The organism is Flavimaricola marinus (genome assembly GCF_900184895.1).
In the GTDB taxonomy this organism is placed as follows: Bacteria; Pseudomonadota; Alphaproteobacteria; order Rhodobacterales; family Rhodobacteraceae; genus Flavimaricola; species Flavimaricola marinus.
Genome location: NZ_FXZK01000008.1, coordinates 1 through 115,343, shown reverse-complemented (window position 1 = coordinate 115,343; position 115,343 = coordinate 1). Strand labels below are relative to the sequence as shown.

At 65.2% G+C, this 115,343-nt stretch carries 83 protein-coding genes and 1 pseudogene (1 of these 84 running past the window's edge); 39 read left to right on the top strand and 45 right to left on the bottom strand.

Annotated elements, in window-relative coordinates:
• Together LOM8899_RS17170 and LOM8899_RS17165 are read right to left on the bottom strand one after the other, a co-directional pair.
• Positions 1–494 carry the start of an oligosaccharide flippase family protein gene (locus LOM8899_RS17170; RefSeq protein WP_093993483.1) on the bottom strand. It extends 928 nt beyond the left edge of the window, so the window shows 494 of its 1,422 coding nt (coding positions 1–494); it begins with the start codon at positions 492–494; its stop codon lies beyond the left edge, outside the window.
• Positions 495–660: 166 nt separating this feature from the next.
• A complete protein-coding gene (locus LOM8899_RS17165) occupies positions 661–1,605 on the bottom strand; it encodes a glycosyltransferase family 2 protein (RefSeq protein WP_093993482.1) in 945 nt (314 codons plus the stop codon).
• A 465-nt stretch (positions 1,606–2,070) separates the two neighbouring features.
• Between LOM8899_RS17165 and LOM8899_RS17160 the strand changes: the two genes are divergently transcribed.
• On the top strand, positions 2,071–2,604 hold the full coding sequence (locus tag LOM8899_RS17160; RefSeq protein WP_168770586.1) for a VPLPA-CTERM sorting domain-containing protein: 534 nt from the start codon (positions 2,071–2,073) through the stop codon (positions 2,602–2,604).
• Between the two features lie 170 nt (positions 2,605–2,774).
• Here LOM8899_RS17160 and LOM8899_RS17155 read toward each other — a convergent pair whose 3' ends face one another.
• Genes LOM8899_RS17155 through LOM8899_RS17145 form a run of 3 tightly spaced genes read right to left on the bottom strand, consistent with a single transcriptional unit; the run spans position 2,775 to position 6,204 of the window.
• Positions 2,775–3,713, bottom strand: a complete 939-nt coding sequence (locus tag LOM8899_RS17155) for a CpsD/CapB family tyrosine-protein kinase (RefSeq protein WP_093993480.1) — start codon at positions 3,711–3,713, stop codon at positions 2,775–2,777.
• 35 nt (positions 3,714–3,748) lie between these two features.
• Entirely contained in the window at positions 3,749–5,320 is a 1,572-nt protein-coding gene (locus tag LOM8899_RS17150; protein ID WP_093993479.1) for a GumC family protein, read from the bottom strand.
• Positions 5,317–6,204, bottom strand: coding sequence for an ExeA family protein (locus tag LOM8899_RS17145; protein ID WP_093993514.1), 888 nt, complete (start codon positions 6,202–6,204; stop codon positions 5,317–5,319). Before LOM8899_RS17145 ends, LOM8899_RS17150 begins: the two co-directional genes overlap by 4 nt.
• 440 nt (positions 6,205–6,644) lie before the next feature.
• On the opposite strand from LOM8899_RS17145, the gene LOM8899_RS17140 reads away from it, so the two are divergent.
• The 4 genes from LOM8899_RS17140 (at position 6,645) to LOM8899_RS17125 (ending at position 12,025) form a co-directional block, all read left to right on the top strand.
• Complete coding sequence (locus LOM8899_RS17140) at positions 6,645–7,343, top strand: sugar transferase (protein ID WP_093993478.1); 699 nt, start codon at positions 6,645–6,647, stop codon at positions 7,341–7,343.
• 60 nt (positions 7,344–7,403) lie between these two features.
• Positions 7,404–9,833, top strand: a complete 2,430-nt coding sequence (locus LOM8899_RS17135) for a tetratricopeptide repeat protein (RefSeq protein ID WP_093993477.1) — start codon at positions 7,404–7,406, stop codon at positions 9,831–9,833.
• Between the two features lie 221 nt (positions 9,834–10,054).
• Entirely contained in the window at positions 10,055–10,690 is a 636-nt protein-coding gene (locus tag LOM8899_RS17130) for a polysaccharide biosynthesis/export family protein (protein WP_093993476.1), read from the top strand.
• Positions 10,691–10,753: 63 nt separating this feature from the next.
• Positions 10,754–12,025: a porin family protein gene (locus tag LOM8899_RS17125; protein WP_133065060.1), complete on the top strand. Its 1,272-nt coding sequence runs from the start codon at positions 10,754–10,756 to the stop codon at positions 12,023–12,025.
• 203 nt (positions 12,026–12,228) lie between these two features.
• Here the strand turns inward: LOM8899_RS17125 and LOM8899_RS17120 are convergent, their stop codons facing one another.
• Positions 12,229–12,945 (bottom strand): hypothetical protein, encoded by a 717-nt coding sequence (locus LOM8899_RS17120; RefSeq protein ID WP_093993474.1) that lies wholly within the window; start codon positions 12,943–12,945, stop codon positions 12,229–12,231.
• Positions 12,946–13,548: 603 nt separating this feature from the next.
• Between LOM8899_RS17120 and xrtD the strand changes: the two genes are divergently transcribed.
• The 12 genes from xrtD to LOM8899_RS17060 all read left to right on the top strand — a co-directional run bounded on the left by xrtD (position 13,549) and on the right by LOM8899_RS17060 (position 25,866).
• Complete coding sequence (gene xrtD / locus LOM8899_RS17115; protein ID WP_093993473.1) at positions 13,549–15,153, top strand: VPLPA-CTERM-specific exosortase XrtD; 1,605 nt, start codon at positions 13,549–13,551, stop codon at positions 15,151–15,153.
• Positions 15,154–15,303: 150 nt separating this feature from the next.
• The gene (locus LOM8899_RS17110; protein ID WP_093993472.1) at positions 15,304–15,492 is read left to right on the top strand and encodes a hypothetical protein; all 189 of its coding nucleotides are present in this window, start codon (positions 15,304–15,306) and stop codon (positions 15,490–15,492) included.
• A gap of 331 nt (positions 15,493–15,823) precedes the next feature.
• Positions 15,824–16,444 carry a VPLPA-CTERM sorting domain-containing protein gene (locus LOM8899_RS17105; protein ID WP_093993471.1) on the top strand — a complete coding sequence of 207 codons (621 nt, stop codon included), beginning with the start codon at positions 15,824–15,826 and terminating at the stop codon, positions 16,442–16,444.
• Between the two features lie 291 nt (positions 16,445–16,735).
• Entirely contained in the window at positions 16,736–17,419 is a 684-nt protein-coding gene (locus LOM8899_RS17100) for a VPLPA-CTERM sorting domain-containing protein (RefSeq protein WP_093993470.1), read from the top strand.
• Between the two features lie 125 nt (positions 17,420–17,544).
• Positions 17,545–18,258 carry a rhomboid family intramembrane serine protease gene (locus tag LOM8899_RS17095; RefSeq protein ID WP_093993469.1) on the top strand — a complete coding sequence of 238 codons (714 nt, stop codon included), beginning with the start codon at positions 17,545–17,547 and terminating at the stop codon, positions 18,256–18,258.
• A gap of 276 nt (positions 18,259–18,534) precedes the next feature.
• A complete protein-coding gene (locus LOM8899_RS17090; RefSeq protein WP_211096220.1) occupies positions 18,535–20,118 on the top strand; it encodes an alkaline phosphatase family protein in 1,584 nt (527 codons plus the stop codon).
• A 41-nt stretch (positions 20,119–20,159) separates the two neighbouring features.
• The gene (locus LOM8899_RS17085) at positions 20,160–21,341 is read left to right on the top strand and encodes an alpha/beta fold hydrolase (RefSeq protein ID WP_093993467.1); all 1,182 of its coding nucleotides are present in this window, start codon (positions 20,160–20,162) and stop codon (positions 21,339–21,341) included.
• Positions 21,342–21,354: 13 nt separating this feature from the next.
• Complete coding sequence (locus LOM8899_RS17080) at positions 21,355–22,137, top strand: SDR family oxidoreductase (protein WP_093993466.1); 783 nt, start codon at positions 21,355–21,357, stop codon at positions 22,135–22,137.
• Between the two features lie 4 nt (positions 22,138–22,141).
• Positions 22,142–22,876 (top strand): SDR family oxidoreductase, encoded by a 735-nt coding sequence (locus LOM8899_RS17075; protein ID WP_093993465.1) that lies wholly within the window; start codon positions 22,142–22,144, stop codon positions 22,874–22,876.
• Positions 22,877–22,896: 20 nt separating this feature from the next.
• Positions 22,897–24,441 carry a hypothetical protein gene (locus LOM8899_RS17070; RefSeq protein WP_133065059.1) on the top strand — a complete coding sequence of 515 codons (1,545 nt, stop codon included), beginning with the start codon at positions 22,897–22,899 and terminating at the stop codon, positions 24,439–24,441.
• Positions 24,442–24,652: 211 nt separating this feature from the next.
• Positions 24,653–25,528 carry a class I SAM-dependent methyltransferase gene (locus LOM8899_RS17065; protein ID WP_093993463.1) on the top strand — a complete coding sequence of 292 codons (876 nt, stop codon included), beginning with the start codon at positions 24,653–24,655 and terminating at the stop codon, positions 25,526–25,528.
• Positions 25,529–25,572: 44 nt separating this feature from the next.
• Positions 25,573–25,866 carry a hypothetical protein gene (locus LOM8899_RS17060; RefSeq protein WP_093993462.1) on the top strand — a complete coding sequence of 98 codons (294 nt, stop codon included), beginning with the start codon at positions 25,573–25,575 and terminating at the stop codon, positions 25,864–25,866.
• A gap of 231 nt (positions 25,867–26,097) precedes the next feature.
• On the opposite strand, the gene LOM8899_RS17055 is transcribed toward LOM8899_RS17060, so the two are convergent.
• On the bottom strand, positions 26,098–30,204 hold the full coding sequence (locus tag LOM8899_RS17055) for an efflux RND transporter periplasmic adaptor subunit (RefSeq protein WP_093993461.1): 4,107 nt from the start codon (positions 30,202–30,204) through the stop codon (positions 26,098–26,100).
• 568 nt (positions 30,205–30,772) lie between these two features.
• Here LOM8899_RS17055 and LOM8899_RS17050 point away from each other — a divergent pair.
• Positions 30,773–31,441 carry a sulfotransferase family protein gene (locus LOM8899_RS17050; RefSeq protein ID WP_093993460.1) on the top strand — a complete coding sequence of 223 codons (669 nt, stop codon included), beginning with the start codon at positions 30,773–30,775 and terminating at the stop codon, positions 31,439–31,441.
• 68 nt (positions 31,442–31,509) lie between these two features.
• On the opposite strand, the gene LOM8899_RS17045 is transcribed toward LOM8899_RS17050, so the two are convergent.
• From LOM8899_RS17045 to LOM8899_RS17025, 5 genes are all read right to left on the bottom strand, one after another.
• Positions 31,510–32,571 carry an alpha/beta hydrolase family protein gene (locus LOM8899_RS17045; protein ID WP_093993459.1) on the bottom strand — a complete coding sequence of 354 codons (1,062 nt, stop codon included), beginning with the start codon at positions 32,569–32,571 and terminating at the stop codon, positions 31,510–31,512.
• 50 nt (positions 32,572–32,621) lie between these two features.
• Positions 32,622–32,876: an acyl carrier protein gene (locus LOM8899_RS17040; protein WP_093993458.1), complete on the bottom strand. Its 255-nt coding sequence runs from the start codon at positions 32,874–32,876 to the stop codon at positions 32,622–32,624.
• 201 nt (positions 32,877–33,077) lie between these two features.
• Positions 33,078–34,490 (bottom strand): AMP-binding protein, encoded by a 1,413-nt coding sequence (locus tag LOM8899_RS17035; protein ID WP_168770585.1) that lies wholly within the window; start codon positions 34,488–34,490, stop codon positions 33,078–33,080.
• A gap of 14 nt (positions 34,491–34,504) precedes the next feature.
• On the bottom strand, positions 34,505–35,431 hold the full coding sequence (locus LOM8899_RS17030) for a TauD/TfdA family dioxygenase (protein WP_093993456.1): 927 nt from the start codon (positions 35,429–35,431) through the stop codon (positions 34,505–34,507).
• Between the two features lie 130 nt (positions 35,432–35,561).
• Positions 35,562–36,485, bottom strand: coding sequence for a TauD/TfdA family dioxygenase (locus LOM8899_RS17025; RefSeq protein WP_168770584.1), 924 nt, complete (start codon positions 36,483–36,485; stop codon positions 35,562–35,564).
• Positions 36,486–36,784: 299 nt separating this feature from the next.
• On the opposite strand from LOM8899_RS17025, the gene LOM8899_RS17020 reads away from it, so the two are divergent.
• The gene (locus tag LOM8899_RS17020) at positions 36,785–37,390 is read left to right on the top strand and encodes a hypothetical protein (RefSeq protein WP_093993454.1); all 606 of its coding nucleotides are present in this window, start codon (positions 36,785–36,787) and stop codon (positions 37,388–37,390) included.
• Positions 37,391–37,536: 146 nt separating this feature from the next.
• Here LOM8899_RS17020 and LOM8899_RS17015 read toward each other — a convergent pair whose 3' ends face one another.
• Positions 37,537–38,544: a CE1 family esterase gene (locus tag LOM8899_RS17015; RefSeq protein WP_168770583.1), complete on the bottom strand. Its 1,008-nt coding sequence runs from the start codon at positions 38,542–38,544 to the stop codon at positions 37,537–37,539.
• 284 nt (positions 38,545–38,828) lie between these two features.
• Positions 38,829–39,389 carry a chorismate--pyruvate lyase family protein gene (locus tag LOM8899_RS17010; RefSeq protein WP_093993452.1) on the bottom strand — a complete coding sequence of 187 codons (561 nt, stop codon included), beginning with the start codon at positions 39,387–39,389 and terminating at the stop codon, positions 38,829–38,831.
• Positions 39,390–39,779: 390 nt separating this feature from the next.
• On the opposite strand from LOM8899_RS17010, the gene LOM8899_RS17005 reads away from it, so the two are divergent.
• Both LOM8899_RS17005 and LOM8899_RS23590 read left to right on the top strand, forming a co-directional pair.
• The gene (locus LOM8899_RS17005) at positions 39,780–40,988 is read left to right on the top strand and encodes a tetratricopeptide repeat protein (RefSeq protein ID WP_093993451.1); all 1,209 of its coding nucleotides are present in this window, start codon (positions 39,780–39,782) and stop codon (positions 40,986–40,988) included.
• Between the two features lie 157 nt (positions 40,989–41,145).
• The gene (locus tag LOM8899_RS23590) at positions 41,146–41,979 is read left to right on the top strand and encodes a hypothetical protein (protein ID WP_211096219.1); all 834 of its coding nucleotides are present in this window, start codon (positions 41,146–41,148) and stop codon (positions 41,977–41,979) included.
• A 133-nt stretch (positions 41,980–42,112) separates the two neighbouring features.
• Here LOM8899_RS23590 and LOM8899_RS23100 read toward each other — a convergent pair whose 3' ends face one another.
• Complete coding sequence (locus tag LOM8899_RS23100) at positions 42,113–43,849, bottom strand: hypothetical protein (protein WP_168770582.1); 1,737 nt, start codon at positions 43,847–43,849, stop codon at positions 42,113–42,115.
• Positions 43,850–43,859: 10 nt separating this feature from the next.
• Positions 43,860–44,735: a sulfotransferase family protein gene (locus tag LOM8899_RS16990; RefSeq protein ID WP_168770581.1), complete on the bottom strand. Its 876-nt coding sequence runs from the start codon at positions 44,733–44,735 to the stop codon at positions 43,860–43,862.
• 262 nt (positions 44,736–44,997) lie between these two features.
• Here LOM8899_RS16990 and LOM8899_RS16985 point away from each other — a divergent pair, with 262 nt between their 5' ends.
• On the top strand, positions 44,998–45,996 hold the full coding sequence (locus tag LOM8899_RS16985; RefSeq protein ID WP_093993449.1) for a sulfotransferase family protein: 999 nt from the start codon (positions 44,998–45,000) through the stop codon (positions 45,994–45,996).
• A 15-nt stretch (positions 45,997–46,011) separates the two neighbouring features.
• On the opposite strand, the gene LOM8899_RS16980 is transcribed toward LOM8899_RS16985, so the two are convergent.
• The 4 genes from LOM8899_RS16980 to LOM8899_RS16965 all read right to left on the bottom strand — a co-directional run bounded on the left by LOM8899_RS16980 (position 46,012) and on the right by LOM8899_RS16965 (position 60,613).
• Positions 46,012–46,335 (bottom strand): hypothetical protein, encoded by a 324-nt coding sequence (locus LOM8899_RS16980; RefSeq protein WP_093993448.1) that lies wholly within the window; start codon positions 46,333–46,335, stop codon positions 46,012–46,014.
• A gap of 81 nt (positions 46,336–46,416) precedes the next feature.
• Positions 46,417–51,237: a type I polyketide synthase gene (locus LOM8899_RS16975; protein WP_093993447.1), complete on the bottom strand. Its 4,821-nt coding sequence runs from the start codon at positions 51,235–51,237 to the stop codon at positions 46,417–46,419.
• The gene (locus LOM8899_RS16970) at positions 51,234–59,594 is read right to left on the bottom strand and encodes a type I polyketide synthase (protein ID WP_168770580.1); all 8,361 of its coding nucleotides are present in this window, start codon (positions 59,592–59,594) and stop codon (positions 51,234–51,236) included. The genes LOM8899_RS16975 and LOM8899_RS16970 overlap by 4 nt, the downstream gene beginning before the upstream one ends.
• A 158-nt stretch (positions 59,595–59,752) precedes the next feature.
• Positions 59,753–60,613, bottom strand: coding sequence for a sulfatase-like hydrolase/transferase (locus LOM8899_RS16965; protein ID WP_093993445.1), 861 nt, complete (start codon positions 60,611–60,613; stop codon positions 59,753–59,755).
• 353 nt (positions 60,614–60,966) lie between these two features.
• On the opposite strand from LOM8899_RS16965, the gene LOM8899_RS16960 reads away from it, so the two are divergent.
• Positions 60,967–61,938, top strand: coding sequence for a DUF2793 domain-containing protein (locus LOM8899_RS16960; RefSeq protein ID WP_093993444.1), 972 nt, complete (start codon positions 60,967–60,969; stop codon positions 61,936–61,938).
• Between the two features lie 15 nt (positions 61,939–61,953).
• On the opposite strand, the gene LOM8899_RS16955 is transcribed toward LOM8899_RS16960, so the two are convergent.
• Positions 61,954–62,934, bottom strand: coding sequence for a replication initiator protein A (locus LOM8899_RS16955; protein WP_093993443.1), 981 nt, complete (start codon positions 62,932–62,934; stop codon positions 61,954–61,956).
• 547 nt (positions 62,935–63,481) lie between these two features.
• Between LOM8899_RS16955 and LOM8899_RS16950 the strand changes: the two genes are divergently transcribed.
• Positions 63,482–64,864, top strand: coding sequence for an AAA family ATPase (locus LOM8899_RS16950; RefSeq protein WP_093993442.1), 1,383 nt, complete (start codon positions 63,482–63,484; stop codon positions 64,862–64,864).
• Positions 64,865–64,942: 78 nt separating this feature from the next.
• Entirely contained in the window at positions 64,943–65,977 is a 1,035-nt protein-coding gene (locus tag LOM8899_RS16945) for a ParB/RepB/Spo0J family partition protein (RefSeq protein WP_093993441.1), read from the top strand.
• A 69-nt stretch (positions 65,978–66,046) separates the two neighbouring features.
• On the opposite strand, the gene LOM8899_RS16940 is transcribed toward LOM8899_RS16945, so the two are convergent.
• The 4 genes from LOM8899_RS16940 to glf are packed head-to-tail and all read right to left on the bottom strand — an operon-like array spanning position 66,047 to position 70,330.
• Positions 66,047–66,721, bottom strand: coding sequence for an ABC transporter ATP-binding protein (locus tag LOM8899_RS16940; RefSeq protein ID WP_093993440.1), 675 nt, complete (start codon positions 66,719–66,721; stop codon positions 66,047–66,049).
• A 9-nt stretch (positions 66,722–66,730) separates the two neighbouring features.
• On the bottom strand, positions 66,731–68,155 hold the full coding sequence (locus tag LOM8899_RS16935) for a KpsE/RkpR family capsule polysaccharide export protein (protein ID WP_245820585.1): 1,425 nt from the start codon (positions 68,153–68,155) through the stop codon (positions 66,731–66,733).
• Between the two features lie 40 nt (positions 68,156–68,195).
• Complete coding sequence (locus LOM8899_RS16930) at positions 68,196–69,182, bottom strand: glycosyltransferase (RefSeq protein WP_168770579.1); 987 nt, start codon at positions 69,180–69,182, stop codon at positions 68,196–68,198.
• On the bottom strand, positions 69,179–70,330 hold the full coding sequence (gene glf, locus LOM8899_RS16925; protein WP_093993438.1) for a UDP-galactopyranose mutase: 1,152 nt from the start codon (positions 70,328–70,330) through the stop codon (positions 69,179–69,181). Before glf ends, LOM8899_RS16930 begins: the two co-directional genes overlap by 4 nt.
• A 242-nt stretch (positions 70,331–70,572) precedes the next feature.
• Between glf and LOM8899_RS16920 the strand changes: the two genes are divergently transcribed.
• Positions 70,573–71,694 carry a polysaccharide biosynthesis/export family protein gene (locus tag LOM8899_RS16920; protein WP_093993437.1) on the top strand — a complete coding sequence of 374 codons (1,122 nt, stop codon included), beginning with the start codon at positions 70,573–70,575 and terminating at the stop codon, positions 71,692–71,694.
• 173 nt (positions 71,695–71,867) lie between these two features.
• Positions 71,868–73,934: a M10 family metallopeptidase C-terminal domain-containing protein gene (locus LOM8899_RS16915; protein ID WP_093993436.1), complete on the top strand. Its 2,067-nt coding sequence runs from the start codon at positions 71,868–71,870 to the stop codon at positions 73,932–73,934.
• Between the two features lie 36 nt (positions 73,935–73,970).
• Here the strand turns inward: LOM8899_RS16915 and LOM8899_RS16910 are convergent, their stop codons facing one another.
• From LOM8899_RS16910 to LOM8899_RS16885, 6 genes are all read right to left on the bottom strand, one after another.
• Positions 73,971–75,995: a hypothetical protein gene (locus LOM8899_RS16910; RefSeq protein WP_093993435.1), complete on the bottom strand. Its 2,025-nt coding sequence runs from the start codon at positions 75,993–75,995 to the stop codon at positions 73,971–73,973.
• Positions 75,992–77,032, bottom strand: a complete 1,041-nt coding sequence (locus LOM8899_RS16905; protein WP_093993434.1) for a glycosyltransferase family 2 protein — start codon at positions 77,030–77,032, stop codon at positions 75,992–75,994. The genes LOM8899_RS16910 and LOM8899_RS16905 overlap by 4 nt, the downstream gene beginning before the upstream one ends.
• Positions 77,029–77,589 (bottom strand): hypothetical protein, encoded by a 561-nt coding sequence (locus LOM8899_RS16900; protein WP_093993433.1) that lies wholly within the window; start codon positions 77,587–77,589, stop codon positions 77,029–77,031. Before LOM8899_RS16900 ends, LOM8899_RS16905 begins: the two co-directional genes overlap by 4 nt.
• Positions 77,582–78,595: a hypothetical protein gene (locus LOM8899_RS16895; protein ID WP_093993432.1), complete on the bottom strand. Its 1,014-nt coding sequence runs from the start codon at positions 78,593–78,595 to the stop codon at positions 77,582–77,584. The genes LOM8899_RS16900 and LOM8899_RS16895 overlap by 8 nt, the downstream gene beginning before the upstream one ends.
• Positions 78,592–80,562, bottom strand: a complete 1,971-nt coding sequence (locus tag LOM8899_RS16890; protein ID WP_168770578.1) for a glycosyltransferase family 2 protein — start codon at positions 80,560–80,562, stop codon at positions 78,592–78,594. The genes LOM8899_RS16895 and LOM8899_RS16890 overlap by 4 nt, the downstream gene beginning before the upstream one ends.
• Before the next feature lie 111 nt (positions 80,563–80,673).
• A complete protein-coding gene (locus LOM8899_RS16885) occupies positions 80,674–81,486 on the bottom strand; it encodes an ABC transporter permease (RefSeq protein ID WP_093993430.1) in 813 nt (270 codons plus the stop codon).
• 194 nt (positions 81,487–81,680) lie between these two features.
• Here LOM8899_RS16885 and LOM8899_RS16880 point away from each other — a divergent pair, with 194 nt between their 5' ends.
• Positions 81,681–82,703: an NAD-dependent epimerase/dehydratase family protein gene (locus tag LOM8899_RS16880; protein WP_093993429.1), complete on the top strand. Its 1,023-nt coding sequence runs from the start codon at positions 81,681–81,683 to the stop codon at positions 82,701–82,703.
• A 13-nt stretch (positions 82,704–82,716) separates the two neighbouring features.
• Here the strand turns inward: LOM8899_RS16880 and LOM8899_RS16875 are convergent, their stop codons facing one another.
• From LOM8899_RS16875 to LOM8899_RS16860, 4 genes are all read right to left on the bottom strand, one after another.
• The gene (locus LOM8899_RS16875; RefSeq protein WP_093993428.1) at positions 82,717–85,209 is read right to left on the bottom strand and encodes a galactosyltransferase-related protein; all 2,493 of its coding nucleotides are present in this window, start codon (positions 85,207–85,209) and stop codon (positions 82,717–82,719) included.
• The gene (locus LOM8899_RS16870) at positions 85,206–86,180 is read right to left on the bottom strand and encodes a class I SAM-dependent methyltransferase (protein WP_093993427.1); all 975 of its coding nucleotides are present in this window, start codon (positions 86,178–86,180) and stop codon (positions 85,206–85,208) included. Before LOM8899_RS16870 ends, LOM8899_RS16875 begins: the two co-directional genes overlap by 4 nt.
• 62 nt (positions 86,181–86,242) lie before the next feature.
• Positions 86,243–86,911 (bottom strand): FkbM family methyltransferase, encoded by a 669-nt coding sequence (locus LOM8899_RS16865; protein WP_093993426.1) that lies wholly within the window; start codon positions 86,909–86,911, stop codon positions 86,243–86,245.
• Positions 86,912–86,983: 72 nt separating this feature from the next.
• The gene (locus LOM8899_RS16860) at positions 86,984–88,189 is read right to left on the bottom strand and encodes a polysaccharide pyruvyl transferase family protein (RefSeq protein ID WP_093993425.1); all 1,206 of its coding nucleotides are present in this window, start codon (positions 88,187–88,189) and stop codon (positions 86,984–86,986) included.
• 264 nt (positions 88,190–88,453) lie between these two features.
• Between LOM8899_RS16860 and LOM8899_RS16855 the strand changes: the two genes are divergently transcribed.
• Positions 88,454–91,405 (top strand): glycosyltransferase, encoded by a 2,952-nt coding sequence (locus LOM8899_RS16855; RefSeq protein WP_093993424.1) that lies wholly within the window; start codon positions 88,454–88,456, stop codon positions 91,403–91,405.
• 16 nt (positions 91,406–91,421) lie between these two features.
• Positions 91,422–92,096: a sulfotransferase family 2 domain-containing protein gene (locus LOM8899_RS16850; protein WP_168770577.1), complete on the top strand. Its 675-nt coding sequence runs from the start codon at positions 91,422–91,424 to the stop codon at positions 92,094–92,096.
• 192 nt (positions 92,097–92,288) lie between these two features.
• Here the strand turns inward: LOM8899_RS16850 and LOM8899_RS16845 are convergent, their stop codons facing one another.
• Entirely contained in the window at positions 92,289–93,674 is a 1,386-nt protein-coding gene (locus tag LOM8899_RS16845) for a phosphomannomutase (protein WP_093993422.1), read from the bottom strand.
• Positions 93,675–93,874: 200 nt separating this feature from the next.
• On the opposite strand from LOM8899_RS16845, the gene LOM8899_RS16840 reads away from it, so the two are divergent.
• Complete coding sequence (locus LOM8899_RS16840; RefSeq protein WP_093993421.1) at positions 93,875–94,228, top strand: hypothetical protein; 354 nt, start codon at positions 93,875–93,877, stop codon at positions 94,226–94,228.
• A 275-nt stretch (positions 94,229–94,503) separates the two neighbouring features.
• On the opposite strand, the gene LOM8899_RS16835 is transcribed toward LOM8899_RS16840, so the two are convergent.
• The 3 genes and pseudogenes from LOM8899_RS16835 to LOM8899_RS16825 form a co-directional block, all read right to left on the bottom strand.
• Positions 94,504–94,662: a Hint domain-containing protein gene (locus tag LOM8899_RS16835; RefSeq protein WP_093993420.1), complete on the bottom strand. Its 159-nt coding sequence runs from the start codon at positions 94,660–94,662 to the stop codon at positions 94,504–94,506.
• Positions 94,663–94,676: 14 nt separating this feature from the next.
• Positions 94,677–94,817, bottom strand: a pseudogene (locus tag LOM8899_RS16830) (helix-turn-helix domain-containing protein); the annotation flags it as partial.
• 126 nt (positions 94,818–94,943) lie between these two features.
• A complete protein-coding gene (locus tag LOM8899_RS16825; protein WP_093993418.1) occupies positions 94,944–95,285 on the bottom strand; it encodes a hypothetical protein in 342 nt (113 codons plus the stop codon).
• A gap of 176 nt (positions 95,286–95,461) precedes the next feature.
• Between LOM8899_RS16825 and LOM8899_RS16820 the strand changes: the two genes are divergently transcribed.
• The gene (locus LOM8899_RS16820) at positions 95,462–96,883 is read left to right on the top strand and encodes a mannose-1-phosphate guanylyltransferase/mannose-6-phosphate isomerase (protein ID WP_093993417.1); all 1,422 of its coding nucleotides are present in this window, start codon (positions 95,462–95,464) and stop codon (positions 96,881–96,883) included.
• A gap of 3 nt (positions 96,884–96,886) precedes the next feature.
• Here LOM8899_RS16820 and LOM8899_RS16815 read toward each other — a convergent pair whose 3' ends face one another.
• The 6 genes from LOM8899_RS16815 to fcl form a co-directional block, all read right to left on the bottom strand.
• Complete coding sequence (locus LOM8899_RS16815) at positions 96,887–99,772, bottom strand: 6-hydroxymethylpterin diphosphokinase MptE-like protein (protein ID WP_168770576.1); 2,886 nt, start codon at positions 99,770–99,772, stop codon at positions 96,887–96,889.
• Positions 99,773–99,863: 91 nt separating this feature from the next.
• Positions 99,864–100,820, bottom strand: coding sequence for a phosphoglycerate dehydrogenase (locus tag LOM8899_RS16810; protein WP_211096218.1), 957 nt, complete (start codon positions 100,818–100,820; stop codon positions 99,864–99,866).
• Complete coding sequence (locus tag LOM8899_RS16805; RefSeq protein WP_245820584.1) at positions 100,817–101,446, bottom strand: acylneuraminate cytidylyltransferase family protein; 630 nt, start codon at positions 101,444–101,446, stop codon at positions 100,817–100,819. Before LOM8899_RS16805 ends, LOM8899_RS16810 begins: the two co-directional genes overlap by 4 nt.
• Positions 101,447–101,456: 10 nt before the next feature.
• Positions 101,457–102,425: a glycosyltransferase family 2 protein gene (locus LOM8899_RS16800; RefSeq protein WP_093993414.1), complete on the bottom strand. Its 969-nt coding sequence runs from the start codon at positions 102,423–102,425 to the stop codon at positions 101,457–101,459.
• 81 nt (positions 102,426–102,506) lie between these two features.
• Complete coding sequence (locus LOM8899_RS16795; RefSeq protein ID WP_245820583.1) at positions 102,507–103,274, bottom strand: 6-hydroxymethylpterin diphosphokinase MptE-like protein; 768 nt, start codon at positions 103,272–103,274, stop codon at positions 102,507–102,509.
• Between the two features lie 160 nt (positions 103,275–103,434).
• Positions 103,435–104,394 (bottom strand): GDP-L-fucose synthase, encoded by a 960-nt coding sequence (gene fcl, locus LOM8899_RS16790; protein WP_093993413.1) that lies wholly within the window; start codon positions 104,392–104,394, stop codon positions 103,435–103,437.
• Positions 104,395–105,019: 625 nt separating this feature from the next.
• Here fcl and LOM8899_RS16785 point away from each other — a divergent pair.
• The 7 genes from LOM8899_RS16785 to LOM8899_RS16755 all read left to right on the top strand — a co-directional run.
• The gene (locus LOM8899_RS16785) at positions 105,020–109,108 is read left to right on the top strand and encodes a hypothetical protein (RefSeq protein ID WP_093993412.1); all 4,089 of its coding nucleotides are present in this window, start codon (positions 105,020–105,022) and stop codon (positions 109,106–109,108) included.
• 1 nt (position 109,109) lies between these two features.
• Positions 109,110–110,672 (top strand): hypothetical protein, encoded by a 1,563-nt coding sequence (locus LOM8899_RS16780; protein ID WP_093993411.1) that lies wholly within the window; start codon positions 109,110–109,112, stop codon positions 110,670–110,672.
• Positions 110,669–112,051: a tetratricopeptide repeat protein gene (locus tag LOM8899_RS16775; RefSeq protein ID WP_093993410.1), complete on the top strand. Its 1,383-nt coding sequence runs from the start codon at positions 110,669–110,671 to the stop codon at positions 112,049–112,051. The genes LOM8899_RS16780 and LOM8899_RS16775 overlap by 4 nt, the downstream gene beginning before the upstream one ends.
• Positions 112,052–112,196: 145 nt before the next feature.
• Positions 112,197–113,318: a GDP-mannose 4,6-dehydratase gene (gene gmd / locus LOM8899_RS16770; protein ID WP_093993409.1), complete on the top strand. Its 1,122-nt coding sequence runs from the start codon at positions 112,197–112,199 to the stop codon at positions 113,316–113,318.
• A gap of 46 nt (positions 113,319–113,364) precedes the next feature.
• The gene (locus LOM8899_RS16765; RefSeq protein ID WP_168770575.1) at positions 113,365–114,195 is read left to right on the top strand and encodes a putative capsular polysaccharide synthesis family protein; all 831 of its coding nucleotides are present in this window, start codon (positions 113,365–113,367) and stop codon (positions 114,193–114,195) included.
• 62 nt (positions 114,196–114,257) lie between these two features.
• Complete coding sequence (locus tag LOM8899_RS16760) at positions 114,258–114,983, top strand: sulfotransferase domain-containing protein (RefSeq protein WP_093993407.1); 726 nt, start codon at positions 114,258–114,260, stop codon at positions 114,981–114,983.
• Positions 114,984–115,159: 176 nt separating this feature from the next.
• Positions 115,160–115,343, top strand: a 184-nt coding sequence (locus LOM8899_RS16755) for a hypothetical protein (RefSeq protein WP_133065056.1), incomplete at its 3' end; no start/stop codon positions are given.

The window sequence follows — 115,343 nt, the reverse complement described above, 5'->3', positions numbered from 1 at the left end:
CGATAATCGCCGAACCAGAGGTAGAGTGGCCAGACCGCGACCACCGACAGAACCGCCGGCAGCAGCCCGGTCAGCAGCAGCGGCATGAACCGCATCTCACGGTTCAGCCGGTGGATATCGAAATGCTGGAGGCCGTTCAGAAGCGGCACCACGGCCATGAGTTGATAGGCCCAGGCCACTTCCGGAATCCCCAGGAATGCCGCAATCCAGTCCGCCATCAGGAACATGACGATCGCGGCGATCACGCCACGCAGCAGCTGAAAGCCCTGCAAGGCCGCCTGAAACCTCGGGTCGTTGCCATCCCGGTCCTGTATGATCTGCTGTTGCAAGCCCAGAAACGAGGCCATTTCGACGATCGCCATAGCGACCGCAAAGGTCGCCCCGATCCCGTAATCCTCGACCGAGATCAGACGGGCGATCAGAAGGTTGCGCACCAGAAGAAAGAACGACGTCGCCGCATTGCCAGACAGGATCAGCAGCGCTATGCGGGCCATTGAAATGTGCACTCCTAAGGTCTGCGTCTATTTCTTCACGGCCAGAGACGGCATCCTGACCTTCTTTCGGTTTGCCGATGTCCGGTCAAGGTGATCATCGGCCCGGCGTCCCATCCTGCGTAAGCGGCACACAGTAGACCTGTTTTCGGGCCACAGTTGGGCATTGTCATGACCGGTTCCACCGCCCGGCCAAGTGTTCGGGGTCGCCGCCGGCGAAGAGCCACGCCATGCGTCCCGCCCGGTAGAGCCGGATCCGGGCGAGCCCTGCCAAGGCCGCCAGTCTTGCGGATAGGCCGGAGACCCGGTCCGAGCCCAGAACCCGGGGGATTTCACCCAGGGGCGACAGTCCCATCGCCAATGTCTTGATCGCCCATTTCACCCGCCCCGCCCCGCTCTGCCGGGCGAGGATGTAATCATGCGCCAGATGCCGGTCCCATTTCTGGCGCAGCTCGGCAAAGCTCTTGCGGGCCGGGTGATAGACCTTCATGTCGCCGGCATAGCGGATCACATGGCCCTGCCCGGTCGCCCGCTGGCCCCAATCGCGATCCTCGGCCACGTCGAGCCCGCCGAAGGGGCCGACCGCCTCCATGACCGCCCGCCGCACCACCAGATTGCCGGTCCCGGTGAACCCTTCGCGGGCGATGTAGCGGTCCATCCGGTAGGCGTAGATGCTCTCGTAGGCCTCGAGCACGGTCAGGTGATCCGGATCGTCATAGGCGATGCGCACGTCGCCGCCGAGGATCTGCGCGGAGGGGTCGGCCATGTGTCGCGCCGCCGCCGCCAGCCAGTCGGGATCGGCCAGGCAGTCGGCATCGATGAAGGCCAGCACCGGCATGTCGGCATGGGCGACCCCCAGATTGCGGGCCGGGCCGGGGCCGGGGGTGGGTTCCTGCAGCAGCCGGACCTGCGGGTAGGCGTCGCAGATCGCCTGCGGCAGCTGCGTCGAGCCATTGTCGACGACGAGCACCTCGTCGGGCGTCCGTGCCCCGCTCATCAGCGAGGACAGGCACCGTTCGAGGGCGTCCGGCTGGTTCAGATGCGGGATCACCACGGAGAACCGCACCGGGTCCACGGCATCGGGTCGGGCTTTGGCGGGCTTTGCTGCGGGCATCACTGCGGCGTCCTGTCTTGTCGGTTCGGGTCCTGTCGGGCCAGTCGGTGGTATGGGTCCGTGGTATGGGCCGGTGGTATGGGTCCGGCCGGGGGCTCAGACCGGGTCGTAGCACAGAAATGGTCTCGCATAAGAGCCAATACGGGGCCAATTCATGGCACTCCGCCGACCGTCGCGCCCGGCTGCGAATCAGGTCGACGCCCGAAAATCACCGCCGCGCCGCTGCCCCGACCCGACAGCGGGCAAAAGGGGGAAAATCATGCGATTGTTGCGAAAACCGCGACAATCGCCCGCAACAGGGGTGCTTGTTTCGGCTCGATACAACCCACCGTTGTGCGATCATGGCCATTTCAAGGCCTTCATGTGGTAAAAAGTTGAGTGACGCCGAGGAAAGTGTTAATAACGGGGATGATGGAAGCGACTTGTTTCGTTGCGCGACCGTGTTTTTTTGTGGGGGAAGTTCCAATGAATTCTTTTAAATATGCTCTTGCAGGCGCCGCTCTGGCCCTGGCACCAATCACCGCCCATGCCGCGACGATTACGAGTGGCGACAGCGGCACCAACTACGATCTTCTCGCGGATTCCTATTCGTTCGATGAGGATTTCGGCGTCGGCACCGCTGGCGGGACGCTGACCTATACCTTTACCAACAATGATGCGTCGACTGCGGCCGTGACGTTCTTTGGGTTCAGCGTGGAGCAGAACCTCGCCGCCTTTACCGATGGCGTTGAGTTGGACTTCGGCACATTCTCGGCTGACGTGGCCGAGGGCGAGTCGATGGGCGCCAACACCAACTTCTTCGTGGCCGCCGGCGATACCGTCACGCTGACCATCACCTATGGCACCGTGTTCGACCTGCCGCCGTCGTTCCCGAGCGACGCTGCAAACATCGACTTCTCGATCCAGGCCGCTCTTGTTCCGATCCCGGCCGCGGGTCTGCTTCTGCTGACTGCGCTTGGCGCTGCCGGCGCGATGCGCCGCCGCAAGGCCGCCGCCTGATCGCATCTGCGGTCCCGGCCCCCTCACACGGGACGGCAATGACAGAATAAAAATGGGCTGGTTCTACCGGCCCATTTTTTTGTCCTTCGCCTGGATGTGATGCCTGCCTGTGGCCCCGTCGGTCGCGCGTCGGCCCATGCGTCGGCAAGTGCGGCGTCGTCGACTGACGCTCAGTAGTAGTCGTAGCCGTAGTTCTGATCCCGATCGATATAGCGGCATTTGTTCAGAACGATCCCCATGACATTGGTCTGATCGGCGATCTCGCGTTCGCAAAGGTCGATCTGCTTTCTGGTCGTGTGCTCGGCCTCGACGACGAGGATCGCCGCGTCGACCTTGGGCAGGAACGAAATCGCATCATCTCCCACCAGCATCGGCGGCATGTCGAACAGCGTCACCGTCGGCGCGTAGCGCTCGGCGATCGTCTGCAGCGCGGAGGTGGCCTGCTCGCTTTGCAACAGCTCGGACGAGTTGCGCGACGGTTTCTCGTTGGTCGAGAAGATCAGGTTCTTGCCGATCCGGAAGCTGTTGTCCTCGAAGGCGCTGCTGCCGCCGAGGACGGAGGCGAAGTTGTAGCCCTGCCGCACCCCCAGCGTCTTGGCCAGGGACGGCCGCCGCAGATCGACCTCGGCGATGAGGGTGCGGTGTTCGGGATGCCGGGCAAAGCTGAACGCGAGGTTCAGCACCAGCGTGCTCTTGCCGCTGCTCGGATTGGCGGATGTGATCGCGATGGTCCGCCAGCCGTTGGCCCGCTGCGCCTGCACGATCCGGGTGCGGATCATGTCGAATTCGGCGGAATCCTTGCCGCCCATGCTGGTCAGGATCCGGCTGCGCCGCAGCCGCCGGTCCGAGATCTGGATCTCGGGCAGGGCCAGCCAGCGCTGCTCCAGATCCGGCGTCGCCTCTGCCGTGCCGGCCGCCCATGCGGCCGTCGTGGGCGCGGCGGTCGCGGCCGGTGTCGGCACGGTATTCGCAGCCGGGGCCGTGGCCACGCGCTCCGATCCCGCGGGCCCTCCCGGGGCCGGAGTTGTCGGAACGGCGCCCGCTTTGCCCTGCAGTTGCGCCTCGCGGATCTCGCGAGCCTTGGCGATGGCGTGCTGGATTTTTTCCATTCAGCGTTCCTTCGATGTTCGGATGGTGCGCAGAGTCATATCGGCAGACGACTGAGGATCTGATTGATCAGGATGTCGAGCGGCGTGATTTTCGTGTGCACATACCACAGCGCCCACGGCACCACCCCGAGCGCAATGGCAAAGGCAGCCAGCAGGATCAGCCGGCGCCGGATCCCTTCCGCCCTGGTGCGAATGAGCGGAATCGTTCCCAGCGGCATGACCCCCAATCCGTTGATCAGGTCCGCCGGCCGGCGCACCGACGAGTTGAGCAGTTCCAGCAGCACGATCACCGCGAGACCCGCCATGATCCCAAGCGCGACGCCGCCCGCGGCCAGCAGCGGCCGGTTCGGGCTTTCGGGTTCGCGCGGCGCGATGGCCTGTTCGATCACCGTGATCCGCTGCCCCTTGGCCAGTGCTTCGAGCGTGTCGCCGGTGACGGCCCGGGCCTGATTGGCCACCGCCTGATCGTATTGCGACCGGATGTTGGCATAGTCCCGCTCCAGCCCGTCGAGAATGATCGCATTGCCCGGCGTCGCCTCGATCGAGGCCTGCAGGGCGGCCATCGTCTCGTCGATCTGCTGTTTCTGCGCCGCGATGAAATCCAGTTGCCCGTCCAGATCGGCCAGCTGGATCTCGTAGAGCGACAGCCCCTGGTTCTCGGAATCCGCCGCATCCCTGGCACCGGCCTGCGCCGCGACCGTCTCTTCGAGCGCCTCGATCTGCGCCGTCAGCACCCGGACCCGGGGGTTGGTGGGCGACAGCACGGCCGTGGCCCGCGACAACTCGTCCTTGAGCGCCTGAAGCTGCCGCTCTTCGACGGTTCGGGACTCGGGCGCCTGACTGGAGGCGGGCACCTGCCCGGTCGATTCATAAAGCGACACCAGCCGGGCGCGCCGGTCGATCAGGGTCGCCTCTTCGCGTTCGAGCTGGACCAGCCGTTCCTGGGCCGCCGCCTGCTGGCTGCGCCGGAAATCGAGGCTGTCGGGCAGCGCGTCGAGGTTTTCCTCCTGAAAGGCGAGGATCCGCGCCCCCAGTTCGGCCAGTTCCTGATCGAGCTTTGCGACTTCCTCGGTGAAGAATTCCAACGTCTGCCCGGCGACATTCGTCCGGATCGCGACGTTTTCCTGCAGGATCATGGTGACGATCTCGTTGGTCACCGCCGCCGACATCTGCGCCGTCGGCGCCTCGAAGCCGACCCGCACGATCGTGGCCTGCACCTGCCCGCTTCGGGTGCCGCCCGTGGTGATGATCGCGATCCGTTCGCGCAGGTCGTCGATGATCTCGTCGGCCGACAGCCGCCGCGACAGGTCGGACTGCCGGTCGGCATAGATCCCAAGCCTGTTGGCCATGTCGAGCAGCCGGTCCCGGGTCAGGATCCGCTGCTGGATGATCTGCAGCTGTTCGGTCGTCTCGACCCGCACCGTGGATTCCGCCAGATCCGACGGGATCTGCTGGCTTTCGACGATCAGAATGGCCTCGGCCCGGTAGACCGGCGGCAGCATGATCGCCAGCGCCACCCCCGCCGCCGAGAACAGCGCCAGAAAGATCAGGAAGTAGAATATCCGTCGAAAGAACAGCGACAGGTAAAACCGGAAATCAATCGTCAAGGTGCGGTCCGCCTCGTATCACTTCCCAGATAAAGCGGGAGCTCGGTGTCCATGCCCCCGGCGAAGAATGCACCTTCATCAAGGACTTGCTGCACGGTAGCACATCTGACCGTCTGTTCGTCCATCGTGAAGGCATAGACCATTGCCAGATCGCACAGCTGGTTGACCAGCCTCGGCACCCCGGCCGCCGCCCGGTGCACCAGATTGCAGGCGTCCTTGTCGAAGATCGGACGATCTGCCCCCGCCACCTTGAGCCGGTGGGCGATATAGTCCCGCACCATGTCCTGCGACATCGCGTCGATATGATAGCTCGACGAGACCCGCTGCGCGAACTGCCGCAGCTCCGGCCGCTGCACATGGCGCCGCAGTTCCGGCTGCCCCACGAGGATCAGCTGCAACAGCTCGTCCTTGTTGGAATTGATGTTGGTGAACATCCGCAGCTCTTCGAGCGACTCCAGGCTCAGGTTCTGAGCCTCGTCAAAGATCAGGATGACCCGCCGCCCTTCGGCATATTGCGCGATCAGATAGTCCTGAAACTGCGCGAAGAGATCGACATAGCCCGCGTTGAGCGGCGCATCCTGCGACAGCGACATCAGCACCCAGCGCAGCAGTTCGCCCCTGTCGCCATGGGCATTGGCCACCAGCCCGACCTGAACGTCGTCGGAGACCGACCGGAGCAGGTGATGCAGCAGCGTGGTCTTGCCCGCTCCCACCTCGCCGGTGATCAGCGTGATCGGCGCCCGGGTCAGGATGCCGTATTCCAGCATCGAATAGGCCCGCGTGTGCAGCCTCGACCAGAACAGGAAATCGGGATCGGGCACCAGTGAGAAGGGGCGCTCGGTCAATCCGAAATGCTGTGTGTAGATGTCGAGTGTACTGTTCATGCCCATTCCGCTGAGAGCACCTTGCGGTATGCAGCGTTCCAAACTCTTGACCCGCGGGACATCTGCCCGCTCGGTGTCCTTCATATAAGAAACTCATGTCGAATACAGGGCGGAAATGCAGCCTTTTGCAGCAGACCCCGTGCAGCCCGATCGACAAATCCGGCCCGGACACCGCGCCGCGCCCCGCTGTGGCGTGGCCGGACCGGCCGTCCCCGACCGGATGCGCAACAAAGCAGGCCCACCGCGCGAATTGTCCACCCGGCCCCGGCGAAACCAGCGTTTTGCCTTATTTTTGTCTAAAATCTGTTGCTTGGCGCCCGCCCCGGGAGTAGACTGAAGCTCTGGGAAGTTTGCTGCCGCGCTGCTCTGCGGATATGTAATAAGATTTTGTTTTCGGGCTGTATTTTCAGCCTTCTTTTGATGTTCGTAAGGGTTTTTAGATGACGTTTCACACGGATTCTCACGTTGAGGACTTGCTGGACGGGCCGCGCACGGTGCTTTTGCAGGCGGGTGCTCTCGGCTCCACCACCCGCAAACCCTATCGCGATTTTGCCAAACGCGGATTTGACGTGGTCGCTGTTCTGCTCTGTTCGCTGCCGATCGTCGTGCTGATCGGGCTGCTGGCGCTGATCATTCAGATACAGGGCGGCCGTCCGTTCTATGTGCAGGAGCGCGTCGGGCGCGGCAACCGCGTCTATCAGATGTGGAAGCTGCGCACGATGGTCGTCGACGCCGACAAGCAGCTGGCCCGCCATCTGGAGGCCGACGAAGATGCCCAAGCCGAATGGGCCCGGACCCAGAAGCTCAAGAACGATCCCCGCATCACCCGCTTTGGCCGGTTCCTGCGCCGCACCTCGCTCGATGAGTTGCCGCAGCTCTGGAATGTGCTGATCGGGGACATGAGCCTCGTCGGCCCCCGCCCGATGATGCCCGACCAGCGCGCCATGTACCCCGGTCAGGCCTATTACCGGCTGCGCCCCGGCATCACCGGCCCATGGCAGGTCTCCGATCGCAACGAGACCAGCTTTGCCGACCGCTCCGCCTATGACAACCGCTACGAACAGGACGTGTCGCTGCGCCATGATATCGGCCTGCTCGCCGCGACGGTTCGGGTTGTTGTGCGTGCCACGGGTTACTAAGGTAGACAGCAGCACTGGCCCTGTCACTGGCCCTGTCGGACCGGGCGTATTGGAGGAACGATGACGCGTTTGCGCCTTTTGGTCGTCTTTATCATTTGTTTTGGTACCCTTGCCGCCTGCGAAAGCGACGAGCAGAAAGCCGAGAGATATTATCAGTCCGGCCTCGCGCTTCTCGAAGAAGGCGATGTCGAGCGCGCCCTGATCGAATTCCGCAACGTGTTCAACCACAACGGTTTTCACAAGGAAGCCCGCCAGATCTATGCCGACACGGTTCTCGAACAGGGCAATGTCCGCGAAGCCTATGGCCAGTATCTGCGCCTGATCGAGCAATATCCCGACACCGTCGACGTCCGTCAGACCCTGGCCGAGCTGGCCCTGCAAAGCAGCGACTGGGCCGAGGTCGAACGCCACGGCAAGGCCGCGATCGATCTGGCCCCCGAGGATCCGCGCAGCCGGGCGCTGGCCGCCACGATCGCCTATCGCGCCGCCGTGCTGGACGAGGATCCCGACGCCGAGGCCGAGGCCTTTGCCGCGGCCCGGTCGGTTCTCGAAGAGACCCCGACGTCGATCACCGCCCTGCGCGTCGTCATCGATGCGCTGGTGCGCAGCCGCACCCCGACCGCCGCCCTGCCCGAGCTGGACCGGGCGTTGGAGGTCGATCCCGACAGTCTCGAATTCCGGATCATCAAGTTCCAAGTTCTGGCCCGCGCCAACAATGCCGATGCCGCCGCCGCCGTCCTCGAAGAGATGTACAGCCTGTTCCCCGAGAACGAGGAAGTCCGCAACACCTTGGTGCAATGGTATCTGTCGCGCCGCGATTTCGACGCCGCCGAAGAGATTTTGCGCACGCTCGCAGGCCCGCTCGACGGGCCGACCGGCGGCCATGTCACCGTGGTGCAGTTTCTCAAGTCGGCCCGCGGCTCCGAGGCCGCCGAAGCCGAGCTCGAGGCCCTGATCGCGGCCAACGAGGGCACCGACGCCGCCGAGCTCTACACCGCGATGCAGGCCTCGATCGCCTTCGAGGAAGGCCGCAGGGACGCCGCGATCACCACGATGCAGCGGATCGTGGACACCGCCGAAGCCAGCGACCAGAGCCGCCGGATCAAGAATATTCTGGCCCGGATGCTGATGGAGACCGGCAACCCCGTCGGTGCGCGGGCGCTGGTCGAGGAGATCATCGCCGAGGACACCTCCAACGTCGACGCCCTCAAGCTGCGCGCCGCCTTCCTGATCCGCGAGGACAAGCCCGACGCCGCGATCACCGATCTGCGCACCGCCCTGGGCCAGGCCCCCCGCGACCCGGAGATCCTGACCCGGATGGCCGAAGCCCACGAGCGTGCCGGCAGCCCGGAGCTGGCGGGCGAGCGCCTCGCGCTGGCGGTGGACGTCTCGGATTCCGCCCCCCCCTATGCGATCCGCTATGCCCAGTTCCTGCGCCGCGGCGACCGGGTCGAGGCCGCCGAGAGCGTCCTGCTCGATGCCCGCCGCGCCAACCCCACCAACCTCGACGTGTTCGAAGCCCTCGCCGATCTGTGGCTGGACGAGCAGGAATGGAACAATGTCGCGGGCATTCTGGCCGCGCTCGAACAGATCAACACAGAGCCCTCCATGGCGCTGGCCGTGCGGGTCCGCACCGCGATGCTGCTTGGCCAGAACCGCACCGAGGACGTGCTCAACCTGCTCAACGAACAGATCGCCTCGGCCGATAATCCGGCAAGCGTCGCCAGCACGCTGGTCATGGCGCAGGTCCGCGGTGGCAAGACCGACGAAGCCCGCACCTTTCTGGACAATGCGCTGGCCGAGGATCCCACCTCCTTCGAGCTGCGCATGCTCGACGGCGCCCTGCACCAGCTGACCGGCGATCTCGACGCCGCCGAGGCCACCCTGCGGTCGCTGATCGCGGATGTGCCCGATGCCGAGCCGCCGGTGCGGATGCTCTATGGCCTGTTGTCCAATGCCGGCCGCACCGACGAGGCCGAAGCCGTGCTCGACGCCGCGCTGGAGGCACAGCCCGAAAGCTCGGTTCTGCTCTGGATCAAGGCCGGAGAGCTCGAGAAGGCCGGGGACATCGACGCCGCGATCGACATCTACGAGCGCATGTACCAGACCAATTCCAGCAACATGATCGTCGCCAACAACCTGGCCAGCCTGCTGGCCACCCATCGCGACGATGCCGAGAGTCTGGACCGCGCCTTTGCCGTGGCCCGCCGGCTGCGCGGTCAGGAAGTGCCCGCGTTTCAGGACACCTACGGCTGGATCGAGAGCCGCCGCGGCAATGCCGCCGAGGCCCTGCCCTATCTGGAATCCGCCGCCGCCGGCCTGCCCGAAGATCCGCTGGTCCACTATCACCTGGGCATGACCTACGTCGCGCTGGAGCGCACCGAGGAGGCCCGGCAATCCCTGACCACGGCGCTGGAGATCGCCGGAGACAGCGATCTGCCCCAGTTCGAGACCGCCCGCGAGACGCTGGCCACCCTCGGAGCGCCCTGACCCATGCCGCTCCGGAGCCCTGCGCGTCCGTCTCCTTTTGTTGTGGCATGCCGGGCACTCTGCGCAACTTCCCGGCCCGGCCATCTTGCAACCGGCTTGCCAGCCGCCCACTGGGGGGGCAGAAAACACGGGGGCGCGCCTTTTCCATCCGGATCAGGCCTGTCATATTTTGCCAGTCGCATTCTGGATTCGACCAGTTCCGCTGTCGATGGAGACCAAATATGAGATTTCTTTCTCTGAGCCGCCCTTTTGCCGCTTTCGTCGTGCTGTTCAGCCTGTTGGCCGGCAGCGTGATGGCACAGGACCTGTACCGGGTTCGCGCCGGTGACACCTTGCGTGTCGAGGTGATCGAGGATCCCTCGCTGAACCGGTCGGTGCTCGTCGCCCCCGACGGCCGCATCACGATCCCGCTGGCCGGGTCCATCGTGGCCGCCGGCCGCCCGGTCGATGCCATTCAGAACGACCTGGCCCTGCGCCTGTCCGACAGCTTTGCCGTGACACCGAGCGTGTTCGTCGCCGTCGAGCAGCTGTTCGAGCCGCGCATCGTGCCAAGCACACCGCGCGCCCCGGCGCCGCCGCCCACGATCGACGTTTTTGTGCTGGGCGAAGTCGGCGCACCGGGCCTGAAGGCCGTTGCCCCCGGCACCACGGTGCTCCAGTTCCTCTCGCAGGTCGGCGGCTTCACCCGCTTTGCCGCCGTGAAGCGGGTGCAGCTGCGCCGCACCGACGCCAACGGCACCGAGCAGATCTACACCCTGAACTATCAGGCCATCGAAGAAGGGCGCAGCCCCAACGGCTCTGTCCAGTTGACCGATGGCGATGTGATCATGGTGCCGCAGCGCAGGCTGTTTGAATAATCCGGCACATGCGGCCCGGCATAGCACCGGGCCCGCAGGTGCATCTGCAGTCAGGGGGACGGCGTGACGCCCAGATATCAAGCCCAGGCCAGTGTCCTTGTCGTGCTGGGGTGCGGAATTTTGCCGGCGATCCCCCTTGCCCAGACCTCTGACGGCGGCGGCCTCACCGCCGCGCTGACCGTGTCGGAATCGCTCGAAGCCACCCGCAACCTCGCCCTGACCCCGGACGGCACCGATACCACGCTCCAGTCGGTGACGACCCTCGGCTTTGCCATGCAGTCCGAAACCCAGACCCAGGTCTTTGCCTTTGACGCCGGCCTCGGCCTGCGCGCCAGCGCGACCTCCGGCGACACCGATTTCGGCCTCGGCGATCGCAGCCTGTCGCTGAGCTATGGCCTCGAAGGGGTCCGCTCTTCGCTGGGGCTTTCCGCCGCGGCGAGCCAGGCGGATGTCGAATTCTTTCGCCCGCTGTCGGACTTCATCGATGGCGATACGATCATCCAGCCCAGCAGCTTCGACGATCTGACCGGCACCGGCACCCGCACCGATCTGCGCTTTGCCGCCAGCCTGTCGATGATGGACGATGCGCCCTTTGGCCTGCTGCTCGACGCCAGCTATGGCAGCACCCTGTATCAGGACACCACCGATCCCGATCTGGTCGACAGCACCCAGTTTGCCCTCGGCCTCGATGCCCGGTTCGACATCTCGCCGGTGACCCAGATCAAGACCGGCCTGCGCTATAGCGAATTTTCGGACGACGACGGCACCGAGAGCGACAGCGTGACCCTGACGGCGGGGGCGGTCTTTACCCAGCCCGCAGGGACCCTCGGCTTCAACCTCTCGGCCACGCCCGGCGACGACGGCACCCAGCTCGGCTTTGCCGTGTCGCGCCAGATCGAGCTGCCCGACGGGACGCTCGGCGGCAATGTCGGCGTGGTCCTGACCCCCTCGGACGAGACGATCCTGACCGGCGGGCTGAACTACAGCGTCGAGCGCGCCGCCGGCACGCTGAGCGCCAGTTTCGATCACAGCGTGGCCACGGCCGCCGGGGCCACCGGCGATGTGACCACCGCGCTGTCCCTTCAGGGCAGCACGGCCCTGAGCCCCGATGTCACCGCCTCGCTGCGCGCCGGCTATGCCCGCTATGAAGAGGCCGATGTCGACGGGGTCACCTCCGTGGCCGATCTGAGCGCCTCGGTCAGCTATGCCCTGTCGCCCGACTGGTCGCTGAGCGCCGGGGCCTCCTATCTGCTCCGCGATCCCAGCGACGGCGACCGGGCCTCGGCCCAGACCCTGTCGCTGACCGTGTCGCGCCTCTTTGACGTGCGCAACTAGGCCGGACCTCTCACGAATGCAGATGTGCAAGGCGCTCCCGCGGGGGCGTTTCCGCCCTGCGCCGCCCTGCCCTGCTCTGCCTTGGCCTGCTCTGCCTTGGCCTGCCCGCCCGGCGGGCGCGGCGTCAAACGCATCACGGCCCGGCCTGTGAGGGCCGGGCCGTGATGTCGGTCAACTCAGTCCGTCGGGCCGTGGCCCGATGCTCAGACCTCGGCGGCCTTGCGACGGCGGCGGCTGAGTGCCGCGCCCCCGACCAGCCCCGTCAACAGCAGCAGCCCCGCCGCCGGAAGCGGCACCGCCGAGACGGTCACGAGGTTCTGCCCGGTGTTCTGCGCCCGGTCGGGGCCATAGCCCTCGACCTCGAGGAAGGACACGTTCCAGACCTCGGGCCCGGCATAGGCCTCGGCATTGGCGAGATATGTGTTGGCAAGATCGGTGCTGCCGCTGCTGCTGGCCGCGAACAGGCCCGAGTCGACGCTGAGCGCGTTGCCGTCGTCCTCATAGGCGGCTTCCCAGAGTGCCATCTGGAAGGCGGCCGCCTGATCGGCGTCGTTGAAATCCAGCGTGGCGTAGTTCGCGTCGAACACCGCCTGAACCCGGTCGATCGCCGTCGCGGTCAGCGCATAGCTGTTGGAGTAGGGATCGGTGGTGGTGCCGTAGTCCTGCGAGCTGCCCGTGCTCATCAGGTAGTGCGAGATGTCGAGGCACCACGCGACGAAGCTTTCGGTGGTCGCGGTATCGGTCATGTTGAACCCGGTCGCGCCCACGGAAGACGGGGTGTCGGGCACCGGAGAGCTGGCCACGTTCACCGTCTGCACCGCAGAGGTATATCCGTCCAGCACCAGCGTCGCCGCCCCGGCCGCACCCGCGGCCACGACACAGGTCAGCGCCATCGCTGACGACATCAAAAACGTTCTCATCGGTTCCCCCCAATCAACACACACGGAATTGTTCAATTCTTTCAATCACTCGATTGCATAATAATGGAGGGGGAAAAAATTGACAGAAAACCCCTAAATCCGTTTGAATTTGCAACGTCCGGTTGCGATTGGCCGTGACCGATACCGGAGCAATCCAGCCGCTAATTGCGTATTTCGAAACAATCCTGCTCCTGGCGCTGAATTGTTTCGCCCTATGTGCCGTTGCGTTCGAATCGGTTTGGACGCGAAATCAGTCCGGGCGAACGAGGATTTGGCGCCCTTCAAAGCCCTCGTTCGGCCCCGCCACGGACGTATTGGGCCCATCAACCGCCCGTAATCCTTGATGTGACAGGCAGGGACGGGCATCTGGAGGGGCTCTTCCGGACGGTCCTGGCCTGTCTCGGGGCGCTGGCGGTGGCTGCGGCGATGGATCTGGCTGCAAACTGGCGCCGCCGCGGGCCATACACGTTTCCGTAGACAAGCTGTTTCCCGTAGCGGCAGGTGTCGATTTTGTCGGGTTAACCTGATATATGCCCTGAAGTTTAGAAGCCGCTTTACAGCCACTTATCCATTTTGTCGTTTTCATCAGATCAGGCTTTGCCCATGTCCGACGCCACCTTCGAGAAACAACGCGGCCCTCTGGGGCTCGGCACTGTCAATCCGACGGGGATGGTCTGGATGGCCGTTCTGGTGGCCTCGGCGCTGCCGATCTACTGGCTCGGCTTCGTGTCGCTGGGACGGGCGTGGATCACCCCCGAATACAGCCACGGCCCGCTGATCCCGCTGATCTCGCTCTATCTCTATCTGCGCGAGTTGCGCCATGCCCCGCCCATCGACCCGACAGCCCCCGTCAACCGCATCCCCGGGATCGCGGTGATCGCCTTTGCGCTGCTGTTCGGGATCTTCGGCAATCTGGTGCGCATTCCCGATATCGTCACCTATGCCTTTATCGTCTGGGTCGGCGGCGTGGTGCTGACCGTCATGGGCTGGGAGCGCGGCCGCAAGCATCAATTGCCGGTGCTGCACCTGATCTTCATGCTGCCGCTGCCGCAGTTTCTGTATTGGCAGATGACGATATTCCTGCAGCTGATCTCCTCGGAGATCGGCGTCTGGATCATCAAGCTGGCCGGGATTCCGGTGTTCCTCGAAGGCAATGTCATCGACCTCGGGGTCTACAAGCTGCAGGTCGCCGAAGCCTGTTCGGGCCTGCGCTACCTGTTCCCGATCCTGAGCTTCTCCTACCTCTTTGCGATCCTCTATCGCGGCCCGTTCTGGCACAAGGCGGTGATGTTCCTGATGGCCGCCCCGCTGACGGTGCTGATGAATTCCTTCCGCATCGGGATGATCGGGGTGCTGGTCAACAGCTATGGCATCGGTCAGGCCGAGGGCTTTCTGCACTTCTTCGAGGGCTGGGTGATCTTTGGCGCCTGCATCGGCATCCTGTTTCTGACGGCCGTGCTGCTGCAGCGGCTGACGCCGAGCCCGCTGGGCCTGCGCGACACCATCGATCTGGATACCGACGGGCTCGGCATGCAGGCCAGCCGGTTCCTGCGGATCGCCCCGGCCCGCGGCATTGCCGTCGCGGCCGCGCTGACCACCGCCGTGACGGCGGCGTTCCTGCTGACCCCCGCCCCGGAGCGGGTCGAGGTGGCGCGCGACAGCTTCTTGCTGTTTCCGACCCGGATCAACGACTGGCAAGGCTATGTCACGCCGCTGGAGCCCGATATCGCGGAGGTTCTGAAGGCCTCCGATTACATCAACGCCACCTATCAGGCGCCGGGCGAGCCGGGCTATGTCAACTTCTTCTCCGCCTGGTACGAAAAGCAGACCGAAGGCTCCGGCATCCATTCCCCGGAAGTCTGCCTGCCCGTCGGCGGCTGGGAGGTGTTTTCCATCGACCCCACCCCGATCACCATCCCCGGCACGGTCTATGGCGATTTCATGGTGAACCGGGCGGTGATCCAGAAGGGCCTGTCGCGCCAGCTTGTCTATTACTGGTTCGAGCAGCGCGGCCAGCGCATGACCAACGACTATGCCGCCAAGGCCAGCGTCGTCTGGGACAGCCTGACACGGGGCCGGACCGACGGCGCGCTGGTCCGCTTCGTCACGCCGATCCTCGACGGCGAGACCGAGGCCGACGCCGATGCCCGGATGCAGGGCTTCATGGCCGAGTTGTTGCCCAAGCTGCCGAATTTCATCCCGGAGTAGGCGCGCCGGCGCCAGAGGCCCGCAGCCTGTGGCCATACGTCCAATTCCGCCGGTATTGTGCGCATGTGCAAACTCCGGTGGACAGGATCGTGCGGACAAGCCATAATTTACAAGACATTACGTCAGTCCTTTACAATAGGATGGCACGATATGCTCTGGACGCTCTTTTCTGTGATCTATGCCGCGATTGCGACATTCTCGATCTTCATGACGTGGCGCGAACACATCGTGAAAAAACGCAAGAGCGTGCTCTGGACATTGCTCGGCACGCTGACCTGTCTGGTCTGGCCCATCGCCGTTGCAGCGGCCTCCGCCGCGCAGCCGGCACGTCGGATCTGAGCCACCCCACATCGGATTTCGCAAGACGCGGCCGGTCGACGGCCCGCTTGCCTCGTGCGCCTGCCTCATGCGCCTGCCGCCGCGGCTGCGATCCGCGATTGTTTCCAGCCCATCAACAAACAGTTTCCATTTACAGCTCAATTGATTCCAACAGTCTGAAAAAAGGCATTTTTCTGGCCTTTTGATGTCAATTTAGAGTTGCAGATCGCGCCGATCTCCGCCCAGATACACCGATACGATACTTTGGAGCAGCGCCGCCTGACCCGGCGCTTGAACCGGGGCTTTTGCGGCCCCTCTCCAGCCTGATTTGTTGAAAACCCCGGGGGATATAATGCGCAAATTTGCCTATGGCCTTGCGGCCGGATTGTTCGCGGCCACGCTGTCTGCGACCACCGTACAGGCCGCGACGATCTATGAGGAAACCCACGATTACGGCCTCGGCCAGTACGACCCGAGCGGATCCGACGTGCTGGTGTCGGACGGCGTCGTCGTGTCCGACACCAGCCTCGACCGCTTCTCCGACAGCTTCGATTTCACCGCCGTCGACTATGACAGCATCGATTCGATTTCGCTGACGCTGACCTTCAGCGACGCCGGTCCTGCCGGGCTCGGTTTCCTCGAGGCCTGGACCGCCCGCATCCAGGGCAGCGATCCCGGCTCCAGCAGCGATGACTTCTTCGCCCTGCTGTTCGATCCGCTGTCGCCGCAGTCGATCACCATTTCGCTGTCGACCGACGTCCTCGGCGTCGATGCCTTTGCGCATACCCTCGACACCGGCGTCTTCGAGTTCTGGTTCTCGGAATTCTCGACCAATGCCGATGCCTTCACCCTCGACAGCGCCACGCTCTCGATCTCCGGCACGCTGGCGGCGGTGCCGCTTCCGGCCACCGGTGCGCTCATGCTGCTGGCACTGGGCGGGATCGCCGCGACCCGCCGCAAGACAGCCGCCTGAGACCGGCCCGAACGTCCGACGGTCGCCTGCGGGCGGCCGTCCGTGTTCCGCGCACGGCCCCGGGCCGCGCGACCGTCGTTTCCACGCAAATCGGTGCGAATTCCTCCCGGTTATCGGGACCGAATCATTTGCAGTGCAAAACCCGTCGAAATTGCAATTGCCCTTTGTGGTGTTTCACTGTGGGAAAATTTGGCCCGTCTAAAGGGTGTATTTGACGCCCCACTTCAACCTTGAAGTGTATATTGTGGCGGAATCTTGTTATTTATTTGTTGCCGGCGCGGCAAGCAGCTAATGTATTTCATCGCCCGGCATCGTCGTGGGGCACAATTACTCTGTATTGGGGTGCGTGAGATGTTTGGATTTAAGACGCTGGCTGCCGCCGCATTTGTTTTTGGGACTATGGTCGCGGGAAGCGCCGTCGCCTCGACTTTGGTTTATGGCGAAGTACCATGTCAAACCGGGGGCGTCACACTTGCGAGCGGCGTTTACGAAGACTGTGATGGAGCCTTTCTTGGCAACGACTCAAATCTTGGCTTTGAAGACGACATCAACAGCGTCTTTAGCACCACGGGCACGTGGGAAGAAGTCGACAAGGCAGAAGATAGTAATAACTGGGCCGGAGACGTTTTGACGGTTACATCCGGTGCCGGAACGACGGGCGGCACCTTTGATCTGGATGGCCTGACAGGTGATGTCGTGATCGTGGTTAAGGCTGCGACCTGCTTCTCTGCCTACTACTTCACCGGCCTGACGGGCGACACGACGGGTTCGTTTGACACCAATCTGGCTGGTGTCCGGACAAGAGAATCGGGAAAAGATGGAGCCGCCTGCGGTGACGAAGGCAGTGTTCCGGGCGTCTCGCATCTGACCGTCTACGCACCCATCGCGGCCGTGCCGCTGCCAGCTGCGGGCCTTATGCTTGCCTTTGGCCTTGGCGGTCTGTCGATCATGCGCCGTCGTCGCCGCGCCGCCTGACCGACCGGATCATCGAATTTGCCAAGGCCGCGCCCGGGGGTGCGGCCTTTGTCGTTTTGCGGGCCAAGATCGATCTGGCCCGATCTGGCCTTGCCCCCCCACGGCGCACAGGTCAATGCTGAGCCATGACCCCGCCCGACCCGCCGTCCTTGCCCCAGCCCCCGGCCGACCGTCCCGCACCGGGTCTGCGGCAGCTCTGGCCGCTGTGGCTTCTGGTGGCCCTGACCTGCCTGCCCGAGATCGTGCTGGAGCTGGCCGACAGCGGCATCGTCGGCTCGACCCGCTGGCGCCCGCTGGCCTATCAGAACGGCGCCTTCTGGGCCGGCCTGCTGCGCGACTGGCAGCCGAACTTCGACGCCCAGCCCTGGACCATGTTTGCTACCTACGCCCTGCTGCACGTCGGCTTCGAACATCTGCTCGGCAATATGCTGGTGCTTGTCTGGCTTGGCCTGCTGCTCTGGCCCGACACCGGGGCGGCCCGGTTTCTGGCGCTCTATGCCGGGGCGGTGATGGGCGGGGCGCTGGCCTTTGCCACGCTCAACCAGGGCGCCTCGCCGATGGTCGGGGCCTCGGGCGCGGTCTTCGGACTGGCCGCCGCGGCCATCGTCCAGCACTGGCAACGCCGCCGCCGGCCACCGGCCGGACCGGGCGGCCATGGCGCGGGCCTGCTGCGCGCCAGTTTCGAGGCGATTGGCCTGGCCCTCGGCCTCGTGGCGCTGAACATGGCCTCGGGCTGGGTGCAGGGCGCGCCGGTGGCCTGGCAGACCCATCTGGGCGGTGCGCTGGCGGGCGCTGTTCTGGGGCTGCTCCTGATCCCCTGGACCCCCGCCCGGCGCTGATCCCCGGCGCTGATCTCCGGCCCCGACAAAACGGCCCTGCTCCGCCCGGTTCTGCCCGGTTCTGCGGCGGTCTGCGGCAATGCGCGGCATCGGCGGATGCTCAAGGATATGGCATCTGCATCAGGGACCGGCATTATGACGAAAGGTAAGGAGCCCCCCACTTGCGTTTCGTCTCCTCTCCACGATAATGCCACATATATAACATGTGCCGCAGTTATAGAGCGGTGGGGCCAATTGATCGGCCTTCAAAAACATTAGACTGCACAGGAGCTTGGCGTGACGAAACGGGTTTTGATGATTGGCCTCGACGGGGCCACCTTTACGCTGTTCAAGCCGCTGTCCGCCCAAGGCGTGCTGCCCTTCCTGACCAAGATGATCGAAGAAGGCACAGCCGCTCAATTGATGAGCACCCGCAATCCGCTCACCCCCCCTGCATGGACCTCGATGACCACCGGCGTCAGCCCCGAAGTCCACGGCATCTATGATTTCCTGCGCCCCGCCTATCTGGAGGACGGTGGCGTCTATCTCAAGGTCAACGACCGCCGCCTGAACCGCGCCGAGACGATCTTTTCGATGATCAATCGCAGCGGTCTGCGCGGCACCGCGCTCAATTTCTATGGCTATGCCCCGGCCCCCAAGACCGACGGCTATACCGTGGCCGGATTTGTCCCGTGGAAGCACCTGCGCCACGGCATCCACCCGCCCGAACTGTTCGACATCCTCAAGAAGTCCAAAGGCTTCGACTACCGCGATCTGGGCATGGATATCGGTGAGGAGAAGAAGGTCGTCCAGGGACTCGACGCCTCGGAGAACGACGAGTGGATCGAGTTGCAGAACGTCCGCGATCTGGCCTGGACCGAGGTCACCTGCCGGATGATGGAGACCGACCGGACCGAGCTGACCGCCGTGGTTCTGGACGGCCCCGACAAGATCCAGCACCTGTTCTGGCGCTATGTCGATCCCGATGGCTATGCCGGCGAGCCGGGCAAGGAAACCGAGCGCGTTCGCGCCATGGTTGTCGATTTCTACCGCAGGATGGACGACAACATCCGCCGCATGGTCGAAACCGCCGGTCCTGACACAAATGTGATCATCACATCCGATCACGGTTTCGGGCCCACCACCGAGATTTTCTACGTCAACCAATGGCTCGCAGATCACGGCTATCTGGTCTGGGACGAAAGTGCGACGCTCGACGCCAAGGGCCAGCTGACCTCCGACAAGATCCGCGACCATCTGGGCATGATCGACTGGCGCAAGACCAAGGCCTTCTGCGCCACCCCGTCGTCGAACGGCATCTACATCAAGCCCTACCTCAACGGGAACGGCGTTCACCCCGACGATTACATGGATTTCGCCCTGAAGATGCGTCAGGAGCTTCTCGAGTGGAAAGACCCCGACACCGGCACCCCGGTGGTCGTCGGCGCCGAGATGAACAAGATGCGCGGCGTCAATTACGTCGAGCCCTGCCCCGACATCACATTGCACCTGCGCGACGGTGGATTCGTCTCGATCCTGAACTCGGACAAATGCGTCGTCCAGCGCCCTCTGGCCGACGGCACACACCGCCCCGAAGGCGTGTTCATCGGCTATGGCCCCGACTTCAGACGTGACGAAACGCTTGATCCGTTGAACCTATTGGATATGACTCCCCTCATGCTGGCGCTATTGGGCGTCCCGGTGCCGAAGAACCTCGAAGGTCGTGTGCCCGAAGAGGCTTTGGAGCCCGGTTTTGAACACGCCACCGGCGGCAGCAGCCTGACTGTTTCCGAGGCAGAGGCTCAAGATATTTCCGAGCCGACAGAGGAGGAACGACAGATCCTGCTTCGGCAGATGCAGAAATTAGGTTATATGGATTAAACCGAGCGGCTGGTGCTGGAACCGGCTGCGGGAGTATAGTTATGCCCACCTTGACGCACGCTGATCTGAGGCTGAATTACCAGCTGATCGGCCCTGACCTGTCCCCGGCCACGCCGCCGGTGTCGCTGATCCACGGATTGGGCGCCAATCTGGCGTTCTGGTATCTGGGGGCCATGCGTCACCTTGGCCGTGACAAGACCATCCTCTTGCACGATCTGCGCGGCCACGGGGCAAGCTCGATGCCCCCTTCGGGCTATAGCCTGACCGATATGGTCGAGGATTTCCGCACCCTGCTGGACAAGCTGCACATTCACCGCACCCATGTGGTCGGCCACAGCCACGGCGCCCGCGTCGCCCTGCTGTTCGCCCTGACCTATCCGGAGCGTGTCGAGAGCCTGACCCTTGCCGATACCCAGCTGCGCGCCCTGCAGCCGCCGATGAAGCTGGGCGAATGGCCGCATTGGCAGGATTGGAAGGCCGATCTGATGGCCCGCGGCGTGACCTCGTTCCCGCCCGAGGATTCGCTGATCGACTTCAAGCTGCTCGCCGAGCTCGGCCCCCGCAGCGCCGGTGGCCGCGGTGGACGCAGCGTCGTGGACACGCCGCCCGGTGGCATCAAGGGCCGGATCGCCGAGGCAGGCGCCGGAAACGCCGACCGCGCCCGCGCCCGCCGCCGTGGACGCGGCCAGATGGGCGGCCAGCTCGGTGCCAAGATGGGTGGCCCCATGGGCGCCAAGATGGGCGGTGCCCGCCGGATCGACCTGCAATCGCGCCAGATGGGCGCCCGCGGTGCCGAACAGTGGGAAACCCTGATGGAGACCACCAAGGCCCCCGACGAGATGCATGACGAGAGCGCCATCCATCTGTCGGACATGTACAAGCTGACGATGCCGGTTCTGCTGATCTATGGCGCGCTCAGCCATTGCGTGCCGACCGCGGACCGTCTGGCCGAGCTGTTGCCCAATGCCCGCCGCATCCTCGTGCCCGGTGCCGGCCACTTCTTTCCGATCGTCAAGCCGCGCCCCTTTGCCCGGACCCTGAACACGTTTCTCAAGAGCATGTCCGCCGGACAGGGCCGCGCCACCATGGTGCGCAAACCACGTCCCAAGACCCAAAGCTCGGTCACGTATTTCCCGAAAACCGTCAACCGTCTGACCCATGCCCGGCGGCTGATGCCGGGGCTGGCAGCCCGCGCGGCGCAAATGGTCCGTCGGGCCCGCTAGCCGGGAGCGAGCAATGCCCCCTTCCGGCAAGGTCTGCATCGTCACCGGTGCCTCGAGCGGCATCGGCCAGTCGCTGGCCGTCGCCATGGCCAGCCGCGGCGATCTGGTGCTCGCCATCGGCCGCAGCGCCGAGCGTCTGGCCGACACCCGCGCCCAGCTGGAGGCCGCAGGCTCGGCCGCCCACCAGACCCTGCAACTGGATGTCGCCTCCGAAGCCGACATGGCCACCCTGCGCGGAATCGCCGAGGATCTCGGCCGCGTCGATATCCTGATCGCCTCTGCCGCCGTGGGCCGCGGCCTTGGCGGCCGCGCCCTGCCCTGGCCCACCGCCGAGCTGCCTGTCGAAAACTGGCAGGCCATGGTCGATGTGAACCTGCACGGGGTGTTTCTGGCCAATATGGCGGTGCTCCCGCTCATGCAGGCGCAGGAGAACGGCGATATCGTCAATATCTGTTCCTCCACCACCCCGCGCGGATTGCGCGGCACGGCGCTGGCCCCCGGCTATGCCGCCACCAAGTTCGCGCTGGCCGATTTCGGCCGCACCCTGGCCCAGGAGGTCGCCCCCGACGGCGTCCGCGTGCGCACGATTTTCCCCGGCCCGGTCGAGAGCCCGTTGATCAAGGACACCCTTCTTGACGGACCTTTCGGCGGCCGTATAAGCGATACCAGCTTCGCCGACGCCCTTTTGGGCTTGATCGATCTCGGCCAGGACGGGGTCGTCATCGACCCGCATTTCCTGCCCGTCCCCTCCAGAAGCCGCAAGCGGCGCGGCAAGCCCCCCAAACAGGAGACCTAGAGCAATGGAAGATCTGAACGGGCGCGTTGTCATCATCACGGGAGCGGCCGGCGGCATTGGATCCGCCCTGGCCCGCGCCCTGTCGGACAAGGGCGCCCGTCTGGTGCTGCTGGATCGCACCGCCGAGGCGCTGGCCGCGCTCGAGGCCGATCTGGACACCGAGACCCTCTCCATTACCTGCGACGTCGCCTCCGAGGCCGAGATGGACGCGATGGCCGCCGCCACGCTCGACCGTTTCGGCCAGATCGACGCCCTCGTCACCACCGCCGCCATTCTGCGCGCCGGTGACGGGATGCGCACGCTGGCCCAGACCAGCTATGCCGAGTGGCGCCAGATCATCGACGTGAACCTGACCGGCACCTTCCTGGCCAACCGCGCCGTCCTGCCCGCGATGCAGGCCGCCAAGCGCGGCGACATCATCAACCTGTCCTCCACCTCCGGCCGTCAGGGCCGCGCCTTTGACGGACCCTATTCCGCCTCGAAGGCCGGCATCATCGGATTGTCGGAGAGCCTGTCCGAAGAGGTCGCCCGCGAGGGCATCCGGGTCCAGACCCTGCTGCCCGACGCCGTCGATACCGGCCTCTGGGGTCAGGCCGGTGGATCGGCGCTCAAGCCCCGCCACATGCTGACCCCCGACCGGGTCGCCGAGGTGATCGTCTATCTGCTGTCCCTGCCCCGCGACACCTATCTGCTCAACAGCATCGTCGTCCCCGCCCCCACCCGGCGGCGCAAGGGATGACGAAGCAGGACCACCCCATAATGCCCAGCCCCGCCCCGAACCGGGGGTTGCGCCGCTCGGACTTCGTTCAGGTCGCCAAGGGCGGTTTGGGCGACGGCCACAACAGCTTTGCCCATTCGATGGCTTGGTTCGAGGGCAAGATCTACGTCGGCTCCACCCGCTCGAACCTGTGCATGCTCAAGCACCAGACCGCCTATACCGACCCGGCCCTCGAGGTCTGGCCCGTGGATTGCCCCGACACCCGCGACCAGCTTTATGCCAATGTCGACAGACGCAGCCAGATCTGGTGCTATGACCCGGCCGACGGCTCTTGGGAGAATGTCTTCAAGGCGCCTTATGTGACCGGCATCGACGGCACACAGGTGTCGCGCGACATCGGCTATCGCTCGATGGAGGTGTTCCACGGCAGCGCCACCGAAAAGCCCGCCCTTTATGTGTCCACATGGGCGCCCGGTCGCGCCCCCGGTGGCGGGTTGATCCTGCGCACCACGGACGGCAAGGAATTCATCCCCGTCACCCCGCACGGGATCACCGACGGGTCGTTTTCCACCACCCGCAGCCTGACCTCGTTCAACGGCAAGATGCACTTTGCCCCCACCGGTCAGCGCGACACAAAAGGCAAGGGCGACGGCGGCCAGCAGAACTTTGCCCGCCCCCAGATCTATGCCAGCCCCGCCCCCGAGGACGGCGGCTGGGTGATCGTCAACGAGCCCGCCTTTGGCGACAAGGGCAATCTGGGGATCTTCACCCTCGCCACCGCCAACAACCAGCTCTACGCCGGCACCCTGAACAAGGAAGGCCTGCAGATCTGGGCCACCGACGGCGAGCTGCTGCACAAGCCCGGCAGCCGGCCCGCCAACGACGAAGAGGCCACCTATTACCGCTGGCGCAAGATCTGCGACAAGGGCGCGGGCCGCGGCCCGCTGAACCAGGCCGTCGCCAGCATGACCGAATTCAAGGGCGCGCTCTATGTCGGCACCGGCATTCAGGGTGGCGGCAATGACCGGGTCAACAACGTCGGCCCCGCCGCCGCCGAAGTGCTGCGCGTCAATGCCGACGACAGCGTCGACGTGATCGTCGGCGACCGCGACGACGACGCCCCGGACGGCCGCGAACCCCTGTCCGGCCTGACCTCCGGCTTTGGCCATTTCTTCAACGGCTATATGTGGACCATGACCGAGCATGACGGCTGGCTCTATGTCGGCACCTACGACTGGGCGATCACCCTGCGGTGGGCCAAGCTCAGCCGGATGCCCGACAAGGTGCAGGCCCTGATGAGCCGCGTCGGCCTCGAGCAGGTCGTCGAAGCCGACGGCGGCGCAGATCTGTGGCGCACCGCCGATGGCGAGAACTGGGTGCCGGTCTGCAAGCAGGGCTTCAAGAACCCCTACAACTGGGGCATCCGCAACCTTGTCTCGACCCCGATCGGCCTGTTTGTCGGCACCGCCAACGTCTTTGGCCCCACGGTGGCGATGAAGACCGAGAACGGCTGGGAATACAAAGACAATCCCGACGGCGGTCTCGAGGTCTGGCTGGGTCACTGCGACCCGGAACCCGGCCGTTGACGCCGTGGTGCGACCGATGTGCCCGGAATCCGGTCATGGCGGGCCGCAGTGCGGTGCCCGGCGCATAGATATGTTGCCGCAATGCAGCATGTGGGCTATCACCGGGGCAATATTGACCCTGTGTCAACCCGGCCCTCACCGGTTTGCCATATCAATGCCACTAAACTGATTATTATACGTAAAAATCGTTGAAAAGACAGGACGACAGTCGATGACGGATACCACCTACGAGCCTTATTCCCAAGACCCCGGCTATATTGAGGCCAACACCTCCCTGATCGGGTCCATCGATCTGGAAGGCGTGGAGCGGGTCGCCGATCTGGCCTGCGGCACGGGCCTCTTGTCGGGCCTGCTGATCGACCGCAAGCCGACGCTGACCATTGCCGGAATCGACCTCGATCCGGTGCAGATCGGCATCGCCACCCGGACCTTTCCCGGCCCCACCGTCGACAGCCTCGAGGCTCTCGAGGCCGAGGCCAAGGCCGGCCGTGGTGCTGCGTTCTTCAGCGCGGGCTCTGCGATGGATCTGCCCTTCGAGGACGGCTCGATCGATCTGGTGGTGATCGGCAATGCCATCCACCTGATGCCCGACCGCGATCTGTTCCTGCGCAACGTCGCCCGGGTGCTCCGCCCCGGTGGCCAGCTCGTCTTTAACTCGGTGTTTTATGTTGGCACCTATGTCCCCGGCACAGAGCCCCTGTTCACCGAGTGGATGCGCCAGGCCGTGATGGTATTGACCGAGATCAACGAAGAGCGCAAAGCGCGCGGCGAGAAGCCCCACCCCCGTGTCCGCGGCAAGGGCGACCGCGCCTTCCGCAAGGACTGGCTGTCCGGCGAAGGCTGGGGCGAGGCGATGAAAGCCGCCGGCATCGAGGTCGCCTATATGGCCGACCGTCCGGTGCCGATTTCGGCCGAAGGCCTTGCCTTGGTCGGCGCATATGGCGGCCTCGCCGAGGTCTTGATGAGCGGCTATCCTGTGGAGGTCGCGTCGGAATGCCTGATGCGCGCCGCCCCGATCGCGTTCGAGAATCTGGGCATCGAAGAAGTGCCCCGCAATTGGCTTGAAATGCGCGGCGTGCGCGTCTGAGCCCGACCCTTTGAGCATATGAGACAAGAACAAGGACCAAACCCATGACCGACACAAGCAAAGACGCCCTGCAGGCCACCGTCATCTCCGTTCTCAACGACACCGTCGCCGATTGGGACCTCGACCTCGAAGAGCCGATCGGGGCCGAGACCACCCTGATCGAGGATCTCGCCTTCGAGAGCATCGACATCGTGCAATTCTCGGTCGCCCTCGAACAGGCGCTTGGCCGCAAGGACCTGCCCTTCGAGAAGCTGTTCATTCAGGACGGCAACTATGTGGACGATGTCTCGGTCAACGAGATCACCGAATTCCTCAGCACCGAGATGGCCGCGGCCTGATCGCCCCACGTTCTGCGAGACCGTTTCAAAGGCCCTCTTCGCGCAAGCGGAGGGGGCCTTTTGCGTCTCATCCCCGATCCCGGATCACGCCCCCCAGTGGGCGATGCCGATAGGGCCGCCCTTCGCCGATAGAGCCGCCCATCGCAGTCTGTCGGGCGCGCCTTTCCCTGTCCAAACGCAAAACGGGGGCCTCTTGAGGCCCCCGTTCGATGTCTGTCATCCTATCCCGCCTCAGGGAATCCAGGACCAGACTTCGATCTGGAAGAACCGCCGGATCGAGCGCATATACGCCTCCCAGGCCCGCATCTCGGCGCCGTCGATCTTGGCATAGCCGGTCATGCCCGAGCGCAGGAAGTTGTCCGGGTTGGGGAACACCGCCGTCACCCGCACGACGCTGCCATAGCCTTCGGTATCGGCAGAGGGCGCGATGGACTGCACCTCGCCGTCGATCTCGGTATCGGACTGTCCCCATGCCTTGAGCCGGACCACATCCCCCGGCGCGATCAGCCCGATATCGGATTCCGGGATCGAGATCACCGCGCTGATCACATCCGAATTCTCGATTTCGAGGAACGGATCGCCCGCCCGCATATAGCTGCCGGTCAGCAGTTGCAGGTTGGCCGTCACCACCCGCCCGTCCATCGAGGCCACGATCTGCGACCGCTCGAGTTCGGCCGTCGCGAATTGCAGCTCCAGCGTCAGCCTGTCGATTTCAGCCTGCTGGATCGCGATGTCGGTCTCGCTGGCCTGAGCCAGAACCAGATCGAGGCTGGCGCGGCTGACCTCGAGGCTGGCCAGATCGCCCTGCAGCGTCGAGAGCGCCTTTTCATAGGCGGTCTGGCTGCCGACACCGGATTCCGCCAATGTCCGCGCCCGGTCGGCCTCGGCCTGGCTGAATTCCACGCTCGCCTCTGCGCTTTCAAGCTGGCGCCGCGCGACTTCGATCTCTTCGGGGCTGGCCCCTTCGAGCAGCCGGGTCAGCTCTGCCTCGGCGGCCTGAAGCTGGGTCCGGGTGATCGCCACGGCCTGTTCCTGATCCCACGACGACAGCCGCGCCAGCACCTGCCCACGGCTGACCATATCGCCTTCGCGCACCAGCACGTCGATGATTTCGCCGTCGGTCCGCGCCACCGCCTGTCCGCGTGCCTCGGGCAGGAATTCGACCTGGCCGCCGGCCTCGTAGGCATAGGGCTGGAAGGCAAAGATCAGCAGCCCCAGCCCGATCAGCGCCCAGACCACCTTGGCCTTGCCCGTGGTTCCGGTGTCGGGGGCGACCTCTGCGTCGGTGTCGGTCTTGCCGCCCATCGCCATTTCGCGGAACGCCGCCGGATCGAAGCCGCCGCCCTCTGCGGTGGCCGCTCCGCCGCCCCGCTTGCGCCCGCCGCCGGAGCGCCCGCGCATCGAGGTGACCATGGTCAGCAGATAGAGCGACACCGCCGCCGCCATCCCGAGGAACAGCACGACCCCCAGCCCGCCCAGCTCTGCCTCGAGCATGATCGCCGCGGTGATCCCCAGCACCCCGAGCAGCGCCATCAGCGTCAGCAATATCCCCAGCCCGAGGAAGGCCATGGGAAGCGCGTCCTTCTTCTCCAGTATCGGGGGCAGATCGGCCCCGAGGAACACATGCTTGAACCCGGTCACCGCCTTGCCCAGGATCTTGGGCTCGTTGCACACGACCGCGATCCAGTTCAGACCATCCGCCGGCATCAGCGGGAAGGCCGTGATCAGGAACACCAGAAGCCCGAACTGCGCCGCCACCAGTGACGCCAGCGGCAGCCAGCCGCCATCGTCGCGGGTGATCGCCCAGACCAGGATCCCCAGCCCGAAGATCGCCAGTCGCGACAGCAAGCCGCTGCCATAGGCCCAGAGCTGCCCCTGCCGGTCCATCTCGCGCACACCGGTATTGTCGATGAAAAACCGCGGGATGATGTTCAGCACCAGCTTGATCCCGAACCCGGGCACCCGGCCCCCATGCGCCACGATCGCCACCCCCTGCGCCAGGCGCGAGACGAGGTTGACCACGAACAGCCCGATGATGAACTGGGTGATCGACCCCAGATCGGTGAGGATCCGGCCAAAGTCTTCGCCGATCGCCTCGAGGTTCTTCATCATCGTCATGCCGCCGATGATCACCAGGGGCACGATGGCCCAGAGGATGAATTTCAGCGGATAGCCCAGAATATAGAGCAGCTTGAACAGCCCCTGCGGATCGAACAGGACCAGCTGGGCAGGGCCCTTCTTGCCCTGTGGTTCCGCGGCCATGCCGCCCATGCCGCCCATGCGTCCGCCCATACCGCCGGGCATGCCGCCCATACGGCCGCCGCCACCCATGCCGCCCATGCCGCCACCGCCCATGGCTCCGGCCATGCCGCCCATGCCGGCCATTGCGGCCATGCCGCCACCGCCCATACCACCGGGCCCCATACCACCGGGCATGCCACCGCCGCCCATGCCGCCCATACGGCCGCCCATGCCCCCCATGCCGCCGGGCATGCCACCGGGCATACCGCCGCCGCCCATGCCACCCATGCGACCGCCCATGCCACCAGGCATGCCGCCGCCGCCCATGCCGCCCATACGACCACCCATGCCGCCCATGCCACCGGGCATACCGCCACCCATGCCGCCGGGGGCGCCACCGCCCATACCGCCGCCCATGCCACCGCCGATCCCGCCGGGCAGGTCGTCAAATTCGTCGTCGTCGAAGAAATTCGCCGCGGGCAAGTCCGCCGCATCGGTTTTCGGCCGCCCTGCTATCGCAGGGTCGGACGTGTTCGTCCCGGTCGCGGATGTTCCGGCGGGGGGCAGCACTTCGGCGACCGGGGTTCGGACCGGCTCTGCCTTTGGCGTGCTGCGCTCTGCGGAGGCGTTGCTGGACGCGTTACCCGCGGCCGGAGCCGCGCTGCGATCGGAATTCGCCGCCTGAATCGCGGTCAGGCCGCGCGGGGTTGCGGATGGCGGATCGGCGGGGGGCTGCGTGTCGGAGCCCTCGGAGGTCCCGGCACCTGTCTCTGACGTCTCGCTGCGCGGGATGTCCGCGGCGCGACCGCCGCCGGGCCGGATCGAGGCCACGATAGAGGCCGCGGTCTTGGCCGCCGCCATGCCGGTGCGCGATTTGCCACGGTTCGGCCTGCGGTCGCGGAACCGCGCCACGGTCGAGCGGTCCTCTGCCCCGTCCTCCTCGGAGGGCTCGGGCACGATGGCCCGGGGCATGTCGTCGTCCGGGTCCTCTGTGGGCGTATCCGCGGCGGCGTCCGGCGTGGTCGCCTCGGGTGCATCCGCGGCAGGTGTCCGCGCCTCGGGCTCTGCCGTTTTGGCAGCCGGAGAGATCACGGGCGGCGGGGCCGGTGCGGCGGCCTCGGGCGTCTTCTCTGTCTCGGGGGCTGTCGCGGCCGGTTCGGCCGGTGTTTCAGAGGCCAGGGTCGGCGCAACGGGCTCTGCCGCTGCGGGCGTGTCCGTCCCCGCCGGGGCCGCGGATTTGCCCGCAGCGCTCTCTGGCCGATCGGCTGCCGGTGTCACGGTGGCAGGGCTGCCGGTTTGCGTGCCATCTGGCTCTGCGTTTGCCCCGGGGGTGGTCTCACTGCCGGTCTCGGGAGCTTGCTCGGGCGAAGCGCCCGCGCCGCGCTTGCGGCCGCGGATCCGCTCCAGCGCCTGATCGCGGTGCGAGGCGGCGGGCTCTTCGGGGGTGGCCGGTGCGGCGGGCGACCGCGTGGCGGCATTGGCCCCGGCCGTCCGGGCGGCGATCGCCCCCACCACGGCGCCGGCTGTGGCTCCCTTGGCGGCACTGGCGGCCTGCCCGGTCAGCCGGGTGACCCGGCTGCTGGCCCCGCGCGGCATGATGCCGGGAGTGTTGCCCTCGGCGCCGGGACGATCCCCGGCGGCATTGTCTGTTCTGGCCCGGGCCGCGCCGAGCCGTTCGGTCACCGAGCCTGCGCCCGCAAGGCCAGCCGCACGCGGACCACCGGGCGCGCCGGGCCGGCGCCCCGCCCGACCGGCGGCGCCGCGTCCTTGCGGGCCGGCCTCGGCAGCATCGGTGGCCAGAAGCCCCAAGATCTGCAACCGCCGAAAGAATTCGGCCACGTCGGTCTGTGTCAGCGTTTCCCCGTCCGACGTCAGCTTGGCATGGATGGCCGCCAGATCGGCGGTGCCGTCCGCCGCCTCGCACAGCCGATGCTCGCGACCGTCGAAGGAGAACTGCCGCCCGTTGCGCGGGTCGATGATCCGGATCCGGCCCTCGCCTGCGCCGGGATTGTCATAGACCACGCGCAAGTCGCCGCGCAGCGACGGGCGATCATACGCTGCGGTCGACTTTCCGGATGGTGTTTCGCTCTTGGCCATGTCGTTCTCCACTGCCCGAGGAGGGAAAATCGCCGGTTGTGACGTATCGTCCGACCCACCTCTGCGGGATTGGCTGTGCCTCGCGGCTGTTTTCTATAATCTAAACGCTCGCCGCGCTGTCGCCAAGCAACCATGCAGGGGCGGCACGCTTCTAATGATTCTAGCGTCTTTATGTTGTCTAAATCGCACGAAAATGTGGCTTATAACTAAGCGCTGGCGGCGGAAATGTTAAGGCTGCCCGTCAAAAAGAGTGCAATCTTTTGCGGCCCGGCGACCGGCTGGTTCGGCCAGACCCGACCCCCGGGCGGCGGCCCTGCCCCGCGGCACATTCCCTTGCGTCAATGAGCCGCCGTGCCGCGACCGCCGGACTTCACGAAAAGTTTCGGAAAAACAATGTTGTAATGACGTAACGGCATGTTAGGGATTGCCATGCTCTACCTTGCCGGGGCCTTTTGGCCGCCCTAGTTGGGCAGTAACTCACCGTAAAGACGTGAGGGGGCTGGTCGCTTTTGGCGCGGTGACGTGCCTCTGATGGACGACCCGAGACATACAGGCACAGGAATACGGCATGACACTGGATATTATCGGCGCTGGCTTTGGCCGAACCGGCACGTCCTCTATCGCCAAGGCGCTCGGGATTCTCGGGTATCCGTGCTATCACATGACCGATGTGATGTTTCACCCCGACCACAAGTCGGACGTGGATTTCTGGCTCGATGTCATGAAGGACCCCGACAGCCCGGACCGCGACTGGAACCGGGTGTTTGCCGGCAAGCGTGCGACCCTCGATTTTCCTGCTTGTGCCGCTTGGCGTGGCATGGCCCGCGCCTTTCCCGAGGCAAAGGTTCTGCTCAGCGTCCATGCCAAGGGCCCCGAAGGCTGGTATGACAGCACCATGGGCACGATCTACAAGGGCACCGGCCTGCCGTCGGAATCCGAGTTCGGCGCCAAGATGAACACCATGCTCGACGGGTTGATCTGGAATGGTCTGCTGCAAGGCACGATGGATCACCGCGATCTCGCCATCGCCCGCTACGAGGCCCATATCGCAGAGGTCCGCGCCGAGATCGCCCCGGAGCGGCTGATCGTGTTCCGCGCCGACGAAGGCTGGAACCGGCTCTGTTCCTTTCTGGGCGAACCGATGCCGCAAGCCGCCTTTCCCAACGTCAACAACCGCGCAGAGATGGGCCGCCGGATGAAGCGTCTGGAGAAGATCGCCCGCATGCACGCGGCCTGATCCACCCGCCGCGCCGGCGCCGCTTCTTTGGGGTAAAAATATCCCCGCCGGAGGCACCCCGCCCCCGCCTATTTGAATTCGAAGATGTCCTCCGGTGCCAGCCGGAACGCGAAATCCTCGCGCAGTTCGGTGAGCGCCGCCTCGTCCCCCTTCAGGTGGGCGTTCATGAACAGCACCACCAGAAGCGCGATCACGTCCTTGATCTCGCCGCCGTCGCCATCGTCCTCGCGCCCGCTGAAGGTCGAATGCGAGGCCCCGTCGAGCACCAGCAGATACTGATCCGGGGCGGTGATCGTCTGATAGGGGATCGTCCGGGTGTAGGGGTCGAAATCCTCGTCCCCCATCATCCCGTCGCCGGTGCCCGTGACATGCAGCATCGGGATGTCGATGGCGTCATAGATCCCCTCGAGGCTCTGCCCCGGCGGCACGGTGACGTTCGGGCTGAGCGGCACCGCCGCCTTGATCCGCGGATCCTTGAACCGGGTTCCGAAGAACCCGAAGGCCTGCCCTGCCGCGGCCATGGTGCTGCGCGCACCGTAGGAATGCCCGATCATCCCGATCCGGGTCAGGTCGAGCTGTCCGGCGAGCTTGGTCTTGACGTTCATCCGCTCCAGCTGATCCAGCACGAAGGGCAGATCGGTGAACCGGTCGAGCATGTTGCCCGGCACCTTGATCGCGGCCTGCATCTGGCGCTGGATCTCTTGCTGGGTCTGCGCCCCTTCGAGGATCGTCTTGTCGGTGCCCGGATGCTGGATGAAGAACCCGAAGTAGCCCGCCTTGGCCAGCGCATGCCCCAGATAGGGCGCCGCGTCGCGCGACCCGCCCAGCCCGTGCGAAAAGATCACCACGGGCGCGGGTCCGCTGACCCCTTCGGGCATGAACATCTTGAACGGGATCGCCCGGCCCCGGTCGTGATCGCGAAAGGTGCCCACCACGATCTGGTCCTGCTCGACGCCCCCGAGGCTGCCCGGAGGCGCCATGGTGTTGTCGGGCCCGGTCTTGCGCCGGGGCACATAGGGCTCTTTGGCGGGCCGCCTGCCCCGCCGGGACGCCTGCCCGCCGCCCCCGCCGCCGAACAGCCGCGCCAGAGCCGCGAAGAGGCCCCTGATGAGCCTAAGAACAACCCGCATCAGACACCCCTCCTTTCTGTGATGAGATCAGCCTGCGCCCGATGGCGCGATCAGCCCTTTGCCGCGACGTAGCGGTCGATGACCCCCGCCAGCGTTTCGAGATCGGCAAAGTTTTCCATGCTGAAATCGTCATCCGACAATTGGATGTCGAACCGCGCCTCGACCTTGGTGATGAGATCGACGACGGCGAAACTGTCCAGCTCCAACCCGCCCTCGAAGACCGCCGTCTTGGGCCCGAGTGTCTCTTTGTCGATCTTCAGTTCGGTCGAGATCAATTCGATCAACGCATCCGTTGTGTTCGCCATAGACTGTCCAATTCCATCATTATGTTCCGCCCGCCACCCGGCCCGGTTTCGGGCAAACAGCGACGAGACGATGCAGCAACCTCACCGCAAATGCTGGTTTTTGCCTTCTGTGTCCAGCCCTTGCCGGCCGCCTGTCCAGGATGTGATCGCCCGGGACCGGCCCCGCTGAGCCCCCCGGAGACGGGTTCCGGGGGCGGTCTTTCAGGACGACAGCGCCTCGGCCTGCGCCGTCAGCGCCAGCCGGTCCGCCTTGCCGGAGGCCAGCATGGGCAGGCTCTCGACCACGATCAGCCGGTCGGGCACGGCCCGGGCCTGAAGCTCGGCCCTCGCATGCGCCAGAATGCCCTCGTCGGTATTGGCCCCTGGTTTGGTCAGGGTGCAGAACGCCACCAGCCCGGCCCCGCGCCGCGAGGTGCCGGCCGTCACCACCACCGCCTGATCGACGCCCTCGGCCCGTGTCAGGCAACCCTCGATCTGGCCCATATGCACCAGCAGACCGTCCCGGTTGACCGCGTGGTCCGACCGGCCCAGAACCTCGATCCGGTCGCCGTCGTGCAGCCGGATCAGATCGCCTGTGGGCCAGACCTCGGGCGCCTCGGCGATCATGTCGCCGCTGTCCCAGTCGACATAGCCCAACAGCCCGTATTCGGCCCGGACCCGGAACGGCACCGCCCCCTCGGCGGCGGGATCGGCCTCTTCGTCGGCAAGGTCCAGCGTCATCCCCCGCAGCGGCGGTCCGGCCGTGGCGTGCCGCAGCGCCTGCGGATCACGCGGGCTGCTGGCGGTGATCGCCCCCAGCTCGGTGGCCCCGTAAAGCGCCACCAGCGTGCCGTGCTTTGCCTCGAAGGCCACCGCCTCGTCGGGGAACAGCTTGTCCCCCGCCACGACGATCGCACGGGCCGAGCCGGAGCCCCGCCCCAGCGCCATCACCGAGCGGCATTGGCTGGGCACCATGAAGATCGCGGTGGGATCGAAGCCCCGCTGCGCCTGAAAGAACACCAGCGGGTTGCCCCGCGGCACGAGGTGGATCCGCGACCCCGCCACCAGCGACGGCAGCAGCCCGGCCCCAAGCCCGAACATGTGGTGGATCGGCACCGGGATCATCACCCGGTCGGCGGGCGAAAGCTCCATCCGTTCGGCCACAGCCCGGCCATTTTCGAGCAGCTTGTCGGTGTCGTGCGCCGCCCATTTCGGCCGCCCCGTCGTCCCCGAGGTGCGCAGGTAAATCCGGTCTTCCCCGCGCTGTTTCCTGCCGCCCGGCATCATCACGATCCGCGCAGAGCCCGCCCCTTGGGTGGCATCCGGCGGGATCAGCACCGCTTCGCAGAAGCCCGGCCAATCGGGGTTCGGTTCCGGCCCTTCGTCGGCGGGGCTGAGCGGGATCAGCGCCCCCGAACAGGTTGTCTCCATCACCGCCATCAGCGCCGCGACGGAGCCGATCGACGACGACAGCGGCACGCAGAACCGCGCACCGGCCAGACCGGCCTCGTCGATCATCGCGATCAGGTCGCTGACCAGCCCGGCCACTGTCCCCCGGTCCACTCCGCCCTCGGCAGGAGCGTGAGCCGGGTCCGAGAGCGGCTGCGCATCAGCCCCCTCGAGGATTGTGCGCACCCGCTCCATGCCGATCAGAACGGCACGCTGCGGACCATCCGCAGATAGACCTCGCGGTCGGTGTCCTCGAACGCCCGCCGCCCGTGCAGCGCCCGGCTGTTGTCGAGGATGGCGAAATCGCCGGCGGTCCAGTTAAGATCGACGATCAGCTCGTCCTGCACCCGCTTGACCTCTTCCATCAGCTCATCCGGGATCGGCGAGCCGTCCTCGAGCCAGACGGTGGAGGTGTCGCCCCGGCCCATCTGCATCTGCATGTAGACGGTGAGCAGGTTGTTGATATAGGCGGTGTGCCCGCCCCATTTCGTCGGCAGAACCGCGGACACCAGATACTTGGTCCGCATGGTCTTCTCGGCTTCGTCGAATTCGACGGTGATCCCGTTGCCTTCGGCGAACTTGCAGGCCTCGGCGGAATCCTCGGTCTGGTAGATCTTCTGCCATTCGCCGTCGCGGTAGACCCGCAGGAACATCAGCCGCTTTTCATGCAGCAGATCCTTCCATTTCTGGCCCAGCCGGTTGTAGACCTCGGCGCCGTCGCAGGCCGTGGTCTGGCCGTCGGCATCGGCGGGTTTGACGCAGTAGAACCACAGCGCCTGCGGCCGGCCGTCGATATAGTACATCTCGCCGTGCAGCGGCAGGCCAAAGGTCATCTGGGTCTTGCGCCCGTGGTCGTAGCGGGTCGACAGCAGGGCCTTGCCCTCGCCTTTGCCGCCGCCCACGGATTTGCGCACGTATCCGCCGCCTTTGTAATCCATGTAGTCTTCGCTGATCGTGTCGGTGAAGGAGTCGAAATCCTCGCGGCTGGCACCGAAGCCGGTGAACAGGACGGTGCCGCGCTCCTTGATCAGCGACACCACGGTGTCATGATCGATATCGGCGACGGTCTCGCCCGGATCTGCGGTGACGATGGTGCCGAAATGCGGCTGAAGCGGGCTGGTTTTCATATTCTGTATCCTTATGAGGCTCGGCCCGCGCCGCGGCCATGGCAGGGCGGCGGGCCTGAATGAATCATCGGGAGCCCTTCTGCCGGCACAAAATGGCGCAGAGATGGCCCCCTTTGGAAGAAGACGACTTTTAGAAAGCGACGTCGCGGACCATCCGCAGGAGCACGTTGCGCCGGGTGTCTTCGAACCCGCGCCGCCCGTGCATGGTGCGCGAATTGTCCAGAAGCACGAAATCGCCCGACTGCCATTCCAGCTCGATGATCAGATCGGACTGGATGTCGACGATCTCCTTGATCATCTCGCGCGGCAGCCGCTCGCCATCCTCGAGCCGGATGCTCGACAGCTTCTCGCGGTCGGTGCCTTCCTGCATCACCACGGTCATCGCCGAGTTGATATAGGCGGTGTGACCGCCCCAACGGGTTTTCGGAATGGCCGTCGTCAGGTAGGTGGTGTGCAGCGTGTTGTCGGCATCGACCTCGGTGGTCATGCCGCTGTCGTGACAGAACCCGCGGGCCACCTCGATATCGTCGGTCTGATAGATGTTCTGCCAGATCCCGTCAGGGTAGGAGCGCAGATACATCAGCCGCTTTTCGGCCAGCAGATCCTTCCACTTCTGCGACAGCCGCTTGTAGATCGCGACCCCGTCCCCGATCGTGGTCTGCCCGTCCTTTTCGGCGGGGGTGACGCAGTAGAACCACAGCAAGAGCGGCCGCTTGTCGGTGTAGAACATCTCGGCATGCAGCGGCAGCGGCATGGTCATCGGCTTGATCTTGCCCTTTTCGAGCGTCGTCGAGGTGGAGAGCATGGTCTTGCCGTCCTCTTCGCCGGTGGTCTTGCGGACATAGCCGCCACCTTTGTAGTTCATGTAGTCGGTGCCGAGCTTGTCGGTGATGACGTCGAACTCTTCGGTGGTGGTGTTGAACCCCTGAAACAGGATCGTACCGTGCTTGGTGAGCAGGGATTGCAGCGTTTCGGGCGAAATGTCCGTCGCCTTGTCGCCCGGCTCGGCCGTCAAAATCGCGCCAAAATCGTCTTGCAAGAATGTCGTCTGCATCTGTCGTATCATCCTGTGTAAATGTCTTTTCCGATTCCAGCCTCAAAGCGGCCGCGCGCGGGGCGCACCGTAGAGCTTTGAGACATAGGACGAATCTGAGCGGAAAATAGGCGATTTAGACCGGAGCCGCAAAGGGTTTCTCCCCCACGCCCGGCCTTGGGCCACAGTCGGGCCGCAGCGGGGCCGGAAGCGTAAACGGACGTTGACACCATTCTTCGCGCACATGTTATAAAGCAGGCGATCCCCGCGCCCCCAGCTGATCTTTTTGCGGGAAATTTCGTGTATTAAGGAGACCGCCCGTGAGCGACCACAACGGCAACATTGCCTGTCTGACCCGCAAGAACTGCTGTCAGTTATTCTTCGTCTATGGCGGCGCCCATGGCCGGATGGAGGGCATGGGGCCGATGGCCTTCCTGCAAAAGAGCGGGATCGCGGATCGCAACATCGTCTTCGTGCGCGACCCCAAGGCCAAGTTCTACCACGAGGGCGTCAGCGACGAGCTGCCCGATCTGGATTCCGTGCTCGACTGGCATGCCCAGTATATCGAGGACAATCCGCACATCACCGAAGTCTACACCGTGGGCAACTCCTTTGGCGGATGGGCCTCGATGTTCTTTGGCTACATGCTGGGCGTCGACAAGGTCTGGGCGCTGGCCCCGGCGGGCCCGTGGGGCCGCGACCTGCTGATCGACCTGATGAAGGACGGCAACGGCCACACCGAATACGACGTCTATTACAGCCGCGACGTCGAAGAGGACAAAATCTTCGCCGAAAGCTTCGTGGGCTATCCCAACCTCAGCCTCACCCATATCGACGAGCACGGGCACATGATGATCACCGGCCTGATCAACACCGGGCAATTGCCCACGATGTTCCCGCCCTTCAAGGCCGCCGAAGGGGCCTGAACATTCGCAGCCGGCCCTGCCCGGCCTGCCACGAGACATGACAAAGGGGGCGACCACGGTCCGCCCCCTTCATCTTGGCCGATAAACTCATCCCCGGCCCGTTTCGCCGCCCACCGCGGACAAGGGCGCGGCAGCGATCACAGAGCCTAGAGCCCGTAATCGCGGAAGAACTGCACCATCGTGGCGGTGGCGCTGATGTCCTGGCTGGTGGGGCCGCTGATCCGGCGGCTGGTGCCCGACCCCGGCCAAGCATGACCGCCGCCGTTGACCCGGAACAGGTAGGTCCGGTTCGCGCCACAGCTGTAGCTGATCTGGGTGACGGTGGTGCCGTCGTTGCTGGCGTCGCGCAGCTCGCTGCTGCTGGCGCCGCCACAGCCGTTCCGCGCGGCCCAGAAGGCGATCGTATCGGGTGCGGAGACCACCGGATCGGAGGCGCCTTCCGGGGCGCTGTTGCGCGCGATCGCCAAGGTCGCCTGGCCACCGTTATAGACCATCAGCGGATCGGCGGTGCCGCTGAACATCATGATCGGCGTGCCCTGGCTGGGCGCACAGCCGGCGCGCACGTCTTCGGTCAGATGCGCCGCGACCGGCGCGATCGCCCGCAGCACCCCCGGTGCCTGGCAGGCCATCCCGTGCAGCATCACCCCGCCCGAGGAAATCCCGGTGCCGAACACCCGGCCCGGATCGACATTGTAGCGTTGTTCGAGCGTGTCGATCATCGCCCGGACGAAGGCCACGTCGTCAGGCCCGCCCGCCGCAACGCCGGAGCCGCTGACCCAGCGCGACCCCTCGGCCGCCGCCTGTGGATAGACCGCAAGGAACCCGCCCTGATCGGAGGCCACATTCATGCCGCTGGTTTCCATGATCCCCTCGGCGGTGCCGCGCCCGCCGTGGAACACCAGAACCGCGCCGGGCCGGGGTGCCACATTCGCAGGCACATGCACAAGAAACTGCCGGTTTATCCCGCCGACGGTGATCGTCACCGACTCGGCCCCCGACACATTGCTCCCACCGGCCGCCCGCGCGGCCTGCCGTTCGGCGGCCCGGGCCTGGATCCGTTCGCGCAGGGTCTGGGCCTGCGCCGCATCGGGGATGCTCGTCGCGATCAGACCGAGGGCCAGGAGCACCACGGCACAGGATCGAATTTTGGTCATCTTAAACAACATCAATGCCTCATGAGGTTTGGGCGTCTGTTCGACAGCAGCGGGGCGCTTTTTCCAAGTCTACGCTCAACTCTACGCTCTTGGGCGCAAGTATCCGGCCTCTGCCCCGGCTTGGCAAACAGTTTCCGGGCCAAATCGGCAATGGGGCAAAGTCCCGCCGCTGCGGTCCGGCCCCCGCTCGGGCCCTGCTCGGGCCCCGCTCAGGCCGGCGCGGACCGGCCACGCGGATCGCAGCGAACGGGCGGGCCCCGCCCAGACCCGATCGGCCGGGTCCGTCAGACCTCGCGGGCGCGGGGATGTTCGAGCAATTCGGGCAGGAATATCTCCGTCACCAGAAGCGGTTCGTCGAACAGCCAGAACAAGGTCCGCCGCGCCCAGTATTCGGACTGCGCCGCGGCCCCGCTATGGCGGCTGCGCACCAGATCGAACAGCGCATCCCCCTCGGTCAGCCGGGCGAATTCGCGCGCCGTATAGGGGCAGGGCTTCGGGCCGGCAAAGAGCAGCGATCCCAACGCCTTGTTCCCCAGTTTGACGATCGTCGGATGGGCCTGAAGCTTTTGCGATGTCACCGCCGTGCGCGCCACCAGAAGCGGCAGCCCCTCTGCCGACAGGCAGACCTCGCGGACCACCGTGGGCCCGTCCGACAGCTCGAGCAGCCCCGCCTCGTCGGGGCGCAGTTGTGCCTCGGTCTGGCGCAGCACCTCGACATCGATCGGGCTGTCCGCCACCAGCCCGATCCGGGCCGTCATCGAGGAGGTCAGCGCAACCCAGTCCCGCACGAGGACAGGCAGATCGGAATACAGGTCGGGGGTGTATGGGGTCCAAAGGGTCGTCATGAAAAATCCAACTTGAAAGGCGTAATCAGAAGCATAGCGAAAAGTCGTGTCTAAAATTTGTCGGTTCGACCGGTTCCGGCCCAACGAAACGCTTGGGAACGATGCACCAATAGCAGGCCCGCGCCTACTGGCAATGCAGCGAATTGTTCGATTCGGAGCGCCTAATCCGCCCCACTGCTCAAGATTAGACCAAACCTCGCGGCGACCGCCATAGCCGGTCTGGCCATCCGCCCGACCTCTTGCCCACCATCTAGCCAACACACGGCCGCATCAGCCAATTTTCCAATTCGCCCCAGAACAAGGCTGGTGCTGTGGACCAACCAGTTGTAGGCTTTGGCGAGATCTTTTTATATTTCAACCTGACCAAAATTTGATGCGCGGAGTATCCACATGCTAGCACCGAAAAACGCCACTCAAGCTCGGCCCGAACGGCTCGAGGATGTCCGAGCGGGTTTCTCCATTCTCAAGGACGGTGACATTGAAGGCGCCCGCGAGATCTTCACGGCCCTGCTTGAGGAAGACCCCACCCTTGCCCCGGCCCAGCTTGGCCTTGGTCGCGTATTTCTGACCGCGAACGAACCCAACCGGGCGCTGGAGCATTTCCAGGAGGCCCTGAACCTGCAGCCCGAAATGGCCCAGGCCAAGTTCCTGAGCGCCGAGGCCTACACCCAGCTGGGCGATATCGACATGGCCGTCGAGAACTACGACGCGGCATTGGCGCTCGATCCCACGATGGGCATCAGTGCCGCCCGCAAGGCCAAGGTCCTGATGCAGGCCAACCGCACCGGCGACGCGCAGGAATCGCTCGCCGCCGCGACCCGCCACAGCCCCCAGGACGCCACCTTGCGGATGTCTCTGGCCGGCTCGCTCGCCCAGTCGGGCAAGACCGACGAGGCCATCGCCGAGTATCGCCGCGCCATCGAGCTGCAGCCCGATGCGTGGTATGGCTATTTCGGCCTTGGCACCACGCTGCTGCGCGCCAAGAAATTCACCGAAGCCAGCGAAACCCTGACCAAGGCCGCCCGTCTGGCCCCGGACAATGCCAACGTGTTTCAGGCCCTCGGTGCTGCGATGACCGGTCTGGAAGAGCATTCCAAGGCCGCCCGCGCCTATGACGACGCGCTCCGCCTCGATCCGGGCAACATGCGCGCCACGCTGGGCGCCGCCACCGCCCGCAGCGCCAATGGTCAGCACCGCGAGGCGCTCGAGGTTCTGCGCGGCGTCGGCCGCAAGGGCAACCGCATCCCGCCCGTGCAGAAGGCGCTCGGCGACATCTACTTTGCGATGGATCGCTTTACCGATGCGGTCGATACCTATCGGGCGATGATCCTGAATTCCAAGCAGATGGGCGAGAACAATCCAGAGCTGGTCGATCTGGCCAATGGCGGTGGCGACGAGCCCCCCGAGGTCTTTGCCCTCACCCTGAAAGAGGCCATCGAAAAGCAGACCGAGGAGATGACCAAGCAGTTCCGCAACAACCCCGAGCAAATCCGCGAGCGCCTGATGAGCCGCCGCCAGCGCCCCGGCGGTGGTATGATGGGTGGCGGCATGGGCGGCGGCCGGATGGGCGGCGGGCGCGGCGGCATGGGTCGCATGTAACGACGAAGGCAGTACCGCCCTGCGAGGAATTTCACCGCAGGGCGCCCCCACCTGGCACAGGGCATCCCGTATATTCCAGGCCCTTTGCACGCAGCAAACATAAAGTCGGCAGCCCTTGAGCGAGGGAGCAACTGACCGAGAGACAAGGAGATTGATCATGGCCGATTCCGAACAAGAGAAACGTCGCGAGGCGCTGAAGAAATTGCGCAGCGCCCGCGAAACCCCGGACACGTTGCACGGCACGGGCGGTGGCCGGGGCGGGCTGGGCCTGTCCGGTGCGGCCGGTGGACAAGGCGGCGGCGGTCTGCGCGCCCGGCTTGGTCAGGGCGGCGGCCCCGGTGGCGGTATGGGCGGCGGACAGGGCGGTGGCCTGCGTGCCCGGCTCGGTCAGGGCGGCGGCATGGGCGGTGGCCCCGGTGGCGGCATGGGCGGCGGACAGGGCGGAGGCGGTCTGCGCGCCCGGCTCGGTCAGGGCGGCGGTGCCGGCGGACCCGGCGGCGGTCTTGGTGGCGGCATGGGTGGCGGCGCCGGTGGACCCGGTGGCGGTCTGCGCGCCCGGCTCGGCCAGGGCGGCGGTGCCGGTGGACCCGGCGGCCCCGGTGGCGGATTGCGCGCCCGGCTCGGTCAGGGTGGCGGTGCCGGTGGACCCGGCGGCGGTCTTGGCGGTGGTCTTGGCGGCCGGATGGGTGGCGGTCAGGGCGGCGGCGGTCTGCGCGCCCGGCTCGGTCAGGGCGCAGCCGGCGCGGCGGGTGCCGCGGCTGGCGGCTTTGCCGGCGCGGGGCTCGGTGGCGGCCTGGGCGGCGGCGCCGCGGCAGGCGGCCCTCCCGGTCCGAACGCCGATCCGGCCGCGCAACGGGCATTCCTTGTCGAGCGGATCGAGGCCCTGCAATCGCGGCTGGCCGAGATGGACAAGGCGGCCGATGGCTCCGGCGGCACGGTCGAGGATGCCGACGTGATCGACGACAATCCCCCGGCGGCCAAGAAGGACTGATCCCCTTCGCCGCCTGCACTGGCCGAAACGACAAAAGGCTCTGGCAACCGCCAGAGCCTTTTTCAGTTCCCGGCCGCCCCGGACCCGACCTGATCGGTGCTCCTTGGCCGAGCGCCATTTGCGGATGTCCTGCCTAGTCGGCCAGCAACACGGCGAATCCTTCGGTCATATCCCCGTCGATCAGGGCCATCTGATCCTGATCGGTTACCTGTTTGACGATCGCCGCCGCGGCGTTGGAGGTGCCCAGATAGAGCCCCACCGGCGTCGCACACAGGCTGCTGATCCCGGCGGCCGCGGGATTGCCGTTGCCCCCCGTCAGCACACAGGTCCAGTCTTCGCCATCGGCGCTGGCCCAAAGCTGATAGCCGCCCTGCATCGGTTCGGACCGGTCGCTGCCCGCCCAGTCGAGCGCCCGCCAGTTGTAGGTGCCGACGAAGAGGTGATCGCCATAGACCGCGAGGCTGTCCATCCGGCTGTTGTGCCCCGCCCCGAACCCCGGCCCCTTGGCCGAGAGCGGCACCTTGAACCCATCGGGGGTGAACCGCGGCTCGCCTGTCACCAGATCCCATGTGCCGTCGGCATTGACCCGGATCACTTCCGCCGCACAGGGGCCGACGTCGTTCTCCACGTCATAGCCCAGCCCGGAGATCCCCGTGCCCACATAGAGCGCATCCCCGAAGGCGCAGATCCGGACCGGCGTCAGATTGTGATTGAACCGCCAGGCGCCGTGTTCCAGCACCTGTTCCCAGGCCTCATCGGCCGCTTCGGTCCCGAGCGCCGCCTCGGCAATGCGCCAGAGCGCAAAGCCCGCAAGCGGATTGCCCACCCCGGCATAGAGATAGCCATGCGCCGCACAGAGCGCCGACACCCCAGCCGCCCCCGGCACCGCGAAAGCCGCCGGCGCAATCCGGGTCCAATCGCCCAGATCGGGATCGTCGGAGGCATAGATCACCGGAGCCGGCGCGGTTTCGGCGCTGGCCCGGTGCTCGGTCAATGTGCCCATCGGGGCGACATAGAGCCGATCTCCCAGCACCGCCATGGCGCCAAAGGACATCTGGGTGGCGTCGTCGATCCCCGGCAAGCTGATCACCTCGAAGCGCTGCCCGTCGTCGCTGCGCAGGATCAGCCCGCCGCCAAGCGAGGCCGTCCCGGCATAGAGACATGGGGCGTAGTCGGATTTGCCCTCGAACACCTGCATCGCGCAGATCCCGAAATCCTGCCCCATCTCGGATTCGCTGGATTTCTGCACCACCCGCCGCCGCCCCGATTTGTCGGGGTTGAGCCGGGCGGCCTGCGCCTGCTGCCGCCCGCTGAGTGCCGCGACCGGGCTTTCGAACACCGTCTCCCATGTGTCGCGCTCCGGGTCGTGGGCCAGAATGCGCGCCCGGTCCCCGGCGCCGCGCGGCGCGGGCGTGGCGGTGCCGACATAGAGCCTGTTTTCGAACCACGCCATCGACCGGGCCTGCATGGCACCGGGATAGCCGATCCCCGCCTCGCCCAGAGTGCGGAACCGATCCGCGCTGAGCGGCGCGGCAGGGGCGGGCTTTGACGCTGGTTTCGGGGCCTGTTTAGGGGCCGCTTTCTGGGCGGGCTTTACCGGGGTCTTTGCGGCGGGCTTTTGCGCGGCTGGTTTTGGCGGGCTCTTCTTGGAGGCTGCGGGCTTAGTGGCCTGCGCCTTGGCGGTCCCGGCCTTGGAGGCCGCGGGTTTGGCGGCGGGCTTTGCCTTGGCGCCCGCACCTTTCGACGGCTTTTTCGCCGCCGGCTTCGCGGCCGGTTTCGCAGCTGGGGCCGGGGCCTTGGGGGCCGGCGCTTTGCCGGCATCCGCGGCAGCGGAGGCGCTGTCCGGCTTGGTCGTCTTCTTATCGGTCATCGGTTCGCCTTCACGCATATCCAAACTGGCGCGCCATGCGCTTGACGGCGGGCATGAACTCATGCCCTTTCTTCCATTCGATCTCGCCGTCCAGCGGCGGTTCCTTGATCCGGGCCAGACGTTCGAAATCGAGTGTCGGGCTGGTCAGGAAGTTCGGGTCGTTGCCAGCGGGCGCCGAGGGTGGCCCCATGCAGGCGAAGGGCGACGTCTCGGGATGCTGCATCGCCTCGATGGCCGCATCGCTGCTGTCGATATCGAGCCATTCGCAGATCTGGCGCAGATAGAAGGTCGGATCCCGCAGCAGCATCTCGCCCTTGATGCGCATATACTGCCCCACCGGGATCTCCTGGGCGAATTCGAGAATGTTCGACTGCAGCCGCAGCCAGATCTTTTCGGGATCGTTGGCCCCCTCGCCGCCGGTGGTGTCGCGGATCAGGTCCTTGACCGATTTGCCCTGGGTCCGGGGATGCCGGGTCAGGTGCAGGAAGTTGGCCTCGGGAAACATCTTGAGCAGCCGCTGCATGTTGTCGGTGAACATGGTGTTGCGCGGGCTTTTCTCGACCATCATCCGATCGCCGATCTGTTTCTGGATGTGCTGAAACACCTTGGCCCCGGTCCAGTGCGGCCGCCGCAGCACCCATTGCCGGGCGCGCACGACGGCCTCTTCGGTCTGCTCGCCTTCATGGATTTCGGCCAAGAGCCGAAGCAGGCCGGCGGTGCCGAAATTGGCCGCGCCGGGGACCGAGTCCCACATATCGCCCAGCGTCTCGCCGTGGCTGAGGTTGACCTCGGGCAGGCCGTAGGTTTGGGGATGCTGACCCAGCATACCGCCCACGACAGAGGTATAAGATCGCGGGGGCGCAATGATGAAAAGAGGAGGTCTCACGCCGCTATCCTGAATAAGAGGGTCGATATCAATATCCGCCCCATCTACCTATCGGCACACCCCTTCCAAGGCAACCTTGGGCTGGCTCTGCCTGCCCTGTCTTCGGGGCCCGCCCGCGCCCCGGAAGCCCCGGTTCTGCAAAGCTCTGAACCGGCCCGGTTTCTGCCGCCCCAGCCTTGTTTGTGCAAGGTGGCCCCCATATGGTGGCGACGACCGCCGGCCCGGATTTCAACGGGCGCTGACCAAGGCCCGAATTGACAGTATGAACACAGACGATTTTCCGCCTCCGGTCATCATTCTGGCCGCTCCCGGCCTGCCCAGCCAGACGCTGGCCGCAGCCCTCGGCCAGGGCCCTGCCGCCTATGACCTGCCGGAGCTGAACCTCGAACAGATGGTCACCATCGACGTGTTCCAGCGCGAGATGATCGGCATCCGCTCCACCCAGGTGCATGGGCTGCTGCGCGCCATTGCCCAGCTTTATGCCGGCGAGCAGACCCAGCTCTCCGTCGAGATGGCCGGCCGCTGGATGACCCGCCGCGCCTATCTGTCGACCGGGGCCGTGGCACAGGAACTGGCCGCCAAGATCGCCCCCCGCCGCATGGTGATCCCGGTCACGGCCACGGTGTTCGACAAGGCCAGCCTGCGCCGCCTGCGTGCCAATTTCCCGGATGCCACCTATCTGCATCTGCATCTGCACCCGCATCAATACGGCCGTCTGCTGTGGAGCACGACCAACGGTCAGGTGGCGATCCAGCTGTCCGGCTCGTTCGACGAAAGCACCGATCCGCCGACCCCCGATCCGCAAGAGCTCTGGCTGATGGCCGAGACCGCGATCACCGAGTTTCTGGCGGATCTGGACGAGGATCAGCAGGTGATCGACGTGAAGGCCGCCGAACTGGCCAGCGACCCGCGGCCGCTTCTGGCCCGGCTCGCCCGCGCTCTGGGCCTGCCTGCCACCGGGGTCGCCCAGAAGGCGATGATGTCCCCGGAACGCTCGCCCTTTGCCGGCCCCGGCCCGATGGGCGCACATGTGGCCGGCACCATCCAGAGCTTTGCCGATCTGGCCGCCGCCATGCCCGATCCCGAGACCGCCCAATTGGACGGACCGCTGCCGTGGCGCACGGATGGGGTCGGATTTCGGGAGCCGGTCCGCGCCCATGCCGAGAAGCTGGGATATGCCCCGCCAAAGCCGGAGCCAAAGCCGGACGACCCGCAACCACAGGCCGATGACGGCCCGGACGCTGCCGCACCGCCGGCCTAAGACCGCAGACAGCCGCTATTCGGCGGCTTCTTGCACCTGATCTTGCGTGGATATGGTCTTGTCGAGACTGTCGCGCTCTTCGATCAACAAAGAGATCAGCGATTCCAGCACCCGGATCCGGTAGTCCAGATCGTTCTTGCGCTCTTCGATCACTTCGGGCGGATCGGAGACCACCATGGGCTGATCGCGCAGGTCAAAGAACATCGGGCTGTTCAGGAACTGCTGAACATGGCGCAACCGGCCTTGCCGTTCGCTCTGCTCGGCAAGCATTTCCTTGAATTCGTCAAAAGGATCGACCGCGGGTGCGGGCTTCTTCTCTTTTGCTGCGTCCTCGGACATTTTTGCCCCTTCTTCTGCTCTGATCTTGCAAGTAGTGCTTCAAAAGCGTTGCGACAAGGCTAACGCCTTCATCCCTTTCCCCTATGCGCCAAACACCGCCAATGCCAAGACCGCGTCGCCCTGCTGCGCCAAAGACACGGCGATGCTCCGACCGTCCGGCGTCTGCACCTGGGCACTGCCCGCCCCGATCCGGGTGAGCACGAAGGATTTGGGCCGTCCTGTCAGCCCGCTGCCCAGCGTCTTGGCCGCCGCTTCCTTGGCGCACCATCCGATGAGCGGATCGGTCCCGTTCATCAACACCAGCTCCTCGGCCCCGAAGCCGCCATCGGCCAACAGCGCCGGATCGGTGCGCCCACTGAATTCCATGTCGATCCCTGCCGCCCGGCCGGGCGGGGAGGCCACGGCCACGGCCGTGCCCTGGGCATGGCTGAGCGATATTTCCGGCATCGTCATGCCAAGGGCGCTGCCGTCGACGAAGGGCTTGCCGCCTTCGGCGACGGCGATCTCGATGTCGGCGGGCAGGAGCAACGGCCCGCCCTGTCCCGCGATCCAGGCCCGCGCCGCCTCCTTGAGTGCGATCCGCCCGACGATCCAATCACGCCGCCGCTTGCCGGTGGCCGGCATCGCCGCCCACTGTTCCCGCTCGGCCGCCGACAGGATCGTGGTGGCCAGCACCCGCATCCAGATGCCGCCCGCGTCCTCCAAGAAGCCATGCGGGAAGGCGGGCACCTGCCAGACAGTGACATCCGGCCCGGTGTCAAACACGGTCAGCGGCGCGCCGTACCACGCGTCGCGCGGCCGGAACCGCGCCTCGTAGAAGGCATGCGGCACCCGGAAGAACCGGTCGCGCCACCCCGACGCCCGCATCAAGAGCGTGCCGTCGGGCAGATGGGCCTCGAAATCGCCCTGCAGGAACCGCGCCTCGGCGGGCCCCGGAGTGGGCGCGTCATGGGCATCGCGGAACTGGATGCGCCCCGAGATGGTCGCCCCGGCAGTCGCCTCGGCCCGCGCCTCGCCAAGATCGATCCGGTCGATCGACGACGGGAAGGAGCTGAAATCCGTCCCCGCCCCCTGAGCGATCCAGAAGGCGGTGACGTGCCCAAGCTGGTCGAGCAGGGCCGGGTTCAGCAGCAGCCCTTCGGGAGCCTCGCCATGGCCGAAGAAATCGTCGAGCGGCATGTCGGTGAGGGTGGCGTCGAGGCCGCCCTCGTCGAACTGCGTCAGGCTGGCGACCCCCTGGAACAGCGGTCCGTGGAACATGCCCGTCGAATAGAGCTGATCGTCCCGCCAGACCGGGGCCCGGGGGGTTGCCAGCGGCGGCAGGTCGGGCAGATCGGGGCCGGGCTCGATCACCGCCTCGGCCTCGAAGAGCAGGGCCTCACCCCGCAGGAGCTGCACCGCGACGCGGGTATCCTCGCCGGGGATGATCCGCGCCGTCGTCGTCAGCGTGGCGGGGCCTGCGTCGAAGGCCACCCAATCGCGGGCGGCGACGTTTTCGAGACGCGCGGCCAGTTGCCCGGTCAGCACGGCCGCCGCCTCGACCACCATCTCCATCGAGACGGCCAGCGGCAGCACCGGCAGCGCCTGAAGCGTGCCGTCTGTGTCGGAGACCTCATCGGCATAGAGCACGTGCTGGGCGATGAACGGATCGGTGAGCGGGTCGAAATCGCTCTCGGCGGTCAGGCCCTCGTCGCTGACGGTGACCCGGTGCAGAAGCGGCGGCTGCCACTCGGCCGGATCTGTCATCGGGGTGCCTCCCATCACGGCCTCCATCACGGTGCCTTGCATGTCGAGGAACTGCTGCATGACCCCGAAGTAGCCGCCCATCTCGCCGGTCAGGCTGGCCGGCTCCGTGGCGCTGACCTCGACGGTCTGCGGCCGTGGCGCGGCGGTGGACCCTCCGGGGGCCGTATTTGGGGCCAAAAGAAGCGGGGCCGTCGGGGCGCCGACCGGCTGTGCCGCAGGCCCTTGTCCGAGGGACGCCATCAGGTCGGCCGAGATCTCGGAGGCGATCTCTTGCGGCAGCCGCACATAGGCCAGCGTGTTGGTGATCGGCCGCTTGCGGTCGCGTGGCTGTTCTGCCGCCAGATCCACGCCGGCAAGGCCGCGCCCGTCGAACAGCGCGTTTGCGTTAAAATCCCGGCCGGCGACCCAGAGCCGCCCGAGGCTTTGCAGCAGGTGCGCCAGCCCGCCGCGACGGCGGCTGTCGAGCGGCAACGCCTGGGCGTCGCGCCCCTTGAGCGCGTCTTCGACGAAGCCGGTGAGATTGGCCGAGGGGCCGACTTCGAGGAAGAGTTTCACCCCGTCGTCATGCAGCGCCTCGACGGTTTCGGTGAACCGCACGCGCGACGCCCACTGATACGCCGCCAGCGCCCGGATCTCGGTGGCGTCGGCAGGCATAGGCTGCACCGTGGCGCAGGACCAGATCGGCAGGGTCGGAGGCCGGAAATCCATGCCTGCGTAGACACCCGCCACCTTTTCGGCGACATCCGCAAACAGCGGCGTGTGATAGGGCCTGTCGAAGGGCAGGAACGAGCACATGCCGCCCTTTGGCCGCAACGTCTCGACCACCTCTTCCATCTTGGCCCGGGGTCCGTAGAGCACCGCCTGATGCTGGCAGTTGTCGAGGGCCAGATGCACCTCCGGGTCGGCCTCGGTCAGCGAGAGGATGTCGTCACGCGCCACCCCGCCGACAGTGAGCAGCGCACCGCCTTCGATGCCGCCCGCCTCTTCGATGGCCTGGTAGAGATCGTTCAGGCTGCGGATCCGGGTGGCGAAATCGTCGCGGTCCTCGGGCCCCATGCCGCCAAAGACGCCGGCCGCGGCCAGCGCCGAATGCTCGCCCGAGGAATGGCCCACCACCACGTCGGGGCTGATCCCCAGACGGGTGAGCACGGCCATCAGCGCCTGGGCTGCGATGAACATGCTCTCGGAGCCGAGTTCGAGCCCGAAGAGCCGCTCGTTCAGTGTCTTGGCCAAGCCGGCGTCCAGCGTGGTGGGCGGTGGGAAGACGCTCGCCGAGGGCGGCATATCCCGGTCGGGGAACAGCCCGTCCCAGAAATCGAACCAGCCCCGCGCCTCGGGGAAGGCGGTCAGGATTTCAGCCAGCATCCCCTGATATTGCGCCCCTTCGCCGGGGAAGATGAACGCCAGCTTGCCGCCCATCGGGGCTGCGGCCGCCACCACGCCGGAGCGCAGCCGGAAGGTCGGTTTGTCGCCCTCAAGCCGGGTGGCGGCCTTGCCGAGCTTTTCGATCAGATCGTCGCGGCTGGAGGCTGTCAGAGCCAGACGCGCGGGGCCTGTGCCTGCATTCGCGACGGCCCATTGCGCAATCGCGGCCAAGGGCGCGCGGTCGTGCCGTTCGGCATGAGCCGCCAGCGTCCGCGCCTTGACGGCGAGATCGGCGGGACTGTCTGCCGAGAGCAGGAACAGCTCCTCGGCCCAGTGCATCGGCGTGGGCTCGTCCGCCGCGGCGGGCGCCTCTTCGAGGATCGCGTGGGCGTTGATCCCGCCAAAGCCAAAGGCATTGACCGCCGCACGGCGCAGCACCCCGGGAGCCGCAATCCAGGGCCGCGTTTCGGTGTTCACGTAAAGCCCGGTTTCGTCCACCGGCAGCCCGGTGCGGATCTTGTCCGACAGCGTCGGCGGCAGCGTCTTGTGATAGAGCGCCAGCGAGGCCTTGATCAGGCCCGCCGCCCCTGCCGCCGGGATGCAATGCCCGATCATCGATTTGACCGAGCCGATGGCGGTGACGGGCAGGCCGTTCTCGGCCCGCGCCCCGAACATGCCCTTGAGCGCGCCGACCTCGGTCTTGTCACCCAGCGGGATGCCGGTGCCGTGGCATTCGATCAGGCCGGGGATATCGGGCTGCGCCGGGTCTTGGCCCGCGTCGAGCATCGCCCGTTCGATGGCCAGCATCTCGCCTTCCATCCGGGGCGCCAGAATGCCCGAGCCCTTGCCGTCGGACGACTGCCCGAGCCCCTTGAGCACCGCATAGATCCGGTCGCCCGCATCGAGCGCGTCTTCGACCCGTTTGAGTGCCAGAACGCCCAGACCCTCGCCCATCAGGGTGCCGTCACCCCCCTCGGAAAAGGGTCTGACCTGCCCCGAACCCGCCAGAGCGCCGAGCTGGTTGAACACCATATAGACCTCGGCCGAGATCGAGGCATTGACCCCGCCGGCGAGCATCATGTCGGACCGCCCGGCCCGCAGTTCGATCATCGCCGCCTGCACCGCCAGATGCGCCGAGGAACAGGCCGCGTCGATGATGTAGTTCGGCCCGCGCAGGTCCAGCCGGTTGGCGATCCGCCCGGTCATCACGTTGGGCACGAGGCCGGGGGCCATATCGGCGGTGAAGGGCGGAAGCTGGTCGGCCATGGCCGCCCGGATCCGGTCGAACACCGCAGGGTCCACGCCGGGCAGAAGCTGCGCCAGAAGCTCGCGGGTCTGATCCAGCACGACCCCGTGCTGCACCATCGCCGCATTGCCCCGGTGCAGGTAGCTGGAATGCCCCAGAACCACGCCGGTCCGGGCGTGATCGGCGCTCAGCGCACCGGCATCCTCGAGCGCGGCGCGCGCGATCCGCAGGGCCAGGAAGTGATCCGGCTCGGACCCGTCGACCGAGGACGGCATCACCCCGAGCTGGGCGATATCGGCGGCGTAGGCCTCGCCCAGATAGCCGCCGCGCACGGTGGGGATCAGCGTCCCGTCGATGCCGTTCAGATACCGCTCCGCCCCCCATGAGGGCAGCGGGTCGGTGATGAATTCGAGCTTTTGGCAGATATTGGCAAAGAACCGTTGCGGCGTATCCGCCCCCGGAAACAGACAGGCCATGCCAACGATGGCGATATCGCCACGTTCGGTGGCACGCGGGCTCCGGGCAGCATTGGGAGTGAGGGTCATTCGGCCGCCTGATCGCTGGCTGTGTGGGTAACGTCGGAGAGGATCTCTCCCTCCCAGCCGGAGAACCGCTTGAGCCCGGCGTCGGAGGTGCTTTCCAGCCCTTCGATCAGCAACAGCGGCGTGCCGTCCTCATCGGCGATGGCCACATCGGCCAGCACCTGCGGCGCGGTCACGTCATCGCGCAGGCGCAAGACCATGTAGCGCGCCGCCCCGGTGCCAAGCCGGGTGAGCCGCCCGATCGCATTGGGCAGAGCCGGTTCGCCGCGGACCTCGTTGGACCAGACCCACGCCAGTTGCGCCGCCGCATCCAGAAGACCGGGATCAAAGAGCCAGCCGTCCGTGGCGCCGAAGTCCCCTGCCCGGCTGGGCCCGACCTCGGCCAGAACGCCGCGCGCATCGAGGCCGGCCAGCGATTTGACCACCTGATAGACCGGGCCGTGGAACAGAGTCTTGCGATAGGCCTCATGGGCGCTGACCGGCGAGGCGGCGGTGCGCAGGCTGAGGATATCGTTGGCCAGTTCGAGCGCCGCCTCATCCGGCTCATACGCCACGTTGATCGGCGCCATGACCGCAGAGGCACGGTAATGCGCCCGCGCGATCCGGCCGCCCCCGTTCTTGTTCGGAACGCCGCGCAGTTCGACCCGGGCGGCAAAGCCGGCGGCGTCGCCATGTTCGGCCCCGGTGCCGACGATGTCGATCTCGCGGGGGGCGTCGGCTTCGAGCTTGAGCCCGGACAGGAGCCGCAGATCGGACAGCGCCACGACCTGCCAGTCGGGCCAGATCTCGGCGGCGGCCTCGGCGGCGATTTCGGCGGCAACGGCGAGCGGCAGCACGGCCGTGCCGCCGATCCGGTGTTCGCCGATCCACGGATCGGTCGCCAGATCGACGCTGCGCCGGATTGCGGTGCCGCCCCGGTCCGCCGGGGTCTGCGTGGCGTCGAGGATCAACGGGTATCGGCCCGGTGTTGCAGAGGCCGGAGCCTCGGCGGTTGCCGCGGCGGTCTCGGTCACCAGTTGCGGCGCCTGAGCGGCCGCAGCCGGCGTCTCGCCTGCGGGCTCTTCGGCGCGGTCGGTCTCGTGGCGCTCCCACGGGCCCGCCCCGAAGACCACTTCGGTCACATCTGCCGGGCCCTGGGTCAGCTCCTGGAAGAACGCCAGAGCACCGCCGTCAGGCTCGACGAGGGTCACGCCCTGCGCCTCGAATTTCTGGCGCACCCCGTCAGAGACCATCCCCGCCCCGTGCCGGGTGCCCGCCCACGGGCCCCAGTTGGCGGCCATGCAGCGGGTCGCCGGCCAGCGCGCCGACAGTTGCGAGGCGATCCGGTTCAGCACTTCGTTGGCGGTGGCGTAATCGGTCTGGCCCGAATTGCCATAGCGACCCGCGACCGAGGCAAAGAGGGTGAAGAATTTCGGCGGCGTGCCGTCCAGCGCCGAGGCCAGCGCGAGGGCGCCGATCAGCTTGGGTTCGATCACCCGATCCCAGCTGTCGGGTGTCTTGTCGGTGATCTTCTTGTCCTCGATCACGCCGGCACCGTGGATGACGCCGTGGACCGGGCCGAGCCGGTCGGTGATCGCCTTGACCGTGGCCCGCACCGCCGCGGCATCGCCCATGTCGGTGGCATGGTATTCCACCGTGCCGCCCGCCGTTTCGAGATCGGCCAGATTGGCCCGGATCTCACGGTCGCGCAGCACCGCCCCGAGCTTGCGTTCGATGATCGCGGGGGTAACCTGTTCGCCGGCCTCTTTGGCGGCACCGGCGAGGAATTTGCGCAAGGCCCCGGTGGAGGTCTGCGCCGCCAGGTCGGGCGCCTCCGGGCCGGGCAGGTTGGACCGCCCGATCAGCACCAGATGCGCCCCGGCGGCGGCAAAGGGCCGCAGGATTTCCGCCGTGATGCCGCGCGCCCCGCCGGTGGCGAGGATCACGGCGCCCTTGGGCAGCGGGGTGACCGTATCGGCCACCGCAACCTCTGCCGAGCGGAAGATCGTGCGCTGACCACCGGGATAGCCCACCTCGATCCGGCCATGCGGGGTGGCCAGCTCGACAAACAGGCTCTGTGCCTGCGCGGCGGCGCTTTGCGCGGGGTCGAGATCGATCGCCTTGGGCCGGCAGTCCGGCCATTCCTCGCGCAGGGATTTGGCCAGCCCCGGTCCACCGCCGGTGAGCAGCAGATCCTGGCTTCCGGTGCCGCGGGCAAACTGCCCACCAAAGCCGGTGGCGAAGATCATCCGCCCCGTCATCAGGCTGTCGGCATGGGCCTGCACCGCAAGGTAGGCGCTTTTCTCGGCGACGGCGATGGCGCTGCGCCAGTCGTCGGCGGTGCCGCTGAGCGCGACGGGTTCAGCGCCGAGCCCCGCCAGATGGATCAGGCCAAGGAACGGCCCCTTGGCCATGGGCGCCTTGGCCGGGGTGGTGACCACGGCCGTGCCGCCGGCCTCCTCGATCTTGGCCGCGAGGGCCACGGCCACAGCCCCGGAGCCTGCGATCAGATACTGCCCGGCGGGCAGCTTGCGGCCGGGAGCGGGCAGAGCCGCAACCTCGGGCACCATCACGAAACGCGGAGTTGCAGTGATCGCTGTCCGAGGGTCGTGCCGGGGCGGTCGGTCAGAGGCTGTCGCCTCTGCCGCATGATCCGCCCCGGCGGGATTAAAAGGCCCTGCGCCCTCCAGATGCGTGTGGAGCACGTCGATGATGGCCCCGAGCGTCTTCTGCTCATTGAGCGTCTCGCCCATCGGCGTCGCGGCAGCCGATTGCGCGGCGGGCAGGCCCTTGATCAGGGCCCCGACGATTTCGAGCCGCTTGATGCTGTCGATACCGAGATCGGATTCGATGCCTTGGTCGAGGCCGAGCATGTCGGCCGGATAGCCGGTGCGGTCTTCGACGATCTCGAGCAAGAGCGCCTCGATCCCCGCCTTGTCGAGCCCGCCTGCGGGAGCAGAGGGTGCGGCTACTTCGGCGGCGGGTGCAGGGGCAGGTTCCGGGGCTGGTGCCGGTGTGGGCGCGGGCGCCGGAGCGGCGGGTGCCGGGGCTGCGGCAACAGGGGCCGGAGCGGGCGCGGGTGCCGGTGCAGGAGCCGCGGCAGGTGCGGGTGCGGGGGCGACGCGCGCCGGGGCAGACAGCACACGCGGGGCGGGTCGCGCGGCACGCGGAGCGGCCGACCGTGTCACGGTCGCCCCCATCGAGGCCAGCATTACGCGTTCCTGCGTTTCGAGAAACCGGGCCATGGTGGCCTGGAAGTCGGCGAGGATCGCCTCTGTCGGGGTGGCATAGGACTGTCCGGAATAAGGCTGGGGACCGGCAATGTCGTAGCCAGTATCCTCAGCCCCGGTGTCGTCCACCCCCGGTATGTCGGGGCGGGTGTTCATGGCATGCATCTCCTTGGTTGGACGTGCGGTGGGTTGGGTCTGTGTCGGAGCCGCGGCTGCGGCTGCGGCGGGTTGAGCGGCGGATTGCGCCGGAATAGAGCCTGTTTTCGCCTGTTTCGCGGCGATATCCTCGATCGTCAGCACCTTGAGCGGCGGATCGTTGACCGACCTCGCACCAGAGCCGTTGAGCATCCAGATATGTTTGCCAAGCGGCGCTTCGGCCTCGACCGGCCCCTTGAGATCGACGAGCCGGCAGGACCGTCCGGCCCAGAGCCGCGCCAGATCGAGCGTCGCCCCTTCGGCGAGCACGCCGCCGATGGCGCCCAGCAGGCCCTTGAGCCCGCCGGCCTCGTCGTCCGAGGCAATCGCCCGGTGCGGCTTATCCCCGAGGATTTGCCGCACGAGGGCGGCGTGGCTGGATTTCGGACCCAGAGACAGGAAGACCCGCGCGCCATCGGCGTGCATCTGCTCGACCTCGGCCACGAATTCGACGGGCGCCGCCAATTGCGTCGCCAGCGTCTCGATCAGCCCCTTGGCGGTTTTCGGATAGGGCTTGCCCGTAGCGTTGGCGTAGACCGTCAGGCTGGATTTGCCCAGGGACATGCCCTTGATGTAATCCGCCAGCTTTTCCGCCGCGGGGGCCACGATCGGCGAATGGAACGCCGCGCCAACCGAAAGCTGCGTCAGCTTCAGCCCCTGCGCCTCGGCCCGTTTGCCTGCCTCGTCCAACCCTTCGCGGGTGCCGGACAGGATCGACTGCTCGGGCGCGTTGTGGTTGGCCACGACGACGCCGTCGATGCCCTCGATCAGCTTTTCGAGCACGTCCCGCGGCGCGCGGGCCGCTGCCATGGAGCCGAGATCGCCGCCCTTGCCCGCCTCGACCATGAAGGATCCGCGCGCCCGGCTGACCCGGAACAGATCGTCCCGGCTGAACACGCCCGCCGCATGGAGTGCCACGAATTCGCCGTAGGAGTGCCCGGCAGCCATATCGGCCTTGAGGCCCAGACTGTCGAAGATCGCGAGCATCCCGGCCTCGACCGCCCCAAGGGCTGGTTGAGCGATGTCGGTCTGGGTGAGCACCTTGGCGGCCTCTTTGACCTGAGCCTCGTCATAGGCACCGGCTGGCAGGATCATCCGGCTGAGCGATGCGCCGATGTCATCCCCCAATACAGTGTCTGCGTCGGCCAAACTCTGTGAGAATGCCGGGAACAGCGCAGCCACGTCGGCGTGCATTTCGGGGTAGGTCGTGCCCTGCCCCGGAAAGATCAGCGCCAGTTTGCCGTCATCCAGCAGCGGCGCTTCGGAGAAGGCCGCCCCGGGCGGGCAGGGTTTGGCGGCATCGGCCAGATGCGCGGCCAGCGGCGCCAGTTTCGCCGCCAGATCGTCCTGTTCGCCCACGACGATGGTCGCGGTCAGCCCCTTGGCCGGGGCCTTGTCATGGAGCGTGAAGGCCAGATCGGCGAGCTTGGGCTGCCAGCCCTGCTCCAGACGGTCGATCACCGCCTGCACCTGCTTGGCCAGGGCGCCACGGTTCGGCCCCCGCCAGATCAGCAGCTCCTGCGCCCAGCGGTTGCGGGCCACGGGGGCCAGCGCCGGGATCGCGGCCTTGCCGGAGTATTCCTCGAGCGTGACGTGGAAGTTCGTCCCGCCAAAGCCGAAGGCCGAGACACCGGCCCGCCGCGGGGCGTTGTCCTTGGTGATCCAGGGTCGCGCCCTGTCCACCAGATAGAGCGGCATGTCCTCGTCGTTGAGCTTGGCGTTCACTTCGCCCTTGCGCCCATGCGGCGGCAGGATGCCGTGGTGCAGCGCCAGCGTCGCCTTGATCATGCCCGCGATGCCCGCTGCGGCCTTGGTATGGCCGATCTGGGTTTTCACCGAGCCGATGGCGGCAGAACGCGGCGGCACGTTCGCCTCGTGCAGGAGCCGGGTGACGGTGGCCATCTCGGCGGTGTCGCCGACGACGGTGCCGGTGCCGTGCGCCTCGAAGAGGCCGACGGTCGCGGGGCTGTAGCCCGCCATCTCGTAGGCCCGGTTCAGCGCCCGGATCTGCCCGTCAGGATGCGGCGCGGTCATGGATTTGGCCTTGCCGTCCGACGAGCCGCCGACGCCCTTGATCACCGCATAGATCTTGTCGCCGTCCCGCTCTGCATCGGCGAGCCGCTTGAGGCCCACCATGGCGAGGCCTTCGGAGATCACGATCCCGTCTGCGCCGGCTTCGAAGGACGAGCAGCGCCCACGCGGGGACAGCGCCCGGGTCTTCGAGAAGCACAGATAGCCGAACGGCCCCTGAACAGTGTCTATTCCGCCTGCAAGGACCATATCCGAGCGGCCCGACTCCAGCTCGAGCACGCCTTGGTAGACCGCCGTCAGCGACGACGCGCAGGCCGCATCGACGGTGTAGTTGACCCCGCCGAAATCGAGCCGGTTGGCCGTGCGCCCTGCGGCGACGTTCAAAAGGATCCCGGCGAAGCTGTCCTCGGTCCAGTTCGGCAGCATTTCGGCTGCATCAGGGTCTATGCCGCCCAGAAACCGGGGCATTTCCGAGCGGACCGCATATTGCGCGCCGACGTCGCCCGCACCGCCGGAGGCCCCGAGGATCACCGAGGTGCGCAGGCGCGGCCCCTCCATCGCGTTGTCACCGGCATAGCCCGCATCGGTGAGGCAGCGATTGGCCAGTTCCAGCGTCATCAGTTGCAGCGGGTCGATCGCCTTGATCGACCGCGGCGGGAGACCGTATTTCATCGGATCGAAGGGCATGTCCTTGAGGAAGCCGCCCCATTTGGAATAGATCTTGTCCTCGGCGGTCGGGTCTTCGTCGAAGTAGATCCGGTGATCCCAGCGATGCGCCGGGATTTCGGTCACCGCGTTTTTGCCGTCGAGAAGGTTTTCCCAGTATTCGTCGACCGTGTCGGCCCCAGGCAGGAAGGTGCTGATCCCCACGATGGCGATATCGGCGGGCGCCGGGGCCGCGGGCCGGGCGGGCATCACCTCGGCGGGGGTTTCCAACGCTTCGAGATAGGCGGTGCCGCCCTCGCCGATTTCGCGGTGCAGCGCATCGACGGTGGTCACGGCAGAGCGCAGCTGTGCGGCCTGCCCGATCATATACATGCCTTCGGCCTTCTGCCGGGCGACGTCGACCTCGGCGAGGCTGTCGCCCTGCCGCTCGGTCGCCTTGGAGGCGATGCGCAGCCGCCCAAGGGTGAGCGATTCCAGATCCTCGCGCATTTCCTCGGCGCCGACGCCTTTGGCCTCAAGCTCGCGGCGCTTGGCGTTGAACTCTTCGGCAAAGGGCGACATGGCCGCACGGGAGGCGTGCCCTGCCCCGGTTTCCAGTGTCACCGTCTCGGTACAGTCCAGAAGGATGTCCTGGAATTCCTTGACGATGCCGCCACCGGCGACCGCTTCTTCGGTGAACAGATAGGCCGTGCCCATCAGCACCCCGACCTTGATCCCGCGCTCGGCCAGCGGTGCGGCAAAGGCGGCCACGATGGCCGCGGAGCGCGCGTCCTGGATACCGCCGGCAAAGAGCACGCAGATCTCGGAGGCCTGTTTCGGATCGGTGACCTGTTCGAGCAGGGTCCGCACCATATTGTCCCACAACACGAGCGACGACATCGGCCCGACATGCCCGCCGCATTCGCGGCCCTCGAAGACAAAGCGCTTGGCCCCCTGTTCGAGGAACATCTTCAGGAGCGTCGGCGAGGGGACGTGCAGGTAGGACGGGATACCGTCCGCCTCGAGCGCCACGGCCTGATCGGGCCGACCACCGGCGATCAGCGCGAATGACGGCCCATGCTTGAGAGCGACCTGCACCTGTTCCTTGACCAGTGCCGAGGGGGCAAAGCCCAGAAGACCGACGCCCCAGGGCTTGCCCTTGAGTTTGGCGGCGACCTCCTCGAGCAGCGTGTCGGCCTGTTTGGGCCGCATCAGCGCGAGGGCGATCATCGGGAGCGCCCCGCCCTCGCCCACCGATTGGGCAAAGCCCGCGGTGTCGGAGACACGGGTCATCGGACCCTGGACGATCGGCCATTTGGTGCCATGGGCTTCGGCCACGCCCTGGCCCTCGCCCAGAACCTTGGTCCGGGCGGCGCGGGCGACGGAGGCAGAGGACTGATCGAGCAAAGCCCGGATCAGCCGGCCAAGGCTGCCGAAACGGGCGGCCAGATCTGGCGCGAAGGCGGCGGCCTGCCCCATGGGGGCGATGTCGCCTGCCTCCATGTTCCAGCCGAGCGCAGCCTCGGCAAGCGGGGCTTGGGCGTCGACGTCATGGGGGGCCAGCGCGGTGCGCAGCTTGGCGGCGGCTTTCAGGCCGGGCCGCTCGATGCCGCGCCAATGCACGCCCTTGTCGCCTTCGACCAGTACGGTTTCGCCGCCGGTCATCCGCGCCAGAATCGGGGTGACATGATCCGCGAGGCCGGACTCGCGCACAGCCAGAAGCTGATCGTCGAGCACGATGCCCGCGGCCCCACCGGCGCGCACCGCCCCTGCGGAATGCAGACCGATGCCGCCGCGCACGTAGACAGCGTCGGCACCGCCGGACAGAGCCTGTTGCAGCAGAATGAACGAGGTCGCCTCACCGATGCGCCCACCAGCCTCGTGGCCTTTGACGATAATGCCGTCTTCGGCCAGCGGCCCGGCCAAGCGGTCGTCCCAGCGGATCGCTTCGAGCATGACAGTGACCCCGGCCGCCCGGATCGCGGCCACCGCATCGGGGGCGGCAAAGGCGGCCTCGGCCCCCAGCACGATCAGCGACAGCCCCTTGGCGCCATAGCGACCCACAAGGGCGGTCGCGGTTTTCACGTCCGGGATCGCCAGACCAAAACCTGCGGGGGCGGTGGCGGCCAGTTGCGTCAGGCCCGCCTCGAGTCGGCCCTCTCCCAGAGGCAACTCGGCGTTGAATACACCCAGGTGCCCGGCCCGGCTGGCAGCGATTGCCAGTGCCGGATCCCCGGTGCCTGCGGGGGTCATAACCAGAACCTTGAATGCGTCAGTCATAGGATATGTCCGTTTCTGATCTTTGGAGCCGGCGTCGTACAGGCGCATGATATATCATTTGTCGCTGCTCGTTGCCGTGGTGTAATGACCTGCCCCTAATGTGATATTGCGAAAGCATTGTGGCGCTATGGGGGAAATCCCCAGTTTATGCCAATTTGTCAGATGAGCCGAGCTTTGCGCGGACGCAGGCCTTCGACAAAGGGCACCTGAAACACTTTTTCGTGCATGACCGGGCCGTGGCCGAAATAGCCGCCCTCGCCAAAGGCTTCTCCGTGATCGCCCATGATCATGAACCAGGTGTCGGAGGGAGCCTTGTCGTAGAGCCCGCCCAGTATCTCGTCGAGATATTCCACACAGCGAATCTGCTGCTGGTGCAGGCCGCGCATCACCTCGTCCTGAAAGAAATCCTCGATATCCATTTCCTCGGATTTCTGGATGTGCCCGCCCGCATCGCCGCCCTTGGACAGCGTCTTGGCGACCCCGTGCAGCCCCGAGATATGCGGCAGCGAGGCATCGTCGAGCATATAGGGGTAGTGCGTCTCGCCCAGATTGAAGAAGTGGAAGCTGGGTTGATCCCGGCTGAAGGTGATCCCGTCGACCATGCCCTTGAAGTCGTTGTGATTGGACATCAGCTGATAGTCGTCAAAGGCGTTGTTGATCACCGTATGAGGATTGAGCACCGGCATCGAGACGCGGGCGTTGGTCCGGTAGCCGTATTGCTTGAGCATTCCCGGCAGCGAGAGCTGCGGCAGGAAGGTGCCAAAGCTGAGATCGGGAATATCGAGCCGGTCGCCCCATTTGCGGAAATCTTCCTTGTAGACTTCGGAGGCATAGACGTTGGGCGGCGACAGATGCGGCACCAGCCCCATCATGAAGGTGTAGTGCGACGGCGCTGTCCACGACGCATAGGAGTATCGCTGCTCCAGCTCGCCCAACCGCGCGAGATTGGGGGCTTTGGCGGCTTGGGCGCTGTCGAAACGGCAGCTGTCATATGTGATCAAAATCAAATTGCGGGGCATTAAGGGCGCCTATCGTCTGCAAGAGTGGGGCGGGGCGACGTATCGCTCCCGAATACGAAGTTAAAATGATGCGCTGGCAGTGGCCATGGTGATGGCAAAAGGCGCGTCATCACAAGTCCTCGTCAGCCGAAAATGGGTTCTGGGAACTGTATAGGGACGAGGGCTTTGCGCTGTCCAGTGCGGTTGCCTGAAAAAGCGGCGATGCTGTTGCCCAAGAACAGGGCGATGCCCGCGTGCAACGCTCCGTCGCAGATGACGGGGGCAGGCAACGCACGGTGGTGCAACGGGCTGGCAAGGTGGCGGTGGCAAACTGCGCGCCATCCGATGCAGCCCTCACCCCGGAAGGTTTCCCCATGACTGACATCTCTGCGCGTCTTGCCCTGCCCTATTTGCAGCCCAATCAGGCGCAAAAGCATGTCACCCATAACGAGGCTCTGAGCCGTCTGGATGTGCTGGTGCAGCTGACCCTCGAGACATTGGGAGCCACGACGCCGCCGGGGTCTCCCGTGGAGGGGGCGGTATATGGCCTGGGCGCGGCCCCGACAGGTGCATGGGCAGGCCAGCCCGGCGCTCTGGCGGCGCGGATCGATGGCGCATGGCTCTATTTCGTTCCACAGGCGGGCTGGCGGGCGTGGTCCAAGGCCGAGGCGGCGCTCTTTGTCTATACCGGAGGCGACTGGGCCAATGTCTCGGGGGCGGTCGATTTCGACAATCTCGACGGCGTCGGCATCGGCACCTCGTCGGACCCGATCAACCGGCTGGCCGTCTCCTCCGAGGCGACCTTGCTGAACAATGCCGGCGCAGGACACCAGCTCAAGCTGAACAAGGCGGCCGCGGGCGACACCGCGAGCCTGCTCTATCAGACCGGGTTTTCGGGCCGGGCCGAGATGGGGCTGGCGGGCAACGACGACTTCTCGGTCAAGGTCAGCCCCGATGGCGGCACATGGACCGAGGCGATGCGCATGGACGCAACCACCGGCATGACCCGTGTGACCGGCATCCGGGGCGTGACCCTGTCGCTGGACGACGACAGCGTGGCCACGATCATCCCGCCCTCGGCCGGTGGCTTTGTCTTCATCACCATCACCGACGACACCTATCCACAGGCCGCCCACAGCGCCATTCTGGTCTATGACGTGGGCGGATCGCCGGCCTTGCAGACCATGGCCGCCGGGTCCCTGCTGAACAATCAGGGCTCCACCGTCCTGACCGGCACCACCGGGCCGGACGGCCGCACCAACGTCTCGGCCCAGACCGGCAGCCTGTTGCTGGAGAACCGCTTCGGCAACACCCGCGATTTCAACCTGACCTTTATCGGCGGCTAGCGGCCGACGCCCGGATCAGTCGCGGGTGATCCGGCCCGCGACCCAGGCCAGATAGGCTTTTTCGGGGGCCGCCAGCCGGGGCCGGCCACTCTCCACCCAGAAGTTGCGCCATTCGGCTTCGAGCGCATAGGCATCCCAACCCGGCGCGATCTGGCGCACCCTCTCGAGCGTGTCGGCGCCAAAGAGCGGCGCACCGGCGGTGGCCGTCGCGGGGCCGTCGTCGACAACCCCGGCGCGGGTGACGCGGATGATGTCGCCGGGTTCTTCGGTCAGCACATATCCGGGCAGGGTATTGGCGGCGATCATCTTGCGCACCGCCGCCCGAAACACCCGGACAGGCGCGTCCGAGCCCGCCTTGATGTGCAGCGTGCCCACCGACACCCGCCACTCGCGCTGCTTGCCGCAATGCTTGCGCGCGAGTTCGTAGATCCGCCGCTCCAGCGGTTTGCGCAGGGCAAAGTAATCGCGGCTGAGCGTCAGCACCGATTTCGACATCACCGCCCGGAACAGCCATTCACTGAGCGTGACGGTGACGCTGATCATCCGGCCGCCGCGCGACTTGCGCACGATTTCCCATGCCTCGATCAGGCCGAAGCCCGACGTCGTCTCGACCCCGCCCACCGCCAGATTGGTGGTGATGCGGGTGCCGGCCAGCCGCTCGAAGGCTTCGCGCAGACGGGTGTAGCTGTCGCCGCCGGTATCGCGCCGGGTGGCGATCAGCAGATCGTGGGCCGTCAGTTGCAGGGTGCGCCCGATCTCGCGGCCGGCATTGAGCGCGGCCATCAGCTGGCTGATGCAATAGATCAGGATGTCCTTGTCATGGATCGTGGCCCGGCCCCGCACCGAGGGGGTGACGGTGATCTCGACCCCGTTGTGCTCGTACTGCCGGATCTTGCGATCGGGCCGGGTCGAGAGCGAAAACACCGGATGCTCCATCGTCGCCAGATCGTCCTTGAGACTGGCGCCGAAGATGTCGCACACGAAGAAATCGCGCATCGCGGGCGCGACTGGTCCCGCGCCAAATCCGTTGGGTGAAAGCTGCGGCGTCCGTCCGGTCATCGCACCGGGGACGCGCCAGCGCGTGGCACTATGGCCCGTGGCGTCGTGTTCTGCATTGCCTGTCCTCAACTGCCCCCGGTTTTATGTGCCTGACTTTGCGCCAGTGCGGATTCGGGGTTTCAGTGACACCACCCTAAAGTTATCCACAAGCTGCGTCCAGCATGCAGGCCAATCGCAACGGAGGATCAGAGTCGCGGGCTCGGGGGATCAGAGTCGCTTCAACGGGGTATCAGAGTCACCCCCTTGAATTTCACCTCCATCAAGCCCCTGAAAATAAGGCCTCTGCAGAAAAGGCTGGACTCCATAACAGATCTATTAACCCATTCTAACAGGGCTTTTTTTCTCCTCGCCCCGATTTCAAAGGCCGGAACCGGCTGATCAGCGTTGAATTTGCTGAGAAAAGAGAATGTGAATCCTCAAAAAACTTTCATGTGCGGTGTTTTGTGGTATATCGGGCAAAACATATCACATTGGGGGATAACCCATGAGCAGTCCTGACCTTCCACCCTATGTGGGGATCAACCCCGACGTCGCCTTGTCCGAGCTTGGCGGGCCGACCACGACCAAGGGCTTTGCCCAGATCGCGGCGGCCTGTTCTGCCGGTCGCGACGACCTTGCCTCGCGCGGATTGCAGGAGGATGGCCGCCGCAGCCTGCGTCTGTTTTCCACCTGGGAGATCACCCGCTATCTGATCCCCGTGGCTCCCGCCCATTTCCGCCGCGTGCTCAAGGGCAATCCGGAATTGCCGCAGGGCCAGTCCGAGACAGAGGGCGGCGCCAAGTGGTTTACCCTCGAAGAGGTGCTCCGCCTGCGCGCCCATTTCGCGGCCCAAGGCTCCAAGACCAAGGACTACCTGCCCTACCGCCCCAAGGGCCAGCCCGCCAAGATGGTCGCCGTGGCGAATTTCAAGGGCGGCGTGGGCAAGACCTCGACAGCCGCGCATCTGGCGATGTCGGCGGCACTTGATGGCTACAAGGTGCTGGTGATCGACCTCGACAGTCAGGGCTCGATGACCTCGATCTTTGGCGGCAAGGTCGAGGACGAGTGGCAGACGGTGTTTCCCCTGATGGCGCGTCATTACGCGGGCCATTTGCAGGCCGAGAACCACCGCCGGATCGACCGGGGCGATGCCCCCATCCCCATGGACGACACCCTGACCGAAGCGCAGGGGATCAAGGCCCAAGACCTGATTCAGACCACCCATTGGCCCAACATCGATCTGATCGGGGCGCAGCTCAATCTTTATTGGGCGGAGTTTCAGGTACCGGTCTGGCGGATGCAGGGCCGCGGCTGGAAGCTCTGGGATGCGCTCACCGATGTGCTGGAGGCGGACGGGGTGCTGGATCAATACGACCTCGTGTTCCTCGACACCCCCCCTGCCCTCGGCTACCTCACCATCAACGGGCTGGCGGCGGCGGATATCCTGCTGGTGCCGACGGGGGCGAGCTTTCTGGAGTTCGACTCGACGGGCCGGTTCTTCGACATGCTCCACACCACGTTCCAATCCATCGAAGAGGGCGAGAACCTCGCCGCCCGCGCCCTTGGCCGCCCCGAGATGGCGTTTCAATGGGATGCGGTGCGCACCGTCGTCACCCGCTATGACGGATCGCAACAGGCCGAACTGGCCGGGCTGATGCAGGCCTATCTGGGCAAGACCCTGTCACCCCACCGGCAGGATTTCACCGCCCTCATCGGGCAGGCGGGCGAGCAGGTGCAGGGCATCTACGAGGCCGATTATCGCAACTTCAACCGCGACACCTATGCAAGGGGCCGCGAGGCCTTTGACGCGACCTATGCCGCGTTCAAGCGCCTGCTCTTGGGCACATGGCGGCGCGACGAACTGGCGGCACAGGAGGCGGCGGAATGAGTGACGTTATCCACAGGCCCCCCTCCCCCCGGTTTCGCGCGCGAAACGTCTCTGTAAGCACGCAGGAAGGGCTGTCCCATGGCCAAGCGTAAACGCCTCGACCCCGCCCGCCTGATCAGCCCGGAGGCGCCCCAGGAGGCCCAGCCTGCCCCGCTCGCGGCGCCCTCGCGTTCACCGGCGCCTCTCTCCTCCGCCCCCATGACCCGCCGTGCGCCGATTGCCGATGTGGCGGGCGACGCTGCCAGCTCGGCGGCCCTGCAGGAGGTGGTCGGCGTGCTGGAAGCGGCCCGTAGCGAGGGGCGGATGATCCAGCGTATCCCGCTGGAGGATATCGACGTCAGCTATCTGGTCCGCGACCGGATCGCGGCGGATGAGGACGAGATGCAGGTGCTCTGTGCCAGCCTCGCCGCCCGTGGTCAGCAGACCGCCATCGAAGTGGCCGATCTGGGGCCGGAGGCAAATCCGCGCTGGGGCCTGATCTCTGGCTGGCGTCGCCTGACCGCTCTGACCCGGCTGCGGGATGCCGCCACCACGGCGGAGGAAGCCGCCGCATACGGCAGCGTATTGGCGCTGGCCCGCCAGCCTTCCGAGGCGGCGGAAGCCTATCAGGCGATGGTCGAGGAAAACGAAATCCGGGTCGGTCTGTCCTATTACGAGCGGGCGCGCATCGTGGCCCGGGCTGTGGATAAGTCCGTCTATCCCGACGACCGTGCCGGCCTGTCGGCGTTGTTTGCCAGCGCCAGCCGGGCCAAGCGGTCCAAGATCGGCAGCTTTGTGCGGATCGTCCGGGCGCTCGACGGCGCCCTGCAATTTCCGGCGAGCCTGACGGAGCGGACCGGGCTGGCGCTGGCCGGGGCCATCGATGCGGATCCGGCTCTGGGGCAGAGGCTCGAAAGGGCGCTTCAGGCCGCAGCACCCGAGACGCCGGTGGCCGAGGCGAAGGTGATCGCCGCCGCCCTGCCCCGCGCCCCAAGGCCGACCCGCCCCGCCCCCGCCAAAGGCGCCGTGACCGTCGAGCCGCAGGCGGACGGGCGGTTGCTGCTGTCTGGCCCGTTGACGGCGGATGCCGGGTTCCGCGCACGGCTGGCGCGCTGGCTGAAAGAGCAGGAATAGGGTCTAATAAGGCCTTTCCGGGAGCGCACTAGGCTCTGTTCATGTGTTTCGCGCGCGAAACGAAGGGCCTCAATCGTCTTCGCCGCTGATCGTGCCGAGATTGATGTTGTGCTGTCTGATCGCATCTTCGATGTCGTCGAAATAGGTCAGTCGCCCGTTTTCCAGAACCGCCCCTGCGGTACAGAAATCCCGCAGCTGTTGATCCGAATGGCTGACCATCAGCGCCCCTGACGTGCGCATCCGCTCGAGAAACACCAGGCGGCTCTTGCGCCGGAAATCGGCATCGCCGACAGAGGTGACTTCGTCCACCAGATAGGTGTCGAAGGGAATTCCGATCGAGACCCCGAAGGCCAATCGAGACCGCATTCCGGCGGAATAGCTTCGGATCGGCAGGTGGAAATGCGATCCTAGCTCGGCAAAGTCCTTGACGAAATCCAGCAGCTCGTCCGTATCGACGCCGTAGACCCGGGCGATAAACCGGGTGTTCTGGGCACCTGTCAGGTCACGGTGAAAGCTGCCGGCGAAGCCGACGGGCCAGGATACGGTGCCCGTCGTCTCGATGGTGCCGTGGTCGGCTCGGATGGTGCCGGAGATCATCTGCATCATCGTCGACTTGCCCGCGCCATTGCGCCCCAGCAGACCCACGGAGACGCCGGAGGGAAACGTCACCGAGATATCGTCGGCAACGTATTTCGGACCGTCTGGTGTCCAGAACGACTTGGTCAGGTTGGTCAGCCGGATCATGGCGGGACTCTAGGGCCGGTCGCGGAGCGCGTAGTAGATCAGGCTCAGGATCGTCCAGATCAGGAGGCTGAACAGCGCCACGAGGGCCAGCAACAACTCGCGCTGTGGAAATTCGGGCTTCTCCGCCAGCGTGGGCTGGATATAGGCGGCCAGATAGCGGCTTTGCCGGTTCGCCTCGGCGCGCGCGCCGTCATAGCTGGACAGCGCCACCACATAGGCCTGTTCGGCAAATTCCCGATCCACGCTCAGCCGTTCGAATTCGGCGATGGTGTCGGCGTAGCTTTCTCCGTCGCCGCCACGGGGGGCGGCGCCGAATTTCAGCCGTTCCTCGTCGATCCGGGCCTGGATCACCTCGATCCGCCGCTCCGCCTGTTCGACCCTCGGGTCGTCCGAGCGGGCGTTGGTGCTGATGAGATCGAGCTCGATAAAGGCCTCCGCCAGCTGCGCCTGCAGGGTGTTCAGCAGGCCCATCTGCCCCTGGATATCGGCGGTCAGGTCGACGATCTGGTTTTCGACCCGGAACGCCGTCAACGCCTCGCGCGATTGTTTGAGTCGTTCGACGGCAAGTTCCAGATCTTCGCCCGCATATCGGGTCGCATCCGCGCGTGCGATGGCGGACAGTTCGTTGATCATGGCCGAGCTTTCGTCATAGATCGCTTCGGCGATGGCTTTGGCTTCGTCCGGGGAGAAGGCCAGCACCCGCAGCTCCATCAGCCCCGATCCCGCGTCGTAGGACACCCGCACGACCCGTCGCCAATAGCTTGTCAGATCCTCGATATAGCCGTCCGGATCGAAGGCGAAAACAGGGTCTGTCTGGGCATGTCGGGAATAGATTCCGCGCAGGTCGAGCCTCTCGTCGATGAGTGTCACCAACTCTTGGCTGCGGATGAACTCATAGAGGATGTCGGTGTCGCTGCCGCCGCCACTGCTGCCGCCCAGAGAGGCTCCGAGGCCGCCGAGAAGGTCAGCCGCGCTGCTGATGTCTTCGCTGCGCACGGTAAAGCCCAGCGTCGAAGCATACTGATCTTCGGCGCGTTGGTAGAGATACCAGGCCGAGATTGCGATCGGGGCCGCGACCATGATGAGAAACGCCAGCAACAGACCCCAATGCCGCCGCTTGACCCGGGCCGGTTGGGCGACGGGGCGGATCTGGATCGTCGGGCGTTGGCCGGGGCCCTTGCCTTTGGCGCCGCCCTGCCCGCCTTGCTTGGTGCCGCCCGCGCCGTTGCCTTGTTTGGCTCCAGCCGGCTTGGGCGCCTCTTTCTGAGAACCATTACCGTCACCCTGTTGCTGTGGCTTGGGGGTGTTGGCCGCAGGGCCGGTGTTGGCTTTGGCTTTGGGCTTGGAGTCGGCTTTGGGGGGCGTGTCCGGGGCAGGTTCTTGCGCGCCGTTGTTGCTGGCGTCTTTTGATGCTTTTTCGGCCTCTTGTGCCATGCTGCGCCCTTCCCAGGCTGTGGTCTACTGCGCGGTCAGTCTAGCTGAGCGGCGCGGTCTGTGCCAGCGCGTGGATGGCATCGTTCCGGCCGCGTCTGCCGAGCAGGCCATCACGCACACCGCGCCAGAGCATCTTGCGATAAAGAGGCCGTTCCGCAGCGGAATAGTGTCTGGTCTTGCGCGTCCACGCGATCAGATACCAGGTCAGGGCAAAGGGAAACAAAAGCCGTCCGGCTGCCATGCCCGCGATGGAGACGCCATTGCGGCAGAGGTAGTAGACCTTCCACAGCGGCCGTGTGGCCAGCCCCTCGCCCAAGGTCCGGCAGTCGTGCTCGAAGCGGATCGCCGGGTCCAGCATGATCCGCCCGCCCGTCCTGCGCAGCCGCAGGCTGTAGGTCACGTCGTCGCCATAGATGAACATCCCGCCTTCGGGCAGGCCGGTGCGCCGGACGCCGCCGCGGCTGATGAAATAGCCCACGAAGGAGGCCACATCGATATCCGTGGCCGGAGCGTCGGGGGCGAAATCGGCGTCCGACAGGTGAAAGCCCGAGCGTCCGCCGAGGAATACGGTCCGCATGAACAGATTGAAGTGCCAGAACGGATTGCGCGAGGGCCGGTTCATCTCGCAGAGATCGCCATCGGGAAAGAAGACCGCCGCGGCCACCACGCCAAGCGCGTTCGCTGCGACGGAACTCGGGTCTATTGCAGCGTATTCGCGCCGAAACAGGCCGAAAGCTCCCTGCGCCGGCCGGGCGTCGTCGTCCATGAGGACGGTCCAGTCGGGGTCGATCACATCGCGGATATGGCGCAGACCTGTCTCGAATCCGCCGGCACCTCCGGTGTTGTCTTCGAGCCGGATCACATGCAGTCGCGGGTCGGTGAGGCCGGCCAGCAGGGCAGGGGTCTCGGGGCTGGAGGCGTTGTCGACCACGACCACGTGATCGACCTCTTCGGCGAAGAGCCGGTCCAGCGTCACGGCCAGTGCCTCGGGCCGGTTGAATGTGACGACGAGGGCGGCGAGCTTCACAGCGGATCCTTGGAGAATACCGGCGGCTGGTGCCCTGCGGCCCGTGCCGCCAGCCATGCGGCCCCGGTATCCAGCGCCTCGCGGATCGTCACGTCCATATCGAGATAGCGATAGGTGCCGAGCCGCCCGACGAAGGTGACGTTTCGCGCCGAAGCGGCCAGATCGACATAGTCCCTGAGCAGAGCCTTTTCCGCCACCATCCGGATCGGATAGTAGGGGATGTCATCCTCGCCGCAGGCCCGCGCGCTTTCGCGGTAGAGCACAGAGCCCTGGTGCTCTTCCCAAGGGGCGAAATGCTTGTGTTCGGTGATCCGGGTATAGGGCACGTCGGCGTCGCCGTAGTTCATCACCGCGCAGCCCTGCCAGTCGCCCTCGGCGCGGAATTCTTCGAAGTCGAGGGTCCGGTAGCCGAGCCGCCCGAGCTTGTAGTTGAAATAGCCGTCTAGGGGGCCGGACCAGAAGACGTGATCCCAGTCTTTGGCTGTATCAGGGTCGAATTCCGTCTCCAGATGCACGTCGATGCCCGGATGATCGAGGATCCGCGCGACCATCGGCGTGTAGCCGTTCTGCGGCATCCCCTGATACTTGTGGAAGAAGTAGTTGTCGTCGTAATTGAACCGCACCGGCAACCGCTTGAGGACCGAGGCGGGCAGGTCGGTGGGCGAGCAACCCCATTGCTTTTCGGTGTAGCCTTTGAAGAAGGCCTCGTAGAGGTCGCGCCCGACAAAGGCGAGCGCCTGCTCTTCGAAGGTTTGCGGGTTGGTGATGGTCTGGTCGGCCTGAGCGGCGATGAAGGCGCGGGCCTCGTCCGGCCGCATCGTCCGCCCGAAGAACTGGTTGATCGTGTGCAGGTTGATCGGCAGCGAAAAGACCTGCCCCTGCGAGGTGGATTTGACCCGGTTGCGGTAGGGCAGGAAGGTCTCGAAGCTGTTCACGTAGTCCCAGACCTGCGTGTCGTCGGTGTGGAAGATGTGCGGCCCGTAGACATGCACCAGAACCCCGGTGTCGGGGTCGCGCTGCGTATGGCAATTGCCCGCGACATGAGCGCGCGTATCGACCACCGTCACCGCATGCCCGGCCTCTGCCAGCACCCGCCCGATGACGGCGCCCGACAATCCGGCCCCGACCATGATTACCTTGTCTGCCATTCTGCCTGTGCTCTCTACCCAAACAATCCGTTCGGGGATTATCGCAAACCGGCGTTGGACGATAGTCGAAATGCCCTGTATGACCGGCATATAGGCCACGCAGGGCAGAAAACCGGGCTGCCGGGGGCTTGTCAGGGGGATTCGCCGTTGACCGTATGGGGCATGGCGGTATCTTGTGGCCCAAAGAAAAAGGCCGACAGGATATAGGTCCGGACGGTTCGATTACAGCCTTTGGGGGCAGCATGCAGAAACTTGTAGGTCGCGCGGTGGCGCTTGCCTGTTGCGTCTTTTTGGCGGGCTGTGAGATCCCGCGCGGGGCCGGGTTGCGCAGCGAGGTTCTGGCCGTTCAGCAGGATTACGACGGCGATGGCGTCGAGGCCGTGGCCGATTTCGCCGTCTTTTCGGTGACCCGCAACAGCCTGCATGTTCTGGAAAGCTGGCCCGATACGGGACCGGCCCGCCGCAGCTGGATCAGCCGCACCGAACAGCCCGCGTCCTTGATCATTGCGCCGGGCGATACGCTGAAGGTCACGGTCTGGGACGCGGATGACAACTCGCTCCTCGCCGGGGCCGGGCAGCGTGCGGCGCAATTGCAGGATGTGCTGGTATCCTCGGGCGGGATGATCTTTCTGCCCTTTGTCGGCGAAATCCGGGTGGCGGGCATGTCGCCGCAATCGGCGCGGAACCGTATTCAGGAGCTCTATGCCGATACCAGCCCCTCGGCGCAGGTTCAGGTCAACGTGACCCCCGGCCGGGCCAATACCGTCAGCCTTGTCTCTGGCGTGGGCGTGCCGGGAGTCTATCCGCTGGCCGACCGCAACGTGACCTTGCTCAACATGCTGTCCGAGGCCGGTGGCGCCCGCGGAGCGCTGGTCAATCCGCAGGTGCAGTTGCTGCGCGGCAATCAGGTGTATGGCACGTCGCTGGCGCGCCTCTATGACAATCCGTCCCTGGATACCACGCTGGTCGGCGGAGACAGGATCATCGTCGAAGAGGACGAGCGCTATTTCCTGTCGCTTGGCGCCACTGGCACCGAAGCGCTGCATATCTTCCGCAAGGATCACATGACCGCGCTCGACGCCCTGTCGATCATCGGCGGCATCAACGATACCCGCGCCAATCCGCAGGGCATCCTGATCCTGCGGGAATATCCGCGCAGCGCCTTGCGTGCCGATCTGTCGGGCCCGCCGCAGGACCGGGTGGTGTTCACCGTCGATCTGACCACGGCCGATGGCCTGTTCAGTGCGGGCCAGTTCTCCATCATGTCGGGTGATCTGGTCTATGCGACAGAGAGCCCGATCACCGCGGCCAACACCATTCTGAGCCTGCTCGGCTCGACACTCGGGATCGCCAGCCGGCTCTGACCGGGGGCTTTGCAATGGGGCCGTCGTATCACAGGTGCCGTAACCTTGCGTGATCTTGAGCGGCCGGGGGTGACGGATGGGGTGTCGTTAACTTATCCTGCGGGCAGTCGTCGTGCGAGCATGGGTCGTTTTGCTATGTATTGGCCCAAGGTATTGAATCCGGAGTATTACATATGAAAACAGCCCAGCCGATTGCGGCCGCCATCGGACCCATGGCCATCACCATAAACGAAGGCGCGGATTTGCCCGCGAACGACAGCACCTCTGCGAGCATGGCCATTGGAGATAGCTTCGAGGGCACGCTGAGCCCGGTCGGAGATGCCGACTGGATCGCCATCGAGCTCGAGGCGGGGCAGACCATCAGGATCACGCTGGACGGCACGGGCACCGATCCTCTGAACGACCCTTTTCTGGTGTTTTACGATGCAGACGGCATCCGGCTGGCATCTGACGACGATGGCAATGGCGGGACCAACTCCGCGCTGATCTTTACCGCTACCGAAAGCGGCACCTACTACATCGAGGCCGGCAGCTTCCGCGATCGCAGCGACGGCACCTATACCGTCACGGTCAGCGAGGCAGAGCCGCTGACCCCGCTCGACGCTCTGGACTGGGGCGGCGAGACCGTGCCGGGCTCGGAGGACGGTATCATCACCGTCTATTTCGCCCCCGCCGGTGTGACGCTGGACGGCTATACCTCCGAGGGCTTCAATGACTACGAGATCCAGCAGTTCATGCTGGCCTTCGAATATGTGTCCGCGGTGGCCGACATCACCTTCGTGGTGACCACCGATCCCAATGCCGATCTGCGCGTGGTGCTTGACACCAACGAGATCCCGGCGACGGGACCGAACTCGTTTCTGGGCTATTTCAACCCGCCGGGCACATCCGGGGCCGGTATCGGGGTGTTCAACGGCAACAGCTGGGACCGCGCGCCGGGCGGCAGCCTCGACGAGGGCGGTTACGACTTTGTCACCATCGTGCACGAATTTCTCCATGCGCTCGGCATGGCCCATCCGCATGACAACGGCGGCGGTTCCGCGATCTTCGACGGTGTCGAAGATGCCTTCGACGACTATGGCGACTACGATCTGAACCAGGGTGTCTTTACGACGATGTCCTACAACACCGGCTATCCCGGTGGCACGCCGGGGGCTACCAACGAGGATTGGGGCTATGAGGCCGGGCCGATGGCGCTCGACATCGCCGTTCTGCAAGAGAAATACGGGGTCAATACCACCACCAACAGCGGCAATACGGTCTATGCGCTGCCTGACCTGAACGCCGAAGGCACCTATTGGCTGGCGATCTGGGACGTCGACGGTGTCGATGCGATCACCTATGACGGCGCACGCGACACGGTGATCGACCTGCGCCCCGCGACGCTCGAATACGAGGAAGGCGGCGGCGGTTTCGTCAGTCAGGCCGAGAATATCTCGGGCGGCTATACCATCGCCAATGGCGTGGTGATCGAGAACGCCATGTCCGGATCCGGCGACGACATTCTGCGCGGCAACGATGCCGGCAACACGCTCGATGGCGGGAACGGGTCGGATTCGCTCTATGGCGGAAACGGTCAGGACCGGCTGGTCGGCGGTGCGGGGGCCGATTACATGGAAGGCGGCGCGGATACCGATGTCTACGTCGTCGGCGTGTCCGGCGATGTCGTTGTCGAAAAGGCCGGCGAGGGGGCGGCGGATACCGTCGAATCCAGCATCACTTATACCCTGACCGCCCATGTCGAAGTGCTGCGTCTGCAAGGCAGCGCCGATCTGAACGGCACCGGCAATTCCGCCGACAATGCATTGGTCGGCCAATCCGGTGCCAACATCCTGTCCGGGCTGGCAGGCTTCGACATCCTGACCGCCAAGGCGGGAGACGACGTGCTGATCGGGGGGGCGGGCCTTGATTGGCTGGTCGGTGACGAGGGGGCCGATGTCTTCGTCTACGAGGCTATAGACGACAGCCTCGTCGGTCAGGAGCAACGCGATCTGATCAATGGGTTCGAGCACGGGGTCGACCTGATCGACCTGTCCGCCATCGCAGGCGAGGACACGCTCGAATTCATCGGAACCGCAGAGTTCGACGGTGCTGGCGTCGGGCAGGTCAGCTATGCCAGCTGGGAGAGCCTCGGCGTCTGGAACATCGTGTCGATCGATGCCGACGGCGACGGCGAGATGGACATGCAGATCTTCGTCAATCTCACCGATACGATGTCCGCCAGCGACTTTATCCTGTGATCTGAAACAGGCTCTGTTACGGCGCGACAGAGCCTGTCAGGCGGCTCCGAACTGCACCAGACGGGCCACCTCCCGGGTCAGTGCCCGGCCCAATCGCGCGCGCTCTGCGGCGATGCAGTCGGCATCGGTAAACAGCGCGGCAAGCCGCGTCTGCGCGGCGGCATAGTCGGCATGGAACGCGTCGTCCCAGCGGGCCGAATAGACGGCAGTCACCGCAGCCTCGACGCTGTGCCCCCAGAGATTAAGCCACGCCCCCGCCGGGATCCCCAGATCGTGCACCCGGTGACCGGGGCTGGCGTAATAGAGCGGCCGCGCCCCGCAGGCGAAGGCGTCGAACAGCTTTTCCGACAGGTAGGTCGGCTGGTGCGTGTTTTCGAGCCCGGACAGGATCCGTGTCCTCTGCCCGTCGATTTGCGCAATCTTGTCGCCATGCCAGTCGATCAGGTCGAACCGGCTGGGCCCATGCCCCCAGCTGGCCCCGAGCCGCTGCACACGGCCCTCGGTGCAGCTTTCGGCCAAGCGTGTTCGCCATGCGCAGAGCCCGACGATATCTCCGCTGGGCAGGACCATGTCATGGAACGCTTCGGGCCGCCGCTCGGCCATGAAGGTGAGGTCATGGGGCCGGTCGCCGAAGGCGGTTGCCCAGTCCTGCGCGGAGAGCGCGGCGTTTCGCCGGAACAATTCGGCATAGCGCTGAATGTAGCCGGGGTCTGTCAGCAGAAAGTAGGGAATCCGGTCGAAATCGAAGATCGCGCTGCGATGATGCGTCACCTGATGCGCCCGTATCGTGCCCAGATGGGCGGCGGGCAGGGTCACGGCCCGCGCCAACGGATCCGGCGAAAAGAGCGTATCCCAGAATGGCTCTTCCGAGATCAGAGCCACCGGCGTACCCGCGTCCGCCCGCTCTGCCAGAGGGCCGGACAGATCGGACAGGTTGTGCGGGTGGGCGATGACGATCAGGTCGGCCTCAGAGGCCGTATCGGTGAGCGTCACCTCATCCTGCCAGAGCGGTCTCAGGGCGTCATAGGCAAAGGGTTGCCGGTGGCTGTGCTTGCCGGTGACGCAGACCCGGAAGCGGGCAGGGCGGGTTTGCGCCGTTGGCGTGGAAAGCAGGCTCTGTTCCGGCGGAATAGACCCGGTCGAACCGCTCTGGCGCAGGCTGTGCAAGCGCTGCCGCGCTGTGTCCAAATCGCCGTCGGCAAATGCCCGAAGCAACGGATCGGTGCCGGCGTCACCTATCGCCTTCGTCAGGGCTGGCCCCGCCGCAAGCAAACCTGTGACCGCGCCTGGCGTCACCCCCTCCAGGAGCCGGGGCAGGGCTGCATTCGCCCAAGAAGCGGCATCATTGTGCCGGCTGATCAGGCTGGTCAGCGCGTCAAACAGTGAGGCGTCCGGCTCCGCCGGTTCGGCGCGGTGGCCCAGCGGCTGCCCGGCCACGTCAAGCCGCTCGGCGGAGTGCAGGGCCTGCCACCAGAGATGGAGTGTGCCGAAACTGCTCCGGCCTTCGGCGCAGCGCCCGATGACCGGCCAGCGCAGGAACATCCCGTCGAGACCCGGACGCAGGCTCAGGGCGCGGCTGAGGATGGCCTCCCCGGTTCGACCTTTCGGGTCCGGTTCCGCCAGATCCGGCCCGTCGATGACATGGCCCCGATCGTGGCTCCACTGGCGCAGCGGAAAGGCCATCACGTCCAGCGCCTCCGCCTCGGCGTGTTCGCGGGCCAGTGCAAAGGCGTCGCCGTCGATCCGCGCCCCGGCGCAGAAGAACACCACTCGGTCCCGTGCGGCGCCGGGCACCCGGAGGGAATCGAGCGCGAGATTGGCCGCCACCCCGAGATCCCCGTCCGCCGCGGTACCTGTCAGGATTGTCGTGACGGCCACCCCGGCGCCCCAGCCGACCTGCTCGGTAAAGCGCCCGATCCGGGCCGGGGTGTCGGCGCTGCCTCTGTCCTCGACGATCACCACGTGATCGCCTGCCCGCGTCAGCCCGGCGATGTCGCGGGCCAGATCCTCAAATGTCGGCCCGGCATCGCGGGCCAGATAAACAAAGGCGAGGCTGCTCATGTGGATGGCTCCATACGGGTCCGTATCCTTTGGGCCAGTCCCGCATCCGCGCCCTCGATCGCGGGGAGCCAAGGGGCGACGGTCGCGCTCAGGAACGCGGCTTCCCGGTGGCGCAGTTCGGATCGTAGTTCCGGTGCAATCTGACCTTCCCCCCAGTCGATCAGGCCGAGCACGAAGGTGCTCAAGGCACATTGCCAGTCCGGATCGGCCGCATCGGCGGCGACCATGACGGGGGCGAGGGCGTCGAAGACCTCGAGCCGCTCCGGCCCACTGCGGTTGGTCAGCCGCCCGCCGGCGGCATTGACGTGGTGCCATGCGCAGATCCGGTCGGAGGTGAGAATGCGGTCCGCCGCCAGATAGCCGAGCCAGTGCAGCGGGATGTCCTGATGCACCTGTGTCGCGGCACAGCCGATGTCGTGGTCGCGCAGAAAACCGGTCCGATAGACCTTGTTCCAGGGGTAGTTGGCCGTCTGGGCCAGCACCGGCCAGACCTGTGGCGGTGCGTCGCGCAGATGCCCGACCGACAGCCCCGCCCGTTCCCAGAAGACCTCGTCCCAATCGGGGTGGCCGCGCAGCGCCTCGGCTTGTACCCGGCTGTCGGCGTATTTGAACTGACAGAAGTCGAAATCGCCGGCACCGCCCAAAGCGGTCAGAAGACGGGGCAGCTCGTCGGTCAGCAGATCGTCGGCGTCAAAGAACAGCACATGCGGCTCGGTCACCGCCGTCAGCCCGAGATTACGGGCAACTCCGCCGCCCTTGGCATGGTCGTGCCGCAGCAGGATCATGCCCGGCCCCTCGGGGAGGGTGACCGGCGGCGTCGAGCCGTCGTCGACCACGACGATCTGGGCAAAGCAATTCATCGCTCTGGCCTGCGCCAGAAGCCGGGCGAGCCCGTCGGCATCATTGTGCACCGGGATCACCAGGGCGGGCCGCAGGGCTGCGGGGGGTGGCGCCCGACGTGCCGCGTCGATGGCATAGCGCGATCGCGACAGCCGCCGTCTGACAGCCCTCAGGAGCCGTCTGGCCACCCCTGTCATAGGGCGTAGATCCGCAAATCGTGCAGCACCCAATCGAGCGGGGCGGCGGGGGGCAGGAACAGCACCAACTCCCGCCAATCGGCCCTCTGCGGCAGATCGGGCAGATCGGCCGGGCACAGCAGATCGTGGTGATCGCTCTGCCGGGGCTGGCTGAGGATGTGGCGGCCGAAGAAGCTGTCCTGAAAACCGCCCTCGGCCAGCCCGGATCGCAATCCGACCCGGATCGCGGCGGCGTGCAGCGCGGACGTGCGCGCCACGATTCCGATCCAGCGCACATGTCCCAGATCTGCGGCCTCGCCGGGCAGGGCAATGTGCAGACCGAACCAGGCACCGGGCCGTGTTGCTTCGGTGTGCATCTCGACAAGGCGCCCGTCGGGGCTCGACCAGGTTCCGCTGAACCGCGCCTCCGGATCAAGGTGAAGCATCACGCCGGGTGCGAGGCCGGTGCTGTTCGATGTACTGAAAAGCGGCTCTGCTATGCCGTAATCGGCCCGTTCCCTGAGCGGCATCAGGGTTTGATCCAGTGCCAGAGGCGCTCTGTGCGACGTATCACTCATGGTAGAGCCGATTGACGATTTCAGAGCCGCCCGGCGCGACGAGCGCGTGCCGCATCATATTGCCCCACAGGGTGACGGCTTCGATCGCTTGCGGATTGAGGTGATCCTCCGGGGCAAGAGACTGCGGCGCCTCCAACGCCTGGGCAGGGGCGGCGGCCAGCGCCTTGGACAGTGGGCTGTTGTCAAAGTAGGCGGCGTCGGTGGCGGCCGCGTCGTCCTGAAACTGCTCGACCAGTCTTTCGGCCAGCGTCTTGTGAAGTTGCAGCGGCGTTTGCGACAGGTTCAGCGCCGTCATTTGCCGCCCCAGATGCCGCCCCAGTGTCCAGCGGGCGCTCGCCGCTTCGTCGGGCAACGCACCGATGGCGCGATGAAAGGCGCGGGCATAGGCCAGCGATTCGAGGCCCGGTGACGGGTTCGCCTCGAGCGTCTGCGGCCCGGGGTCGGTTCCGGTGACGAAGCTTGCGAAGTCGCGCAGCACATCGCCGCCGACGAAATGGCTCCGATCATAGAGCCGGACGTGGAATGCCTCGCCGAAGACCCGTTTCCAGCGTTCGAACCGCGGTGCATAGGTCATCCGTTTGACGGTTTGCGGCCAGTCGAGATAGCCGTCGAGATCACCTTCAAAGCTGCCGATCTTGGCCGATTCGGCGAACCGTGCCAGATAGGATTGCGGATGAGGCCGCACATAGGAGATCAGCCGCATCCGCACTGTCTGCCGGGGCATATGTGCTGCGAGCGCTTCGGCCAGATCGGCGGGATCGCTGAATTCGAAATGCTCGGCCGAGATCACCGCAAAGGGTGCATCCGAGGCGGCCATGTGATCGGCCATGACACCAAAATGGTGCGCCCGGGCGTCCGGATGCGGCAAGCTATGGGCCAGTGGCGCGTGATTGAATCCGGGCGGATAATAGATGCCCTGCGCCAGCCCCTGATCCCGCAGCCAGCTTTGGATGGCCGTGCTCCCGGTCCGAAAATCGCCCAGATGGAGGATCAGCTCTCCGATCATTCCGCGGCCCTCGCGGGGGCGGGCTGCTCGGTCCCGTGGCCGGGCGCCGTCGTCGGGTCCGGCAGGAACCGACTTTGCCAGAACCTACGGGAGGCAAGATCGCCGTAGCTTTCCTTGTAGGCCTGTTTCAGGCCGGGATAGAGCCTGATCCAGCGCCAAAGCTGGCGCATCGTCCTGAGCCCCAGCGCAAAGAAGCGCCGTTTGCTGTGCTGTACGGTATAGTGCCGCCCGGCCTGTCGATCTATGAAATCGGCCCGGCGCAGGCCCCAGATCGGCCAGATCAGCCCACGATCGCGGATCGGTATGACCCGGTCCTTGCCGATCAGCCGCCAGCCGGGAATCAGATGCCCGTTCAGCGACAGTTTCAGCAGTATGGTACTGACCCGCCCCGGTTCCCGATACGTTTGGGGCTCCGGCAGATCGCCGCCGATGTCTTGCCATGCCTCGTCGCGGATCAACGCTCCGATCTGAGGGCGCTTGGCCGCCATATCGGCGTTCTCGGCAAAGAAGGCAGGCCCCTGCATCAGATCGGCCCAGGACATGAGCTGTGCCTCGGCGCTGTCGTAGTGCATCCGCACCAGGGAGCGGGCGATGAACCACAGGGCGATCCGCGCGGTGCCCATCGCTCCGATCTCCATGCCGTCGTGCACCATGTGCTGGTGCAGGTGATTGCGCAGATCGAGATACAGGGTCTGCGGGCTTTCCTTGGCGGAAAAATCCTCCTGGAACGAGACCACGCCGGACAGGGTCACGATCTCGAATGGATGCGCGAGGCTGAACGAGATGTCGTCGCCGCGCACGAAGAACGGGAACGGGTAGTGTTTCACCTGATCCAGCGGGAAGGCGAAATACCACCATCCACCGTAGAAGCCTGCCGGTTTCGGTTGGCTGGCGGCGAGCTCCATGGTGGCGACCTCTTCCGGGTCGCGCAGGTCGGTGCCGTTGAATTCGGGCCGGCAGAAGCGGTCGAATACAGCGCCGTTTTCCCAGATCGCCCAAGGTGCACCCGCCGAGATCATCGCCCCGGCCACCGCCGCTTTCGGGCTGTGTGCCAGCCGCAGGAAGGCCAGCGTCCGCACGAGGCTCTCCATCTGGAAGGAGGCGTCGTCGTCCATGAACAGGCAATGGCTGAACCCGCCATCCTGAGCCGCGGCGAGACCGCGGGCAAAACCGCCGGCGCCACCGAGATTGGCATTCTGGATCAGGGTCAGCCGGGGGTGGGCGGGCAAGCTGACGCTTTGGCCGTTATCCACCACGAACAGATGCACATCCGCCCCCATCGCCTCCAGCAGCGCCGCCCCCGGGCCATCCAGAAACGCACAGATGCGGGCCACGGTCCGGGTCACGTCCGCTTCGCGCCGGAAGGTGGTGATCGACATCGCCAGATTGAGCGGCGCCCGCTCGGCCACCGGGGCAGGCAGGGCGGCGCTGTAGCTGCCACCGGTCAGCACGGCGGCGCTGTAGCTGCCACCGGTCAGCACGGCGGCTTCGCGGGCGGTCAGTTCAAACGTGACGAGCCCTTGATCCGGGGCTGCCCCCGCCGCCGCAAGCAGGGGGGCAAGCTCCAGATGCACCGGCTCTGCCGACAAGGTCACCGGCCCCTCGTAGAGCGCGTGATGGACATCGTCGGGCAGGGTCAGAACGACGCGCAGATCGAACGCACCGTCGCCGGTCAGATCCAGCTGAAGTCCGTCGAGCTGGCACGTCTGTGCCCATGTGCCCAGATTGAACAGGGCCATATAGGTGTCGAATGCGGCCGTGCCGCCGCGGCGGAAGTGAACCTCCTGGGCATCGAGGTCGAGGGCCGTTCCGGCATCGAGCCGCACGAAGATCTCGGTCTGATCGCTGATCGCGGGATCGGGCAGGGTGAGCCGTTGCAATATCAGCCGTCCGGCCGAGGCATCCGTCACGTCTTTGCTGGGCGGCTCGGAGCTTGGCGTCGGGCGCTTTCGGCGCAATGAGAGCATGCAGATTATCCTTTTGATCGCCCCCATGGGTTATGCGCAAAATCGAGGGCACCACAACCGGTCTGCTTGAAATCGCGCCGATCGCCGTGGTCCGCCGTCTTGGGGGAGGGCCTATTGTTCGAGCACCCGCTTGTAATGCGCCCGTAGGAAGATCAGCCCCAGCGCCAGAAGCCCCAGCCCCAGCCCGAAGCAATAGGTCAACGAGACGTAGCTGGCGTGATAGGTGGTATAGAACCCGGTCCGGGTCCAGCCGACCACGTGGATCAACGGGTTCCACCACAGGATGTCCTGCGCGATGGAGGGCAGGTCCTCGTACAGAAACAGGATCCCCGAAGCCAGGAACAGCGGTCGCGTCGCCACCCCCCAAAGCTGCCGCCAGATCGGAAACAGCCCGAACAGCACACAGTTCAGCGTTCCGACTCCCAGCCCCAGACAGGCGGCCATTCCCATGCCCGTCAGGATCGGACCGATATCGAGCACGGTCTGGGTGTCGACAAAGGTCAGGATCCCTGTGAACAGCACTGCAGAGACCGTGGCCCCGGTGATCAGGTTGAGAAAGAACCGTGCCAGGACCGCATCGAGCCACGTCACCCCGGGATAGGCCAGAAGCGGGCGCGAATAGTTCAGCGCACTCTGGGTCTTGTTCGCCAGCTCGGTATAGATCGAGAAGGGCATATAGCCGGTGGCGTAGTAGAGCATGAAGCTCGTCCCCAGCGACGGCGACCGCAACATCAGCGAGAACGCGATCGACAGCACCAGGATCACGCCGATCGGCTCTGCGATCACCCACAGATACCCGCCCGGAGAACGCCCATAGGTCGATCCCATTTCGCGCAGCATCAGCGCCGTGATCGTGCGGGCCGTGCGCACGGCCGCCGATGACCGGGCGAGTTGCGGCAATGAGAAGGCGTCGTCTGTGTTCATGCCAATGTGCAAAGCACAGCGCAGCCGCCCCGGCAAGCGCAGAGGTGCCTTTGCCCCGACGCCTGGCCCATCGCGCGGGACCGTCGGCGGAAGACCACCGGTCCGGCCCGTCGGGTGTCCCGTCCGCGGCTGGCTGTTCATCGCCGGCCGCCTCGCGTATTCGGGGGCGGTGTATCTTGCTCAGGGAGCTTCTCATGCCCGTGTCTGCCCCTCCGACCCGCGTTCTGGTGACCGGCAGTGCTGGCTTTATCGGGTTTCACCTCGCCCGCCTGCTGCTGGCCGAGGGCATCACGGTGCATGGCTTCGACGGGATGACCGACTACTACGACGTCGGCCTCAAGCGCGATCGCCATGCCCTGTTGGCGGCCCAACCCGGCTTCAGCGCCACCGAGGCCTTGCTGGAGGCCGACGGGGCCTTTGACGCCGCTGCCCGTGCCTTTGCTCCCGACGTCATCGTCCATCTGGCCGCCCAGGCCGGGGTCCGCTACAGCATCGAAAACCCCCGCGCCTATATCGACGCCAATATCGTCGGCACCTTCAACGTGCTGGAGGCGGCCCGCGCCCTGAACGTGGATCATCTGATGATCGCCTCGACCTCTTCGGTTTACGGGGCCAACACCCAGATGCCCTATGCCGAAAGCCATAAGGCCGACACCCAGATGTCGTTCTATGCCGCCACCAAGAAGGCGGGCGAGGCGATGGGCCATGCCTATGCCCATATCCACAAGCTGCCCGTCACGATGTTCCGGTTCTTTACCGTCTATGGCCCGTGGGGCCGCCCCGACATGGCGCCCTACAAGTTCACCAATGCGATCCTCAACGGCGACCCGATCGACGTGTACAATCACGGCAACATGTTCCGGGATTTCACCTATGTGGAGGATCTGGTCCGGGCCATCCGGTTGCTGATGGACGCCGTTCCGGGCGGCCCGGAGACGGCGGTCCCCGGTGACAGCCTGTCCCCGGTGGCCCCCTACCGCGTCGTCAATATCGGCAATTCCGACAAGGTGCGCCTGACCGATTTCATCGCCGCGATCGAAGCGGCGACCGGCCTGCAAGCGACCCGCAACCTGATGGACATCCAGCCCGGTGATGTGCCGGCCACCTGGGCCGATGCGAGCCTGTTGCAAGCTCTGACAGGGTATCGCCCAGAGACCGATATCACCGATGGCATGGCCGCGTTCGTGGCGTGGTTCAGGGATTATTACGGCCGATAGGGCGAAACAGAGCCTAAAAGTCGGTGCCCGCCTTCTCCTGTGTCTCGATCGTGGTCGACAGCCGCAGCACCAGTTCTGAAAACGAGCTCCACGGACTGCCGAGGAAATGCTGCGCCCGCGCCAAGAGCAGCACATCGGCCAGCGCATATTGCAGCTGTTCTGCCGAGCGATCAAAGAGCGGCCGCTCCAGCCGGGAGACCCGGTCGCCAAAGGCCGCCTCGAACGCCGCGTAGCTTTCGGCTGTATCGGCGGCGAGGAAGGCCCGCGCATCGGGCATCGTGTCGAACACCGCCCTCGTGCGGGCGATGAACCGGTCGTGATGGCTTTGTTCGCGCCAGTGCTGGATCGCGGCGTGGCTGTCCGCCGTCCAGTTTTCGGGGCTGTCGTAGCTTTGCAGGGCGGTCCCCGGTGCACCCTGCATCCGGATGTGAATCCCGATATCGGGGCGCGGCCTGCTCCGGCTGTGCCCGCGCACCAGCGCCATCACCTGCGGGCTGGGTTGCAGCGCCCGCAAGAACGCCACATCCGGCCCCCAATGACTGGCCGGATGATTGAGCACATAGGCCGAACGGACATAGACATCGCGCCCTTCGGGCAGCGAGAGGGGCGCATCTTTGACGGCGCCGTCCTCCATCTCCATATAGCTGATCCGGGTGGCGCCGTCGGGGGCGCCGCTCTGTTCCAGCAGCGGACCGTCGTAGCGGTAGAGATCGCTCAGCCGCGCCTCGCAATGCTGATCGGGTTCCCAGACGACAATCATTTTGCGCCCGGTGGCCCGCGCCACGGCGGCCGCAGAGCCTATCGCCCGGAGCCGGTTGCCCAGCCCGTGCCGGGCGTCGATATAGAGCCGCCGCGCCCCGCCCGGGATCACGGCGGGAGACGGTGGCCGGGGCGGTGCCTTTGTCTCTGCGAGGGGGCCTGTGGTCGGGAAGGCCGTATTTGGGGCCAAAAGAAGCGGGGCGGTCGGCACCGTGCCCCGATCCGGGCCGCTGTCGAATTGGCGGAGCAGGTCCAGCCCGGCCGTCAGACGGAGGACGGGGCTGGCGGCGTCGTGGTCCGCGTCTTGCAGGCTCACCTCCGGTGCCGGGCCGAGCGTGGTGTGTGCAGGCAGGTGGACCAGATCCTCGAACAGCCCGCCAAAAGTATGCCCCGGCGCGTCATGGCCGCGCAGGACAAGGTGCCGTCCCGTGCCGCTTGCCGCGGAAACGAGGCTCTGTTTCAGCGCGGTCGCGGTTTCCGGCCGTGCCTGAAGGGCCGCAAGGTCGAGATCGACGACCAGATGCCTGTCGGCCACCACCGCATCGAGCGGGGCGCGTGCCAGCATCAACGCCACATGGAGCGCCGTGGTTCCGCCCAGCCTGCGCACCGTGAGGAGCAGATCGAGCGCCTCGTCCTCAAGTTCGAACACCCGGGGGCCAGCCTGCCATGACAGCATCTCGCGCCCGGCCAGCCGCTCGGCGGTCCGCTGCATCGGGGCGGGCACGGGGTGCGGCAGCGGACCAGAGCGGCGCAGGATGCCGTCTGCGTCGGCAAAGGGCTGCATCCGTCGCGCCGGCGTCCAGTCGGGCATCAGCGTGGCGATCAGCCGGTTGGTCCGGATCCCATACATCGGCAGCGCCCGCAGATCGGTCCAGCCGGTGGCCAGCGCCTCGGGCACGGCCGACAGCCGAGCGGTATCGTCATGGTCGATATGGGCGACGCTGCCGGGGGCCAGATCGACCCGCGCCACCCCGGCCCGGATCAGCCGGTCATAAAGCTCGTCGTCATCCCAGCCATAGCGGGTGATATGTTCGTTGAACCCTTGCACGGCGGCCAGATCGGCCCGGTGGGTGTAGAACACCCCGTTGATGTATTCCTGCCCCTGTGGCGCGGTCCGCCAGTTGCCGCTGATCACTTGGCCGCTGTGCAGCGAGTTGGTCTCGAAGAAGTCGGGCGCGAGCCGGATATCGGCATCGGCCTTGAGAATGCGACCGTGCCGCGCCAGCCGGAAGCCGAGGTTGAACGCCCATGTCAGCACCCATGCGGGCTCGTCCTCGACGCGCGCCACCCGGATCCGCGGATCGGCCAGACCGGCGGTGGCGAGGCTGTCCGAGACCGGAATGTCGGAGGACCAGTCGACGATGACCACTTCGCACACCTCGGGAGCGGCGAGCCACGAGCGGAGGGCTTGCAGCAGGTTCTCCGTCCGGTTCCGGCTGGCGGTGACCACGCTGACGCCGGGCAGGGCGGGCTGGTCTGCGTCGAGGCCGGGGGGCAGGGTGCTCTGTCCGCGCATCGGGGCGGTGATGGGGTGGGGGCGGAGCGCATCGAGCCGGGCCGCGCGGTCGGCGGCCAGATCGGGGCCGATCCGCGTCAGCCCGGTGCGCAGCCGCGTGACGATCGCTTCGGCTTGATCCGCTTTGCCGTCGGAAAACAGTCTCTGTGCCGCCTGAAAATCCACCTCGAACCCATCATGCAGATCGACGGGCGGAGACAACTGCGCCCGGATGTGACGCGGATCGGTCATGCGCCCTCGACCGGTTTGGCCAGAAGGATCCCGGTTTGCCAGCCATAGGCTCCGGGCCGCACGATCCGCACATCCATCCACGCCCCCACCCGCGCCAGCCAAGCCTCGCGCCGGTAGACGCAGCGTTGCAGCCAGGGCGTGGTGCGGGTGACGAAGGCGGTCCAGTCCCGCCCGAGCATCCCGGTTTCGGCATCGAGCGCGGCGACGTGGTCGTTGGACGGGTGCGCGGGTGCGGTCCGCGCCACCTCGGCCAGCGTGTCCTGATCCGAGATCGTCAGATAGAGCCTGCCGCCGGGTTTCAGCAGCCTGCGCATCTCCAGAAGCCATGCGTCGCCGAGCTCGCCGATATGGGTCCAGACCGACCCGGCAAAGATCAGGTCGAAGTGCCGGTCCTCGAAGGGCAGGTGCGGCTGTGTGGTATTGGTGAAGAACTGAAACGGTGGCGACAGATGCGCCTGCGCCCAGTGGATCGCCGCGGCGTGCAGATCGGACCCCCAGACCTCGCCCGCCTGCGCCTCGGCCTCCAGATGCCGCAGCATCCGGCCTGCCGAGCAGCCGAATTCGAGAATGCGTTTGCCCATGGTGTCGAACCCGTCCTCGGCGAGGATCGCCTTCATGTTGCGCACGTCCGCCTTGCCGGAGGACAGGTAGAGATCATCCTGCCATTTGCCGTCCTTGTAGCCGTAATAGTGCCTGAACTCGGTGGGCGGGATACGTTCGGCGAGCGGCAGGGCGGCGGCCTCGGGGCTCATGGCATAGAGCGCAAAGCCCGCCTCGCTCCGCGCCTCGGGATAGTAGGTGCCGGCCAGATTGCTGGCGCTCATCAGCAGGGTTTCCAGATCGCGCAGGGACGGCGCTCCGATCCCGTCGCGGAACCGGTCGTGATGGGCGCGGGTGGTATCCGCCTCGGTGGGCGCTGCCGCCGGTGCGGTCGGGGCAGCGGGAGGTGGCTTGGCCTTTCTGCCGAACATGCCGGATCCTTTGCATCGGTATTTGGGGTTTATCGCCTGCCTTGCTGGCCTCGTCCATCACTTCACTGCCAGCGGTGATGTGCCCGAAACGCCCCGTCTTCGCGCACGAAGGCCAGATCGACATACCCCAGTGCGCCGTCGAGAGGCCGGGTCTGATAGCTGAGGATATCGTAGACCGCAAAGCCATGCGCTTGCATCCATGCGACGATGGTGCCGAAATCGCCCAAGGCCGCATCCCCGGCGGGGTGGAACATGTTCACCTCCATTACCACGAGATCGGTGCGTTTGAGTACCTCTTGCCCGCCTTTCATCACGTTCAGGTCAAAGCCCTGACAGTCGGTTTTCAGCACGATCGGCCCGGCCAGATCCCGCCCGCCCAGAACCCCGTCGAGGGTCTGCACCGGCACCATCCGCACATCGGACCCGGTGCCCGGATTGGCCAGAGTGGCCACTTGCACAGCCCCTTCGGGGACGCGCATCGGAAGGGTGCCTGCCTCGGCCCCGAGGGCCAGCATGTGGTACTCCCCCCGGTAGCGGCCGGTGAGCGCCTGCATTCGCGTCTCCAGCTCCGCCACCGGTTCGAACAGGATGTGATAGGCGTCGGGAAAGCCCTGCTGCAATTCGGGCGTGCCGTAACAGACGCCCACGTCGATCACCGTGCCGGGCGCAAAGCCCCGCTCTTTGACAAAGCCCACGAATTCTTCGAAATCGCGCAGGGGGCGGCGGGGCATGGGCAGTTCCTCTTGGGCCGGTCCGGGACTGGTGGATCGCGGTTTACAAATTTGTAAACCAGATTGGACCGATCAGGGTGCGGTGCCAAGGGCGCGGACCGGCCCTGCGACGGGGATGTCCAGCCGGTCGAAGGCGGCGGTCAGAGTGGCGGCGGTCCGGGTCCGCCATCGGTCGAAGGCGGCCCCGTCAAAGCGCACGTGGCTCAGGGCGTCGGCCAGGGTGCCTGCCCCCAGAACGGCCTCGGCGTCCAGTTGCGGCAGGTGCATGGTTTGGGCCAGTTCGCTCGTTCGGCTGTCATGGGCGATCAGCACGCCCGGTGTGCCGGCGGCAAGGGCGGCCATGGTGCCGTGCGCCCGACTGCCCAGCACCACGTCGAGCGGGCCCATCTCGGCGATCCAGTCGGCGGCCGAGGTGTAGAACCGCCCGTGTCTGCGCAAGTGGTTCCAGACCGCGTGGGGATTGCCTGCCGCGTCGCTGCGGGCCTCGGGATCGAGCACCCATGCGATCGAGGCCCGGTCGTCCTCGCTGATCCGGTGCCATTGACCGGAGGTGGCCTGCATCGCGGCCAGCCCGCCCGACTGCTGCACATAAAGCCCGTCATGGTCCTGCGCCCAGCCAAAGAGCCTGCGCTCCAGCTTGCGGCGGGGCGTGTCGAGAGCGATTTCGAAGGGGGCGGCGGCGGTCACCGCGATCCGTGGCGAGGGCATCTGCCGGGCCGCCTGCAGCCGGGCGGCGAGACTGCGCCCGAGGCCGGGATCGGGGTTGAGCAGGGCCGATGGGCAGCCCAGCACCTCGACCCTGTCCAATCCGAGCCCGGCACAGACCTCTTGCGAGAAGGCCCCCCTGACAGAGACGAACACGGCCCGATCGCGCAAGATATCGACCATCCGCAGCACGCTGGGTGCGGATTTCAGGGCGGTGATCGTCTGGCCCGGCGTCGCCCCTGCCGTGGCCTGAGCGCCAAGGCCCAGCACGACGAGGGGCAGATCCGCGCCGGCCAGATAGTCGTTGAGCCCGGACCAGTCGACCCCGGTGCGCAGATGGTTGGCCGCGGGAAAGATCAGAGCCTGCGCCCCCTCCAGACCGCGTGGGTCGGTATAGGATATGTCGGACAGGCCGATATGACGGCCCGGCGCATCGATGATCCGGCTGGCGGCGTATTGGAACATCAGGTTGCCGCTGTTGGCCCCCAATACCGAGAGCAGCACCTCCGGCGGGAACCGCTGTGGCCTGCGGACCCGTCCGCTGGTGCCCAGAAAGGCAAAATGTGCAGGCACGTGCCCTCCCGGTGCTTTGGTCGCTGTGGCATTGGTATCGGGTTTTGCGGCCCGGTTTCAATCGCGCCCGGTTCCTGAGCAAAACGCCGATGAGTTTGCCCTGAGACCGGGAACGGGCAGCCGGACCGGGCCGGCAGGGCGGCGGCCCGGGTTGCCGGTTGTGTCATGGGGCCGGGTCAGGCAAAATTCGACCTTCCGGCGTTGGTTGCGTTTGCCCAGCAATAGGGGGATAGACGCTATGCGCCAAGAAGACAGGGTCTGCCGATGAATATTTCTGCCCATTCCGGTCGTTCGAGCCCGTCAGCTACCAATCCGCGCAACGTGTGGTCGAAACTGTTACGGGTCCTTGCGCTTGTCGAAGACGGTCAGGCCGAAGCGGCGGCCGCCGCGCTCGAGGCCGTGAAATATGACCCCAACTGCACGTCCGAAATTCTGGCGGTTTATGCCCGGCAGGTGGCCCGTGCCGCAGAGCAGAGCCCGTTCCGGCCGCGGATCGACATCCCGGCTCAGTATCTGGGCCGCACCGACGGGCTCTTGCGTCCGCCGTTGCGGCGGCTGGATCCGCAGGCCGAGTATCCCTCGCCCTACCCTTGGGGGATGGGGTTGCCTGCCTTTCCCGGGGCGCAGAACGATTCGGGCTTCATTCTGGACGCGGCGACCACCCTGGCCCCGTATGTGCAGGGGGCGATCGGTCAGGTCCATGTGCTCTATAGCGTCGAACCGGGGCAGAATGCAGGTCAGAGTGCTGCTGTGATCGCAGATCTCGCGGCGGATCTGGCGGCGCAGGATTTCGCGGGCGAGATCGGTCTGACGGTGTTCGGCGCCGAGGGGCGGGCCCTGCCCGAGGGCATCGCAACCTGTGCGCAGAGCCTGATGTCCGAGCCGGGGCAGGCCCGGCTGACCGGAATCGCCGAGGACGCCGATCTGCTGGTGTTTCTGTCCGGGCAGGTCCGGCTGGACAAAGCGGCCCTGGCCCGAGCGGCCCATCTGGCGGCAGTCTCTGACGCGGTCGTGCAGACGATCGTGCCCGATGCGCCCAAGGCCGCCTTTGAAACCCCCTTTACCCTCGGTCCGTTGCGCAAGGCCCATAACGCCCGCTATCCGTTTCGCGCGGTCGCCGGACTGAACATGGCTCTGACGCCGGCTTTGCTGGCGCGGACCGGCGTGCCGGACGCCCGGTTCGAAGCGCCACTGATGGCGGGCCGCGAACTGGCCTTTCGGGCCCATAACCTCGGCGCCTATTTCGTCCCGTTGGCCGTGCCGGTGCTGGTGACCGACGATGCGTCGTCCGACGCCGACAGCAGGCTCTATACCCAGCTTTGCCCCAACCACTGGGATCGCAAGAAGGACGGCCGCTTCGAAGTGCCGAAGGTCAGCGTCTATATCCCCGCCTACAACGCCGGCAAATATATCGAACGCGCCATCGACAGCATTCTGGCCCAGGACGTCACCGATCTGGAGATTTGCATCAGCGATGACGGATCGCGCGACAACACCCGCGAGATCCTGAGCAAGACCTATGGGAGCGAACCAAGGGTTCGTTATCAGGCCAACCCCAATGGCGGCATCGGCTTTGCCTCGAACAACGCGATCCGGATGTCGCGGGGGATCTATATCGGCCAGCTCGACAGTGACGACGCCCTGAAACCGGGGGCGGTCCGCCGCCTGATGGAGCATCTCGACGAGCATCCCGACGTGGCCTGCGCCTACGGGTCCTGCGAGCGGGTCGATGCCGCGGGCAATTATCTTCAGAACGAATACGCCTGGCCGGTGTTCAGCCGCGAAAAGATGATGATCACCTCGATCGCGCATCATTTCCGGATGTTCCGCCGCGCCGCATGGGAGCGCACCACCGGGTTCCGCGAGGATATCGTCAACGCGGTGGATTACGATATCTTCCTCAAGCTCAGCGAGGTCGGCCGTTTCCACCATGTCGAGGAAATCCTCTATCAGCGCCGCTGGCACGGCGAGAACACCTCCAGCGTCAACGAGGTGTATCAGACATCGAACACCTACCGGGTCCAGCGCGAGGCTCTGGCCCGTCAGGGGCTTGGCCGGTATTGGGACGTGCATATCCCCGATCCGAAACAGCCCCGCCGGGTGACCTACCGGCGCAAGGACGACACTCGGATCGTGCTGTTCTGGCCCGATTACTCGCGCTCGAACCCCTATCAGAAGCTGCTCTATCAAACGCAGGATCCCGACCTCGAGATCGTGGCTGGCGATATCGATGCGGCTCTGCGCATGCTTGAATTGGTGGACAATGCAGGGGACGTGACCTTCCACCTGCACTGGCTGAACTTCGTGCTGCTACGGGTCACCGACCGCACCGAGGCGGTCATGCGCGTCGAAGAGTTCTATGACAAGCTGCACCGCTTCGTGGCGGCAGGCGGTCATCTGATCTGGACGGTGCACAACACCGTCAGCCACGACGCGACCTTTGCCGATCTGGAGGCGGACCTGTCCAAGCGGATCGTCGCCCTGGCAGAGACGGTCCATATCCATTCCGAGGGGGCGGTGGAGGAAGTGCGCGAGAGCTTCAGCATCCCGCCAGAGAAGGTCCGGGTGTCGCGCCACGGCCATTACATCGGGGCCTATCCCGATTTCGTCAGCCGCGAGGCGGCGCGTGATCTGCTGGGACTGTCCGCCGAGGCGGATGTGGTTCTGTTTACCGGCCAGATCCGACCCTACAAGGGGGCCGAGGCCCTGATCGGGGTGTTCCGCACCCTGTTGGCGTCGCGGCCCAACGCGGTGCTGCTGCTGGCCGGGGTGATGCAGTTCGATCTGCTGGCCGAGATCAGCCCGGCGCTGTCGCAAGCCGAACGGGCCCGCATTCGCACCACCGACCGGTTCCTCGACGATATGGAGATGCAGCTGTTCTTCCGCGCGGCGGATATTGCGGTCTATCCATATCAGAAGATTCTGACCTCGGGGTCGCTGATGCTGGCGCTCAGCTATGGGGTGCCGGCGGTGATCCCCCGGGTGGCGATGACCGCCGAAGTGCTGGACGGCCATGAGGCGGGCATGCTCTATGACCCGAGCGCCGGTGTGGAGGCTCTCGATGCGGCTGTGCGCAGCCTGCTCGAGGCCAAGGACGAGGGTCGTTTGGAGACGATTGCACAAAATGCCCGCGCCCGCGCCGAGGCGCTGGATTGGCCCGACGCGGCGGAGCTTCTGGCACCCGTCGCGGCCAATCGGCCCGAGAAACGAGTTTAAGAACGGAACTGAGCCCATGGCTATTATCTCTCACCCGAACCGGTTCATCTATTTTCTGAACCCGCGCACCGCGAGCACGGCCACCGGCCAGGCCCTGACCGAGGCGCTGCCCTGTGTCTATGTCCCCGAGGCCGATATCATGGACGACAAGGGCAAGATCGTCGTGCAGCGAAAGCACACGACACCGCGTCAGTTGCGCGAGTACGGACTGGTCGAGCCCGAGGTTCTGGAGACGTTCTTCAAATTCGTCACGGTGCGTAACCCCTACGATTCCATCGTCTCGGCATGGGCCAAGAAGGTGAAGGACTATGCCCACCTGCTCGACAAGCCGGACAGCTGGGTGAACAAGATCCCCGGCTATGCCGACGGGTTGCGCCGCGCCTCTGGCATGACCTTTGCCGAATGGGTCGTCGAGGAATACGCCGAGCATCTGAAAAAGGGCCGCAAGGCGCGCATGAACGGCAACTTCATCGACGAGGTCGATCACATCCTGCGCTACGAGACGCTGGCCGAGGATTTTGCCGCGATCACCGATCGTCTTGGCCTGCCTGCCGATTTCGTGCTGCCGCAGGTCAATGTCACCAAAGGCCGCGATACCGCCGATTACCGCAGCTATTACGACGATGCCGCCCGCGAGGTGATCTCGACGGTGTTCCGCGACGAGATAGAGCGTCTGGGCTATTCGTTCTGACGCCACCCGCAACGGCGTGCCGGGGCTGCCTGCCATGCCCCGCGCCTTGGTTGCCCATGTCGCTCGAACCCGCAGTTGTGCGACAACCTGCGCGCGCCGCGGGCGGACGAGGCCGGCCTCTTTGGCGCCCGGTTTCCCGTGGCGCCGGCCGGCTATCCGATGCTGGTGAACCTGTCCTAGTCGGACGCGCCTTTAGCCGTCCACCGCCGCCCGCAGGATCGCCAGCCCCTCCGCCAAGAGGGCCTCTGCCGCCGCGGCGCTGTCTGCCTCGCCGTAGAACCGCAGTTCGGGTGCATTGCCCGAGGGACGCAGGTGCACGATCCGCCCGTCGGTCATGGTGATCCGCAGCCCGTCGGTCTGGTCGATGCGGGCTTCGCTGCCCTCGAAGGAGGCCAGAAAACGGGCCCGTTCTTCGGCGCTGGAACTCAGCGACGCAACCAGCGCCAGAGACCGCTCCGTCGGCACCTCCTGCAGCCGGTCGGCGGCGGTAAAGCGCGGGGGCTGTGCGGCCACCAGCGCCGCCAGCCCACCGGCCCCGCGGGCCTGCACCAGCGGTGCGATCAGCGGCAGCAGCGCGTCGCGCGTCATCAGCGGCGGCAACGGCCCGGCAGGCCCCTGCGCCTCAAAGCCCAGAAGGAACCCGCCGTTGGCCTCGTAGCCCACGACCTTGCCGCCGGCCTGCTCCATCCCCGCAATCACGAAAGGCGAGCCGATCCTGGTGCGGATCACCCGTCCGAAGGCGCCCCCCGCCTCGGCCCCGGTGTTGGACGAGACCGGCGTCACCGCCACCTCGGCCCCGAGCATCGCCCCGGTGATCTGGCCCAGCACGTCGCCCACGATCACCCGGCCCGTCTCGTCGGTCATCAGCGGCCGGTCGCCATCGCCGTCGGTTGAGGCGATCGCATCCAGCGGATGCTCTGCCGCCCAAGCGGCCAGTTGGGCGCGGGTCTCGGCATCGACGGCCTCGGTGTCCACCGGGATGAACCGGTCCGCCCGGCCCAGTTCCAGCGTCTTGGCCCCCAGCGCCTGAAACGCCTCGATCAGCACATCGCGGCCAACGGCGGAATGGCTATAGACCCCGATGGTCAGCCCGGCCAGCGCCTCGGGCCCGAAGGCCGTGACATAGCGGGCGATATAGGCGGCGTTGGCACCGGTGTTGCTGGCCGGGGCGGGGCCTGCCGTCGCCGCGCCAGAGGAGGTGCCCAATGTCGCGAGGATCGCGGCCTCGTGCTCTTTGGTGATCTCACCCTCGGGGGTGTAGAACTTGAGCCCGTTGCGATCGTCGGGGATGTGGCTGCCGGTGATCATCACGGCGGCGGCGCCCGCCTGCATCGACGCCATCGCCAGCGCCGGCGTCGGCACTGCCCCGCAATCGGTGACGGCCAGCCCGGCCGCCTGGCCCGTACGTGCCACCACGTCTGCCAGCATGGGGGACGAGCTGCGCAAATCCTGTCCGATGAACAGACCCGTGCCCGTGGGGCAGGCGCTGATGAAGGCGGCCACGTGATCCGCGACCAAGGTCTCTGTCAGCTCTGTCACAAGGCCGCGCAGGCCGCTGGTGCCGAATTTGGGGGGCATGGGGTGTCCTCGTATGCTGCGTTGGTGCCCGTTCTAGGCCGCGGCCTGCGGTCCCGCAACCAATGCCTGCACGGTTTAATAAATAGCGCGGCAACCTCCCCCCTCGTGCCGCAATTGTGCTCCGCCCGTCGCCACCCCCCGAGCCCAGTCTTGGCGCGTTACATCCTGCCAAGCGTACGGTCCGGGGGGGCCGACTGCCCATGCCAGCACTACAATTTGTTACCTATGAGACGAGCGCGTCGGATCTGGAGATATCCCAGATCACCGAACTTGAGATCATCGACAATGGATCGGGGCCGGTGCTCTATGCGACGACCCGTTATGACGGGGCGATCAGCGCCTGGGATATCGACGGTCAGACCCTGACAGTGACCGATACCTCCAATCACCGGCGCAACGATGCGGCAGGGGCCGAGGCGGATCTGACATGGATCGAAACCTCGGATAACATAGCCCTGCTGACCGGCGGTGGCAGCGGTACGCGGAGCCTGCATACGATCAGCCTCATATCGCTCCATCGCGGCGTCTATGTCCCCTTCTCTGATTTCCTTTGAGACACGTTGCTCTTCTCTTCTAAGCTTTTCGCAAGCTGCCGCCGGGCGGCTCCAACCTCAAGGCATTCCAGTGCTGTTGGATCGTTCAACGCAGAGTCTGGCGTCGAGGCAGACCCGAAGATATTGATCACCGCTCGACGCTCGGAAGCCGTCATCCCATTGACAACCATTGGCCCAAGTCGCGGCGACTCTGACAGGCAGTCGTCGGCTGTGACAACCTCGTGCCGGTCACAGGCGAAATTAATCCATGTGATTTTGGATATACCCTTCATATACTAGATTCCGGGTAGCGATGTCAGCGATTTCGCAGGCGCGAAAGCTTCGCTCTCAAAGCTATCTTGCAACTCGCGATTTCCGCCCACCAATATCCTATGCTGTGGCGAGACAATCAGATCCTGAATCGGGAGGTTTTGTTCTAAGGCACCGGCCTTGATCGGAACAGGCTTTTCGCCCGCTTATGCCACTTCGCAACAGTCTTCGGGCTGATGCCCAGTTCCCGGCTTAACTGCGAGGGCGAAGCTTGCCATCGTTGTATTGCAGCCCTGACGGCGAACGTGGTCATGGCGCACCCGTGACGAGCTTGGCCCATGTTGCTACCTTCCATCCCTGAGAAAGGATCGCACTATCAAACCGTGGGATCAAACACAGTTGCTAGGCCAGACTTGCACCCTTTCTTTGGGTCCGATTTTCACCCTCTGGGCATGGCCCTCATTGTTCAGGCTCGACCACCCCAACGGCGCTGCACCCACCAGAAGGCCCGGCGCAGCCCCCGGAAGGGCGCGGTGATCCGCCACGAATTCGAGGCGCGCAGAGCCGCCACCTCCTGGCGCAGGGTCTGAGCGTCTTGGGTCAGGGCCACGATCCGGGCGTCGCTATCGCGCAGTTTGCCTGCCAGCGTTGCGATCTGGGTGGTCTGCTCTTCCAGCCGTCCGGCCAGCCCGTCCAGCGCAGTGTTCTGCCGCATCACCTGCAGCCGCAGGGCGGCATTTGCCCGATGCGCCGGCTGGGTCTCGTCGTCCGTGGCGGGTGCTGAGACGGCTTGTGCAAGGTCAGGCATGGGCCGTGCGGTCCTTCTGTCCGGTGGCCGTCGGCACTCCGCCGCCGTCAGCCTGTGTCTTATGAGAATCTCTAGCGCACTCTGACACCGAGTACATCTTTAAGGTGGTCCGCTTTTGTCCCATAAAGGCTCCAACAGTTCACCAGTCCTTTAAAAGTCACAAGGCGTCAAAAACGATGATTACCCCAATTCTTCTCTGTGGTGGCTCTGGCACCCGTTTGTGGCCGTTGTCACGCAAGAGCTACCCCAAGCAATTCGCCAAGCTGATGGGCGAAGAGAGCCTGTTTCAGGCCTCGAGCCTGCGCCTGTCGGGAGAAGGCTTCGGGGCACCGGTGATCCTGACGGGTGAGCCGTTCCGCTTTATCGTGACCGAGCAGCTGGCCGCTGTCGAACAGGCCCCCGCAGGTATTCTGATCGAGCCTGAGGGGCGCAACACCGCCCCCGCGGTGCTGGCCGCCGCCCTCTGGCTGGAGCGTCAGGATCCACAGGCGCTGATGCTGGTGGCGCCCTCCGATCACGTGATCCCCGATGCGGCCGCGTTCCGCGCCGCCGTGCAGGCCGCCGTGCCGCGGGCGCAAGCCGGCGATCTGGTGACATTCGGCATCACCCCCGACCGCCCCGAGACGGGCTATGGCTATCTGGAGCTGGCCAAGGGGGCCGATGCCGGGGCGGCCACGCCGCAGCCGCTGGCCCGCTTCGTGGAGAAGCCCGACGCCGCCCGCGCCACCGAGATGCTGGCCGCGGGCAATTTCCTGTGGAACGCAGGTATCTTCCTGTTCAGTGCCGCGAGCATCGTCGCCGCCTACAAGGCCCATGCCCCGGAATTGATGGCCGGCGTCACCGCGGCCCTCGACGGGGCGAAATCCGATCTGGGCTTTACCCGTCTGGCCGCCGAGCCCTGGGGCGCGCTGGAGGATATCTCGATCGACTATGCGATCATGGAGAAGGCCGAGAACCTTGCCGTGATGCCCTATACCGCCGGCTGGTCCGATCTGGGCGGCTGGGACGCGGTCTGGCGCGAAAGCGGGCCGGACTCGGATGGCAATGTCTGTTCCGATCATGCCACGGCGATTGGCTGTGCGGACACGTTGCTGCGCTCGGAAACCCCGGGCCAGGAAGTCGTCGGCATCGGGCTGGAGGACATGATGGTCGTGGCGATGTCGGATGCGGTGCTGGTCGCCCCGAAATCCGAAGCCCAGCGGGTCAAGGAGGCGGTCGCCGCCCTCAAGGCCAAGGGCGCGTCTCAGGCGGTGCAGCTGCCCCGCGACTACCGGCCATGGGGCTGGTACGAGAGCCTGATCATCGGCGGCCGGTTTCAGGTCAAGCGGATCGTGGTGCATCCCGGTGCCGCGCTGAGCCTGCAAAGCCACCATCACCGCTCCGAGCACTGGATCGTGGTCGAAGGCACCGCCCGTGTCACCGTGGACGAGGACGTCCGCCTGCTGAGCGAAAACCAGTCGGTCTATATCCCGCTGGGCGCCGTGCACCGGATGGAGAACCCCGGCAAGGTGCCGATGGTGCTGATCGAGGTGCAGACCGGCAGCTACCTCGGCGAGGACGACATCATCCGCTACGAGGATGTCTACGCAAGGGAGTAGGCCCTAGGGCTTTCTGAAGCTCAGAACGCGGCGCAGCCCCCGCAAGGGCTGCGTCACCCGCCAGGATGTCGATCGCTCGATCCGGGTCAGTTCGTCCCGCAATGCCTCTGCATCCTTGTGGTAAAGCTCGACCATGGCCCGCAGCTGCTTGACCTGCTCTTCGGCCAGATTGTGCCGGGCGCGGGCGTCGCGCAGTGCTGTTTCGGCCTGCGGCGTATCGGGTGCAGATGCTGTGCCGGGGGAGGACGTGCGCTCTGCCATCGCGGCTATGGCATCGGTGGACAGGCTGTCGGCGAGCCCGCCCAGTTCGGCCAGAAACCGCAGGGTTTCGGCATTGCGCAGCACATGCATGGCGGCAGCGGCCAGCGGCGCCAGATCCGGGCCGTCGGCCTCCGGGGTGCCGGAGGCAAGCTGTGCAGCCACGCTGTAGCGGCACTTGCCCGATAGTGTCCTCGCGACGACCAGATGCCGCCGCAGCGTGCTGTTCCAGTCTGCCAGAGCGGTGTCGGCGGATCGACCTTCGCGCAGGGCGTCGGACAGCCAGACGCAGGGATCGACATAGCTCAGAACAAAGGCGCCGGGGTCGCGTCCCGCGGTCTCCGGCTGGCCGGTGACGTCGGACAGGCTGACCGGCTGATATTCGGCGTCCGGGGTGGGGCGCCAGTAGAACCGTGTCACGGCCGGCCTGCCGATGGCCGGTTCCGATTGCGTCGGTCCGGCGTCGGTAACCGGTCGGTCCGGACGGTCGGCATCAGCGGCCGGCGCGGCCTGTGTCCGGGCCACGGCCGGAGCGGCGATGGCGCTGCGGAAGGCCTTGGCCAGCCGGGTGTTCAGACCGGTCAATTCGAACTGCGACAGCGCGACCGCACGCGCGGCGGCGCCTTTCGTCCGGCGGTGTTCGGGATCGGCCAGCCGGGCGATGGCACTGGCCAGCGCGTCGGCGCTTTCGGTATCGACCAGATCCGCGACACCCAGGTCCGCGAGCCTGTCGATCGTGGCCAGCCCGCGTGGTCCATGCGCCAGCACGGCGGCTCCGGAGGCGAGACATTCCGGCAGCTTGTTGGCCATCGAATACTGCACGTAGCGCTGTGAACCGGCATCGAAGTTGTAGGCGATCAGAACCACGTCCGCCTCACACAGCCAGCGGATATAATCCTCTTGCGACCGCTCTTCCGTGTTCAGGCTCGTGCTGTGCAGGCCGTCGAACAGGTGCCCGCTGACCTTGGCCCAATGTTCGCGGGTGCTGATCTCGAGGCGCACGTCCTGACCGGCCTTGGCGCGGGCCTCGACCGTCCGGGCGATCCGTTGCAGGCTGGCGGCGTTCATGTCGGGGGCGATGCCACCGGCATAGCGGATCACGATGCCCCGACCATGGTGCTGCCGGGGCGCTGTCCAGTGGCTTGCGTCGATCCCGTTGGCGAAGGCCTCGAAGGGCAGCCCATAACGCTCGGCAAAGGCGCTGCTCATCGCATCCGAAATCGTCAGGCGCAGCCCGGACCGGGCAAACAGCCCCCGCAGTTCGGCGTCGACGGTGGCGAAACGGGCGGGATCGTCGGCTTCGAGCCGGGCGGGCCAGTCATCCATGATCCAGGTGACGAGCGTCGTATCGGGCCGGGCGCTGATCTCCGCCATCGCCATGTCGTGCAGGGCCGGTCTGTCGGCGAGCGGGCGGTAGAGGATCACCTCGGGGTCGAAAGCGGCGATCGAGGCGCGCACGTCCTGCGCGTTCATCATGCGGCTGCCGTAATCGCCCTCCGGCGTCCGGCGCACGAAGGACAACTGGTTGGGCTTGGGGCTGGCGATCTGCATCAGCTTGTGGCGGGGCCAGTCGCGCAGCAGGTTGGCCTTGACCTCGCCGGTGGCTGTCTTGTCGCCCATCGCAGTCATGTCGAGCACCAGAAGCCGCGGGTGGCTGTCCTCGCCGGTCTGGCCGAGGGGCCGGGTGCGCGGGCTGGGGCCGGGGTCTTGGTGCGCCCCGAACAGGCTGGCATAGTCGCGCCGCTCGAACACCTCGAGTTGGCCGCCGACAGTGGCGTTGTAGATGGTCTGCCCGGTGCCTTCGAGCGTCGCCCGGGCGACCTTGTAGGCCTCGACCATCTGATTGACCTGCGGGTCGTGCCAGCGAAACCCCTTGCCGAAATAGTCGGGATCGAAGTGGTTCGGATCGTCGGATTTCATGTCGAGCACGCCGGTATCGTAATCCGATCCCTGCTCCACATCCGCCGGGATGTCGTAGCTCGCATCGACGCCGATCAGATAGATCTCTTCAAATCCCAGCCATGTGGCCAGCTGCATCATCGAGAAGGTCACGGTGCAGCCGGTATAGGTGATCACATCGGCGGCGCGGGAAAAGTCGAAGCTGTGCGGATAGCTGACCCGGGGCTGGTGATTGTAGAAGATCGTGTCCGGTCCGGGCGGGAACATATAGCCCAGATAGGCGGGAAAGAATTTGATCGGCCCGGAAAACGCGTTGATCCACTCGGCCCGATCCTCGGCCACCAGATGATCCTCGACACAGTAGAAGGTGGGCTTCCAGTCCAGCTCCTTGGCCTTGAGAAAGAACCCGTTGACCGCGAAGGTGACCTCGTCCTTGAGCAGGGTCAGGTCGGTCTCGTTCAGGCTGGGCCCGTTGCCGATCAGAAAGCACCGCTTGGTGTCCTTGAACTGCTCGCGCAGGGCACGCATCCGGGGTCGGTATTTCGCCTCCAGATCGACATCGTAGATCTGTTTGACATGGGCCATTCCGCGGACCTTGTCAGCCAGCGGCACCTTGTCTGTCGGCAGATAGATCGGGGAGCGGGTCGGCACCTGTCTGACCAGTGCCTGAAACTGCTCTTCGAGCGCCGCATCATTGAGGCCAGTGGCTGACACGGGGGGTATTGCCGTCATTCTTAAGGGTCCAGACTTGGGGTCGCCGGGGCTGATCGGCGTCGGGGCCGATGGCCCCGACAGGGGATGCATGAGGCGGCCGGACGGAGTCTCAGGCCGGGGTCATAGCATCAAAGAAACCGGCCATGTGGTCAAGCGCGGTGTGGCTGGCCCGGATCACCGCATCGACGCTGTTCGATCCGTTGTGGCTGCCGAAGATGCACCGCTCCATGTCGCGCAGCGGGCTGTTCATCGGCAGCGGCTCGACCTCGAACACATCGAGTGCTGCGGAATGCACCTTGCCGGACTGCAGGGCGGCGATCAGGGCGGCCTCGTCGATCAGCGGGCCGCGGGCCACGTTGACGATCCGCACCCCGTCCATGCAGCGCGCCAGCACATCGGCGTTCAGCATGTGGGTGTTGTGGGCATTGAGCGCGCAGGTGAAGACCAGAAAATCCATCTCCTCGACCCGCTCGGGCCACGCCGCGCGGCTCAGGCCCGCGATACCCGCATCGCCCTCGACCCCCGGATCATAGGCGGTGACGTTCAACCCCAGCGCCTGCAGCCGGGTCACGACATTGCGACCGATATCGCCCAGCCCGATGACCCCGGCTTTCCGACCGGGCAGCGAGATGCCAGCCGGTTTTGGCCACTGGCCGGCCCGCACGCCGCGGTCGATCAGCATCAGCTGACGCGCAAGGGCGATGACATAGGCGGTGCCGACATCGGCCACTTCGGAGCCGAACATCTGCGGGGTGTTGGTGATCGGGATGCCCAGATCCTTGCAGGCCGCGAAATCGACGTTGTCGACTCCGATCCCCCATTTGACTGCCGCCCGAAGCCGGCCCGAAAGCCCCGCCTCGAACACCTGCCGGGTGGCCGGGTCGTCGCCGATGATCCAGCCGTCATAATCGGGCAGCAGGGCCATCAGCTCCTCTTCGGAGAGGATTTGCGTGGTCTCGGCCCGGTGCAGACGGATCCCCTTTTCTGCGGCCAATTCGACGAAGCGGTCGAATTGCAGGAGCATCGGCGGGCAGGTGACGATCACATCGCGGATATTCTGGCTCATGCGGCGGACTCGCGGCTGCGGCGGATCATCATGGCCGCGACGCTTTCGGCCATGTCCCAATCGGTGGGCGTGTCGATGTCGACGCTTTCGAGTTGCGGCGTTTCGAACATCATCGGCTTGCGGCCGATCCGGGCATTGGTGGCGGCAAAGCTATCGCGCGAGAACAGGTAGAGGTTCGAGTTTTCCTCGTACCACGGCTCCAGATCCTGGGTCTGGATCAGGTTGTCGGGATCGTGGTTCACCGGGCTGCCATCGGCGCGGTAGAACCGGGTCTGAAACTTGTTCACGGTGAACAGGCTGTCGGCCACGCCGGTGCGCACCGCTTCGCCGTATTGGGCCAGCGCGGTCTGGATGGTGTTTGCGGACAACATCGGGTTGGTGGTGTGGGTCATCGCATAGGTGGCTGCGGGGATGGCCGCGATATCATCGGCGAGGATCAGGTTCATCGACACGGTATCGCCGCACAGCTCGGGCTTGCGGTCGCGGATGACCACCCGGTTGCCTTCGACCAGCCCATTCTGCGCCAGGATGTGCCGGGCATCGGTGTTGATCACCACCTCGTCGATTTCTTCGACGGCGAGCAGGCTGTCGAGGATCCACCGAAACAGCGGCTTGCCGTGCAGCATGCGAAAGTTCTTACCTTTCACGCGCTGGCTGTTGGCTTTCATGGGCAGGAGGGCGACGATGCGATTGGAGCCAGACATTGACGGTCTCACTTTCGGTGACTGAGGGGTAAAAGAAGCGATTTTTGCGGTCACGCGACAATCGCCGATGATCGTTGTTGCCAGCATAAGAACCGACATACTGGGCGATCCGGTAACGCAGGATCGACCAGCCGTCCGAACGCAGCTTACCATAGCGTGCCGCGCTCTTCCAATCCAGCCAGACGCTGCTGATCACGTAGCGGATCACGTCGGGCAGGGTGAGCTGCACTTCGGGCATGATGGATTGCAGGGCGATGGCCTCGCGTTCGAACCGGCGGCGCACACGGGCCCATGTCTCGTTATGGTGGTGGAACACCGCGGCCTCGGCGACATAGCCGATCTTGCCGCCGGTGCCGACGATCTCCTTGGCCAGCGCCATGTCCTCGAGCCCGGTCAGTTCCTCGTCGAAGGGATGTGCCTCCCATGCCGCGCGCGACAGGGCGGCGTTGGCGTTGTTGCAGAAGAATCCTTCTTGCGGGACGGCGCTGACGGCGGGGAAATACTTCGCAAAGATCCGGCGCTCCGAGAAGTTGCTGTCGTCGTCGCCAACCTGACGGCCATAGCTGTAGGCCACGGTGCCATCCATGATCGGCTGACACAGGGTCTGCAGCCAGTCGGTGGCCACGGGAATGCAATGGCCCGAAATGAACACGAGGATATCGCCGGTGGCAAAGTCGCAGCCCCGGTTCAGCGACCGGCCAAAGGAGAATTCGGCCTTGGTCAGTGTGGTGATCCGGGCGCCATGGCGCTGCGCGATCTCGACGGTGCCATCGGTCGAGCCGGAATCGACGACGACCACTTCATGCTCGAGCCCATCGGTTTTCTGCCGGGCGATCATGGTCAGCAGATCACCCAGATAGTCGGCCTCGTTCAGAGTTCGGATGACGATACTAGCGCGCATGATAATCCTTTCGGCACTCTGTCGAGGAGCGTAAGCCACGCCCGACAGTCGGAATGAAGTGGGAAAACACCAGCCTCCGCATCATGGCAGCAGGCCCATACCGTCACGGGAATACCCGGTAGCGGGGCTGCGGGGGGCTGGTTGCGGGCGGGGCGCGCCCTTGCCGAACACTTCCCTGTAATCGGCTTTTTCAAAGATCGTGCAGGCGCCGCCGAGGGTGGCGTCGATGATCCGGCGCCCATCCGCCTCGTAGGCGTCGCGGGCAATTTTGTAGGAGGCCTCGGATTGCGCCAGATTGGCCGCATCCCACGGCTTGTTGGCGAAATAGTCGGGCGAGAAATGGTTCGGATCGTGGCCCTGCATCACCTGGGTGCTGTTGGGCGGCCCGTTGAGGGTAAAGCGATGATCCATCCCGATCAGCACGACTTCCCTGGCTCCCATGTAATAGGCCAGTTGCAGCGCGACGAAGGTGACCGTGTGGCCTTCGCGGACGCCCAGGGTGATGTCGTGGCAGAACGGCTCGCGCACCCGGGTGGTGTGGATGTGAAAGGTCAGCGCATCGGCGGGCAGCAGATGGGCGGAGCGGTCGGAGATGAACTTGACGGCCGTCATCTTGCGCAGGACATCGGCCGTCTGACCGATGACCTTGTCGTTCACTGCGGCCAAATACCGCGGGTAAAACCCGAAGGTTTCCAGCCCGAGATGGATTTTGTTCAGGCCGAACGTGATTTCATCGCGCAAGAAGCCCAAATCCATCTGGTTCAGAGACGGGCCATTGCAGACGATGACGATCCGCTCACCGTCATGCACATTGCGAAAGCGCGTCAGCGTCGACAGGCGGTCAAACACAGCTCTACCCCTTACAGATATGCTTTCCCGAGCAATCTCGTCGCTGAAATAACCCCCACGGAAATGTCGGCGACAACTCTAAAAAAACTTGGCAGCCCCAATAGGACAACTGACACGTGTATTACCACCCCGAACTTGTCAACAATGCCGGGCCGGCGACCTATTTGGAGCGCAAGTTTTCGCCGTTTTGCAAAAACCATTGATAGGTTTGCTCAAGTCCGAGGCGCAATTCGAACTTTGCCTGCCAGCCCAGCCGGGTCAGACGGCTCACATCCATCAGTTTGCGCATCGTGCCGTCGGGCTTGGATGTGTCGAAGGACAGTTTGCCAGTGTATCCGGTCACTTCGGCCACCATCTGCGCCAGTTCGCCGATCGAAATATCGGTGCCGGTGCCTACGTTGATATGGCTCAGCATGGGCTGGGTTTCGCGGGCGTAGGTCTCGTCGTCGAGATCCATGACGAAAAGCGAGGCGGCGGCCATGTCATCTACATGCAGGAATTCCCGCCGCGGTGTGCCGGTGCCCCAGATCACGACTTCCTCGGCGCCGCTTTGCGCGGCCTCGTGGAATCGGCGAATCAGCGCCGGCAGGACATGTGAGTTCTCGGGGTGAAAGTTGTCGCCCGGACCGTAGAGGTTCGTGGGCATCACCGAGCGGTAGTCGCGTCCGTATTGCCGATTGTAGCTTTCGCACAGCTTGATCCCGGCGATCTTGGCCACCGCATAGGGCTCGTTGGTGGGCTCCAGCACCCCGGTGAGCAGCGCGTCTTCGGCCATCGGCTGTGCGGCTTCGCGCGGATAGATGCAGGACGATCCCAGTTGCAGCAGCCGCTGCACACCTGCCGCATGGGCCTGATGGATGACGTTGCATTCGATCATCAGGTTTTCATAGATGAACTGGCCGGGATAGGTGTTGTTGGCCATGATCCCGCCGACCTTGGCGGCTGCGAGGATCACCGCATCGGGCCGCTCGGTCTGCATGAAATCGCGCACCGCCGCCTGATCCGTCAGGTCGAGCTCGGCGCTGGTCCGGGTGATCACCTCGTCGGTGCCACGCGCCTGCAACTGGCGCAGAATAGCGCCACCAACCATGCCGCGATGGCCTGCTACGTAGGTTTTCATGTCAATCCTTTCCGCGTCGCGGACCTCGGAGGCCCCTTTGGCTCTGACACGCTCTTATTGCCCATGCGAGGCTCAGGCAAGGCGGACATTCCCGACCCCGCCGGGGTATAAACACGGCACCGCCCGATGAATAAGCTGCACCCAGAACGGGCAACCCGAAGGGTTGGTGCCGGGAAAGCCCGCAGCAACTCAAGCGAGAATCCGCGTCGGGAGGAAAATCGATCCGACGCACTGGACTCGATGTGACGGGGGTTGTTAAACGCCGCCTCAGTGTGATGGCGATCCGGGCCGCACCGTTTGGCGCTCCGGCTCGTGAGATCGAACGATATTGTCGCATAAAATGAGTGATTTGGTTGATGACATGGCGGCGATTTGAAGAGTTCTTCCGCTGTTTCGCGGTGAAGAGAGGCCTGTTGCGCGCCGGGGGTCTGGTCCTGCAATGTCCTTCGGTCGCGCCAGAAGAATTCGATATCATCCATGCGGACACCGGGATTCGATAAACACCTTTGAAACCCTGCAGCCAGAGCAGCTTTCCAGTCACCCTTCAGAGCGCAAAGTATCTTAGATCATGACCGTTGAGAAGAATATGAATAACCTTTGTGTCGTATTGGGGAATGGCCCCTCCTTGAAGGGATTCGACTTTACCCGACTGACCGGCGTGCATTCTCTTGGGATGAATGCCGCCTATCGGTTCTGGGACAAGATCGACTGGTACCCGACGTATTACTCCTGCCTTGATGATCAGCTCATCATCTCGCACCACGACGAGATATACCGTCTCTGGAAAGAGGGTCGAATCCAGCGGTTTTTCGTGCATGGAAGCTTTTTCGACTACCATCCGGATTGTATCGGCGTTCCCGAGTTCTTCTCGCTCGATCAGGTTCTGCCGCATTGGTACAACAAACGCGGCAAGGGGCAGGGTTGGGTCTCGCTCGTCGATAACCCGGCATTCAAAACCCAGGACACCACCAAAATCACAACCGGCGCTTTCGCAACGCGATTTTGCGCTTTCATGGGCCACGATACCCTCGCCCTGATGGGTATCGACTTGAAATACGTCGAGATTTTGCCGGAGGCGGAAAAAGCCGAAGGCGTTGCTCTCGTGATGAAAGAGACGCCGAAGGAAAACCCCAACTACTTTTTCGACGATTACCAGAAGGCAGGGGACAAATATAATATCCCGAACCCGGACGTTCACGGGAACGAGCTGCATATTCAATCGTTTCGACTGGTCAAATCGGATTTCCAGCTCAACGGGCAAAAGACCGTTGTCTACAATTCAAATCCGAATTCCCTGCTGCATGATGAAATGGTCTTTCCGCTGCGTCTCATCGATAGCGTTCTGACAAGCCGTCATTTGGCTGCCGTCGTCGTGCCGGCCACCCAGTTCGAATTCGACGCGATCCTCTCGAATTTCGATATCTGGAGCCGCCCTGAAACGGCGCCAAGTCTGGACTCGGAGTCCGACAATAATTGCGGCCTCGTTTTCATGTTCAACAAAGTGATTCCGGACGAGGTGGAATTTCAAATTCGCAACAAGTTCCTGGAAACGGGAATGAACCGCTATTTTTCCTACCTGAAGTTCGAGTATCTGGGGCTTGAAGGGGACGACGACAAATACGAGCGCGACTATTCCAAGAAGGTCGGCACCCAGGGCTTCAAGTCCGGGCCCAACAACCAGTTCTTTCTGACGATGCGGCGGGCGCGTGGTCTGGGGGACTGCATTTTCCAGATGGAAACGGATTGCGTGCCGCTGGCGGCCAACTGGCTGACCAACCTGCGCAAGGAAGTGGCGAGATCCGGACGGTTCTGGGTGTTGGGGACCCGCTACTTCGGCACCGAGACCCTGGCGCCGGAGTTCAAGAACCATCTCAACGGGAATGCCGTCTATGCGACGGGCGATCCGGAATTTTGCGACTTCCTCGACACCTTCTGGGAGCCGCGGACACGGGCCATGGTCCGGACGGTCGACAAGCGGTTGGCTTATGACTGCATTCTGGAGAAAGTCTTTGTCGAGCAGGCCGACAGCGATCCCGAGGTCGCGGAAGTCTTGCAGCGGCACGGAACCAAGTTCCGTCAGACCGGGCTCATCCTCAATATCTCCGGCAAGGCGGATCTCAAGGATCTGAGCCCGTTCTATCGCCGTGATCTGCAGGATCGCTTTCCAGACGCCTGCGTGCTACACAACCGGACAGCCCAAAAGTGGGCTGCAACGGAGGCAGCCATGGCCGCCCGGCTGCGCACTGCGTCTCAGACCCTGGATCATCCTGCCGAGCATCCACGCCTGTTGGTCATCGACATGACCCAAATGGGCAATGCGAGCGCGACCGGCGCCGTCAAAAGCAACCTGTTGCGCGGGTGGCCGCAGGATCGCCTGTTGCAGGTGGCATGTCCGACCCTGGCGAGCCTGCAACTGGTGCGTCCGACGCCGGCCGGCGGGTTTTCGAGCCAGGACGTGGACGAAGCGGCGGTTGTCGAGGCGGTCGAGGCGTTTCGCCCCGATGTCATTCTCTATCGTCAACTGCCTGAGCGCCCTGCACTGCATGCGCTCGCCATGCAACTGATCGATCAGTATGACGTGCCTCTGGTGACGTGGCTCATGGATGATTGGCCCGCCCGCCTATACAGTACCGACAAGGCTCTGTTTCACGAGGTCGACAGGGATCTGAGGGCTCTGCTGGCCCGCTCGGCGCTGCGCCTGTCGATCTGCGACGCGATGAGCCGGGCGTTCGAGGCACGCTATGGTCATTCCTTCGTGGCGATGGCCAACGGCGTCGATCCTCGCGATTGGGCGGCCCCCAAGGCCCACACCCAAGGCACCACGGTGCTCCGCTATGCCGGTGGCCTGGCGCCCGACATGAATGCCAAGAGCATCCAGCGGGTGGCCCAGGCGGTCGAAGAACTGGTGGCCGAAGGTCACGACATCCGGTTCGAGATCAACACCCAGTCCTGGTGGGTGGAGAAGAGCCGCCCCCTCTTCGAGGGCCTCAAGGCCACGAAGATCGAGGCCGTCAACCGCCCCTTCAAGGCCTACAGCGCCTGGCTGCAGGAGGCGGACGGGCTGCTCATCTCCTACAACTTCGATCCGGAGTCCCTGCGCTATGTCATGTTCAGCATGGCCAACAAGCTGCCGGAATGCCTGATTTCGGGGGCGGCGCTGATGGTGCATGGCCCCCGAGAGGTGGCCACCGTCGAATATGCCGCGCAAACCGATGCCGCCATCGTGGTGGATGCCCCCGAGATCGAGGCCGTGAAGGCCGGACTTCTCGAGCTGTGCGATCCCGCACGCCGGACGGCCCTGACAGAGACCGGTCGGGAGGTCGCCTTGGCGCGTCACAACCTGCCGGTGCTGTCGCGCACCCTTGCGGATATGTTCCGCGAGGTTGTCGAGAACCACGGCCGCGCCCCCCGGCAGGAGGCCACGGCCCCGGTCTCCGAGGTCTGGACCCAGTTCCTGCCGGCCGAAGATCCGCCGGTCTCGGCGGGCAAGCCTCCCGTCGTGCTGAGCTATCGGCGCTGTGCCGACTACGTATCGCAAAGCCTGTCGGCCGGCCTGATGCCGGACGAGGCCCTGCAGGTCTGGCTGCAAGAGGCCAAGGTGCTCGTCACCAAGGTCAGACGGGCGCGCAGACAGACGGTCTTGATCGATGCCGCGGATGCCGCCGCAGCCCCCGAGGCCCTGGCCGCACTGGTGGCGGACCGGGCGTTGCCGGTGTCGGATGCCGATGTGCAGCGCCTGCAAGCGGCGCCGCCGCGGGATCGCATCCACGACCTGATCGCCGAAGAAGCCGTCCGGCAATCGCCCCTGGCCCGCAGGCTCGGCGCGGAATTGGAGGCCAGCAGCACGCCGCTCGGAGAGCAGGCGTCGCGGTCGATGGATGTTGCCGGTGCGCTGTCGGATTATCGGGACCGGTCCGCACGGAGTCAGCACGAACAGGCGCTGCGGCGTCGGGAAAGCGATCTCTTGCATGACCGGATCGCCCGTCTGGAGGTGGCGCTGAGCGATGCCCGCGCCGGACAGGGCGCTGCGGCGGCGGAGATTGGCGGTCTGCGCCGGAGCCTCGAAGTGCTCGAGGACATACCCGGTTCTCTGAAGCAGGCGCATGATGCGTTGACGGCAGAGCGGGCCGCCCATGCCCGGCTGCTTGCCGATCTCGACAGCCAAAAGGCGCGGGCCACGACCGAACAGGCAGAGCACGAGAAACGGGTTGCCACACTTCAGGCGCAGGCCGCCGCGGCTCAGGCCAGCCAGAAGGAGCTGGAGCAGAAGCTGGAGGCACAGGCCCAGCAGATCCGGGCGTTGACGACGGCGCGCGATGATGCGGTGGCGGAAAACCGGCTTCTGGCATCGCGCGCGGAAGGGCTTCAGCAGGCGCAGCGCGTCTCGCAAGAGCATTTGCGTGACAGCGTGCGAGCCTTGGCCGATCAGGACCGGAAGACCGGTGATCTGGAGCAGGAGATCGCGCGGCAAGCCGAGGCCGCGACAGCGGCTGCGGCCCGGCAAGACCAGATTCAGACCGCATTGAGCGCGGCTCAGAGCCAGTTGAGCGAACTTCGCAAATCGCTGGCGTCCGAGCGGGAAAAGACTGCGGGGTTGGAAGAAGAACTGACCCGGATCTATAATTCCAAGTCCTGGATGATCACCGGCCCCATGCGCGGAACGCGCCGTGTTCTGAACACCAAAGTGAGAGCTGTCGAGAATAATGATGTATGACATGACCGCCGCCTCCGATGCCGCACAGCGGATCGGCACGATCGTGCATCTCGGGGCGGGCACCGGCGAGGCGCTCGACAACTATCTGGACTCCGGAGCCGCGCAGATCGTGCTGGTCGAGCCGGAGCCGGAGCGTGCCGAGGATCTGCGTGCCCTCGTCGCAAGCCTGTCGGCTCGGGATCAGGCCCGTGTTCAGGTGATTGAGCGCGCCGTGGCGATGCAGGACGGCACCGCCATGCTGACGGTGTTCAATCAGACGGATGCAAGCAGCCTCGTGCCGCCGACCGGGTTGAGCGAGCTTTATCCCGGCCTGCGCGTCCTGAGCCGGACCGAGGTGGAAACCGTCAGCCCGGCCAGCCTTCTGAAGACCCTGACTCTGGACCCGGATGCGCTCAACTGGCTGATCGTCGAGACGCCCGGCCTCGAGGCGCAGGTTCTGCGGGCTCTGGCGGACCTCGGCGGGCTCACACAGTTTGTCAGACTCGATCTGCGCTGCGGTGCCGAGCCTCTGTATGAGGGGGCAGCCTCTGGCCAGGAGATCCTGACGTGGTTGGCCGAGGAGGGATACCTGCTCGGACCAAGCCCGGAAGAGGCCGACCCGGACCTGTGCGAACGGCGTCTGATGCGCAATCCGTCGCTCCCCAAAATCCGCGCGGTCGAGGCCGAGTGCGCGGATTTGAAGGCGCGATTGGGTGAACTGGAAGCCGCGCTCGATGTGCAAACGCAAGAGCGCGCGGCGGAAAGGCAGAGCACCGAAGCCGCCGCGGCGTCTCAGGCCGAGCAGCTGCACTCCCTGACCGCGGCGCTCGAAGAGAAGAGCAAGGCGCTGGAGACCTCGGAGCAGGCTCGCAAGACCCGGGTGGAGCAGGTCGAGCACCTGAATGCGGAGAAGGCCGCGCTGACGGAGAAGCTGTCGCAGTCCGAAGCCGCCGCCGCGTCTCAGGCCGAGCAGGTGCAATCCCTGACTGCGGCGCTCGAGGAAAAGAGCAAGGCGCTGGAGACCTCGGAGCAGGCCCGCAAGACCCGAGTGGAGCAGGTCGAGCATCTGAACGCGGAGAAGGCCGCGCTGACGGAGCGTCTGTCGCAATCCGAGGCCGCCGCCGCGTCTCAGGCCGAGCGGGTGCAGTCCCTGACCGCGGCGCTCGAGGAAAAGAGCAAGGCGCTGGAAAGCTCCGAGCAGGCCCGCAAGACGCGTGTGGAGCAGGTCGAGAACCTGAATTCGGAGAAGGCCGCGCTGACGGAGAAGCTGTCGAAGTCCGAGGCCGCCGCCGCGTCGCAGGCCGAGCAGGTCCGGTCCCTGACCGCCGAGAAGACGGCCTTGAGTGCGCAGGTCGATGATCTGACCAAGAAACTTGCAGAGGCCAGCCTTGTGACCAAGGCTGATCTGGCGGCGGCGCATGCCGAGCGGGACCGTCTGCGCAAGGAGTTGGAGGACACCAAGGCCGCCTTGCAGACATCCCAGACGCAGCGGGCGCAACTGGCCCAGAGCCGCGACGACATCGTCCGGGCAGAGGGGCAGATTGCCCTGATCAAGGACCTTTTGCTGAGCGGTCCCGAGTTGTGAGCAAGTCATCCAAGAAGAAACGCCAGCGGGCGCGGCGCAAGGCCGAGAAGCTGCAAAGGAAACACGCCGCATCCTATGAGCGCGGCACGTTGTTGCCGCCGCGCTTTCTGGATGTCGCGGATGCGGAGATCGTCGAGGTCGAGCCCGATCCGGCGCAGGCGGTGGCTGACCCCGCCTTGCTGGAGCGCAGCCGGGCGCATTGGGAACTGGGCGATTGGGAGCAACTGGCCGCCCTGGCCGACCAGCCGCTGGAGCACCATCCGGATCGGGCCAAGCTGTCTTTGCTGGCCGGGGTCGGTCTGGCCCAGCACGGCGATATGACCGTCGCCCGGCGCCATGTTCGGCAGGCGCTGGAGTGGGGCTGCCCGCGCGATCTGGTGGCGCGGGTGATGGCGGCGGGGGTCCACAACTCTCTGGGGCGCGCCGCATCGCTGCATCAGGACGAGGCCCGCGCGCTCGGCCATTTCGAGACCTCCATAGCGACTGTCAGCCCGCGCGTGGACGCCAAGGCGTTGGGCCGGGCCCGCAACATCCATGAAAAGGCCCGGCTGGGGCAGTTGCCCGAGGCGGCAAATCTGCTGGAAGACGGCATGCTGAAGATGCGGGACGGTGTGCCGCCGGACAGCGCGCAACTTCAGGCCATGGCCAGCAGCATCAAGGCGTTGCAGATCGAGCTGGCCGCTGTCAGGGCAAAGGCCGGACAGCAAGGCAGCGCCGGGGCTCGACGCCGCCATTCGCCTCAACCTCGCGGACTGGTGGCACCGCCTTTCGTTGCCGTGATCGCCGGGGTGCCGCGCAGCGGCAGCACATGGTCCTACAATGCCGCCCGGCTTTTGTGTGAGCGCAACAACCTGTCCTACTACGCCGAATGGTGTGAGGACTACAAACCCGAGGACCACCCGGCCTGCGATCTGCACATCGTGAAGCTGCATGCCCCGGAACAACTGATAGAGACACGGCACCGGATCGTGACCTCGTATCGGGATCTCGCAGAGCGGCTGGCCTCGCTTGTCCGCGTCGGCTGGCTGGCCGACGAGCCGGAGGCGATCCGCAAAGCGGCGCGGCATCAGGCGACGCTGACCGAATACTGGGCGGACAAGTCGGATTTCGAGATCAGCTATGACGACATCCTGCACCGGCCGCACATCGCGGTTCTGGGGATCGCGGAGACCCTCGACATCCCCTGCACCGAGGATATGGCCCGCGGCATTGCCGATGGTCTCGTCACGCTCAAGGCCGACGCGGCCGAGGTCAACGACAGGGGGCATGCCTCCGATACCCTCATGCATTCAGATCATCGTGCCACCGACGATCAGCGCCGCAACTATCTGGCCAAGGTGCAGGCTGCGCTCGCGGGCGGAATTGGCGAGGGGGCCTGACCACGATCATGACTTCAGGTTGCACTGTGTCTTGCCTGCCGCCCGGCGACGGCCGCTCGGCGGTTTCCCGGCAATAGACTCAACCCCGGCCTTTTGACCGCATCAAAAACCTCTTATAGCCACGTGAATACTTTTCGGAGAGACCATGACCAAAAAAGCGCTCATCACCGGTGTGACCGGCCAGGACGGCTCCTACCTTGCCGAACTTCTGCTGCAAAAGGGTTACGAGGTGCATGGCATCAAACGCCGCGCCTCGCTGTTCAACACCCAGCGGGTGGACCACATCTATGAGGACCCGCACAGCAACAGTGCCAATTTCAAGCTGCACTACGGCGATTTGTCCGACAGCTCCAACCTGACCCGCATTCTGTCCGAAGTGCAGCCCGACGAGGTGTACAACCTTGGCGCTCAATCTCACGTTGCCGTCAGCTTCGAGGCTCCCGAATACACCGCCGACGTCGACGCGATGGGCGCGTTGCGCCTGCTGGAAGCGATTCGGTTCCTGAAGCTGGAGAACAAGACCCGTTTCTATCAGGCCTCGACGTCCGAACTGTATGGCCTCGTGCAGGAGATCCCGCAGACCGAGACCACACCGTTCCACCCGCGCAGCCCCTATGCGGTGGCCAAGATGTATGCCTACTGGATCACGGTGAACTACCGCGAAGCCTACGGCATGTATGCTTGCAACGGCATCCTGTTCAACCACGAGAGCCCGCGCCGCGGCGAGACCTTCGTGACCCGCAAGATCACCCGGGGCATGGCCAATATAGCCCAGGGGCTGGAGCAGTGTCTGTATATGGGCAATATCGACGCCCTGCGCGACTGGGGCCATGCCAAGGACTACGTCCGCATGCAGTGGATGATGCTGCAGCAGGACGAGCCGGACGATTTCGTCATCGCCACCGGCGTTCAGTATTCGGTGCGTGAATTCATCATCTGGTCGGCGGCCGAGCTGGGGCTGACGCTGGAGTTCAGGGGCGAGGGCGTGGACGAAGTGGCCGTCGTCACCGCGATCGAGGGCGACAAGGCCCCGGCCGTGTCCGTCGGAGACACCGTGCTCAAGATCGACCCGCGCTATTTCCGCCCCGCCGAGGTCGAGACCCTGCTGGGCAGCCCCGCCAAGGCCAAGGCCAAGCTGGGCTGGGAGCCGCAGATCACTGCGCAAGAGATGTGCGCCGAGATGGTGTTTGAGGATCTGAAAACAGCGCAACGCCATGCGCTGCTCAAGCAGCATGGTATGGAACTGCCGGTTAGTGTGGAAGGTTGAAATGTGATGCTGGACCGGCAAAATTGAAGGAATGAGAGGTTGTACCATGGCATCGACTGACACTGCATCAGTGACTTGGGCCTCTCCGGCCGTTGAAGAAAAACACTTGGTTCCGGTTGTCTATACGATGGGCAAGGTGGCCTCGTCTTCTACGTCGACCGCGATCCTCAAAGCCGGACTCCCTTGTCACGATATTCATACGCTGGAACCAGATTCTTTGCGTGAGACCGCTCAAAGTTGGCTCGCCCGGAACGAATTTCCGCCACCGCACATTTGTGTCTCGATGGCCCATCGCGACCGACTGCTGATAAAGCGCCAACGCTGTCTCTACATCACGTTGGTGCGCGATCCGCTTGCTCGAAACCTCAGCGCCTTCTTCCAAAACCTAGATCAGCAGAATGTGGAAATCCGCGAAGAACAGGATGTAATGCGGATGTTTGAAAATTTCCAGAAAACGTATGCTCACTCCACACCCTTGAGTTGGTTTGATCGTGAATTTAAAGGGCAATTGGGAATTGACGTATTTTCTAGGCCTTTTGATATCGAGCGCAGGGCAATTCACTTGAAAAGTGCCAATACAATTATCTTTCGGGTTGATTGCCCAGATTTCCAAAAGAGCCAGATTTTGAGTCGTATCCTGGGTCGAAAGATAGATATTCAAAGAGCCAATGATAGTGAAAACAAGGAGTATAATGATCTCTACAAAAGAGTAAAGCAGGTTAGTGTCTTTAATCATGACTTTGTATATAAAATGTATGCTTCGAAGTTTGCGAGGCATTTTTGGACGGATGCGGAGCGCAATGAAATGGCACGGCGCTGGATGACCCCACAGGAAGCCGAGAAAATGGTTGCTTTGCCGCCGTCTTTTCAGGTTTGAGATAAATAAAATGGGAGTTATGTGCCCAATTGAATGTGCAAACGACATTCTAGGAGTTGAAAATGTCCGACCAGGTTCTTGATTACGACTTAATAATCTTATCGCATCATAAATGCGCCACTAACTGGCTGCGGAGTATACTTCGTATATTGGTGTCACGTGATAAATCGATAGTCGATATAAAGCATGGAAGTATTAAAAGGATAAATGAAGAGGCATCTGAAGGACTTCCAACAATCCTTGCTAATGTAAACGCGACACAGTCTTCGCTTAAGGGTCTTGATTTATCATCTCAACCCGCTGTTCATTTTGTGCGTGATCCCAGGGATGCCTTTGTTTCAAATTATTGGTCTTGGCTAAAGTCACACAAGAACAACAATGAAAACATTGAGAATTTCCGAGTGATTGCGGCAGATCTTTCCGTTGAAGGCGGTATGTTGGAGCTGATTGATCAGTTCCAGATGGGTTTGCAATTACAAACTTGGGATAGCTCAACTTGGGAGAATCGGAAGCAAGTGCGATACGAAGATCTTCTTTCCGATTTTGAATCTACGTTGAAATCGATTCTGGAACCTAGTGGTTTGATTCTTGATGGCGCATTTATTGATTTAGTCAAAAGAGAAACCGCATTTAGTAAATTCGCTGGACGCGATCCTGGAAGCGAGGACACTTCTCATCATTACAGAAAAGGTGTAAATGGGGACTGGAAGAACTACTTCACTCCGAAGATTGAGAAGAGGTTTTTTGATACGTACGGCTGGCTTGGAGAAAAGCTGGATTATTGGTGATATATTCAGGAGACGTACTTGCGACAGACTCTTGATTAATTGCTTGGTCGACTGATTGTATAGGCCTGACCGTGACAGCATGCCGGTACGATAAGCCCATTTCTTTGGAGTGACATCGGCTCTCTGGCCCTTCGTCGCACGGATTGCTATTCTTTCGTCGAGTACTGAGGGGCACTATGCTGAAATTCATCACCAAAGCCGATATCTGGCGTCAGTTGGATGCCGGATTGCATACGGAATTGGGTTGGGCGGACCCGCAGATTCACCTCAAGACCTGGCAGGACATGGCCGTCTACGAGCGGCTGCGCGATGTGACGGGCTTGCGGATTGCCGAGATCGGTGGCGGGGCGTCGCGCATTC

Bases quoted from the DNA above. Each gene is read 5' to 3' on its own strand.
- LOM8899_RS17140 (WP_093993478.1), top strand. From the start codon at position 6,645: ATGACGTTTCACACGGATTCTCACGTTGAGGACTTGCTGGACGGGCCG.
- LOM8899_RS16915 (WP_093993436.1), top strand. From the start codon at position 71,868: ATGAAAACAGCCCAGCCGATTGCGGCCGCCATCGGACCCATGGCCATC.
- LOM8899_RS16810 (WP_211096218.1), bottom strand. From the start codon at position 100,820: ATGAGCCAGAATATCCGCGATGTGATCGTCACCTGCCCGCCGATGCTC.
- LOM8899_RS16965 (WP_093993445.1), bottom strand. From the start codon at position 60,613: ATGCCCCGCAATTTGATTTTGATCACATATGACAGCTGCCGTTTCGAC.
- LOM8899_RS17010 (WP_093993452.1), bottom strand. From the start codon at position 39,389: ATGACGACCCTTTGGACCCCATACACCCCCGACCTGTATTCCGATCTG.
- LOM8899_RS17005 (WP_093993451.1), top strand. From the start codon at position 39,780: ATGCTAGCACCGAAAAACGCCACTCAAGCTCGGCCCGAACGGCTCGAG.
- LOM8899_RS16875 (WP_093993428.1), bottom strand. From the start codon at position 85,209: ATGACCGATCCGCGTCACATCCGGGCGCAGTTGTCTCCGCCCGTCGAT.
- LOM8899_RS16820 (WP_093993417.1), top strand. From the start codon at position 95,462: ATGATTACCCCAATTCTTCTCTGTGGTGGCTCTGGCACCCGTTTGTGG.
- LOM8899_RS16940 (WP_093993440.1), bottom strand. From the start codon at position 66,721: ATGATCCGGCTGACCAACCTGACCAAGTCGTTCTGGACACCAGACGGT.
- LOM8899_RS17030 (WP_093993456.1), bottom strand. From the start codon at position 35,431: ATGAAAACCAGCCCGCTTCAGCCGCATTTCGGCACCATCGTCACCGCA.
- LOM8899_RS16760 (WP_093993407.1), top strand. From the start codon at position 114,258: ATGTCCGACCAGGTTCTTGATTACGACTTAATAATCTTATCGCATCAT.
- LOM8899_RS16815 (WP_168770576.1), bottom strand. From the start codon at position 99,772: ATGACGGCAATACCCCCCGTGTCAGCCACTGGCCTCAATGATGCGGCG.
- LOM8899_RS16920 (WP_093993437.1), top strand. From the start codon at position 70,573: ATGCAGAAACTTGTAGGTCGCGCGGTGGCGCTTGCCTGTTGCGTCTTT.
- LOM8899_RS16910 (WP_093993435.1), bottom strand. From the start codon at position 75,995: ATGAGCAGCCTCGCCTTTGTTTATCTGGCCCGCGATGCCGGGCCGACA.
- LOM8899_RS16945 (WP_093993441.1), top strand. From the start codon at position 64,943: ATGGCCAAGCGTAAACGCCTCGACCCCGCCCGCCTGATCAGCCCGGAG.
- LOM8899_RS17085 (WP_093993467.1), top strand. From the start codon at position 20,160: ATGCCCACCTTGACGCACGCTGATCTGAGGCTGAATTACCAGCTGATC.
- LOM8899_RS17110 (WP_093993472.1), top strand. From the start codon at position 15,304: ATGCTCTGGACGCTCTTTTCTGTGATCTATGCCGCGATTGCGACATTC.
- LOM8899_RS17100 (WP_093993470.1), top strand. From the start codon at position 16,736: ATGTATTTCATCGCCCGGCATCGTCGTGGGGCACAATTACTCTGTATT.
- LOM8899_RS16800 (WP_093993414.1), bottom strand. From the start codon at position 102,425: ATGCGCGCTAGTATCGTCATCCGAACTCTGAACGAGGCCGACTATCTG.
- LOM8899_RS17025 (WP_168770584.1), bottom strand. From the start codon at position 36,485: ATGCAGACGACATTCTTGCAAGACGATTTTGGCGCGATTTTGACGGCC.
- LOM8899_RS16895 (WP_093993432.1), bottom strand. From the start codon at position 78,595: ATGATCGGAGAGCTGATCCTCCATCTGGGCGATTTTCGGACCGGGAGC.
- LOM8899_RS17015 (WP_168770583.1), bottom strand. From the start codon at position 38,544: ATGACCAAAATTCGATCCTGTGCCGTGGTGCTCCTGGCCCTCGGTCTG.
- LOM8899_RS17060 (WP_093993462.1), top strand. From the start codon at position 25,573: ATGACCGACACAAGCAAAGACGCCCTGCAGGCCACCGTCATCTCCGTT.
- LOM8899_RS16850 (WP_168770577.1), top strand. From the start codon at position 91,422: ATGGCTATTATCTCTCACCCGAACCGGTTCATCTATTTTCTGAACCCG.
- LOM8899_RS16855 (WP_093993424.1), top strand. From the start codon at position 88,454: ATGAATATTTCTGCCCATTCCGGTCGTTCGAGCCCGTCAGCTACCAAT.
- LOM8899_RS16880 (WP_093993429.1), top strand. From the start codon at position 81,681: ATGCCCGTGTCTGCCCCTCCGACCCGCGTTCTGGTGACCGGCAGTGCT.
- LOM8899_RS16825 (WP_093993418.1), bottom strand. From the start codon at position 95,285: ATGCCTGACCTTGCACAAGCCGTCTCAGCACCCGCCACGGACGACGAG.
- LOM8899_RS16865 (WP_093993426.1), bottom strand. From the start codon at position 86,911: ATGCCCCGCCGCCCCCTGCGCGATTTCGAAGAATTCGTGGGCTTTGTC.
- LOM8899_RS17105 (WP_093993471.1), top strand. From the start codon at position 15,824: ATGCGCAAATTTGCCTATGGCCTTGCGGCCGGATTGTTCGCGGCCACG.
- LOM8899_RS16890 (WP_168770578.1), bottom strand. From the start codon at position 80,562: ATGCTCTCATTGCGCCGAAAGCGCCCGACGCCAAGCTCCGAGCCGCCC.
- LOM8899_RS17045 (WP_093993459.1), bottom strand. From the start codon at position 32,571: ATGCGGGTTGTTCTTAGGCTCATCAGGGGCCTCTTCGCGGCTCTGGCG.
- LOM8899_RS17130 (WP_093993476.1), top strand. From the start codon at position 10,055: ATGAGATTTCTTTCTCTGAGCCGCCCTTTTGCCGCTTTCGTCGTGCTG.
- LOM8899_RS16985 (WP_093993449.1), top strand. From the start codon at position 44,998: ATGAACACAGACGATTTTCCGCCTCCGGTCATCATTCTGGCCGCTCCC.
- LOM8899_RS17145 (WP_093993514.1), bottom strand. From the start codon at position 6,204: ATGAACAGTACACTCGACATCTACACACAGCATTTCGGATTGACCGAG.
- gmd (WP_093993409.1), top strand. From the start codon at position 112,197: ATGACCAAAAAAGCGCTCATCACCGGTGTGACCGGCCAGGACGGCTCC.
- LOM8899_RS16900 (WP_093993433.1), bottom strand. From the start codon at position 77,589: ATGAGTGATACGTCGCACAGAGCGCCTCTGGCACTGGATCAAACCCTG.
- LOM8899_RS17055 (WP_093993461.1), bottom strand. From the start codon at position 30,204: ATGGCCAAGAGCGAAACACCATCCGGAAAGTCGACCGCAGCGTATGAT.
- LOM8899_RS17050 (WP_093993460.1), top strand. From the start codon at position 30,773: ATGACACTGGATATTATCGGCGCTGGCTTTGGCCGAACCGGCACGTCC.
- LOM8899_RS16905 (WP_093993434.1), bottom strand. From the start codon at position 77,032: ATGACAGGGGTGGCCAGACGGCTCCTGAGGGCTGTCAGACGGCGGCTG.
- LOM8899_RS23590 (WP_211096219.1), top strand. From the start codon at position 41,146: ATGGCCGATTCCGAACAAGAGAAACGTCGCGAGGCGCTGAAGAAATTG.
- LOM8899_RS17095 (WP_093993469.1), top strand. From the start codon at position 17,545: ATGACCCCGCCCGACCCGCCGTCCTTGCCCCAGCCCCCGGCCGACCGT.
- LOM8899_RS17160 (WP_168770586.1), top strand. From the start codon at position 2,071: ATGAATTCTTTTAAATATGCTCTTGCAGGCGCCGCTCTGGCCCTGGCA.
- LOM8899_RS16805 (WP_245820584.1), bottom strand. From the start codon at position 101,446: ATGCTGCACGGCAAGCCGCTGTTTCGGTGGATCCTCGACAGCCTGCTC.
- LOM8899_RS17165 (WP_093993482.1), bottom strand. From the start codon at position 1,605: ATGCCCGCAGCAAAGCCCGCCAAAGCCCGACCCGATGCCGTGGACCCG.
- LOM8899_RS16980 (WP_093993448.1), bottom strand. From the start codon at position 46,335: ATGTCCGAGGACGCAGCAAAAGAGAAGAAGCCCGCACCCGCGGTCGAT.
- LOM8899_RS17065 (WP_093993463.1), top strand. From the start codon at position 24,653: ATGACGGATACCACCTACGAGCCTTATTCCCAAGACCCCGGCTATATT.
- LOM8899_RS17040 (WP_093993458.1), bottom strand. From the start codon at position 32,876: ATGGCGAACACAACGGATGCGTTGATCGAATTGATCTCGACCGAACTG.
- glf (WP_093993438.1), bottom strand. From the start codon at position 70,330: ATGGCAGACAAGGTAATCATGGTCGGGGCCGGATTGTCGGGCGCCGTC.
- LOM8899_RS17120 (WP_093993474.1), bottom strand. From the start codon at position 12,945: ATGAGAACGTTTTTGATGTCGTCAGCGATGGCGCTGACCTGTGTCGTG.
- LOM8899_RS17080 (WP_093993466.1), top strand. From the start codon at position 21,355: ATGCCCCCTTCCGGCAAGGTCTGCATCGTCACCGGTGCCTCGAGCGGC.
- LOM8899_RS16765 (WP_168770575.1), top strand. From the start codon at position 113,365: ATGGCATCGACTGACACTGCATCAGTGACTTGGGCCTCTCCGGCCGTT.
- fcl (WP_093993413.1), bottom strand. From the start codon at position 104,394: ATGAAAACCTACGTAGCAGGCCATCGCGGCATGGTTGGTGGCGCTATT.
- LOM8899_RS16780 (WP_093993411.1), top strand. From the start codon at position 109,110: ATGACCGCCGCCTCCGATGCCGCACAGCGGATCGGCACGATCGTGCAT.
- LOM8899_RS16935 (WP_245820585.1), bottom strand. From the start codon at position 68,155: ATGGCACAAGAGGCCGAAAAAGCATCAAAAGACGCCAGCAACAACGGC.
- LOM8899_RS16845 (WP_093993422.1), bottom strand. From the start codon at position 93,674: ATGCCCCCCAAATTCGGCACCAGCGGCCTGCGCGGCCTTGTGACAGAG.
- LOM8899_RS16885 (WP_093993430.1), bottom strand. From the start codon at position 81,486: ATGAACACAGACGACGCCTTCTCATTGCCGCAACTCGCCCGGTCATCG.
- LOM8899_RS17155 (WP_093993480.1), bottom strand. From the start codon at position 3,713: ATGGAAAAAATCCAGCACGCCATCGCCAAGGCTCGCGAGATCCGCGAG.
- LOM8899_RS16955 (WP_093993443.1), bottom strand. From the start codon at position 62,934: ATGCGCGATTTCTTCGTGTGCGACATCTTCGGCGCCAGTCTCAAGGAC.
- LOM8899_RS16975 (WP_093993447.1), bottom strand. From the start codon at position 51,237: ATGACCCTCACTCCCAATGCTGCCCGGAGCCCGCGTGCCACCGAACGT.
- LOM8899_RS16950 (WP_093993442.1), top strand. From the start codon at position 63,482: ATGAGCAGTCCTGACCTTCCACCCTATGTGGGGATCAACCCCGACGTC.
- LOM8899_RS17070 (WP_133065059.1), top strand. From the start codon at position 22,897: ATGCCCAGCCCCGCCCCGAACCGGGGGTTGCGCCGCTCGGACTTCGTT.
- LOM8899_RS16960 (WP_093993444.1), top strand. From the start codon at position 60,967: ATGACTGACATCTCTGCGCGTCTTGCCCTGCCCTATTTGCAGCCCAAT.
- LOM8899_RS16870 (WP_093993427.1), bottom strand. From the start codon at position 86,180: ATGTTCGGCAGAAAGGCCAAGCCACCTCCCGCTGCCCCGACCGCACCG.
- xrtD (WP_093993473.1), top strand. From the start codon at position 13,549: ATGTCCGACGCCACCTTCGAGAAACAACGCGGCCCTCTGGGGCTCGGC.
- LOM8899_RS16840 (WP_093993421.1), top strand. From the start codon at position 93,875: ATGCCAGCACTACAATTTGTTACCTATGAGACGAGCGCGTCGGATCTG.
- LOM8899_RS17075 (WP_093993465.1), top strand. From the start codon at position 22,142: ATGGAAGATCTGAACGGGCGCGTTGTCATCATCACGGGAGCGGCCGGC.
- LOM8899_RS23100 (WP_168770582.1), bottom strand. From the start codon at position 43,849: ATGACCGATAAGAAGACGACCAAGCCGGACAGCGCCTCCGCTGCCGCG.
- LOM8899_RS16970 (WP_168770580.1), bottom strand. From the start codon at position 59,594: ATGACTGACGCATTCAAGGTTCTGGTTATGACCCCCGCAGGCACCGGG.
- LOM8899_RS17135 (WP_093993477.1), top strand. From the start codon at position 7,404: ATGACGCGTTTGCGCCTTTTGGTCGTCTTTATCATTTGTTTTGGTACC.